The following is a 115,013-nucleotide window of genomic DNA, read 5'->3' as shown; positions in this document are numbered from 1 at the left end:
CCTGACGGCACGACTGTGTGGCAGAAAACGGGTTGGCCCTGGCGGGCCAACTTGGCTGCTTTCTTTGAGGGTTGGCAGGCCTGACGGCCTGCTGCACAAAGGGAGTGTGTCCTGCCTGACGGCAGGACTGAATTGAGTTGAGGCCTCTTCCCCTGACGGGGAAGAGTGCCGGCGCCTGTCGGCGCCGGTGATGTCAAAACCGTGTGGTTGCGCAGATATTTGAGTTGCCGCCACTCCCCTGCCGGGGAGCTTGGGCGGCTGTGTCCGGCTGTCGCCGGACGGGCGTCATTGCTCCCAATGTTCTATCCGGTCTCGTACTTCGTCCGGCTGTCGCCGGACTGAGTGGTTGTCAGGGTGGTTCACCTGGCTGGCGCCAGGTGCTTCCTGTGTTCGGGGGTGAGGATGCGTTGCGGTTCTGGGAGGCTGTGGTGGTGAGCGATGAGGGCACGACGCTGATGACGGTCAAGGTGGCTTTGGGTACACGGGTTCGGGTTCGGGAGGTGGTTGAGCGGTACCGCAAGGTTCGGCGGGCCCTGACGGGCAGTGCTGAGTGGGATGTGGCGGGCCTGAGTCGGGGTGAGGCCGCAGTGGTGCGGGCCGAGTTGCGCGCGGAGGTGGTTCGTTTGCGGGAGGCCGGTGAGCTGCTGGACACCGTGGATGCGATTGCTGCCTATGGGGTGCGGCGGGAGGTGGAGGCTCGGGGGTGGCGCAGGGTGTGGCCGGACGAAGGCCATGAGGTGGCCGGGGTGGGGCGGTGGCCGGGAGCTCGGGATGGGGGGTATCCGGAGGCTGTGTCGTTTCGTCTTCCGGCCGGGTTGGCGTGGCAGGTGCGGGCGGGGTGTTGGTCTGTGTCGGCTGAGGCGGTTGCTGGGCTTCGGGATTGGCGTGATCGGTATCCGGGGGTTGTCAGGCGGCGGCCGGAGCGTGGTGGTGAGGTGGCTCTCGCGGAGTATGAGCGGCTGGCTGATCAGATTGTGACCGTGGGTGATGTGTTGCGGGCCGGGTTGAGGTGGGGGCTTGGTTGACCTACATGCTGATCCTTAGTTTGTAAACTTCAAAATTGCTGTTCAGAGCGTTTTTTGATGGGTTGCTCTCATGTGAGTTAGGGGCTAGCTTCGTTCCGTGATTCTGTTACGGACTGTGCGGGTTGGAGGGTCGGGTATGGCTGTGCCAGCGGTGTACGAGGACTGGACACAGGTGCCCTGGTCTCTAGTGTCGAAGAGTCAGTTGGCGTCGGGTGATCTTCCGCGGGTGCCTGCGGGGCCGGTTGACGCACACGTGCGTTCCTACCGTCGGGGGCGGCGGAGCTCGGTGGGGCTGTACCGCGTGGAGCGGAGCCGGCCCACTGCGGCGTCGGCGGGGCAGTTGGAGGCTTCGGCCCGGCGGCGCACGCTATCAGCGCATGTGTGCCGACAGTGTGGCGCGTGCTGTGATCGCTCTCTTGCCGTGCGGGAGGGAGAGCGGCTGTGTCCGATGTGCTGGCGGATGCGGGAAGTGACCACGTTCCAGGCGCAGTTGCGGGAACGGCGGGGAGAGCTCAAGCGGTGGGCGCGGGAGGTGCTGGGTGATCAGCGCCTGGCGGTGGTGTGGGTGGAGGCGGTAAGTGGGGGCCAGACGGCGTCGGGCCGGGTACGTCCAGCGGCTGCGGCTGTGGTGACCGCTGTAGACGGGGGTGGACGCAGGCTGGTGGATGTGGCGGTGCGGTTCGCCGGGGTGGGCGGCCATGGGGTTCCCCGGGGCGCGTCTTCGCCGGCTGAAGGCGCCGTGGTGTTGGGGCGTGCCCTGGGTGGACGGCGGGTGCTGGCGTGGACGGAGGCTCAGGTGTCAGTACTGAGTGGCCGGTTGGAGAGGCTGGGGCATCCTCTGCAGTTGGAGGTGATCAGCAGTCAGCCGGGAGTGGGGTGGGACGGGTGGCCGATGTCGGTTCGGGATCGCGTGGCGCAGTGGCGTGGGCAGCTCGACCCTGCGACCGGGGCGCTGCTGCCGGCTTGGGAGCCCGGGTGCGCGGACCGTCTTCGTCTGCTGCTGGCGCGGATGGCGGAAAGGGACGCGGGTGACGGATGAGGTGCTGGGGGTTGATGCGATCGGGGTCGTTTCCTGGTCACAAGGGGTTACTGGTCAGTTTTCCCGGTGACTGTCAGTGGTGGCCTCTACCGTTTGGAGCGTGAGTCAGACACAGCAGACGGGGCCGGTGTTCTCCGGGCGCTCCAGTGCGGTCCGTGCGGGTGAGGTGGTCCTGAGCCTGGTGGCGTCCGGGCTGGTGGGGATGCGGGGTTGGGCGGGGGTGCGCCAGCTTCAGCAGCCGTACCATCAGAGTCTGCAGCTCGGGCTGGACCGGCTGGCTGCCTTATGTGTGCGGGCAGGCAGGGAGGCTCCGGTTGGTGTGCAGGATCTGGTGGGGGCATGGTGCACCGGGCAGGCGGTGGACGCCTGGCCGCTGGAGTTGGACCCCGACGCCCAGGTGCAGGGTGAGCGGCTCTTGATCGGCGGTGAGCCGAGCGAGTTCTGCCTGGAGTGGGCTGTTGCGGCCAAGGACGTGGTGTCCGAGGTGCACGAGAGCTCGCTGGTGAAGCACATTAAAGACACCGCTGCCCTGCTGGGGCGGCCTGAGTTGTACGCGCGGTGGCGGCTGTTCGTCACCGAACACGCGGTCCTGGGGCCGGACGCGTTTTTGGCGGCGAAGAATGCGGTGCTGGAGGTGCCGCAGTGGGCGACCTGGATGGAGGAGTCGTACGGGCCGGTGCCGGTCGAGTTGACGGTGCGCGGGCGCGTGGCCGTGTGCGGGGGGTGCGAGCAGTGGATCGCTCCGCGCTCAGACGGCTCGGTGCGGTGCCGGGTGTGGCGGTGCGGGCGGCGGCACGATCTGCCCGGGCCGGTCTGGGTGGAGGCGGAGGGGGCGCGGCGGCTGGAGCTGGAGCTGGTGCGGTTCGTTGCCCTGCCGGGGCATCCGGAGGTGGATCTGGCGCAGCGGCTGGCCGCACGGGGAGCACGGGTGGTGCTGTATCCGAAGCTGGACGCGCTGGATCTGGTGGCGTCCTGGCCAAACGGATACAGCGTCGGTGTGGATGTGAAGGACTGGCACAGTCCGTATCTCCTGGCCCGGCGCATCAAGACGTTCCCCAGCTGGGGTTCCGGTGATCCGCACGCCTATCGCCGGGGGTATCTGGTCGTTCCGCACGACCGGCTGCACGGCAACCGCGATTACCTGAAGATTCTTGCACGGCATAGTGCAGCGCTGCGGGCGCAGCCGCACATCGAGGTGGTCTCCGACTGGGATCTGGTCGGCTCGTGCCCGGATCTGGGGCCGGTGGGGGAGGTCGTCTGTGGCCCGTGATCGCAGCGGCTGGTACGAGGGGCTGGGGCATCAGCTACGGCGTGCGGCCAGGAGCCACGGCCTGGGCCGGGTGGATGTGCGGCTGGTGGCGTCGGTGGAGCTGGGGCTGTCGGCGCTGGAGGCGTGGGCGGCCGGTGCGGCCGCGGCGGATGCCTGGGCGCTGATGGGCGGGTACGACTTTCGTACCCGCCGGCAGCGGGCGGTGGCGATGACGTCGTCGCTGCGGTGGCTGGTGGGTGAGCTGAAGAGCAGGCACGCGTGGCACAAGCGGCTGGAGGCATACCAGGCGGTGCCGGAGATGCTGCGCCTGTTCGATGTGAAGGACCCACAGCAGGCTCCCCAGCGGCGGGTGTCGGTGTCGGTGGCCTCCCAGCGCAGCCGGGTCTATGCGCAGGCGTTGGCCGCGCTGCCGCAGCACCGTACGCACCGGGTGCGCCTGGCCCAGGAGGGCGTGCGGTACCGCATGGCGCGCGGGGATGCCGGCGTGGTCATCCCGGACGGGATGGTTCCCGGGCCCGCCCGGCGGCATCGCGTGGGGCGGCGGCGCAAGAAAGTGACCTTGCGTTGGTCGGCGCTTGCGGCGACGGCCGACCGCATGGATGCGGTCGACGCGCAGTTAGGTGAGCAGCGCAACTGGCGTCGCCGGATCGACGATCTGTACCTGCTGGTGCGGCACAACGGCCGGATGCGTGAGTCGAAGAGGCTGCCGCTTCAGGATCTGGTGCACGTGGTGGGCATGCCGGCCGTCGGCAAGACCACGCTGATCACCGTGGCGGCCGTGTGGGCGGGCGCCGAGCCGCAGCGGCGGCACACCCTGACGGTCATCCTCGGCGATGTCGTGGCCGTGTTGGACATGGTTACCGCGCTGTGCCGGTACGGGGTGCGGGCGGCGCCGATCCTGGGAGCGGCCAACCGGGGCCGGCACCTGCAGCAGGTGCACCGTCCCGTGGACGTGCATGCGCGGGGTCTGATGCTGCTGGAGGACCCCCGGCTGCGGTGGATCTCCACCTCGTGCGTGCTGCAGGGCGTGGCCGAGCTGACCGAGCCGCTGGCACTGAAGGACGCACCCTGTTCGCACCGGCTGCGGCCGTGGAGCAGCGAAGGGGCGGATCAGCAGCAGCGGGAGCCGGCCGTGGGCTGTTCGCTGCTTCCGGTGTGCGGGCGGCACGAGGCCGCGCGCGAGCTGGTGGACGCCACCGTGTGGGTGGCCACCCCCGCCAGCCTGATGTATTGCCGGGTGCCCGAGCAGTTGTCGCAGCACGACATGCGGTATCTGGAACTGGCCTGGCAGCGCAGCGACGCCTTCGTGGTGGACGAGGCCGACCGGGTGCAGATCCAGTGGGACCAGGCGTTCAGCCCCTCGCAGTCGCTGGCCGGGCCGGGTGAGGACGCCTGGCTGGACGAGGTGCGGCCGCTGTTCGAGCGGCACATGCGGCATACCCGCGGCCAGCACCTGTTCAGCGAGCCGGTGCGGGACTGGTCCGTCGACATCAGCACCGCCGGGCTGCTGGTGACCCACTTGCGCAGTCTGCTGGCCGAACACGCCCATGTGCGGGAGTGGCTGAGCCAGGGCTACTTCAACGAGTGGCGGCTGGCGATGCGGCTGGCCGGCGAGATCGCCCGCCGGCCGCGCCCGAAGGAGGAAGGGGCCACGAAGCGGCGGGGGCAGCCCGCGATGTGGGACTCGGACGAGGAGTGCCGCGAGCGGTGGAGGGCCGTCTTCGTGGAGTGGCTAGACGCTCCGGCCGGCCGCTACCGCGGCCAGGACGCGTCCTGCGCATTCCTGCGCGACCTGACCGCGCGCGGGTATCAGCCGCCCGGCCTGGTCACGCAGGATTTGGTGGAGTGGCTGCGCGGGCAGGACGACGTGGTGCTGAGCGGGGATCAGGCGCTGGAGCGGCTGGCCGTACGGTTCCAGGTCACGATGATCGTCGCGTTGCTCGCCGAGAAGCTCGCCCTGCTCACCCGTGCCTGCTGGGAAGTGGAGATGGAGACCGGGCTGGAAGCCATGGGCTCCAGCCTCGTGCACCGTCCGCCCGCGGAGTACCTGCCGCTGGTGCCGGAGTCCCCCATGGGCAACCTGCTGGGCTTCCAGTACCGCGAGAGTGAGGGTGCGGCGGAACAGATCGGCACCCTGTCCTTCTTCCGCTGTTCGGGCATCGGCCGCTGGCTGCTGATCAACCTGCCGCACCTGTACCGGGACGTGCCCAGCGTGGCGGGCAGTGAGGCGGATGAGGGGCCGGCGTGCCTGCTGCTGTCGGCCACCAGCTGGGCGGGGAACTCGCCGCGCTATGACGTACAGGTGCCCGTCGCTGGCATCCTGGCCTCCCGTACCGGCGACATGGTGCCCCTGCACGAGCGGATCGTGCTGAAGTACCTGCCGGTCAAGGCAGAGGACTACAGCGGAGCCACGCACGCGGTGGTCGTGTCGGGGCGGCTCGGCCAGGAGCGGATGGAGGCGCTGAGGGAGCTGCTGGCCGGACTGTGCGCCAGACAGCGTGGGTTGCGCGGGCCGCGCAGGAGCCGGCTGGAGGAGATCCGCGACAACCTGCCCGAAGGGCGGCAGCGTGTCCTGTTGCTGGTGGGCAGCTACCGGGAGGCCGAGGAGGTGCTGCGGCATCTGATCCGGCTGCGGCCCGAATGGGCCGATCAGATCCTGCAGATGGTGCCCGACGACGACTCCGGCAGCCACCACTGGAGCGGGCAGACCATCGCCCGCGGCAACGTGCACGCGATGACGAGCCACCGGGACGCCTGGATTCTGATCGCGCCTCAGCTGGCCATCGAGCGCGGACACAACATCCTCAACGACGACCACGTCGCCGCGCTGGGCGCCGCGTTCTATATGGTCCGCCCCCACCTGCATCCCGAAGACCTCAGCTACCACGTGCAGACGATGAACCGGTGGGCGGTGCAGGAGATCCGCGGCGGTGTGCCGTCGGCCGGTCCTGACACGGCGCTGGGCGAGCGGGCCCGGATGTTCCGTGAGCTGGCCAGCCGCACCTGGCTCGACATGCTGGAAGAGTCCTTGCGGTACGCGCTGACCGATGCCGGCTCGGCACAGCGGCGCGCCATGGACTGGACGAACATCGCCCCGCTGAACCAGATCATCGGCCGGATGCTGCGCGGCGGTGCCACGGCCCGCGTGTACTTCTGCGACGCCGCCTTCGACCCCACCCGCGACGACAGCACGCTGGTGGGCATGCTCGACGCCCTCAATGAAGCCCTCGACGGGCCTGATGAGGCGTTCGCCGGACCGCTGTACCGGCCCCTTCGTCAGTCCCTGCACATCCTGGTGGAGCAACATCGTGCGCTATGACCTCTTACAACCCCTCTCCCTGCGCCTGAAGTCCTTCGTCGGCCATCCGCTGGCGCAGTACTGGACGTGCGAGTTCCCCGCGGTGTGGGCGCGGCCTCTGCGCGAGGAGATCTTCCGGCCCGCAACGGCCGAGGGAGACGCAGAAGAAGAGGTGCGGGGCATTCCGCTGTGGGCGGTCAACAGTGCGATCGCCGCGCTGATGCCGCAGGTTCTCACGCATGACGCCCGCGCGCGCCGCGGCGAGATGTGGCTGGCCTGGTCGGCGGCCGCGGACGCAAAAACCCCTAACCGCGAGCAGTTGGTGGAGTTCGTCAAGGGCGGTCTGATGGCCGCCGCAATCCATCGCAACAAGCTGGCCGAGCGGCGCTCACGCAAGCCGGTCATCGACATCACGGCACTGGCCCGTATCCTGGATGCCTTTCGCGGGGAAGACCTCCACTTCACCCGCAAGACCCTCAGCCTCGGGCTGGGCGACGAGCCGGAGAGCTCCGACTACACCCTGGTGCCGCACGCGCTGGCCGCGCATCTGTGCACGAGCGGCTGGAAGGTTGTCCATGGCAAGGCCAACGCACCGGAGGATCCGGATGCCGGTGCCGCGGTGGACGAGGCCGGCGACGCACTCCAGGGGGGCGAGCGGGAGGACGAGGAGATCGGGTCTGCGGCGGTGCACACGTCCTCGTGGCGGCGGACGGCCGCCCGTGACGGGGCGGAGCTGGTGTCCTGGCCGCCACACGTGTACGAGAGCTCGGGCGGCGTGCGCTACCCGTGGTCCTACACGCTACGGCTGTCGGTGCAGACCAGGGGCTTGGAGGCGACGGTGCAGCCGCGGCTGCACGTGCGGGTAGGGATGCGCCGCTGGGCCCGCTACAACGTCTTCGATGCGAAGCGGAACATCGGCGTGCACCTGCTGTCCCCCTCCCCCTGGGCGGATGCCAGCAGCCCGTTCGGGCTCGCGTCCATGACCTGGCACCCCGGCCCGGCCGGAAAGAAGCAGGGCTTCATGGGATGGACCAACGACCTGGTGCCCACACTGGAGCGCCTGGGCTCCTTCGCGCTCCTGCCCGATCCCGCCGACCTGGCCCGGGACCCAATGGCCTTCTTGGATCCGGAGCCAGACATCGAGGGCCGGCCCCGGCCGCCCATCGCCGGTGTCCCCTACCGGCCCGGGCTGGGAAAGAACACCGGACACGCCGTCGGCGACGGCATCTCCGCCAAGGACAAGTGGCGCATCTTCAGCCAACTGGTGCCCGCCCTGGCCGACTTCGCCGAGATCGACACTGCCTGCGAACGTGTCCCCATCCCCTCCCGCACGCGGCCCTCTGCCGCAGATCTGCTGCGCATCGACCGCAGCACGCTGGCTAAGGCGGCCGGGCCGCGAATCGAGATCGTGCTGTGGTGCGACACCACCACCATGCGCGACGAGGCACTGAACGCGGTTGCGTTCGCACTGGACCTGCCCGTAGACGTGGCTGGCCAGCCCGGGCTGGTTGCGTCCTGGCGGCAGCGGTTTTCCACCGCCGAGCTGGAGGTGCTGCTGCGCGTCGAGCCGGTGGGTGAGATCGCCGACGACCTGGAGCTGGATCAGAGCATCACCCGGCGCAACGACCGCCTCAAGGCAGCCGGCGTCAGCCGCCAGCTGCAGGTCAGCCGCATCCTCGGGCATCCCGAGCCCGGGACGACAGCCCGCTTCGTCCTGGTGGAGATGCGCGGCGCCGACGGTTTCACCTCCGCGGACCACGACCCAAAGATGGTGGTGAAGGCCGGGGCAGCACTGTGCGAGGCCGTCACCCAGAACCTGCTGCCGCCCTCCGCGAGCGAGGAGGCGGCAGGCGGCCTTGACGACGAGGACGCAGCACAAGTGGACACGGGTAAGGAGACGGCGAGCAGTCGGCGGGAACGCACCCGCAGGGCCGTCAGTGACCTGCTGATCCGACAGACCGGCTTGATCAGGCCGCCGGCCAAGCAGGGCACCAAGGCCCAGGAGCTGACCGATGTCGCCTGCCTCGGACTGTGGATGGTACGCCGCACCGGCGACTTCAAGACCGTCATGCCGCTGGCCGTGGCCACCGTGCCCGACCGGCCCCACGCCCTGGTCCGTCTGCCCCAGTCCGGCTGGCTCCCCTATCACCGGGCTGCCATCCAGCTGGCCGGCTGGAACCGTCCCCGCACCTTCGGCAAAGGGGAGGTGCAGGAATTCTTCGCCGAATGCGTGGCCGAGTCCTGCGACGGCGGCGACCTGGCGCTGTTCACCCTGGCGCAGAACGTCCGCTCGCTGTGCCCGGCTCTGACCAATCCGAACCTGGCCGCCGACCGGCTCGCCTTCCACCCGGACAAGCCATTGGCGGCGAACGACTACAAGGGGCTGCGGCACATCCGGCTGCGGACCAACGTCGGTAACGAGACCGCCCAGCACTTCGCGTTCGGCAAGGACGGCCCGGACAAACAGGTGGGTGTGGGCGCGGGACTGTGGGCCAGCAAGGACAACGACCGGCTGTTCTTCGCCACCGCCGACAAACCCTCCACCGCCGGGCCGGGCAGCCCGAGTGGCTCCCGGCTGGAGCGGCACTGGGGCAAGGTCAGCAAGGACCGGGAGGACTGGAAACTCGATACCCGCAAGGACGTGTGGAATCCGCAGCTGCTGGAACTGCTCGTGGCGGTCAAGCAGAACGGCGACTCACCTGCGGCATGGGCGGCCCTGGCGCACCAGCGGCGCTCCGCGGCCGCGCACTTCGCCGATCCTCTGATGCTGCCCATCGAGCTGCACCTGGCCTACAAGCTCGGCGAGGTGCTGCTGCCCTCGCACCAGCTCGAGCCGATCGACCAGCCGGAATCCTCATGACACCGCCTGCACCACCCACGCCGCCCGGCGGGCAGCCGGGCGGTGCAGGACGCGCCGTCCAGGGCCTGAACGCGCGCCAGCAGACCTACCTCGAGGTGCTGTACGCGCTCGACCAGGACAACGAGGAGGCCCAGAGGCGACGCTGGCACGCCACCCGAGAGCGGCAGCCAGCCGAGCAGTGGCGATGGATCACCTACAGCATCGACCACCCGGCCGCCGAAGCCACGTCGGCCCAGCAGCAATTGGGCCAGCGTCAGGTCCTGGATGCGGGCACCGGTGCCACGCTGGCCGCGCTGCAACGCAGGGGGCTGATCGAGCTACGGCGGGTGGCGCAGGACTCCCCCGGCGGCCCGGTCTGGCACACCCACGTCCGGCTCACCCGCAGCGGCCGGGCCGCCGCACGGGCGCTGCAACCGCCGTCCGCCGAGCCCGTCCCCGACCGCTCGCTGCTGCCCGAGTGGCTGCAGGCAGCGCTCGAGACCGTCGCCGCCGCCCCCGAGCAGACCCTCGCCAAGATCGCCATCGGGCGGGTGGCGGCCCGCCGACTCGGCCCGCACGGGCATGGCTACATCGAGGACGCCAGTGCGTGGCAGTACCGCCTCACCTCGGCCGGGCAGGCCTACCTTGCCGCGTGCTCCGGGCGGGCAGGGGGCAGTTGACAGCAGGCCCGTCGTGACGGGCGGTACGTGGGCGCTGTCACGTCTGTCACTAGGATGAGCCATCCGCAGCGCGGTGAGGGGCCTTGCTGGACGGGGCTTCTTGCCCCGACGATTCTGAGGAAGTTGCGTCGCGAATGTCTTTGCAGGTGGTGTACGGCGAGAGCCGGGATCGGATCCGTGCCTCGTTGCTGGCGGAGCAGCTGCGGGAGGTGGCCGACGAGGGGACGGTGTATCTCGGGTATCCGGTGCTGGCTACGGCTGACGAGACCGTCGAGGTGGATGCCTTGATGGTCAGCCAAGCGCATGGCCTGGTCGCGTTCTTGCTACCTGACTCGGTTCCCCGGAATGCGCAGGAGTGGGAGGAGGCGCAGGCTCGCCAGGACCGGCTCTACAACGTGCTGGACAGCACTCTCAGCAAGCACAGCACGCTGCGCAAACGCCGTTCACTCGCGGTGGACATCACCACGGTGACGGTGTTTCCGGGCCGTGTGGAGGCTCCGGAGTCTGACGCCGAGGGCAGCATCTACTGCGATCTTCAGGATGTGGCGGCACAGATCGGCCGGTTGCCGGGGATGGATGAGTCCCTCGAGCGGGCGGTGCAGGCCGCGCTGCAGCGTGTGACGACCATGAGGCCGGGCAAAAAGCGGGCCTCGGTCCAGGACGACGCCTCACGCGGCGCCGTCTTGAAGATCATTGAGGCGGGGATAGCCAACCTGGACCAGTGGCAGAAGGCAGCCGCCATTGAGACCCCGGAAGGACCGCAGCGCATCCGGGGTCTGGCCGGGTCGGGCAAGACGGTGGTCCTGGCGTTGAAGGCTGCCTACCTGCACACCCAGCACCCCGAGTGGCGCATCGCCTTCACGTACTACTCCCGGGCCTTGCACGAGCAGATCGACAATCTCGTCACGCGGTTCGCGTTCGAGTACAGCAACGACCGACCGGACGAGGAGTACCTGCAGATCATGCACTCGTGGGGCTCCGCCTCCCGGGCCGGCCTGTACAGCGAAATGGCCCGCGCGGCCGGGACGACGGTGCGGGACTGGAACTACGCCCGCGCTGCGTACGGGATGGACGACGCCTTCCAGGGCGTCTGCCGCGAGCTTTTGACGATCGTCCAAGAGACCCGCCCCGCCCCCATTTTCGATGTCGTTCTCATCGACGAGGCCCAGGATCTCCCCCCGGAGTTCTTCCAGCTGGTCTATCACTTCACCAAGGACCCCAAGCGGATCGTGTGGGGGTATGACGAGCTTCAGAAGCTGTCGGAGTCGGCGATGCCGAGCACGGACGAGCTCTTCGGCACCGGCCCCGAAGGGGAGAGCCTGGTCAGCATCATCAACCGGGACAAGGAGCCAAGAAAGGACATCGTCCTGCCCGTCTGCTACCGCAACACTCCGTGGGCTCTGGCCACCGCGCACGCCCTGGGGATCGGTGCCTACCGGGAGGGCAGCCTGCTGCAGCACTTCGACGATCCGGAGCTGTGGAATGACATCGGCTACGAGACCGTGCGCGGCGAACTGGCTCTCGGTGCACCTGTCGCCCTCAGGCGCAAGCACGACAGCGCCCCCGCCTACTTCCGCGAGCAGCTGAGGGTGGACGACGCCGTCGTCATGCAGGCATTCGACACTCAAGAGGCACAGGACATCTGGGTGGCCCGGCAGATCCAGCAGAACCTCGCCGAGGACGAGCTGGAGCACGACGATATTCTGATCGTCCTGCCCGACGTCTACCGCGCCAAGTCCCGCGCGCCCCGGCTGATGCGGACCCTGCGCGAACACGGCATCCCCTCGCACCTGGTCGGCGTCAGCACCAGCGCGGACACGGTCTTCGTCAGGGACTCCGTCGCCCTGGCGCACATCTTCCGGGCCAAGGGCAACGAGGCACCGATGGTCTACGTCATCGACGCCCAGCACGCGGCCCACGACTACAACGCCGTCACCCGCCGCAACACGCTCTTCACCGCCATCACCCGCAGCCGGGCCTGGGTGCGCATCGTGGGCTACGGCGACGCCATGGACGTGATCTCACGCGAGGTCGACACCGTCCGGGCCAAGAACTTCCAGCTGGAATTCACTATCCCCAGCCGCGCAGAGCTGGACCGGATGCGGCAGGTGAACCGCAACCCGTCTGTCCACGGCCGCGCTTCGGTGAAACGGGCCACCGAAGGCCTGCAGATGTTCATGGAAGCCTACGAGGCAGAAGAGATCGACCTCGGTGACATCCCCCCCGCCTTGCGCACGCGTCTGATGACCAAGCTGAGGGAAGAGCTGCCGGGTGACGACGCCTAGAGCCGTCCGCGACGACATCAACAACCTGCTCGACTACCTGCTGGCCTCGGAGATCGCCGTGTACATCAACACGGTGTCTATCGACGGCACCAGAGTCTCGTGGCACTCGCTGGATCCCAGCATGCCCTTCCTCACCCACCGCGGGGATCCCGGCCTGGAGGACTACCGTCGGTGGGTGGAGGCTGGCGCTTTTTCCGCCTACCTCTTCGACGGAGCCCTCCTGCAGCTCACCTACGACGTGGAAGGAGGGGAGATAACCGGCCACCGGCTCGCCTACATACCCGCGCCGTATCGCATGGACAGGGAGCTGGTCCGCGTCGAACCACTGCTGGACGTCGTCGACCTCTACGTGGCAGACAGCCCCACCAGCATGGTGCTGCACTCGGCCATACGCTTCGACTTCGACCCCGCCTCCGCCACCCTGGGGCATCCCGCTTCTCATCTGACCATCAATTCGGCGCACTGCCGGATCGCCTGCTCCGCACCTATGCACGTGGGGCGGTTCGCCGATTTCATCTTCCGGCACTTCTACGCCGACCTGTGGGCAGCCCACCGCGGCTACTTCACCGGAGGCGCCACGCGCCAGATCGGTGAGCGCACGCTCACGGACGAGGACCGCGCGAGCCCCCACCTGATGTGGCATTAGCCGGCCTTGCGGGTGAGCGGGTCCGCTGTCCCCGACCGGCACGGCGGCTGGCAAGTCTCCGGAGGCCGACCTCGACGAACTGCGCGACACCGCCGACGACGCCCGGCGCTGGGACTCAAGGTACGGGGGCGGAAGGTGGTGGTCGACGCGAGAATGACATTGCCGTTCGTCACTCATGCCAGCAACGAGTGAGTACCACCCGCCAGCGTCAACGACCAGGCCCACCGCACCTGCACCACTGACGCCCAGACGACGACGTGCAACCGACACTCCCCCTCAGACCATCAGGCCGCCGTCCTGTCGAACATGATCGGCAGGCAGAAGAAGGGCAAGAGCGAGGCCGCCCACGCAGAGATCGCATGACCTCCTCGCCAAATTGTTGAACGGCCTGCGCGACGAGGCAACGCAACAGCCCGTTGTCGGCCGAGCCCGCCCATCGTTTGAGCATGCCAAGCCAGGGTCCAGTGAAGCCCTGAGGTGGTAGGCCTTTCGGGTTGCACCGCAGGTCGCGTAGTCACTGGATGACCGGCCGCTGGCCGCTTTCTCGCGTCGGACCGAGTGCACCAGGAGCGGCGTGACGCCTCCCCGGGATCCGGCCGGGGCATCTCACTGCCTGTTCTCTATCCGTTCGCGCGGTCGGGCAGGTTCGAACGGGGTCCTGGTTCGGGTGAGTTGCCCGGGGCGGGTGCATGAAGGAAGGGCCTCTTGGTAGCTCGCGGATGTCGAGTCCAGCGAGAAGCAAGAGGCCCTGTTGTCGAAGTGTCGCGTGGTCGTGGTCGCCGAGTCCAGTTCGTCCACTCGTGGGTGTGACTGCCTCGCCCACAGGTTCGGGAACGCGGTCGACCGGCCGCAGCGCGGGCCCCGATACGGCTCGGACATGAGCGATGCCGAGTGGGCCGTGGTCAGGGACCTGCTGCCGGTGCCGGGCTGGCTTTCGGGCCGCGGCGGGCGTCCGGAGGGCTACTGCCACCGGCAGATGATCGACGCAGAGCGCTATCTCGTCGACAACGGCATCAAGTGGCGGGCAATGCCCGCGGACTTCCCGCCCTGGCCGCGCGTCTACGCCTTCTTCGCCCGCTGGCGGGACACGGGACTGGTCACCGAGCTGCATGACCGGCTGCGGGAAGCCGTCCGCGCCGGCGAAGGCCGCAACGCCGAGCCGAGCGCAGGGGTTGTGGACTCGCAGTCGGTGAAGGCAGACGCCACCGTCACCTTCGGCTCACGGGGCTTCGACGCGGGCAAGAAAATCAACGGTCGCAAGCGGCACCTGCTCACGGACACGCTCGGACTTCTCCTGGCGGTGCTGGTCACACCGGCGTCCGTGACCGATCGGGACGGCGCCCGGTCCCTTCTGCCAGCGGCGGCCGGCCGCTTCCGGCGGCTGGCCGCTTCCGGCGGCTGGCCAGGGTCTGGGCCGACGGCGGCTACACCGGCCACCTCACCGACTGGACCAGCCAGCACCTCGGCCTCGTCCTCGACATTGTCCGCCGCAGTGAGGACGTCCGAGGCTTCCAGCCCCTTCCCCGCCGCTGGGTCGTCGAACGGTCCTTTGCGTGGTTTCTGCGCAGCCGCCGCCTGGTCAGGGACTACGAACGCCGCCCCGACACGAGCGAAGCCGTCATCCGCTGGTCGATGATCGCCCTGATGAGCCGCCGCCTGGCCGCACGATCTCGTCGGCCTGCAGTCCTGACGGCAGGGTGAACCTCCCGGGCTTCGTCTCCACCAGCCAGCCCCGTTCCACCAGCCTCTTCAGCCGTGCTCTCGCGCCCTCGACGCGTGAGGCCGAGGCACTGTCCCATCCAAGCACCACGGCCGCCCGCCGGGCACCCAGCCCGTCGTTCCCGGCCTCGGCCGCGGCTGCCATCACCGCCTGGTAGTCCACCGACAGGTCTTCGACCCCGGCCGCGTGCTGTCGATGCGGCACCGCACGGCGCGGGCCCACCGGCGTCCTCGGCGACGGGCCAACGACTGTCTCGGCGGGCTGTTCCTCCTCGGCGAGCGCTTCCAGATACTGCTCGAGGCCGATCGTCCGAAGCCTGAGAACCTCCTCGGCATCCGCCAAGTCTGCCCGCACCCGCTTCAGTTCGGCTTCGAGCTCATCCACCCGCACGGCAGCGGCCTTCCGCCGCGTTTCCAGGACCGCCCGCATCGACGGCATCCGCCACCCCCACCGACTCGATCAGCAACGAGTCGAGACTCCCGCCACAGCCGCAATCTCATGCCTGACCAACGGAATCCGCACACGACATTCGGAAAGAGAACGGCCTCTCAGCACAGGGTGCCGGGCCCGTATGGCACCACCGTCTCTGTCCGTGGGTCCCAGACCCATATCACCGACTCACGCCACAAACGGGGCAGTTCGTAGATCGGCTCGGCGTACGGGCTGGCCTCTTCGCCGGTCACCGGCTCGCCTGTCGTCCGGTCCACCCAGCCGGCCTCGACGAGCGACGGCCGCCAGCTGATGTCGCCGACGAGGACGGCCTGCACGCTGGCGATCCCGGCGCGGCCTGTTGGCCGGGGCAGACGCCACTCGCGTTCGTGCATCCAGGTCGAGCCCTGGGCTGTACGCACGCTCCAGTGCCCGAGCCCGGCCTGCTGGAACTCGCCGTACACGGAGTCCGGGACGTACGCGACGGAGCCTCCGCCGAAGGTGAGAAGTGTGGAGCGGTGAGTGACGATGCCCCAGGGGGAGAACCGGCGCGAGCCGATGAGGTACTTGAGGTGGTCGGGCGGGCTTTCCGAGAAGCAGACGCACGGGGTGGTCGCGCCGAACGGCGGGTACGCCCGGAACTGCCCCTCTCGGAGGATGCTGTCCAGACGCTCCTGCGCGCTCATTTCCTGAATCTCGGCCGGTACCGAGTCGGGCCGCCGTCCCTCGCGCCCCGTGAAGTGGTACAGATGGTCGCTCTGCGCGGGACCGGTGATCCCCAAATCCAACGTCGTCACCTGGTGCGCCCCCTCCTGTTCAGCCGCGTGTGCGGCCCGTCCGTCATACACGATCCGACGGGCCTCGGCGGGCTACTCCCAGTAGTGGCATCCGACGCACACTGCAGCAACCGCACCCGTAGTCGCACATCGACGACTGGAGGTCGCCGCAGGCCGGGTTGATCGGGCCTGCGCTCGGGACGGGGCAGTCACGGGCATGCATGATCCAAGCCAGTAACCGTTCGACGACTCAGCGGCGGGGCAGCTCTCTCCAGCGGTGGCGCGAGGGGGGCTCAGGAGAGCTGTGATGGTTTGCGGGGCGGGGGAAGCGCGGACAGCAGTTCCCACAGCGGCCGTGATCCCGCAGCTCAGGCAGCGAGCAGCCAGCGGTCGACGAGGTGCAGGCGCTGCTGCCGGGCAAAGGTGCGGCCGGGCTGGGTGATCCTGCCGTTGGTGACCATCACTACAACGTCCGCCTTATGCACCGGGCGTCCCGGCTGCGGTGAGGACTCGAAGGAGGCTCGTGTAGGTCACTGCGCCCCCCGCCGTAGCAGGCAGGTTGGGCCACGTCATCACCAGGTGGTCCGGGAAGCATGCCACAGGAGTGCACCCGGCGCGGTCCCGCACGGCGTGCGAACGGGTGCGGGACCGCGTGCCCAGCCGTCCTGTCCGAACCGGGCGTACACGACCATACGGACGGTCAGGCTGAAGGAGCTCTCGACGCACTGTACAGCGGCGTCAGGTCATCGGGCTCCAGCCGAACGGCAGAAGATCGGTGCGCCCGGGGGCATCTGCTGCCGGTCAGGGTCAAATCGGGGCTGCTGCGCTTCAATACCTGGAGAAGCCGTACGTGTTCTTCGTCAGGCACGGCAGACGACGCTCTGCTCCGACCATGATTGTGGGGGTACGGTGTGGCGGTCACTTCGCTTATGGGTGATTCTGCTCGGTGTTTCGAGCGGAGCAGCGGCGGCGGGGCTGGCGGCATCGGCTTGGCTGCCGACTGGCTGGACTGCTGTGGTGGCTGCGGTCACAGCCGCCGTGACCGGTATTTTCGCTGACGAGGCGAGGACCGCTCTCCAGTCGCACCGGCAGCAACGGCACGCTGCCCAGGTACGCGACAGAGGGTTGGCCGAGCGGGCGCAACGGGTGCGGGATGTGACGGACCCGATCAGCCTGGGTGTGCATCCCTCTGCGGTGCGCCGTACCACTCACTCGTCTTGAGCCGGACCGGGTTCCTGCTTTCGTTGAGCGTGACCAGTTCGACGAGGTGGTACGGCGGATCGTGCAGGGCGGCTTCGTACTGATCGTGGGTGATTCGACGGCCGGTAAGTCTCGCTTGGCTTACGAGGCCATGCGCGCGGCGGTCCCCGATTTCATGCTGCTTCAGGCGCGGCCGTCAGAGGACCTGCAGGCGTTTTCCTCCGCTGTGTGCGCACTTCGGCGCTGTGTGGTGTGGTTCGACGAGTTCGACCAATTCCTGCGAGCGGGCGGCATCACCCTGCAGATGGTCAAAGACATGCTCGCCGGCCCGGAACGGCAGGTGGTGCTTCTGGCGTCGATGCGCAGCAAGGAGTACGACCGGTACAGCGCGCGGCAGCGTGACGTCGCAGACGCGGCTACCTGGAGGGCGGGCCGGGAGGTTCTGCTGCATGCGGCAGAGCCGGTGGAGCTTGATCGTCTGTGGTCGCCGCGGGAGATCGAGCGGGCGCAGGGGGCGGGTCGGGATCCGCGTCTGAGGACGGCAGCACAGGCATCCGACCGTTTCGGGGTCGCGGAGGTGCTCGCTGCGGGCCCGGAGCTGCTCAACGACTGGATGCACGCGTGGCAGGCGGGAGAACATCCGCGAGGTGCCGCGTTGGTCGCTGCCGCCGTTGACTGCCGGCGCATGGGATTGCACCGGCCGGTACACGCCTCGCTCCTGGTGGCGTTGCACGAGGTCTATTTGTCGGCGCGCGGCGGGGCTGTTCTGCGGCCGGAGCCCCTTGCCGATGCGCTGGCGTGGGCGACGGCTCCGGTGCAGGGGGCCAGCAGCCTTCTGTTGCCTGATCAGGACGACTATCTGGCATTCGATTATTTGATCGATTTTCCTGGGCTGCCGGCGATCCCGGAACGCAGCTGGGAGTTGCTGCTTCCTGCGGTCTCGGCGGAAGATGCCTTCGACCTCGGCTGGGCGGCTGTCGACCTGATGCGGCCGACCATCGCGCTCAAGGCTTTTGACATCGCCCGACGGCACGGGGTGTCGGACGCCGACTACGCGCACGCCATCGCCCTGGGCAACGCAGGGCAGCCTCTGCCCACAGTAAGCCGGCTGCATCAGCTGCACCGGCAACGTGACACGCTGCTCGGCCCGGACCACCCCGATACCCTCGCGGCGCGTCACGACATAGCCCGCTACCTCGCCGAGGCCGGCCGGCTGTCGGAAGCCGTCGCCCTCTTGGACCGCCTCGCCCCCGACCGAGAGCGTGTCCTGGGCACCCGTCACGCAGCGACCCTGGTCACCCGCACCAGCAAAGCCCGGTTCCTGCGCGATGGCGGTGACGTTCCAGGGGCACTGCACCAGTTACGCGAGGTGCTTCCCGACCTGGCGGCCGCCTTGAGGCCGGAACACGTGGACGTCCTGCTCACACGCCAAGAACTGGCCCGGACCCTCGGCCGTGCCGGCCAAACCGCCGAGGCCCTTGCCTCCATGGCCGAGGTCCTTGAGGACCAGGAACGCATCCTGGGCGCAGCGCACCCCCACACGCTCAGTACCCGCTTCGACGTGGCGCTTCTCACGGGCCAATGCGGCGACCTGCAGGAGGCAATCCGGCAGCTGGAAGAGGTCCTTGGCGACCAGGAGCGCATACTCGGCCTACACTTACGCACCTTGAGCACCCGCCACCAGCTCGGCAGACTCCTGGCACAGACCGGTGAGCTGGACCAGGCCCAAGAGGTTCTGTCCGCGGTACTCAGGGATCAAGAGCGCTTCCATGGCTCGTCGCATCCGCGTACCCTAGCCACCCGCTATGACCATGCCCTGGTCATGCGCCTCACCCGGGGCGCGCAGGCGGCTGCCGCGCTGCTGGCTGCTCTGGAGGAAGACTGCCGCCAGGCGCTGGGCAGCAGCCATCCACTCACCCAGACGATCGCCGCAGCACTCCGATGAGTCCACGGCCACCCGCCGCATCTACAGGCCGAGTTGGGCGAGGGCCTGTCGTCGCTGGGGGCTCAACGCTGCCTTGCGGCGGCGCAGGTTGGTCAGCCACTGCCCCAGGCGCACAAGATCGCCGTCGACGTCTTCAACGTGCCGTTGGGGAACGTTGAGGTGGCCCTCCCTCTCGAGGAACGCCCGTGCGGCCGCCAGTCCTCGTTGAAAGGCACGCTCGCGTGCGGGCAGTTGGTGCTGTGGCGGGGTGGAAGCAGGCTCTGGGAGCAAGTCGAGTCCGAGGGCGGTGAGGAGGCGTTGCTGCTCGGGGTGTAGGGCTGGGGCGTGTGCTCGCTGGGCCTGGAGCCACTTGCCCGCCTCGGGAGCTGTCGTGGCGTCTGTCAGGCCCCGACGGGTGTCGTGGTAGGCGCGTTGCCAGGTGATCGGCCAGGGCGGGTTCCACCACCGGTCCAGAGCGGTGAGGGCCGCAGTGCGTTCGGCGGTCAGCTGGTCGGCGCGGGTGCGTTGGGTTGCCAGCCAGCGGCCCAGGGCGAAGTCGTCATGGATGGTCTCGACGGGGACGGCGAGGTGGCCGTGGCGGGCGGCGTAGGCGGCGGCGTGGGCGAGGCCTCGGTCGAAGGCTTGCTGGCGGGGGTGCCAGATGATGCCGAGGCGTTCGAGGGCCTGGGTGCGGGCTTCGTCGAGGGCGCCGGTGGTGTGGAGGTGGCGTTGCCATGCGAGCCAGCGGCCCAGGGGGTAGCCGGTGGGGTCTTCGTAGGTTTGGGGGACGTCGAGGTGGTGGTGGGTGTGGTGGTAGCGGCGGGCGGCTTTGAGGCCGCGGCGCCATTCGGCGCTCTTGGGTGCCAGGACGCGTAGGGAGAGGGCGAGGGCGACTTCTTCGGCCTGAGTGGGGCGGTCGAAGCGGAGCCAGGCTTCGGGGTCCTCGGGGGGCATGGTGGGGCGGTGGGTGCGGGGGTCGGCGAGGCGTGCTTCGAGGCGGTCGTCGTGGGCGCGCAGGGCTTGGATGGTGTGCCAGAGCGGGGTGTAGGCGTCAGCGCCGAGGAGGTCGTCGGGGTCTTCGCCGGGGGTGAGGTAGACGGGGACGACGAGGGTGGCCTTCTTGCCGGCGCTGGGCTGTTGGCGCAGGGCGCGGCCGACGGCCTGGACGGTGTCGACGGGGCTGTTCTTGGGGTCGGCGAAGACGACGGCGTCGATGGCAGGGACGTCGATGCCTTCGCCGAGGACGCGGGCGTTGGACAGCACGGCCGGGGTGTCGGTGTGGGAGGCGAACTCGAGTAGGAGGCGACGGCGGACCTGGGGGGCGTGGTTGCCGCTGATCCAGTCCGCCCACAGGCCTTCGGGGCGCAGCTCGGTGGGGAGGGTCTTGGCGGTCTCGTGCAGGGTGGTGGCGAAGGCGCGGGCGTCGGCGACGCGGTGGTGGAAGGTGAGGATGCGGCGCAGCCGGTGGTCGTGGATGGCGCGCAGGGCGGCGACCTGGCGGCCGGCCAGGCGTAGTCCGTCGACGCCGGCGCCGGGGCCGGTGGCGAGCCAGTCGCGTAGGTCTTCGTCGGTGACGACGGGGACGAGGATCTGGTAGTCGGCGAGCAGGCCGAGGTCGATGGCGTCGGAGAGGGTCAGCCGGTAGGCGACGGGGCCGAAGAGGCTTTCGTCGTCCATGGAGGCCACGGCTTCCGTGTCGCCGTCCTGGGCGTCGTCGGGGTTCCAGAGGCGGGGTGTGGCGGTCAGGTAGAGGCGGCGAGCAGCGGGGAGCTGGTCGTCGTGGTGGACGGCGGCCCAGGCCTTGCCCAGGCGGCCGGCGGTGCGGTGGGCCTCGTCGACGACGACCAGGTCCCAAGCGGGTAGGCCGTGGTCGCGGTGGGCGGCGACCACGGCGGGCAGGGAGGCGTAGGTGGCGTAGGCGGTGACCGGGCCGGAACGGGACGGCGTGGCGAGGGCCGTCAGCTCGCCGGGGTCGGTGGTCAGCGGGGTGTCGGCACCCACTGGTTCGTGGTCGAGGGCCTGGCGTGCTGAGCAGACCGCGATGGTGGTGCCTTTGCGTCCTGCGGTGCGCCAGGAACGGATCGTCTGGGACAGCAGGTCCAGCGTCGGCAGGAGCACCAGCACGCGGCCACGCGGGGTGATGCGGGCGGTGGTGCGGGCGGCGATCAGGGTCTTGCCCGTGCCGCAGGCGGCGATCACGCTCGCGCGGGTGTGGTCGCGGAGCGTGGCGGTCGTGGCGGCGACGGCCTCTTTTTGATGGGGCCGTAGCTCGATGTCGGGGGCCATGGAGGTGTGGGGCTCCGTGGGGTCGGCTGGGTGCTCCAGGAGGGCGGGGGCTCCGCTCTCCTGGAGTGCAGGTTATTCGGCTGCTTCGGTCAGGTGGGCGAGGGTGGAGCCGGTGGGGCCTTTTCGGACGTGCAGTCGCTGGGTGATGCGGCGGCGTAGTTCAGGGATGTGGCTGATGACGCCGACGGTGCGGTCGTGGGCGCGCAGGGAGTCCAGGACGTCGAGGACGTTGTGGAGGGTGTCGTCGTCGAGGGTGCCGAAGCCTTCATCGATGAAGAGGGTGTCCAGGGGGTTGCCGCCGGCTTCGTGGGTGACGACGTCGGCCAGGCCGAGGGCGAGGGAGAGGGAGGCGAAGAAGGATTCGCCGCCGGAGAGGGTGTCGGTCTTGCGGGGACGGCCGGTCCAGGAGTCGGTGATTTCCAGGCCGAGGCCGGAGCGGGCGCCGTGGGCGGCTTGGTGGTCGGAGTGGCGCAGGGTGTAGCGGCCTTCGGACATCAGGCTCAGGCGGGTGTTGGCAGCGGCGACGACTTGTTCGAGGCGGGCGGCCAGGACATAGGCCTCCAGTTGCATGCGGACCCGGGTGCCGGAGGCGTTGCCGGTAGCCAGGTCGGCGAGGTGGCGGGCGGTGCTGTGGGCCTGCTCGAGTGCTTCCAGGCGTTCGACGACCCCGGCCAGGGTGGTGGTGAGGTCGGTGAGGTCGGTGGTGCGGGCCCGGGCGGTGCTGGCGGTGGTGACCGCTTGCGCGTGCTGGTCGTCTGCGGCGACGCGGAGGGCTGTCGCAGCTTCGACGTCGGCGGCTGGCCGGGCTGCTGCTTCCTGCAGGACGGGGTCGTCGAGGACGGTCTGGTGGGAGGCGCGGGCCTCGCGCCATTGGTTGATCTCTTCCTCGAGTTCGTGGAGGTCCTTGTCGCTGAGCGTGGCTTGTTCGGCGGCAGCGAGGGTGTCGAAGCCTTGGGATGTGGCGGCGGCGGTGGCTTCGCTGGTACGGGTGTGCAGGGTCTGGGTGGCGGTGGCGGCGGTGCGGGATGCCTCGGCTGCCTGCTCGAGGTGGTCGGCGGTGCGGGTGAGGTCGTCGATGCGGGCCGCCAGGGTGGGGGCGGTGCCGCGGGCGGCATCGAGTTTCTCGGTGAGCTCTGCTTGCCGCTGGGACAGGGTGTCGTAGCTGGCGTTGCGTGCGGACAGGCCGGCGGTGGCGACACTGTCCTGCTCGGTCATGGTGATGTGTTCGCGGTCCAGCGCGAGGAGTTCCTCCTCGACGGTTCCGCGGTCGACGGCACGTTCGAGGGAGTCGGCCAGCTGCGCGGCGAGTGCCTCGTGTACGGTCTTGAGGCTGGCCAGCGGGGTGTCGCCGGCTTCGCCGGTGGCACCGGCGGCGTTCTCGCGAAGCTGCTGCAGCTCGGCCGCTATCTTGTCGCGCTGTTGCTGGGCGCGCTGGTGGGCTTTCTCGGCGGCTTGTTCGTCCTCGCGGGTGGGATGCCCGTCGGGAGCCTGGGTGGGAGCCGGGTGGGAGCACGAGCCGCAGACCGGGCATGGTGCGCCGTCGGTGAGGCCAGCGGCGAGTTCGGCGGCCATGCCCTCGGTGCGTCGGCGGCGGATGCCGATGTGGGCCTGGGCTGCCTGTTCGGTTTCCTTCTGGGCAGCAGCCAGGCGCTGCTCGGTGGTGGTGATCTGCGCGAGGTGGGCGTCGCGGCGTTCGGCGGCCGCGACGCGGCCGTTGAGGTTCTCCAGCTGGGTCTGGTGGCGGCGGCTTTCTTCCTCGGCCTCGCGGGCAGCTTCCCGGCGGGCCTGCAGAGTGGTGCGCCGGGTGGTCTCCTGCTCGAGCCAGTCACGGGCGGTGCGCTGCTGGACGGTGAAGTCCTGCCGCTCGGTGTCGATGCGCTTGAGGTCGGTGGTGAGCAGGCGGAGGGTGGCTTCCTCGGGAAGCAGGGTGTTCAGCACGGCGATGTCGTCGCGCGTGCGCTGCCCGGCCGTGGCAAGGTCGGCGGCCTGGAGCGTGGCGTGTTCGGGGAGCAGCCGGGTGCGGGCGGCGCTTTCGCTGTCCTGGGCTCGGGTGTGGTCGGTGCGGGCGGTGCTGACGGTGTGGAGCAGCGGTGCCAGCTGCTGAGCGCGCCGGGCTTGTTCCCGGCGCCGACCGAGGGCTTCTTGGTGGGGGGTCTGTTCGTCCAGCCGGTTGAGCTGGGTGCGGGCGGTGGCGTGGGCGGTCTGCCGCCTGTGCAGTTCGCGGGTGGCGGCTTCCAGGTTCTGGTGGGTGAGCTGGTTCTTCTTTGCCTTCTCGGCCTCGGCCTGGGCTGTGGCAGCGTCGGTCTGGCTGACCTGGATGAGGTCCTGGGCCCAGGCCAGTGCGGGGCCGGTCAGGGCGTGCGCGGCGTCGGGGGTGGGGGCGTCGTACTGCGATCTCAGGTCCGGGCCGGCGGCCTGGTGGATGCGGGCCGCCAGGTGCAGCACCTCGTCGCGGGCGGCGTCGCGGTTCTTCTGGGTGGTGCGGCTGTGGTCGTTCAGCCAGCGTTCGATGAATGCGTACCGGTCGCTGTGGAAGAGCTTGCCGAGGAGTTCGCGGCGCTTGCCTGCATCGGCGTAGAGGAACTTGGTGAACTCGTTCTGGGGCAGGAGGACCACCTGGCAGAACTGGGTCCGGCTCATGCCGAGCAGGTCCTTGATCTCCTTGCCGGCCTCTTGGTGGGACTTGCTGGAGGCCTCCCAGTGGCCCTGGCCCAGGGCGTCGGTCGTGAACCGGCTGAGCCGGGTCTCGGCCTTCTGGACGGTGTCACCCGTGCCGTTCTTCTTGGGGCGCGTCTGCTGGGGGACGCGGTCGATGAGCAGCCGCTGGCCGGCGATGGTGACGTCCAGGGTGACCTGGGTGAGCAGGTCGGCCGGGGCGTGGTGGCTGCGCAGCTCCAGGGTGCGGTCGACCGGGGGTTCGCCGTAGAGGGCGAAGCAGATGGCGGTGAACAGGGTGCTTTTCCCGGCGCCGGTGTCGCCGTGCAGGAGGAACAGGCCGTCGGCGGACAGGGCGTCGAAGTTGACGGTGTGGGTGCCGGCGAAGGGCCCGAAGGCCTGCAGGGTGAGGTGGTGCAGGCGCATCAGATGGTTTCCTTTTGCAGTTCGTTCACGCGGGCGGCGTCGACGGCCTGCTGGAGCAGGGCGTGTTCGTCGGGCGTGGGTGCGCTGCCTCGCAGGTCGGTGATGAAGTCGCAGGCGATGTCGATTTCGGTGCGGCCTTGGAGGCGTTCGGTGTAGGTGGGGGTGTCGGTGGCCTGGGCGGGGATGAAGGCGCGCTGGTGCTTGAGGCTGAGCGTGTGGGGGAAGCGGCGGCGGAGCCGGGCCATGGCTTCGAAGGGTAGGGCCGGGTCGGTGAGGGTGACCTCGAGCCAGGCGTTCTTGAGCGTTTCGTGGTCGGGGTGGTCGAGGAGGTCTTCAAGGAGGCCTTGGATGCGTTCCAGGCGGTGGGGGGTGGGGCTGGGCAGGCGGGTGACGGTGGGGGCTGCGCCGGGGGTGAGGTCAACCAGGGTGAAGGACTTGGTGTGGTCGGTCTCGGAGAAGGAGTAGGGCAGGGGGGAGCCGCTGTAGTGGGCGCGGTCGGTGATCTTCTGGGGGCCGTGGAGGTGACCGAGGGCGACGTAGTCGATGCCGTCGAAGACGTCCGCGCCGACGTAGGCAACGCCGCCGACGCTGATGTCGCGTTCGCTGGCGGACTCCTCCACCCGGGGCTCTTCGCTCTGGCCGGTGCTGGGGGTGACGAAGGCGTGGGCGAGGACCACGGAGCGGGTCTTGGCCGGCTGGTGGTTGGTGAGATCGGCGTGGATCTTGTCCAGGGCGGCGGTCAGTACCGCGCGGTGGGATGCGGTCTCTGCCTCGAGCTGGGTGCGGACCATCGATGGTTCGAGGTAGGGGATGCCGTACACGGCGACGGGGCCGTCGGCGTCGTTGAGGACGACGGGGATGTCGCAGGTGTCCGGATCGGTGCGCAGGTGGATGCCGGCGCGGGCGAAGAGGCCGGATCCGACGCCGAGGCGGTGGGCCGAGTCATGGTTTCCGCTGATCATGATGATCGGCACGCCGAGGTCCGCGAACTGGTGCAGGGCGCGGTTGAACAGGCGCACGGCATCCAGGCTGGGGATGGCACGGTCGTAGATGTCGCCGGCCACGAGGACCGCGTCGACCGCCTCGGTGCGGACTGTGGCGATCATGTGGTCGAGGAAGGCTTCCTGGGCGGGGATCAGGTCTTCTCCATGGAACCGGCGGCCCAGGTGCCAGTCCGAAGTGTGCAAAAACCGCATGAGCACAGACAGTAACTATTGCGGGGAGTGCTGTGGGTGGTTTTCCTGATAAACGATGTTCTGGATTTGGTGCGCGGTGTGCGTGAGGAACGGTTTCTTCGCCTGCCGTGCCGCGGGCTTGCGGGCTGCTGTGCCACCGGGTGATTGTCAGTGGTAGGCGGCAAGATAGGCGGTGGGGGGAAGGAGGATGTGATGTCGTTATCGCGTTCTACCGGTACTGGATCCACCGTTGCACCGAGTGGGTGCCGCTGGTGTGGGATTGAGGCGCGCGGGCATGGCCGGCAGCACGTCGTGGGGGTGGGCTGGCATGTCTGGACGGCGCCGACGCTGCAGCAGCGTAAGGAGCGGATGCTGCAGCGGCGCGCCGTAAGGCCGGTCAGGAAGCCAGGGCCCGGAGGTCGCTGAAGGCCTTGGTTAGCTGCGAGGGGACGTCTTCGCGGGTTTTGAGGGTGGTGACCAGGCCGTAGAGCATGTCGTCCTTGCCGTCGGGGCTGGTGCGCTCCGCCTGCTCTTTGATCATGGTCAGGACGCGGGCGCTGAACTTGCCGCCGCGGTGTGCGGTGAAGTCCTCGGCGGTCCACTGGACGCCTTCGGGGCGAATCCAGTGGGTGTTGGCGGCTGTGGCCCACTGGGCGTCCGTGAAGAGTTCCTCGAGTTCGTTGAACCCTTCTGCTTCGCCGATCCAGGTAACCTGGGTGTCGAGGTCGAGCCCGGCCTTGATCAGTCTTTCCGTCCTGAAGTGCTTGTTGGTGCGACTGTCGGCGTCGACCATCAGCATGACGGTGCGGCGGTTCTTGACGAGGTAGCCGGCCAGGTGGAGGGCGCCTTCGTTGTTGCCGCAGGCCCACAGGGCGATGCCCGCCGCCTGGAGGGACAGGCCCTGGGAGAGACGGAACAGCAGCGGCAGGCACTGCTGTTCCGTGGGGCCCTCGACGGCGAGGAAGCACCGTTCGTGCAGCAGGACGGAGTTGCGCAGTCCCACGGCGGAGGCGATCTGTCCGAGGTGGAAGTCGATCCCTTCGTGGGATTCGTCCGCGAGGCGTTCGACGATGGTGCGGCCGCTGTCGCCAAGGCGGAGGTGGACGACGTCGGCGATGTCGACACCGTCGATGAGGTTCATCGAGTGGGTGGCGACGACGACGCTGACGTGGGGCAGGGCGCACTGTTTGCGGATGATGTCCATGACGGTGCGCTGGTGGCGGTAGTCCAGGTGGGTGTCGGGCTCGTCGTAGACGACGATCGTCTGGGTCGGCTCCGCATCACTCCCCTCCCCCGTGGTGAGTTCGCTGTTCTCGAGCAGGTTGCTGGTCCACTCCCATACCGCGAGCGCGATCCGGCGGTTGCTGCCCTGTCCGGAGCGGGTGAGGTCCACCGGCTCACCGTCGGCCTTGGAGACTTCCAGAGGAGCGCGCTTGAAGCCGCCCTTGAAGGAGACCTCGGGCTTGACCTGCACGCCCACGAACTCCCGGCAATGCTGGCGGATGTGCCGGCACAGTGAGTCGGCTTCCTTCTCCAGGCGCTGGGTGATCTCCGTTTCGATCTCCCTGACCCGGCCCTGGAGCGTTTCGTCCTCCAGGTAGGTTTCGTAGCAACTGCTCAGCGCGGTCCGCACCGCGTCATCGGGCCTCTCGTCCTTGCCTCCGAACGGCAGCAGCCGCGGCAGACGCTCCTGGAGTTCCTTGGGCAGCGGCTGCCACTGCTCCACCTGCGGCCCCGTGGCCGCGTAGGCGGTGAGGGCCTGCAACAGGTCGTCCCTGCGGGGGCCTGCCGGGGACACCGACAACTCGGCTGCCAGATCGGCAAGTTGGCCCTTCAGCATGCGGCTCATGTCGTGGAGCCGGCTGTCGACCGGCCGGGAACCGAAGTACTGCCACTGGGCCGGCTGCCCCTCTTCAGAGATACGGCGGATCCGGACCGTCTGCGGCAGACCGGTGGCGGCCTGTTCCGCGGCGTCGAGGCGGAAGTCCCCCTCGACCGAAGTGCGGGCGCAGCGGCCGCCTGCGGATCCTTCCGCCTGCTCGTAGGTGCGGTCCTCGTCTGTCAGCCGGTGGCTGCCCAGCAGGAACGCCAGCGCCGTCAGTACGGCACTCTTCCCACCGTCGTTGTGGCCGGCCAGGATCGTCGGACTACTGACCGGGATGTCCTCAATACGGGCCAGGGAGCGGAAGCCGCAGGCGGAAAAGCGGGTGAGGTACACAGTCAACGTGCTCCGAATCTCCCCTTCCCCGGCCGGTAAGGGGTGACGTGCGGTGTTGGACGGGCAGAAGGGGCGCTCCAGACGCCAGCGCAGACCGTCATACTAGAGGCATCTCTCACAACAACCGCACGTTTCCCACCACTTGTACCAACTCGCCGCTCACATGCCGCTGAAGAACGGATACGGGCGCATACCCCTGTCCGGCAGGGCTCGCGGTCTCGGCTCCGGATGGCGGACGGGCACCGGAGCCAATCGCGGGAGTCGAGTGGGGGTGGGAGGACGGCAAGGACTCAGCAGAGTCGGCGCAGACCAACGGTCCGGTCGCTTCCCTGCCCCATTGGCCGGAGAGAGCTGATGAAGTCCAGTACGTGGCTGCTGGCGGCTGCGGGTTACGGCGTGGCGTTCTGGATGCCGATGACGTCGTACAGGTGCCGGCCGTGAGCCCACTTTTTCAGCTCTGGTCGGCCCACGAGGATGAGCCGATGGTGCCGAGCGAAGTCAATGGCCGGCTGGGTGAAGCCGTTGAGCGCAATCATGATGGGAATGTCGGCTCCGTGGTGCGGCCGGGCTGTCCCGTTGAACTTCTGCACGTGCCCGGAGCCGACCGGATTCTGGTACTGCTTGCACTGCAGGATCAAAAGACCGTCCTCGTCGTCGCGTGCGGTGACGTCGACGCCGAGGTCCCCTGCGCCACCGACTCGCAGGGGACGACGGAAGCCGTCACGCACCAGGAGGTCGACACAGGCCTGTTCGAAGCCCGTCGCGTTCATCTCCGCGAGCTGCTTCATCCTGAAGGTCAGCACCTCCGGCTCAACCACGCCGCCGACCTGCGCGGCGGAGGCATCGTCGGAGCTTACATACTTGGATGTGCCAGGCCGGGATGCCAAGATCGTGCCCAGCAGGATGAGCACGGTGAGCCCGCCAGCGACGACGAGTCCCGTCAACCAGGGGTGATCAGCGATCAGACCCCACAGGTCCTTCGTGATCAACCGGCTGAGGTCCTCGGTGAGCCACTCCCAGATCATCTTGCCGACGGCCAGCGCAATGACGGCGTACAGCAGGAACTTCAGCGTCGGATCCAAGGACCCGTCTTCGTCGAACACCACACCCCCAACTGATGACGCGAGCGGAAACGGCTGCCGGTCAGGCAGCCCGCTTGAACCAACTGCCGCGAGAACGGGCAGGCAGCTTGAGGAGCTCGTGCAGCGCGGTTCCGTCCTCGGCCCAGCACCGCAGCTTTCCCCGGTCAACCCAGTGGACCGTGTGCCGGTCTCCCCAGTTCATGGCATCGCGAGTGAAGAATCCGTTGGTGACGACCACCGCATGGTCCGCCCTGTGAACGGGGCCAGCCGTCCCATTCACCACGTACATCACCGACGATCCGACCTTCCCGCCGACGCGCGTGTGCTTGGCCTGCACGACAATCCGTCCGAGGACGGCGTGGTCACCGATGACATCGGCGGCCTGGTCTCCACCACCGCCCACTCCCCGGGCCATCCAGCCATCACGGACCAGCAGATCCCTCAGCGCATGCTCGAAACGCCGATCGTTCATGGCATCGAACTCGGCGAGCGTGATCCGCAAGGCAGCCAGCCGCGCCCCATCCCGCCGCCGGCCCGCCACGGCTCGTCTGACCCGCCACACCGCAGCAACTCCCCCCAGTACTGCAAGAGGTAGCAGTGCCGGCCACGCATCGACCAGTACGCCGGCCGACACGGTGACCGTTCGGACGACCATCACCAGCACGGCCAGCGCCACGACGGCCGCTGATGCGACCTCGACCGGCCCGCGAGGGCGCCGCAGGCACCATCCTCTCCTCATCGGTCGGCCGGTGCGCTGACGGCCGGGTTCGGCTCCGCCGGAGTAGTGGGCGTCGTCGCTTCGAAACCGAACACCTGCCCCCACAGCCAGGCCCCCGCCAGCAGGCCGGCGATCATCCATCCGCTCATCCGCTTGGCGCTCCTGGGCTTCGGGTTGCGGCGGATGTGCCCGCGCACGTAGTGGAATCCGTCCGGTGCCTTCGCCATGCTTTTCCCCTCCCGTCGGCGGCCGCCGCATGCGGCCTGTCCCCAGGAATCGGTGTAGCAGCGGGCACTGACAGCACCCGACGGCAGCCTGACCAGGCAGGACCTCATCCAGCCACGGCCACCCGATGGGACGCGGCACGCGTAAAGCCGACAACCTCCAATGAGCTGACCTCGCTGTATGCAGTCTTGAATCCGCAGTACCAGCTGGCCCGGCCCTGGGCCGTATCCTGCGGCATGCATGTCGCAGACGCTGTCACCTGCGGGAACAGCCACTTTTAAAGTCAGACGGTTCCGGTCGGAAACGGCGAGATACAGCAGGGCGCATGCCTTGTAGTGTCGTGCGCCGGAGCCGCTCCTGGCCACGGCTACAGCATCGACGCCGTCTTGTGAGCTGGCCGCGCATGGAAGTCCGTACTGCCTTGCTTCATGGACGATGGCGCGACAGCCGGTCGGGCAATGCGCCCTGGCGGCGGACGGCGGCGAGGGATCCCGCCCTCTGAAGGCGACCCAGCTGCCATCTTCCAGGTAGAGCGCGCTCAGCAAGGGGACGGCGGCGGCGAGAATGACGTCGCCTTTGTCCTCGGTCGTCTGGCCGGTGGTGTCGACGAGTTCAACGTCGACGTCGTCCAGGTCGATCGATACGCCGAGCTGTGCCTCCTGTTCCAAGAGCATGACGGCTTCGACACCGGCGCAATGCGACAGGTACATGACATCCACGTCGGAGATGCGGTCGCCGGTCCGGGCAATGCTTTACGAGCTGGTGCGTGATTGCGGTTGAAGAGGGATCGCCGCGAGGGTGGGATGATCCAGTCCGTGGTGATCATGGTCGACCGGGACATCCTCGCACATCAGCTGTTCACCGGTGTCTCCCGGCAGCATCTGGCGTGCTTGTCGAGGAGTTGGCCGACCCGTGGCAGGCCATGGTCGAGGGTCGTCGTCACGAGGCCCGCGGCGGGGCCAGGAAGCGTGAGGCGGGGGCCGGTGCCCGGCATCGGCTGGTGTTCGTCGACCGGCTGGTCGTCACGCTGATCCACCTGCGGCACGATCTCCCGCACTCCGTCCTGGCCCTGTTGTCTGGTGTCGACCGTTCCACCGTCACCCGCGCGATCGGAGAGATACGCGGGCTCCTGGCCGAACGCGGATGCGCGGTCCCTGACCGTCCTGGCCTGCGGCTTCGGACCCTGGCGGATGTGTTCGCCTACGCCCAGGCCGAGGGCATCGAGCTGCGGCTGGATGCCACCGAGATCCAGGTCCGCCGGCCCGCAGCCGGCCGCGGCGGACGCCGGGCGTTCGTCTCGGGCAAGAAGAAGCAGAACACGATGAAGGCCACCGTCGTCGCCGACCATCAGGGCCGCACTCTCTGGACCGACGCCCTGCGGCCAGGACGGATGCACGATGCGACCGCCACACGCAACGAAGGCATCGGAACCTGTTTCCAGCACTTCCCCGACGTGCAAGTGCTGCTGGACGACGGCTACCTCGGGCTCCGGCGCGACCACCCCGGCAAGGCGATCACACCGCCCAGAAAACCGAACAAGATCGCTCTGCCGCACGTACACGCAGCCAGAAAAAAGGCGCGGCACCGACACTCATCGAAGCGCATCACCGTCGAGCACGCGCTCGCCGACCACAAACGCTGGAAACAGCTGACCCGCTGGACGCACCGGCGAGAGGCCCTGCCCGACACCTACCGGGCCATCGCCGGCCTCGTCTCCGACCGCACCGCCAACGCGTGACCATAACCCTGATCAGGCAAACACGCCTCAACCGCAATCACGCACCAGCTCGTAAGATGGCGCCGGCAAGTTCTGCGCCCTCATGGCAGAACAGCATCTCATCGGCGTACTGGAGCGGCCAGGGCCCCGGGCCGTCCCAGTACAGTGCGCCGGGCTTGAACACCCTGCCGTCGCCAATCTGCTGTTTCTCGTAGGTGAGAGCTGTGTCCCTGGAGGTGGACCAGCTGCGGATGGGGAGCGGGGGCGACGCAGTGGCCGCGATGGGTTCGTCATCCATGTTTGAGGTCTCCTCGGGGTCGAGCGGGATATCCGTATGCTCGCTGGCGATGGCGATACGGAGGCGGTCGAACGTGACGTCACCAAGGCTTTCCGCCATGGCCTGAAGCGGCCACGTCTTTGACGTGTGTACGCCAGTCACATGCGCGACCCACGGGAAATGCTGGCGCGGCACGTCCGGGTGGTCGTGGATGTCCTTCAAGGCGTCGACGGTGATCCGCCGCGCCTCGTGCAAGGTCGCCGGGCCTCCGGCGTCATCGACGTCTCGTTCGTCCCGGTCGCTCTTGTCGATGATGAGAGCTAGTGACCTGAGTCGGAGATTCGTCGTTGGTTCGGTATGAGTCGTCCGGGTCCGAAGATCCCGCCGTTGTCGGTGACCGATGCCCAGCGGGCCGTGCTGGAGGGTTGGGTGCGTCGCCGCACGACGGCTCAGGCGCTGGCCCAGCGGTCGCGGATCGTGCTGGAGTGTGCCGACGGGCACTCGATCATGGAGGTGTCACGCCGGCTGCGGGTCACTCCGGACACGGTCCGCACCTGGCGGCGGCGCTTTATCGAACGAGGCCTGGACGGCCTGTCCGACGAGCCACGGCCCGGTGTCCCCCGGAAGATCACCGACGCGGACGTCGAGCGGGTCATCGTCAAAACGCTGGAGGAGAAACCCAAGAACGCCACCCACTGGTCGACCAGGTCGATGGCGGCGGCCACGGGCATGTCCCAGTCCGCGATCTCGCGGATCTGGCGGGCGTTCGCCCTCGCGCCGCACCGGACGCAGACGTTCAAACTGTCCACGGACCCGCTGTTCATCGACAAGGTCCGCGATCTCGTGGGCCTGTATCTCGACCCGCCGGAGAAGGCCCTGGTGCTCTGCGTGGACGAGAAGTCCCAGATCCAGGCCCTGGACCGGTCCCAGCCTGTGCTGCCGATGGTGCCCGGCGTGCCCGAACGCCGCAGCCACGACTACGTCCGCGCCGGCACCACCACCCTGTTCGCCGCACTCGAAGTCGCCACCGGCAAAGTGATCGGCTCCCTGCACCGCCGGCACCGGGCCGTCGAGTTCAAGAAGTTCCTGGCCAAGCTGGACAAGGAGGTGCCCGCCAAGCTCGAGGTGCACCTGATCCTGGACAACTACGTCACCCACAAGACGCCCGCCGTCAAGAAGTGGCTGCTGGCACACCCGCGTTTCCACCTGCACTTCACTCCGACCAGCGCGTCCTGGCTGAACCTGGTGGAGCGGTGGTTCGCCGAGCTGACACAGAAGAAGCTCAAGCGCGGTGTCCACCGCTCCGTCCAGGCCCTCGAACGCGACATCCGGTCCTGGCTCGCCGACTGGAACGAGCACCCCAGGCCCTTTGTCTGGACGAAGACCGCCGACGAGATCCTCGACAAAGTCGCCGCCTACTGCCGACGAATCTCCGACTCAGGTCACTAGTACTGCAACGGTGCTTGTGCTGATTGCTGACCAGTTCAGGGACTGTGTCCGCGTCGTTTGTAGTGGCTGAGGCGGGCCTGGTGTTGTCATCTGCGGCGCCAGGTCGACCAGTGCAGAACGTGGTCGACGGGTGCGGGCCGACGGTTGGTGAGTCGGGTGATCAGGCGTCGGATCTCGGCGAGACTGTAGTGGATGAGCTGGGAGGATCCGTTTCTGCTTTCTCCGTATCGAGCTGGCGGGCGCGCAGGACGGTCAGGCAGGCGTGGGCGGCCATGGCCAGCGTCATGTGGCGGTGCCAGCCGGGATAGCGGCGGACCTGGTAGTCGTCCAGGCCGCACTCCTGCTTCGCGCTCTGGAAGCACTCCTCGATCGCCCAGCGGCTGCCCGCGACGCGGATCAGTTCGTCCAGGGTCGTGTCGGCGGGGCAGTAGGCGATGTAGTAGGAGATCTCCTCGGGCCGGCTGACGCTGCGGCGGGCCAGCACCCAGTGCCGGCGGTCCTCGCGGTGCCAGGGCCGGACCTCGACCCGCGCCCAGTCATAGATCCGCCGGCCATGGGCGCCCTCGCCGCAGGAACGGCGCTTCCACTTCTGCCGCGGCAGGCCGGGAAACAACTCGTGGACGGGGTGGTCGAGTGCCCATCGGGTGACGACGGTGTCGTGGCGGGTGGTGGCCATGACGTGGAAGACGTCCGCCTGCTCCAACTCGAAGCGCCAGCCCTTGCTGAACCCGTAGGCGGCGTCCGCTGTCACCCACCGGAACGGGATGCGATCGGCGATGGCCCGGCGGACCATCGCCTTGGCCATGGCCACCTTGGTCGCGAAGGCGACCTCGTCGCCGATGCCGGCCCGCCGGCACCGTTCCCGGTCATCGGTCCAGGAGGTGGGCAGATACAGACGGCGGTCGATCAACGTCCTGCCGCGAGCAGTTGCATAGCCGAGGAAGACGCCGACCTGGCAGTTTTCCGTCCGCCCGGCCGTGCCGGAGTACTGCCGTTGCACCCCGGCCGAGCGCGTCTCCTTCTTCAGGAAGCCGGTGTCGTCCACGATGAGCACCGCGTCCTGGTCGCCGAGGTGCTCGACGACGTAGTCCCGCACGTCATCGAGGACCTCATCGGCGTCCCACTCGATCCGGTTCAGCATCCGCTGGATACGGTCCGGACCCTCGTGACCGGCCTCCTCCGCCAGAGTCCAGCCGTTCTTGCGCTGCAGCGGAGCAATCAGCCCCCGCATATAGGCCAGCGTCGACTCCCGTGGCTCCGACCTGCTGAACCGGTGCACGAACCGCTCATGCAGAGCACCCAGTTCACTCGCCCACAACCTGACATCAGCAAGGTCCCCACCCATAACCACACCAACGACCCACCTGGCCAACAGTCACAGCAAGCACCGTTGCAGTACTAGCACCGGCCCAGGCTGCTGGCTACGGTTGTCCCTGGAGCCACGAGGGGGGCGGATGCCTGGCTACGTCTGCAAGGAGTGCGGAGAACTGGTCTGGGCCGAGCCTGGTCGCGAGATCCGATCGGCTGCCGCGCACGCCCAGGAGGCGGGCCACGCGAATGCCGGCCTTACACACCCGGACAGCGCACCGGCCCGGCAGATGCAATGGAGGAGCCCACGGCGATCGAGTACGCCGTCGGCCCGCCAGTCGCAGGACGGACTGCCCTCGCAGCGCCGCGTGTTCTTTGGGCTGGCAGTGCTGGTGCTGGCGTTCATCGCCGCTGTCTCCATCGCCGAAGCGCTAGAAGACGACCCGCCTGCATTCCAGAGCTGCCACACGCGCGTCGCCTGCTGAAGGCGGCCGTATCACCGACGGCCGCGCCCTCCGCTGTTGCCCGTACTGCGCCTGTACCAGCCGATCGACCTCCACAGGAACGGCCGTGAACTGGACCGTGACGTCCATCAGGCGCTAACGCGCCTGATAGTCGGGGTGAGTGATGTACTCGGCAGCCACGTGGCGGACGGCCAGTTCCATAGTGGTCCGCTCCGCTTCCTCCTGCGGCTGCTCCATCCACCTCCCCGCCTCCCACGTCCGCTGCCACCGTTTCCGAGCCTGTTCGTACTCGTCGACGATGGCGCGCTTCTATGACACAGCCCCGATCCGTGCGGAACATCGGGGCGTTGGAGCGCATGAAATCGGGGCGGACGACAGCGGCCGGGTCCAGACCGTGCGTGCGGAACAAAGCTGTGCTCTGGCGCTTGGTGATCAGCGGCAGTGTTCCTGTGCTTCCAATGACTGGCAGGCGGGCGGGAAGGTGACGGTTCGGGCGGTGAGTTCTCATGGTCAGGTCTGCTGCCCTGGTGGCCTGCAGTCCAGCACCTTGGCCTGCACGGGAAGTTGGTGGGCTGCGGCTTGTTTGTGCTGTTCCTGTTCGATCTGCTCTCGGCTGTGAGTCGGGGAGCAGGTCGGCCGTCTGTCGGCGTCCCAGATGTCGCAGTCGAAGAATCCGACCAGGAGGATGCCGGCCGTGCGGGGGTGGCGCAGGTAGCGGGCTACCAGCTGGTCGGTCAGTGCCGTGGGCAGTGTGGGGTTCCAGCATCCCTTGCACTCGATGACAACCGTGACTGGGGCCGGGTCATCCGGGGCGGTGACGGCCTGGATGTGGATGTCGGTGCGGCCTCCTCCACCGACGCCGGGGCGGTTGACTTGCACTTCACGGTTGAGGATGACGCGCCGGTGCTCAAGCTGCATCCTCAGCAGACCGGTCACCAGGTCGCTGAAGTCTTCTTCCCACATCGGCCACCAGGAAGAGCTGCCGGCAGCTGCTGCGCTGCGGTTCCACAAGAGGGTCGCTAGTCCGTTCGGCGCCGAGAGGGCTTCCTGGACGCTGTCCAAAGATTCCATGATGACGTCGAGGAGGTGGGCCTCGTCGCTGATCACGCGCTTCCTATGATCGTCTGCAAGTCGTCGGAGCTGGTCGGCTGTCAGGGGCTGCAGCTGGCGTTCGGCGGCTTGGCGCATGGTGCGCAGTGACAGCCGGCGCAGGCGGCGGGCGTGGTGCGGCATGGAGTCTGTCAGGGCGAGGAGCTGGTCGGCTGCGGCCTGGGTGCGCTTGTCTGCTATCAGCTGGAGGAGACTGTCGGCGAGGTCGTGGAGTCGGTCGGTCGTGGTGATGGAGTAGGCGACGCCGGGCTCGTGTTGGGGGCGGGGCCGTTGGAGTTCTTCTCGTTTGTGCAGGCGGCGGTGGAGGTCGGCGAGATCGGCTTCGCCGAGCACGGCCACGCCGTCGGGCCAGTGGTGCTGGAGGGTGAGATGTGCGGCAGTACGGCCGATGACTTCGTCCCAAAGCTCCGGGGCATCGTCGAAATGACGACGGATGGTGGGCCACAGCCCGAGCAGAACGTCAAAGGACATCACGATGCATACGGCCCTGATCCAGCGTTCCTGCTGGTGAGGATCCCCGTAGGGGCTTGCCTGCACCGCTTCGGTCAGGAGTGTTTGCGCTGTTGTGTGGCCGTGGTGGGCCAGTGCGGCCAGCGCTGTGGCCCAGGATTCAGCTGGCTGGCCTGGGGCAGTCGCCCAGCGCTGAATGATGCTGCAGGCTGATGGCAGCGGCAGTTGCGCAAGAGTGCGGACCACTTCGGCAAGACGATGGGTGTCGAGTACGTCGAGGCATGGTTCCAGTACGGCATTGAAGGCAGGGCCGGCCTGTTGGACGCAGTGCAGCAGGAGAGTGCGGTGCTGTGTGGTCTCCTGTGATCGGGACGTCATCGTGACCAGAGCCACGGCCCAGCCGGCCCAGCGGATGGACTGATTGTGACCGAGGATGGTGCATGCCTCGTCAAAAGAGACGAATCCCAAGGCCGTCACTTCTGGTACATCGGTGACGTTCGGCCCCCAGGGGTCCATGTCCTGGCTGTTCCACACGGGGACCGTGGCCAGCACGTGCAGTGCGGTCCTGGTCAGTTCTTCGTACAGGTCGCTGGCTGGGGCGGGTAAGGATGGCGCTTGGGTGACTGCGTTGATCAAAGGCTGGGACGTGGGCGGGTTTGGGGGGCGTGTGCCGTCGGTGGTGCGGTGCAGGTGGCCTAGAACAGCGAGCCATGCTTCCCGCACCGTGTCCGGGCCGGCTGACTGCGCTGTCTGCAAGGCGGTGCGCAGTGCGTGCTCGTCGAAGGTGTTGCGGCGGCGTTCGTCTTCCTGGCGTTGGCGGCTGCGGCGCTGCCATTCGGGCTCTGGTCCGTCCCACCAGGCTGTGGCCCGTTTCAGGTCCTCGTCCGTCTGCCGGGCCTCATTGACGGCCTGGCGCAGTGCGGTGTCCTCAGGTCGTGGGCGGTGGCTGATGAGAGGGCGTGCCGCGGTACGTGTTTTCTGGGGCAGGGTGGGCCAGGCGGTGGCCCAGTGCAGGAGATCTTCGTCGGGGAACAAGCCCGTGTCCGGATTCTGGTGGGCAAAATGCAGCACGTTATCCGGGTCGCTGTGCTGCAGTACGTATGAGGCGAGGCGGCGGCGCAGTTCCGGGGCGCTGTGCAGGGCGTTGTTGAGGGACTCGAAGGCGGTGCGCGCGTCGGTGCGGTAGGCGAGTTCGCGGTCGGCTGCGAGTTCCACGAGGGCTTGTCCGGCCCGTTGTTCCAACAGGGGGTTCGGCTGTGTGGGGATGCGGCTCAGCTGGGTGATGCAGGTGGCCAGCACCGTGGCTGCTATGGCGGCCTTGGGGCTTTTCTCTTTCAGTGCCTTGAGGGACCAGTCGAGGAGGTCGCTGGCCTGGCCGACGATCTTGTCCAGTCTGTCGAGGGTGAGGCGCCAGGGCCATTCATCGAGGTCGGGCAGCAAGTCGAGGTAGTCGGTGAGGGACAGGTGGTGCGGCCACAGGTGCTCGAGGGCTGCGCCGGCAACGCTTGGCTTGGGATCGGATGCCAGGGTGCGCAGTCGGGCTACAGCCGCAGGGTCCTCGGCCTCGTGCAGGACGTGGAGGGCGAAGGCGCGGATGCGGGTGGGCGCGTTCGTATCCTCTGCGACGGTCAGCAGGTGTGGGGTCAGGCCGGCAGGCTGGCACTTCCCCATGACCCATAGAGCGAGGTAGCGCTGGTCCGGGTCTGACTGCGGTGCCAGGAATGGCTGTAGTTGCGGGGCGAGGTCCGGATGGTTCAGCCGGTCGAGTTGGTCCCAGCCGATGCGGTAGGGCTCCTGGTCCGGTACCGACTCAAGTATTGCCTGGGCTGCCCTTCGGCGGTGCTCTGTGGGCAGGGCCTGGAGGTCGGCCAGGAGCAGGATGTACGGGTCGTGCTTGAGGAGAGCGTCGAAGAGTGCGTCGTCGATGACGGCCAGGCGGGCGGCTATCTCTTGGTGCTCAGGCATGATGTGGCGGGCCTGGCCGGTTCCGGCCCACAGCAACTCGCCGCGCACGGCTGGCTCCACTGCCGTTGCTAGGTATTCAGCAGCCAGGTGCTCCTGCAGGCTTCGGTGTGCGAACACCCATCTGCGCTGGCCCACCGGAGCCAGGAGACCTGACTCTGTGAGGTGGAGCAGCTCATGCCGGCCGCACGCCGTTGCCCCGTCGATTCCTGGCACATGATCTCCGCACAGGGTGTCCAGGTGTAGTACCCCTGGGCCGGGGCGGGCACCGTCGGCGAGCGCGGCGCACCGGCTGAACTGCAGGGCGGCCGCAGCCCAGCGGGCCACGTCGAGGAGATGGTCCACCGGGGGCCGTTCCTGGCGCTGTGAGAAGTTCTGTGACCAGGTCTCGGTGCACAGCGTGCGGCAGGCTTGCGCGAAGGCCTCCGCCACCGTGGTGGGCAGCTCTCGTCCCTCTGTCTGAGCCGTGATGAGGGGAATTAAGGTGGCTGGCTGCTGCGCGAGAGCCTGCAGACCCCGGCTGAGGACATGCTCCATGAACGCGGCCCCGTCCAGGCCGCTCTGGTCGACGGCGTACTGGGCGTCGGCTTGGCTGAGGGCGGCCAGTGTCACCATCGCGATCTGCCCTGGCTCCGGCCACAGGTCCCGCAGGCCTCTCTCTAGGTTTTCTGGCCACCGGGTCGTACGGCAGGCGATCCGCAGCCGGAGCTGGCGCCGTTTCCCCGGAGACAGGGCACGGAGCTGGGTCAGCAGCACCTTGTCGAGCGCTGGGATATCACTCAGACCCTCGTCCAGGCCGTCCAGCAGCACATGACATGTTCCGTCGCCCTCGGGGTTCAGATGGTGGCGCAGGCATGCACTCGCGGTCGCCGTGTCATACACGTCCTGACCGAGGTGGATCAGCGTCGCAGGGGTTGCATCATCGAGCAGGCAGGAGAGTTCCTGCTCGAACGCGACTGACTTGCCGCAGCCCCGCTCCCCCAGTACCACCACCACGGGAACGTCCCGAACGTCGCCGAAGTACGTCTCTTCGCCCACACGCGGTTGGCGCTCGACAACCTGCTGCTGGTCCAGTTCCTTAACAGGCAGAGCTTCCAGGGCCCGTCGCCATGCGTATCGCATCCCGTCATTGTCTCCGACACGTTGCAACGTCATCGGTGCGGTACCCGGTGGGACAGGTCAGCCACAGGGTGGCTTTGTCCATAAGAGAACGGATTCTGGCTCAAGTTCTGGTTGATGTTGGTAATTTCCAGCCAGAGGTGGCTGGCATCCCGCTCGCGGACGAACTCCTTCGCGAGTTCCATCAGCGCGCGGCCTACTCCCCGGCCCCGATGCTGTGGGGCAACTGCGATGTCCTCGATGGTCAGCCGGCGGTTCCAGTTGGAGTATGAGACGGCGATGAACCCAGCCAAGGGGAATGCCTTACAAGTCATCTCATTTGGTGAGCCGGCGGTAGCAGATGAGGGTGCAGGCGATGCTGGTGAAGGCCAGAAAGTGGCTGGCTTTGCGTTCGTAGCGTCGGTGGAGGCGTCGGCATCCGGCGAGCCAGGCCATGGTGCGTTCGATGGTCCAGCGGTGTCGGTCCGGCCGCTGGCTGGAGTCCGTCCCCTTTGCGGGCGATCCGGGGTGTGATGCGTCGGCCGCGTAACCATCGCCGCAGGTGGTTGTAGCCGTAACCCTTGTCGCCGCGGAGCTTGCCTGGCCTGCGCCGCCGTCGGCCATGCCGGGAGCGGATCGACGGTATGCCCTGCACCAACGGGATCAGGGCCTGGCTGTCGTGGACGTTGGCACCGCAGATGCCGACGGACAGGGGCAGACCGGTCCGCCCGGTGATCAAGTGGATCTTCGAGCCGTACTTGCCCCGGTCCACAGGATTCGGGCCTGTCAGTTCCCCCTTTTCAGGGCCCTCATGTTCACCGAGTCGATCGCGCAGCGGGACCAGTCCAGCTCGCCGCGGGAACCAAGCTCGTCGAGGACCAGGCGGTGGAGCCTGGCCCACACCCGGGCCTTCGACCACTCCGTGAACCGGCGGTGGGCCGTGGCGCCCGACGGCCCGAACGAAGCGGACGGCAGCTGCTGCCACGTGCAGCCCGACGTCGCGACGAACACGATCGCGGCCAGTACTTCCCGGTCTCCGTGCCGGCGTCGGCCACCGCCTTGCGGACGGGTCGGCGCCTCTGGCACCACCCGCTGGAACAACTCCCACAGCTCATCCGGCACCAGCCGCTCCATGATCCCCACATCGGCAGACTATCGAACAGGCCAAATGAGATGACCTGTTATAGGTCCCCACCTGGGACTCCTCTCCCTGGACTCAAGATCCAGTGTCGAGGTGTCCACGATCAAGGTGGAAGGCCTGTCCGTGTACTGGCGTTCCGTCGGAGCGCACGTACGGGCGGCGATGAGGACGGTTCAGTTCTCGAAAGGGATACGCGCGGCGATCTCTTTCGCCAGTCGGTTCGCCTCCCGCGACAGCGGTTCTTTCCCCTCCTGCTCAACCGTCAGCAGCAGCCTTAACAGGTCGTGCGCCTCCTCCAGCGTTAGCAGCGCCAGCCGCTCTGCCGTGTGATCCACCGGCGCGAACTCGATCTCATCCAGGTCGAGGTACTCACAGTCGTCCATGCCCTTGGCAACGGGACAGTTCCCTCGCCAGTCACGGGCGCAGCAGCCAGTGCAGGGCGGACGGACCTGTGCGGTACGACCATTGTCTTACACGAGTGACGTCCCCGGCTGTGACCCGTATCGGGTCTGTCTGGGCCTCTCTCAACAGCACAGGGGCATCATCGTGCTGCGCGGCTTCCCCGTCACCGTCCTCGCCCTCCTACCCGTTACCGTCTCCCCGCTGCGGAAACCCTGCCGCTGGTCGAGGCCGTCATTCGTCTACCCCTGGACGCCGAATCCCGTGACGGCTACAGCCGCGACAGCTTCTGTCTCTGGAACCCTGGCGATGATCTAGCCAACGCTGCAGCACTCGCGCCGACCTCCTCATCGCCGAGACCATTGAGGCCTCGCCGTGCTGCCGGGTCGCCGCTTGACGGGCGAAGGCTGGTTCTCGTATTACGACGCGGCCTGGGTGACCTTGGCTTCGGGGTGGACATTGGTCACAAGGTTTCGCTCGCCGAGGCTTGAGATGCAGGCGCGTCCGCGTGAAGTGCCGAGTGTCGTGAGGCCTGCGCCAACGACCAGGGCTCGTCTCAGTAGCTTGTCGTGGTCACCGCCTGCCCTAACCGCGGCAAGGCCGATCAGGACCCCACCCAGTGGCTTCCACCTATCGCCGACATGTACTGCCGCTGCGCTGCCGAGTGGGTCGCCACCAAACTCTGCTGGTACCTGGCCGCCGATAACGTCGGACTGGCCGCCCTCAACGATCTGGCCGCTGCTTGTCCCGACCAGACCATGAGCTGTGAGCCGGCCCTCTAGACCTCGACAAGCCGGGTTGTTTCAGCAGCCCGCCCCGCCCGGTGTACAACCGGAGCGGGGCGGGACAGTTTGTGTGATCGTGAAGGGCGGTCGCCTACGCGGCGAAAGGCTCTGCAGGGCTTCAGCCGAACGATCGTCCCTGCAGGCAATAGGTGAGGCCCGGGGACACTGTCCCCTCCACAACCACGTTCTTTTCAACCGTGCGCGCTCGGCAGATGTTCCCGGACAGGATCCTCTTTTGTGAGGACGGTTCTGGCAGGTCGTGGTGGCCGTCGGGGTGGTCGTGGATCCAGGACAGGCCGCCTAGGTCCAGGCGCTGGCGGGTTCGGGTGACAGCCACGTAGGCCAGGCGGGCTTCGGCGTCGTCGATGGGGTCGGGCGTTGCCGGAACGTCTGCGTGACTGTCGTGGGTGCGGTTGAAGTCGTCGGCGATCAGCACGCAGGGCCATTCGCGTCCCTTGGCTTTGTGAGCGGTGGAGACGGTGACCTGAGCATGCGGTTCGGGGACGAGGCGGTCGACGGCGGTGAGGATGGCGTCGGTGCCGTGGGTGTCGACGAGGTTGACCAGGGCCTGCAGGTCGCGTCCGGCCGGGTCGTGGGCGGCGTAGTCCTGCAGGTCGCCCCAGGAGGGGAAGAGGATCAGTTCGGGGTGGTGGGTGCGGCGGCCTTCCTTCAGGTCGCGGGCGGCGAGGGCCAGGGCGCGCAGGCTGTCCCCTCCCCCAGCCAGGGCGACGGAGTGTCCGGCGGCCATGAGGGCCATGACTTGGGCCATGGCGCCGGTATTGGTGCGGCACAGCACGGCGTCCGGGCGGGCGACGGGTCCGAGTTCGGTGGGCACGGTGGGGGTGCCGGTTAGGCGGATCGGGGCGTCGGCGAGGTGAAGCCAGCGGTTGGCTTCCGCGGCGAGGTCGGGGCCGAAGCGGAAGGACTGCGACAGGGCGAGCTGGGTGCCGTCGAAGCCGGTCATGACGTCCTTGGCGCCGCGCCAGTGGTAGATGGCCTGGGCGGAGTCGCCGACCATGACCAGCTGGGCGTGGTCGCGCTGGTTGAGGAAGATCTGTTCGACGACGGGGTTGGTGTCCTGGGCCTCGTCTAGCAGCAGGAAGTCGGCGTCGAGGTGCGGCTGGGTGAGGGCCCAGATTTTCAGGTAGTGGTCGTGGTCGAAGCGGACCGCGCCGTCGTCGGGGTGCTGCAGGTCGGTCCAGGCTTTGCGGGCGAAGGGCACGATGTGGGCGGCGAGCTGGGTGTGGAGGTCTTTGTCTTCCAGGCCGCGCAGATGGGGGACGTGGTGGCGGGTGATCTTGTCGTCGGCGGTGTGGCAGAAATGCATCACGGTGCGCAGAGTGGCGTTGGAGAGTGCTTTTTGGGTGACGTCGCGTTCGCCGATGCGGAGGGCTTTGGTAAGGCCGAGGGCCTGTCCGGTCTGCCAGGCCGGGCGGCGGGGGGCGTTCAGGCGACGGGTGTAGCGGTGGCCGACGGCGGCGTAGGCCAGGGCGTGGGCGGTCTTGCACAGGACGTTCTTCGGGAAGCGGCCGGTGGCGTCCTGGGCGATGGCGCGGTTGTAGGCGAGGTAGCGGCCGCGGCGTTTGGTGGCGCGGGCGAGCAGGGCGAGGGTGGTGGTTTTTCCGGTGCCGGCGCCGGCCTGAAGGGCTAGGTGGTGGCCGGCGTGGAAGGCGTCGGCTGCTGCCATCTGTTCGTCGGTGGGCTTCATGTCGTGCGGCTTTCAGGGAGGCGGGTGAGCACGTGCCCGACGGCGGACAGCAGGTAGGCGGGGGTGGTGTGGGCCAGCAGCTGGCGCACCGCCTGGCCGAGGCGGTCGATTTCCTGGTCGGCGTGTTCGGCCAGGCTCCGCTGTAGGGCCAGTTCCACTGCTCGTTCGGGGCTCTGGCCTTCGCGGCGGGCTTGGGCTGCGAGGGCGGCGTGCAAGGTGGGCGGGAAGGCGACGTTGAGCAGGACTTTGTTGTCGGTGTCGGGATAGTGCGTGGTGATCACGTCGATGGGCAGCTGCTCGCCGAGCCGGTGGCGCAGTCGGCGGGCGGCTCGGTGGGGGGTCTTGGCGGGCAGAAGGGCCATGAGGCGGGTGGCGTCGTGGTTGGCGGCGAGCGGCAGCCTGCGGGCGGCGCGGTGCAGGGCTGCCGGGGAGAGGGGGCGGGTCAGGATGATTTCCAGGGCATGGTGCGGCATCGTCACCTCCTTGTGCTGTGGGGGTGCGCAGCGTGCGGGAGGTGGGTGTGGATGTGTGCTGCGTGCAGGAGAGGGTCGAAGGCCTGCCATCCGGTCAGGGCGAGGTCGGCGGCGCCGGGGGCGGCTGCGTGGGCGGGACAGTGCTGGGCGCGCCAGCGCAGTTGTTCGGTGTAGGGGAGGCGACCGAGGTCGTAGACGGCCATCAGCTGTGCCGGCACGGTGAGTTGGCCGTGCTCTGGGCTGGTGCGCAGCAGTCTCCAGCGGCCGCCCGGGAGGCGGGGGTCGTGTACGGGGTGGGTGCAGCGGTGGCGGTGGCGGGTCTGGGCGATGCAGCGGATGTCTGGGATCGGGCTGTCGGCGAGGTAGGGGGTGAGGAGGATACGGACGACGGGACGGAGGGGAAGGGCGCGGTCGGTGCGCGGGGGCGGTGTCGCAGGAGTAGAGGGCGCGGGGGTGAAGGCGCCGATGTCGGTCATGCGGCGGGTGCGGACGGCGAGCTGGCGCCGGAGCGGCTCGAGGCGTGGGCCGGTGCGTGCCAGGCAGACTCTGCCGGGGCAAAGTACGGCGTGCGGGATGCGGCACCAGCCGCTGCCGTCGTCGTGGGGATAGGCGATGCCGCTGTTGAGGTGCCAGCGGCAGGCTTCGGGAACGTCGGTGGTGGCGAGTTCCGCCGGGTGCAGGGCGATGGGGCGGCCGTCGGGGCGCTGGTACCAATCGGTGCGGTGGCCGCAGAAACGGCAGGGGCTGGTCTGTCCGGCGCGCAGCAGGCGGCTGGGGCTGTGGTCGGCGATCCGCAGCGGGCGGCGGGGACGGGTGCGGCGGGGGCTGCCGTCCCAGTGGCGTCCGGTGGAGGCGGGGTCCGGGTGCATGGCGGGAAGGTGCCAGCCCGGGTGTGAGGGCGGGCAACGCGGCGGCGGCTGTGTCCTCCGGATGGCGCAGAGGGTCCGAACACGTGGTCGGGGATGCGCTGAAAGGTTCGATGCTTGCTCACCGGTTCGGGTGAATCGGGAGTGCCGTTGGATGCGGCGGGCAGAGCGGGTTCAGGCGGTGCGGTCGCCGGGTGGATTGTGGTCGGTGCACAGGGTGCCCAGGAGGTGTTCGACGGGCACGTCGAAGGTGTGGGCGAGGGTGTGCCAGGTGGTGAGGCTGCCGGTGGTCCGGCCGTGTTCAAGGTCGATGAGGGTGCGCCTGGCCAGGCCGCTGCGGTCGGCGAGCTCGTCGTAGGTCCAGCCGCGCTCGCCCCGCAGGCGCGCGAGTTCGACGCGCAGTGCGGTGAAGTCGGGGTCGGGCGGCAAGATCGTCACCCCACCATCCGACGGTGCAGAACCCTGCCCTGTCAGTGCAGACTTCTGCACTATCTGCCCGGGTCGGGGTGGCGTTTGCAGGGCGGGAATCTGCACCAGCGCGCCTGGGGCTCACACGGCCTGGGCATCGGTCAACGCAGACAGGGAGGACGAGCAGCCGATGAGACTCGGCGGCGCGGCAGTGCGGCGTGTCTGGATGGTGGAACTGCGTTCCCGGGCGGGCGGCCCCCGTCTCGTCTGCCCTCACTGCACCGTCCATCCGCTTGTCTGCCCAGCCTCCTCCGCGCGGTCTGCGGCACTGGCGCACCTGGCCTGCCACGCCCGCGCCGATGCGCTCCCCCCGCACCTGCGGACCTGCCAGTGCCGCGAACGGGGCTGCACATGGCACCCGCGGCACCGCGGATGCGCCGGCCCGGTGCTGCTCGCCCTCACGCGGGACCGCAGCGGCCGCCGCTGGCGGCTGGCTGACGCCTGCGCGGCATGCGCGGCGGCGACCAGCTACACCGCCGCCGTGCCGGACACGCTGCTCAGCCCTCACCGGCCGGTCGCCCCTCCTGCCTCAGCCCGGCCCTTTGGCTGCGACGAGCCTCGGCGAGTGCGGGAGATGCTCACCTACCTCGCATCCGCACTCGGCTGCGTCACCTCACCCGCCGCCCGGCTCCTGGCCCTGCAGTGCGCTCTGCGCGCCGACGCGTACGGTGTTGCCCGGCTTCCGGCCGGGCTGCTGCGCGGTATGCGTCTGTACCGGCGCACGGAGGTGTGGCAGGAGCTGGTCCGGGACGGCTGGCTCGACCTCGTCGATCACCGGGCGGCGTTCTTGCAGGTCCGGCTGCTCGATGACGCGGTTGGGGATCAGGCACCGAGCCGCAGCGCCCGCCGGCGCGCCGCCCACTGGGCCCTGCACCCCACCGTCTTGACCGTGCCGGTGACAGCAGCACCGGCAGAACGTCTGACCGCCTTGGTGCTGGCCGTGCACACCAGCCCGGACGCCACCGCTGCCGACATGGCCGTCGTCACCCGTCTGTGCGGGCACTCGTCACGGCAGACCGAAGAGCTCCTCGATCGGCTCGTAGCCGGCCGCACCCTGGCAGCGTGGCACCACCGTCGGGACACCGACGAAGTGCACTGGCAGCCGGCTTCGCATCACCGGCACATTCGCCGTACGGGAAGTGCCCCTGCGCGCTGACCTACTACCGCACTACGCCGGTCATGTCTCAGCCAGCTGCCGGAGAACAATGCGGGCGTCTTCCGTGCTATCGCTGCACCACAGATGTGGTGCGGTATCCACTGCCGCTCCCACAGCACCAGGCAGTGCAGCACATGCGCCCACTGTCAGCCAACTCCATTGCTCTGCCACCATGTTGGCCTCCAGGCGCTCGATGTGCAGTCACCAGGTAGAGGAGTCCGGCGCCCAAAACGTGTACATGTCCCGCCTGGTACCTGAGGGTGGAAGGCAGTGTGCAGCGCCTTGCAGCCGCCGCAGCATCACCGTCCGCCGGCAGCCGGGATGGTCCGCAGCCGCGGACAGCAGCGTCTTTCCCCCCGGCGTCTGCTCCTGCCGTCGAGGCGTTGCGGCCGTCTTTGATCAGCCGGCTGGTCAGGGGATGGTGGACCGTGGACCGGGTTCTGCTGCGGCAGTGAGCTGTGCTTCGGCCGCAGGGGGGACTGTTCAGCGTGGCCGCCAGGTGCGGACTTCGAGATGGATGATCTGGGCGCCGGGGCGGATCCGGCCGGTTTCCACAAGCCACTGGTGGACGGCGGCGGTCACGTCTCCGCCGGTGGCGTCCACGCGGCGGGCGAAGTCGGCAGCGCCGTAGCCTCCTGTCTGTGCGGAGCCGTAGGAGCGTTCCTCGGTGTGGTCGGCGCGCTGGATGACGTCGCGGCGGACGCCGGGTGAGTCGGTGCGGCTGCCGGAGGGGTGGACGTAGGCGGTCTTCGCGAGGCGGACGGTGAAGGCCAGGCGCAAGCCGCGGCGGGCGGCTTCGGCGATCAGAGGGCGAAGCCGCGCGGAACCGGAGGCGATGGCCTGGGCGCCGACGCGTCCGGTGCCGGAGCCGGTGGGGGTGATCAGGACGGCTTTGCTGCGGACCCGGGCGCGGGCTCCGGAGGAGGTGGTGCGGCGGGTGGTGTGGCGGGCGGCGATGGAGGCGAGTTCGGGCAGTTCGGTGATGCCGCCGGTTTCGACGGCGGCCAGGACGTGGCGCAATGCGGTGACAAACGCCGCTCCCTTGTTCTTGGTGTAGAACTGCGAGACCAGGGACGGGTCGCGGCCGATGATGCGGGCGATGTCGCGTTTGGTGTAGCCGGCCTGTTGGAGCCGGTCGGCTAGGCGGGCTGCTTCGTTCAACTCGCCCTGGCTACGCGGGCGGTGGGAGCGGGGGCGGCGCGGCATCAGCTCTCCTGGCCGGTGGTGAGGGCGGCACGCCCGGCGTTGCGCAGCGTCAGGAGCTCTTCCTCGGTGGTGGGCGCCGCCACAGGACCGGTGAGCTGTCCGCGCAGAAGGTAGTCGCCGGGCTGGTGGTGGTAGGGCCAGTTCTGGGGCTGTGTGAGGTAGAGGGCGTCGGTGCGGAAGGCGATGACGCTGCCGGGCGGGGTGTACAGGGCGCCTGCGTAGGTGTTGTCGTCGCGGTGGCGCTGGGTGAGCAGGGCGGCGCGGGCTCCGGACCAGATCGCGGCGGCCCATTCGGGGTGGGCGTTGGGGTCACGGCTGAAGCCGGTGGGTTTCTGCCAGGTGATCTGCTCGTCGTCGAAGCCGATGATCTCGGCGTCCGCGGGCACGTCGCGCTCCATGGTGCGGGGGGTGGTGCCGGTGACCATGCGGGGCCGCTGGGCGAAGGAGCCGATGCCGTACAGCAGGATGGAGCGCACCGCGCGGGAGGCGAGGTGAGCGGCGCGGGCCTGCTGGGGGTCGCCGTGGAAGTGAGCCTGGGCGGAGAGGCTGGTCCAGGTCTCCTTGAGTTTCTTGGCCCAGTCGTCGAGGGGTTTGCCGTCCTCCCACAGGATGCCGTCGAGGATCTCGATCTTCCACGGCTGGATCGGGTTGGTCAGGGCGGTGTGGATCTCGGGGCCGCCGGCCCAGGTGGTGAAGGTGGTGCCGGGCTCGGCCGGGTAGTGCCAGGCGCGGTCGCCGGGTGCGGGGGCGGGCAGGAGGCCGACGTGGTTCCAGCCGTCGGGGACGGTGACACGGATCTGCCAGTGCCCGCACCCGTACAGGGCGCGGATCTGTTCCTTTTCGGACCAGGCGGCGAAGGCGTGCGCGGTGATGCGGCGGGGGGTGCCGACCGGGGACTTCCAGGTGTGTTTGGCGTAGGCGAAGGTGCGGTCGTATTCGACGAGCTGCGGCAGTTGTTCGGGGACGCGGGGCGGGGTGATGAGTTCGTTGCGGCCCTGGCCCGCGGTGGCGTGCAGCAGGCCGCGCAGTTCTTCTGACAGCACGGGGAAGCCGTCGGAGTGCTGGCCGCGGGTGGGGATGGTGCGGGTCCACAGATCGCGGCCGGTCTGGGACGGGGAACCCATGAGCACTGCGTCGTTCCAGTGGCGGCGCAGGACCTGCCACAGCAGCACGAAGGCGTCGCGGACGGTGTGCGGGTCGTCGCCGTCGAGGTCGAACCACTCCCCTACCGAGCGGATCTCCACGTGGCTGTCTGCGTTCTGGCGCTGGTAGCGGCCGACGGGGTTGCGGGCGTGCGCGAAGTGCCCGGCCATCCGGTCACGGCCGCGGCCGGTGTCGGTACGCCAGCCCGGGACCGGTGCGTTGAGCCAGGCGGCGACGGCGTCGCGCAGGTAGGGGTAGCGGTCGGCGTCGCGGTGCCAGGGGTCGCCGGCGGTGATGTAGATCCGCTCCACTCCCTCGGGGATGGCGTGGAAGACGGCGGTGAGGATGTCGGCTGCGGTGGCGGTACCGAGGTCGAGGCGGTGGGTCTGGTTGCGGTGGACCAGGACGCCGGTCGTGGTGTCGAGGAAGACGGTGGAGCGGGCCTGCTGGGTGAAGTTGGGCCGGGTGGAGGCTAGGCCGGTGGCATGGGAGAACCAGGCATCTCCACTCGTGCCCGCGGGGATGGCGGGCAGTTCTCGAGGGACCTCAGTTGCTGTGGGCGGTTCGGGAGCGGCGGTTCGGGTCGGAACCGGTGTGAGAGCCGAGTGCGGGGCAGCGGTGATCATCGCGGGGGCAGCGGCTGTCGGTTGTGGCGAGGGCGGTGCGGGTTCGGCAGCGGCGTGGGCCGTGGACGGTTCGGCGGCCGACGGGTGCGGGGCGTCATTTCCGGGAAGGCTGTCGAGCGCCAGGGCGGGGACGAGGGCGACGACGTCGGCTACGCCCAGTCCGGCCGCGGGGGCGATCCGCTCTGCCTTCGCCTTCTCGTAGGAAGACAGCTGAACGATCTTCTTGTTCCGGTCGGCTTCCAGCTTCGCCAGTTCCGCCCGAGCCTTCTTGATCGCATCCCGCACGGTGCGCAGATCGGCGAGCGTGGCGTTGTAGCTCTGTGCGTCCATCGGGGTTTCCTTGTCCGGGCCAGTGTCAGCCAGCAGTGCGGGTGTTCAGGTAGGCGATGGCCCCGCCCGAGTGGGAGGCGAGTCTGGTACCCAGCAGCAGCTCGGCGAGCCGGCGGTCGCTGTCGAGGCTGGACGTGATCGATGTGCGGGGGGTGACCAGGTCGGTGACGTGGCCGGCCAGGCGGGCTTCAGGGAAGGCGTGACGGCCCTCGGTGTTTTTCTCCCAGCGCTCGAGCCCGGTCAGCACCGCCACCACGTAGCCGGACAAAGTGACGGGCAGCACTCCCCCGGCTGCCACGCTCGCCGGATCGCACCGCCACCAGCCGCGCAACGCTTTGAGGAGGGTGTCGGGGGTGAGGGTGGCGGCGAAGCCAATCCAGTCGCGGTCAGATTCATCAGCGGGCTGGGCCGTGTCCACGCGCAGCACAGCGATCTCCTGGGTGTCCAGCTGGTGCAGGGGGGCATGGCGGCGCGCGCTGAGGGCCTGTACGACGCTGAAGGGGATCATGACGCGCACTCCTCGCCGGGAGAGCCCGGGGAGCAGTCCGGCGTGCACGAGGCGTCGGAAGGTCGTGATGGCACAGCCAAGTTCTTCGGCTGCCTGCCCGGTCGTCACAAGCATGTCCACCCCCTCTCCTCAAGCGCACTCCGTTATCTGATTTGGGACTCACCCTAAGTGGTTGGGCGAAGAGGCGTCAAAGAGTGCTTGTGTACCTGTTGCAGTGCATGGATTCAGGGGGGTGCGACCGGGAAACTGGCGGCGACAGGAGGATCGGCATGAGGGGCGGACCCTCTGACCTGCCGTCCACGAGCCGACGACGCAGCATGTGACGGGAGCGGGCGCAGGCGGCAACGATCCTGACTGCCGGCCCATGCGGGCCTCACCCGGGCGACCTTCACCTCGAAGCGGGGGGCCGGATACGGCCGGCGATCAGCCGCACCCGCACGAACGTGCGAAGTCGCGTTCAGGCTGCGGCTCGCGGGGGCTCGAGACTGTATCCCGGAACAGAGGTTTCCGGATATGGGCGAGACGGCACTGTACGGCGATTTGTCCAGCCTGCCGGGCCGCATGGACGGGTCACAAGGCACTCAAATGACCAATGCGCCCGCAGGCGCTCCGGCGTGCGCCCCAGCTGATTTTTCACGCGTCGACTTACGGTGCATCAGGAAACTTTAAAATCAGGAGTTTTCAATCTCGATCATACGTGGTCGCCCATCGGCATTGATGCGACGGAATTGGAGCGCACCATCGGCCTCCAGGGTGTTTCGCACGCGGTTGCGGTCAGGTTTTCGGTTAACGGCTCACTCTATTGGCCGTGCGATCCGCAAGCGCGCTAGTCTCGCGCAGGGTAGGGACCCCGGCCCAGAGGATGGCACCAACAGACCAGGGTCCCCGCGCATTTTGACCAGCCTTCAATCCTGTGAGGAAGAGATGACTGACCCCAATGTCGTCCAGGGCACTGTGATGTCCGGGACGCCTCTGGACGGTAGCAATCCCAGCCGGTATTGCGCACGCCTGCGTGCCTTCGCTGTCACGGTCAGCCTGGGCCCTGTCGTGGTGCTGACGTTGTCCTTTGTCCTGCCGTCCGTTAGCCAATGGCCTGCTGCCGCATGCGTGGCGTTCGCTGCCGTTGCGGCAGGAGCAGCACGCGCTTCGCGGATCGAATACCTCTGGGCCCGCCTGGACTGACCCGTCTCTCCGGGTGGCCGGCCTGCAGCAGTCGCCGCCGGCCACCCGGGGCCTCGTCTTCAGGAACATCGGCGGGCAGTGACCCGCCCTGCGTGGGATACAAGAGAGGGATACGAACGTGACGGGTGATCCATCCCAGCTGAGGCAGTGTCCGGTGTGTGAGGGGCCGATGGCGCAAAACGCTGGTACCGGGCGGCGTCGCCTCTATTGCAGCGTCAGCTGCCGTCGGCGAGCCCAGCGTGAGAGGAAGGCGCGCAAAAAGCCGGTTGCCACCGTTCAGGGGCCTCTGGGCGCTGCGGTGGCGGCCGAGGTGCGCAGACTCGCACAGCAGTTGCTGGACAGCGAGATCCGCCAGGAGGAACTGGAAACGCTTCTGGAGAGAGCGGAAGTGATCCGTCGGGAGTTGGATATCTATACCGCGGCTGCGGTGCAGGATGCCCGCTACCGGGGTGAGAAATGGGATGCGGTAGCCAAGGCCGCACATGTCGCTCCGGAGACGGCACGGGCGCGGTGGGGACCTGAGCGGGTCGCCCGAATGATGGATCTGCACGCGAACGACAAACGGGCCGCTCCTGCCCGATGGCGCGGCTCCCCGCCTGCTCGGCTCGCCGATCCGTCGGAGAGCACGGCCGGTGATTTGGGCGCCGATGTGGTCTCCCCCGTCGGTCATCTGGCGTCGGCGCTGACGGAGCTGCAGGTGTCAAGCGGCCTGACGATCCGAGAAGTTGCTGACGCGACCATGCTTTCGCCGTCGTTCATCTCTCGTGTCCTGTCGGGTGACCGGCTGCCTACCTGGGATCTCACCTGCTCCCTGGCGCGCCTCTTCAATGCTGAAGCAGCTGAGCTACGCGTTCTGTTCGAGGCGGCGCATGGAATGACGGCGCACGGTCGTCAGCCGGTTGCGGTCGCCATCGCTCAGCTGCACGCTGCGGTGCGGGGCCTGCACCGGGCAGCCAAGTCGCCTTCCGCGGAGCGGATCGAGCAGCTCAGTTCCAAAAAGGTGACCGCGTTGGAGGCTCGGCGTGTTCTCGCAGGCATCGACGTTCCGGAGTGGGAAGTGCTGGCCGCTCTCGTGTCGGCGCTCGGGGGGCGGCCCTACGATTTCAAGCCGCTGTGGGAAGCCGTGCATTACACCTTCTTGATGTGCGATGACCCTCGGCTCCCGGAGGGCACGGCGTACATCGCCGTGCCAGAGGAGTGACCGTGAGCGGCTCCCGCTCTGCCGCCCGCAGGGAGGAGGCGTCGGCAGCTCTCACCGCTCGGCGCCACGCACCTGTTTGTCCGCAGGAGCATCGTGCCCAGCGCACCGCGCTGACGGCTTACACCGCTTTCCGTGAACGTCACTACGCCCCCTATCTGCAGTACGCCTCGTTGCGGATCGGGCGGCGTCAGACGGCCGAGAGGGTGGTCACTGCGGCATTCACCGAGCTGGCGGTGTCCTGGACCGCGATCTTGGGCAGTGCTGGTCCCGCGGCCGTTGCCTGGCGCATCCTGCACGACCACGTCGACCGTGCGACGGGATGCGGGCCGGCCACCGTCCCGAGAAGCCAGGACATGCAGACGCTGCACAACGACGCGTGCTTTCTGCACGAGCAGATGCACCTGAGCCGTGACCGCATCGCCGAGGTCCTCGGGATACGGCCGTCGGATCTTCCCCGACTCCTGCCTCTTTGCTCTGAGGAGTGAGTTTCCCGGCCGTTGCGCATCATGGCGGCATGTTTTGTCCCTACACTCCATCGCATCGCAGTGCACGCCGGCGGGGCGTGCGGGGGCGGGAGGGAAGGCGCGCGTGAGCCTGCCGTACGGGGTGGATGTCACGGTTCCGAGTGTGGCCCGCATGTACGACAGCCTCCTGGGCGGCCAGGACAACTACCCCGCGGACCGCGCGGCCTGCGAGCAGCTGCTCACCCGTGTGCCCAGCATGCGAGAACTCGCCCTGAACAACCGGGAGTTCCTGCGCCGCGTGGTCCATGTGCTCGCCGCCGACTACGGCATCCGACAGTTCATCGACCACGGTTCCGGGCTGCCCACCCAGGACAACGTCCACGAGATAGCTCAGCGGGTGGACCCCTCCAGCAGGGTGGTCTACATCGACAACGATCCCATTGTCCGTGCCATCGGCGGTGTCTTGCTGGCGAGCAATGAGAACACTGCCGTGCTCCAAGCGGACATGCGTGACACCGACGCCATCTTCGCCAGCGAACCCGTGGGCCGGCTCATTGATCCCAGTGAGCCGGTGGCGGCGCTGTTCGTGTCGGTCCTGCACTGCATCCCGGATCGTGATCAGCCGGCGGAGCTGGTGGCCCGGGTGGCGGGTCGGCTGCCGGCAGGCAGTGTGATGGTTGTCTGCCAGCTGGTCAGCGATTCGGCCCAGGTCCGTGACTTCGTCAGCCGTTTCATGGACGAGCAGACTCAGGGGCATTGGGGACGGGTGCGGGAGAAGAAGGACGTAGCCGACTTCTGTGCGCCACTGGATTTGATCCAGCCGGGCCTGGTGGAGGTCTCCCTGTGGCGGCCCCGTCCCGACGACGTGCCCGCCCAGCTCAGCTGGGAGTGGGAGGAGTACGGCGGAGTCGGCTTTGTCAGGCGCTGACCGCGGGCGCGGTCGTGCGGTCACCGCCAGGAGGCCAGTGCCTGTTCCAGCAGTGCCGGCGTCTGCCCGGCCGGGTTGGCCACGCCGCACAAGTTGTTCAGGATGGCCTGGTAGCGCTCGGAGTCGGAGGGCTTGTCACGGTAGATGGCGCCTTCATACTGCTCGAGGTAGACCATGTCGGGCAGGTACTCGGGGGTGAAAAACCGCAGGTGAACGACCGGGTGCCCGATGGCCCCAGCGGCGCCGACAGTCAGCGGGGCGATCTGAAGGTGCAGCTGATAGGGCAGCTCCTCCAGCAGTGCGAGCAGATGCTTGATCTGCCGATACATCACTCCCGGTGTGCCGACCGGGCGACGAAGAACTTCCGAGTCGACCACGGCCAGCAGAACCGGCGGCGAGTCCGCGCGGCGCAGCATCTCGATGCGCTGCATCCGCAGGGCCACGCGTTCGGCGATCTCTCTGGCGGGCTTGGTCGGGTGGACCGCCCGGATCACAGTCTCGGCGTACTCCTCGGTCTGCAGCCAGCCCGGTACCAGTTGCGGCTCGTAGGAGATGATCCGGCGGGCAGCCGGTTCCATGGCCAGCAGCGGACGCAGGAGACGCGGCGCCGCGTTGGCGTAAGGCTGCCACACCTCTGGTTTGGCGGCTTCCTGGACCAGATGAGCGATCCTGTCGCGTTCGCGAGGATCTCTCATCTGGTAAATGTCCAGGAGCCGTTCGACTTCAGCGAGCTTGAAGGCCACCTGGCCGGTCTCCATGCGGCTGATCGTCGCCTCGGAGGCGTGGATGCACCGGGCGGCCTGCCGAGGTGCGATCCCTGCGTGGTCACGGCAGCGTCGCAGGTACCCCGCGAGCGCCTTGCGGTGCGCTGACGGACCCCACTCCGGTCGGTGCGGGAATCCAAGGATTGACGGCGCCTGGCGGTCAGCTGCCATACGGGCACTCCAATTGAGCTGCTGAGAGACAGGAGTATCGCACCCGCAACTCCGCCGTGTCAGTGCATGGCCACACCCTTACTTTCAGTCACGAGACAGTGAAGTCGAACTCGCCGTCTTTGACGCCCCCGAGGAAGGCCGCGATCTCCTCGCGCGTATACACGAGGACGGGGCCGTCGGGGAACCGGGAATTGCGCATCGCCACATGCCCGCCGGAAAGACACGCGACCTCGACGCAGTTGCCGTTCCCTCCGCTGCGGCGGCTCTTGCGCCAGCACACTCCTTCGATCACGCCTGCACTGACACCGTTTTCCGCCCACTGCACAGCTCATCACCGCATCTCTCCGGGTCGGCCGACATTGAGGCTCTTCTCGCCCTCCACCTGCAGCCCGACCGACCACCTGTACGAATAATCGCGTCCTGCAATTGCACAGTCGCGCTTGCAGGAACGAGGAGCGGGCCGGAATAGTGACGGGCACGACAGCACGTCGTGCGTGAAAAGCGCGGCACCAGGTTCCGGGGGACGGACGATGACGCCACGGGTCGAGGGCACATTCCAGCCACATTCCACGTCTGCCGCGCGCGACAGACGAAGACGGCAGGCGTTATTCCTCGGCGAGCCGCTGGCATCCACACCCAACCTCGCCGTCCGCTCCGGCCTGGGCAGCACTCCCTTCGTCGCCCGCCGCATCCCTGTCGCTTCCAAACACTGCTGCTACATCGCGCGTCAGTTCACCCGCCAGACGGTCCGCCGCTGGAATTTGCACAGCATCCGCGACGACGCCGTCCAGATCGCTTCCGAACTCGTCGCCAACGCCGTGCGCCACGCCCACCCCGACGCAGCCACAGCAGACGATCCGCATGCCGGGGTCTGGCTGGCTTTCACTCTGCGCCCTCACACCCTTCTGTGCGTCGTGCGCGACCCCAGCCAGCTCAGCCCCAGGCTCACCGCCCCCCAATTGATGGCCGAAGGTCACCGCGGACTTCCCATCGTGAACGCCCTCAGCAACACCTGGGGCTGGACCACGGACGACCAAGACCGGGGGAAATCCGTCTGGGCACGCGTGGCACTGCCAGCCGCGTAAAAGGGCTTCGGCTGAGAATCCACACGGGATGACCGGGACGGCAATGCCCGGTGAGGGCCATGCGGCTGTCCAAAGGGGTGCAGGTGAGATGGCCCTGGCGGGGTGGACGATGACGGTCGTGCGCAGACGCTGGTGGGTCACTTCAGTGGTCAGGAGCCGGGCGAGAGCAGTGCCGAATTACGGCTGAGTGCTGTCAGTTGGCCGGTTGAGCGGAAACTCATCCATCCTGGCCCGTCGGCGGCTCCACGTCTCCACGGGCGTGTGCCGCCTGCTCTGTGTCCTGGTTGCCTTCGGCGATCACGCTGTCTTGTGAGGCTGCGGGTGTGCGAGGGGCGTGCGGCCACTGCAACTCATCGAGGTGACCGCCCGGCTTCAGCAGCGCTGCCCGGGCCCGAAGACCGTGAGTCCCGCCTGCTCGGCAAGCCAGTGCACGTATGGCTCCCTCATCTGGCGGCCGTCGACGCTGACGCTGCGAACGTGGACGAGGACGGTGTGGTCGTCGGAGGGCTCGTCGAGGTGACGTGTGGGGTGTTGAAGAGGAGCGTCACCTCGGCATGCTTGGACTCGCCGCAAAGGTCCAGATCAAGCGCGTCCGGCCAGCACAGCTCCCTCCAGTTGATCTCGCCCCGGTTCGGGCCGATCGCCGCTGTGAAGGCGTCCTCGATGCTGCCGACCGGCCGGTCGAACAGCTCGCATTCCACCGGTAGCCGCCCTTCGTACGCGGTCGGGTCGGCCGGCAGACCGGGCCCCTGGACGCCGACGACCAGCGCGGGTTGGTCCTCTCGTGGCACCCCGTCGAATTCTCCGCATTCCTCCTTCCCCCGGAACCACCCCTCGGGCAGTTCCTTCGCCACCCGCCGCACCTCGGCGACGGAGCGGAGATATGCGTACACGGAGACCTCGGAGTGCTCGCAGCGGCCGAACTCCATGAGGCGGCGCGCGACACTCAGGGCGAGTACGGGGTCGGGTGCACGGAAGACGGGATAGGCGATGTCGTTGGACATGCGGCGACTGTGCCACGGCCCGTCACCACAGGTCATCGCATTTCCGGCCCGGTCGCACGCACACATCCGTCCGGGAGGCGAACACTCGGAGGGTGAAGACGGGGGCTCCCTCTGCCCAGCCGGCCGGATCGAATGCTCACCGGCCGACTGAAGCGCTCAGTCACACGAATGCCTGGGTTCCGGCCCGATGTCCCAACTCAGTAGTGGAACTTGAGGTAGTCGATACGTTTGAGGGTCACGGTTTCGGTGGTCTGTGCTCAGCGGATGCGGCCCACTGCTGCGCGGTCAGGCTTCGCAGTAGATGCAGGCGTCAACAGGGCATGCGATCTTCACTCCATCCCCGCAACTGGTTCACCCTTTGATCACTTTGCGGGTATGCTCCTGGCGCTCCGTTCGTACCACTGAGGGGGGATCCTCATCCTCATGCGTATGCGTCACGCGCTCGCTGCCGCCGCTGCAGCCGGAACGATCGCCGTCATCACCGCCGCCCCGGCCCAGGCCACCGAGTACTCCTCGGCGCTGAAGGTCAAGGGCGTCCAGTACGACGCGCCGGGCAGCGACTCCAACCGCTGCTCGGGCGGCAACACCAAGGACGAGTATCTGACGGTCAAGAACTACTCGCGGACCACGACGGTCAACCTCAAGGGCTACATCGTCAAGGACGCGGCCGGGAACAAGTTCACCTTCACCGCCAGCCACAAGCTCGAGCCCGGCGACTACGTCAAGCTGCGCGGCGGCCGCGGCACCGACTCCGACGCCGGCAACGTCGTCTACCGCCAGAACTGCAACTTCATCTGGAACAACGACAAGGACACCATCTACCTGCTCAAGCCCGGCGGCTCCCGCGCCGACGTCCACTCCTACACCAAGACGGCCGACGACCGCGACGGCAACGGCTACATCACCTACCACGGCTGACCGCCGCCCGCCCGGCCGACTGGCCACAGCAGGCACATCCCCTGGTCGGTGCCAGCTCCCCGCCACTGGCCCGGGGCGAGCCCAACCTGCGTCGGTAGGGCACTGCCTGCGCTTGACGACGGCGGCGGGGGGGGGGGCCCCCCCCGGGGGGGCCCCCCCCCCGCCGCCGTTTTCACGTCGCCCGGGCGCAGTGTTCAGTCACGCCCGGGCCGGGGTGGGGGTCAGTGACGGCTGCCGCCGTGGTGGCGGTTACTGCCCCAGGAGTAGTCGTCGATGAAGCGGCCGCGGTCGTTGCGTAGGGTGGCGGTGTCGGAGTCGTTGTTCCACACGTAGTTGCGGCGGCCCTGGTAGAGGTCGGTGCGGGTGTCGCGGCCCTCACCGGTGTGGATGCGGACCGTGGCGCGGCCGGCCAGGCGGTAGTGGTCGAAGGTGTAGGTGTGGCCCGAGCGGTCCTTGAGGGTCCAGCCGTCGAGGTTGACCGCGTTGCGGGTGGTGTTGGTCAGCTCCACCCACTCCCTGTTCAGCGAGCGGTTGGAGCGGTCGTCGCGTCCCGGGGAGTCGTACTGGACGTTCGAGATCTCCACCTTCGGACGGGCGCGGTGGTCATCCGCGGACGCCGGCAGCGAGGCCAGCGAGACTAGAGCGCCGGCCGCGAGCGAGGCGGCGGCAAGACGACGGGCAGTGACAGAAGCGGACACGAGTCCCCCTGATGGTGCAGGCACCCTCCCGTCAACGGCCCTTCACGGGCAGCCGACGGGAGAAGGTGCGGTGTGCGAGTAGCGGCCGGCCGGCCGCACACCCACACTCTGTCCACGCCGCGCAGGAGCCGAGACGGAAACATGGACCCTGTTACCTGTTATCCATATTTCCGTGACTCTCGACTGCAGTTTCCATTTACACCCTCTATGCACAGGATTGACGAACCAGCCAGCTCGACAGCCTCGCAGGCACTGAGCAGGCACGTTTCTCCATAAGCGGGCTCCACCGACCAGGCACCCGGGACCGTCACCCGAAAGTAAGTAACAGGCTCCCGAATCGGCTTCGACGGCCGAGTCAGCGGCTGTCGCAACACCCGGCGCTCCAAGCAGGGGTGACGTCAGCAGAGCTCACCAGTGACAACAGCGACAGGGGAAGGCGGCGAGCATCGCCGGAGAGCACACGCTGCAAGACTTCAGCGCACCTCTTGCCGCAGCAATGGTGCACCAGCATCAGGAGCAGCGAATGCAAGGGCAACATCGCATCCCTCGCCCATGGAGGACTGGGCAGTCAGGCAGCATCTGCCACGCCTGCGCTCCAGAAGCAGCGACGCTATGAGACGTGACGGAAGACCGCAGCAAGGCCGATGACGCCAGGGCTGAACTTGCCGCGAATCCGGTCGACGGCCGCTTTACTGACTTCGGCTCGTTAGGGTGAGGCTGGGTTGTCGAGGGTCAGGCCGGTGCCTGCTATGAAGCCGTCGAGGGTGTCTGGCCGGTACTGAAGGCGCTTGAGCCGGTTGCGTACGAGGGCTTCGAGCCGGTCCAGAGCGACGACGGCGAGGTTGGCCAGGCTGCGCTTGACGTGCGCCCGCACCCACTCGACCGGGTTGAGGTCGGGCGAGTATGCGGGCAGCAGGAACACGGTCAGCCATGCACGCTCGGTGATGAGCTCACGCATGGCGTGGGGGACGTGGGTGTTCAGCCGGTCCCACACCAGCACGATGGGCGCCTTGACGAGCTGGTGGACGCCGTCGATCAGCGCGATGAAGTCCCGCTCGCCCATGCTGCGGCGCTCGCCCTTGCCCGCCGGGTGGGTGCGCAGGCGGTGGCACAGCCGGGTGCGGGAGCCGGGCCGCATCGCGATCAGCCCGGCGACCGACAGCCGTCCCGAGCGTCGCCCGCTGACGGTCACGACCGGGGTGCGGCCGCGCCGGCCCCAGGTGCGTCCCTTGGGCGGTCTGCGGGTGAAGCCGGCTTCGTCCTCGAAGCAGAGGTAGCCTCCGCAGGCCGCCCGGGCTCTTTTACCTCCGCCCAGGTCGCCTCCTTCCGCGCGGTGACGGCCCTCTCGTCACGTTCGGCGACCCGCCGGGCGGGGATCTGCGGGCTGAAGCCGAGCCGTTGCATCAGCCGCGTGGCGCCCGAGACGCTGTAGGAGACGTGAAACTTCCTGCCGATCAGCGTGGCCACCCTCGCGGCGGTCCACACCTGGTCCTCCGCCCAGCCGTGCGCGGCCGGCCCCTGCTCGAGATACCCAGCCAGTTTCTCCAGGCAGCGCGGGGACAGACGGCACCGCGACCCGCTCGGGCCACGCGAGGCCAGAGCCTCACGACCGCCGTCTCGCCACACCTGGTGCCACTGGTAGACCGATTTCAGGCTCACCCGCAGGCGCCGTGCCACCTCCGGCGGCTTGACCTTCTGCTCGAACAGCCCGGCCGCCTGCATCCGTACCGTCTCCCGGCGCTGCCGCCCCGCAGCGGTCAGCCCGCCCCCATCCGCATACCTCACACACCACGAGATACAACCAGGGCCCCGTGCCTATCAGGCACTTCACGAAGATTCACCCTAACGAGCCGAAGTCAGTAGCGACCAGGCGGGCTTCACGGGCGCGTCGAGACTGATCTGCCGGGCGACCTGCTGACGCCGGTGAGGTCCACGCCCTGCACGGCCATACTGGTCAGGCGGCGGCGATGCAGGTCGGCGGCGTCCATCAGCTAGTACGCGACGGCGCGCAGGCCCTCATTGCGGGCGGACGGCTCCTTCAGGCGGCGGGTCTTGCCCCAGCTGGCACTGCCAGCGAACGTCAGCATCAAAATCAGCACACGAGCCGCCTGACTGCGCTGGCGCAGCAAGACCCTCAGCCGCACCACCAACTCAAACAGGGCGGCGCACACGTCGGCACCTCGACGAGGTACTGACCGAAGGAACAGCGCACGCTTACCAGCGAGCAAGCGGGAGCGCTGGCGGGGGCTGTGCCTCCTGCGGCGTCTTCCGCTTCGCTTCAGACGCCGGGCGGGTCCGCTGCACTTCCCACCTGATGGTTCTTCCGGCTACGCCTCCGGTCCCTTCGGCCCGCTGGCGCGGGCCGGGCTGGCTGCAGGTCAGGCGTGCGCATGACGTGGTGCAGTCGTCCTCCGCGGTGCGGCGTGGTGCGCAAGACCGCTTGAGCCTTCGGTCCGAAGGCGCTGCAGCCATAGGGAGGCCGTGAGCAGGAGGCCGCCGAAGACGACCAGGAGGAGAGCGGACACCCACATCTGCCGGCTTCCGGGCAACTGCCAGCCCGTCCAGGCGGTCAATGCCGCCCACAGCAGGACGCCTCCCGCGTAGAAGGCGCGGACCCGGCGCAGCTGCCGCACGGCCCGCAGGGACATGACGCGATCAGTCTTGGATGCCATGCCGCCCCGTGTACCCTCATGGATGCAGTTCAACGGACCGGGTTCGCTCTCCGATCGCCCCTTCACTGAGCTTCTTCGGATGGGCCACTGATCGGGTGACGTCTGTGAAGCGCAACGAGCGAGGCCCCCGGGCAGTTGATCGAGATGTCTGACGTCTCAACCACACGACTCGGGAGCCTCGTTGGTCATCTATCCTGCCGCATGAGCTCGTCGAGTGGGTCACCATGCTGATCGTCACCCGTGAGGGTGAACGGCGTTGCAAGCTCCGGCCGTCCCAGCGCGCGATGGTGGCACTGGTGTATCTGCGCGAGCACATCACTCTGGCGAAGATCGCCGCCGGGTTCGGGATCAGCGAGTCCACCGCCCACGCCTACACCAGCGCGGTTGTCCACCTTCTCGCCGAACGCGCCCCGGGCCTGCGCAAAGTCCTGCGCGAGCACGATCCGGACTTCATCCTCCTGGACGGAACACTCGCCGAGTGCGACCGGGTCGGTGACGGACAGGCCGACCACTCCCACAAACACCGCCGGCACGGCGTCAACGTACAGGTGGTCACCGATCCAAAAGGTCGGCTGCTGTGGCCCTCGCCCGCGCTGCCGGGCCGCTCCCACGACCTGACGGCGGCCCGTACCCACCGGATCATCCGTATCTGCGAACGCCAGGGCCTCCCCGTCCTGGCCGACCTCGCCTACCAGGGCGCCGGCCCCTGGCTGACCACGGGCATCAAACGCCAGCCGCTGCAGGAGCTCACCTTCACCGAGAAGACCGTCAACCGGGCCCTGCCCGCGGCACGGGCACCGGTCGAGCGCGGAGTCGCCCGCCTGAAGTCCTGGCGGGTCTTCCGCAGATCCCGATGCAGCCCCAACCGCATGACGTCAATCGCCAAAGCCGTCCTCACCCTGGAGCGGCAACGCTGAAAACGCTCACTCTTGCCGCTGGATGCGTCCTTCGAAGTCGCGTCGTACTGCTGCGCCTTGGTCTTCGACCAGTCCTGCACCGTCGGGGAGGTCCAGAACGGTGCCGCAGTGGTTGCACAGTTTCCCGTCTTCAGCCGGCGTGCCGCACGCCTTGCAGAACCGATTGCCCTGATCGTTTCCCATCTTGGATGTCATGCCTCTCCTGAGCGTGGTGGATGGCGATGGGTGGGGAGTACCCGTGGCGTCAGGGTTAATTCTCTGCCGGGTCTTGACTGTGTTGCTTTGATACACCATATAAGGGCGGGAAAATGAGGAATACTTGCTGTGAAGTACGGCGGGAAAATCGGGGAGCACTCCAAGCAACCTCGTCGCTGCCTACACAGACAGGCCATTGCCAACCATTACCGCGACGACCTCGGACCGCCCTTTGATGGCATCACCATGCTCATTAGCTCGGCCGCCCAACGATGGGGGACCAATTCCATCTCCGGCCCATCCTGATCCTCGCTGGTCCATCCCAGCAGATGCCCGGTGCCGATAAGGTGCTGACGACGCCAGACATAAACCGCCTGCCCATTACGCTGAGGTAATAAACGATCCGCCGGATCTACCAGCCGACTTCGATAAGATCAAGGACCTTTCGTCAGAGCTCGGCCGAATAACTACGGGGCTCAGAAGCCTCCCTGAGCGTCTGGAGCATCACCTGTCCAGCAAGGCGACTCCACTAGGCCCGGGACACACCAAAGCCCACATCAAACTCGAAGAAGTTCACCAACCGTCACGCACGGTCAGCGCCCTTAGGCCATTCAAAGGAGTGGGGCGGTGCCACCAAGGCCGCAAGAACGACCCCAACGGTTTCATCAGTAAGAACAATCAAGCTCCACCCACCGCCACGCACAGCAAATAGCCCAACCGGCGGGCCATCCTCATCTAGAATTGAAAAGAAACCATGCCACCCGAATCTATTGTCCCGGAATTCATCCAGCACAGAATATCGATCTCTATAAGTCCCGCGAAGCGTTGCCCTCAACCCAATTCCAACACGGATTATACCGGATGAATCTCCAAGGATTTCTGAGAGCACGGGAGGATCCAGAAGCTCCAAAGACTGACATTCGGACCTTCGAAGCATCTCGGCAATATTCGCCGCGGAAACTTCTCGTACAGTTGCCAATATGACTCCAAACCGGACTCTGATGGGCGGCACTCGCGGGTGCCGCCCATCAGAGTCTACTTACCCGAACCCGAGGTCGCCTGGTCGCAGTCCAGGCCATACCGCCCGGGGCTCACCTTGCATGACCCCTTGAATAATTACTTCAAACTCGCCGCGAAGGTCATCCTCAACCCAAGGCTGATCGTTCACATGAACGTGGGTACGTCCACTCGGAATAACACCTCTCATCACAACACCACTATTACCTCCCCTGGTAGCCGCCCGAATAGCGACAGCAGGATCGATACTCCAACTGGTGTAGTCGCTGTCAGTCATACCGAGATGATGCATCTCAGGTGTGGAATTTCCCCCTCGAGGTCTGGCGATTCCCTCCACTGCATCATCGAAGGCAGGGTTGGCGCCACCAGTCTCTCCACTTACTTCTGAAACTCCGCGGTAGACAGTCGTGCCGCCATTACAGTTGTGAACCAGAACTGGTGTGGCTCCCGCGAGCACGTAGTACGCGTGGATGTCCTCGATGGTGAGGTCGTGGGTGCGTTGACGCTTGGTGTAGTGGCTGAGCGCTGTTATCTGGACGTGGGTGCCAGCACTGGTGCGGAGTGTCTGACCGAGTTGGAGGTCTCCAGCGTTGACCCATTCTTTCAGGTCGGGGACCCAGAACGGGTGGGTATCTGTGGCCACGATGCTGGAGCGCTCACCGTTCACGGATATGACGATCTCGGTGAAGTCTTTGTCGTCTTCCGTGGTGATGGTTTCGACGACCTTTTTTTCGACAGTTTCGCCGGTCTCCGGGTTGGTCGTGACGACGATGTCTCCGACAGTAACGTCTTCGATGGCCTTCTTCGTGCCGTCGGCGAGGAGGACACCCGTTCCTGGTAGGAAACTGTGACACTTTCCAAGGGCTTTGGCTGCTGCGTTGCCAAGCTTTGATGCCGCGTTGCCCATACCGAAGCCAACGGCGCCTTCCGCAGCGCCCCATACTGCCGCATCGGACATGTCACCGAGTTGGCCGGCAATGCTGTGGTCGGCATCGTCGGACATGGCGTTTTCGACAGCTACTCCTGCGGCTGTGGTGATTGCGCCGCATCCCGTCGCCGCGGCGAAACCGGCGCCTCCGGTCACGGTGCCTGTGGCTGCCGCTGTGCCGTAACACAGTCCACCTACTACGACCTCAGTCGTCACTTTGGCGACGGTGACCTTGTGATCAGAGACCCAATTCTTACCCTGATCCCACGCCTTGCCCCAACCACAGGTGGAGAACCAACCGCAATCGCCGCCATCTCCTCCGGTGTCGCTTTCAGTCGTCGTGGAGACAACGCTTACCCCTGAGCCCGTGGTGTCGGAGCTAGGTCCGGGACCGCACTCGGACCAGCCTCCGCTGCACTGCGTCCCATCCGGGTTCACCCGGATAGCACCGCTCGGGTCGCTGTATGTCACCGGATTGTTGCCTGCGTAAGCGTAACCGTTGACCGTTTGGGGGTCATTGAGGTCCAGAATCGGGTCGACACTGATGAAGCGTCCGATGGCGGGATCGTATTCGCGGAGCCCGAGGTGGGTGAGCCCAGTGTCGGTGTCCTTGGTACCGCCGATGAATCCCTTGTCGCCGGCCCAGGGTACGGGCTGAGTGCCGCGTTCCGTGCCGAAAATGCCTGTCTTGCGGCGCGTAATAGCCTGAGTAGCGTCCGCGGTGACCTGTGTGGTGGTCGTGCCGTGGTGGTCAGTGAGGAGGAAGGTCAGTTTGCCGCTGGTGCGCATGGCCACGGTCTGAGTGCCGGTGCTGTAATAGCGGGTGGCGGTGACCGCGCCGGCCTTGTCGACGTGGAGTTCGTTGCCACCGGGCAGGTAGAGGGTGGTGCCGGTGGAATCCGTGCGCGTCAGGCGCTGGCCGTCGGCGTCATAGGTGTAGCTGGTGGTCGTGCCGTTGCTGGTGACGGATTTCAGGTGGCCTTCGTCGTCCCACACGAGGTTCTGGCCGAGGGATGTTGTCGTGCCTTGCTTGAAGGTGCGAGTCTCCGTCGCGCCGACCGGGTTGTACGTGTAGGTCTCGGTGTGCGGGTCCGTGCCGGTCTGGGTGACGCCGGGCAGGTTGTGCTTGCCGCTGGCCGGCGCGGTGTAGGTGCGAACGGTGTCGGTGGTCGGACCGGCTGCGGTTTTGTGCTGGGTCTCGGTCTTGCGGTTGCCGACCGCGTCGTAGCTGTAGGTCGTCCAGTATGGGTCCTGGCCGCCGACGACGTCGCTGGACGGTGCGGCGGCGCAGGTGCTGCCGGTGTTCGTCCATGCCTCGGTAATACGGGCAAGGGGGTCAAGGGCGAAGCACTGGGTGTCGGTGGTGCGGGCCGCGTCCTGGCCGTAGTTGGTGGTGATCTGGGTGATGTTGCCGACCGGGTCGTAGGTGTAGTGGCTGTCCTCGATGCGCTGGGGAGCGGTGTCCCGGTCGGTGTAGGCGTCGGTGAGGGCGCCAGTGTGGTCGTCGTAGACGCTGGTGGTTCTCAGGTGCTGACCGAACTCGCCGTGCTCCAAGACGGTGTTGCGGCCGTAGTGGTCGTAGGTCGCATCCGAGATCAGCGGGTCGCTCTCGGCGTACAGGGTCCACAGCAGGCCGCCGCCGTCGTAGTTAGTACTGACGTATTCGGCGGGGAGATCACCGACTGCGGGGTGTTCTGTGTCGAGGAGTTTGCCGGTGTTCTTCTCGTAGTAGCTGGACCATTCGTAGGTTTTGGCGGGCAGGCCGAAGACCGCGGGCACGGTGACCTTGGTTCCGGTCGGCTGGTAATAGGGGTCGTAGCCGGTGGTCTCGGTGATGTAGGCCTTGCCGTCGATGTAGCGGGTGACCGAGGCGGGTTGGCCCTTGGCGACACTGTCGTACGTCCATGACGACAGCGTCGCCGTGCCCTTCTTCACCGCGGTGCGACGGCCGAGCTTGTCGTAATCGGTGTGCAGGGTGATGCTGCGGGCGTCGGTGACGTCGGTGACACGGTCGCCCTGGTCGTACGTGGTGTGGGACGTGCCGGTGTCAGGGTCGGTCACGTCGGTCCTGCGGCCGCGGACGTCATAGCGGTACGTCCACTTGGCGTCTGAGGCGTCGGTAATCTGGTCGACACGGCCGAGCTTGTCGTAGCGGTAATGCATGGACTGCGACGTGGTGCGTTCGGCGTTCGTGTACTGCTTGAGCTCGACTGTGCGGCCCAGCGCGTCCACCACGGTGGTCGTTGCGACGCCGCCCTTGGGCGGGATCACGGTCGTGGTGTCACCCGTGTAGCTGGTGGTGGTGCGCTTGGTCTCGTCGCCGAACTTTTTGGCGATCACCGTCGTGGGTCGGCCGGCGCCGTCGAACACGGTCTCGGTCGATGACGGATAGCTGGTGTCCTGTCCCGTCACAAGGACCGGCTCGGGTGCACCTGTGGTGTAGAAGGTGCCGGAGGTACGCCAGACTTCGCCGCGGGTGTTGTAGAAGGTCTCCGTCACCAGGCGTCCGGCCAGGTCAGACGAGACCGTCTGGGTCTGGCGCTCGCGCAGAAGGCCGTCGTAGAAGGCGTAGCTGGTCTGGTACTTGGAGTTGTGGTCGAGGTGCTTGGTGGTCACGACGGCCGGGCCGTCGGTGCGGATCTGGTAGGCGTAGGAGTAGTTGGGTGCGTTGGGGAAGGTGGTGGCCGAGCGGGTGGGCAGCCATACCTTGGTGACGCGGCCGAGACCGTCGTAGGCGGTCGAGGTGATCCGGTCGTTGGTGTCCTTGACCTCGAGTGGTTGGCCTCGCAGCGGGTCGAGTTTGGTGGTTGTGGTGTGCTCGAGTGGATTGGTGACTGTTTGGCCGGTCGGGCTTTCGCCTGTCGCGGGGGTGTACGTCGTGCGTGTGACTTCGCCGTATGCGTCTGCAGCGGCCAGCACCCGGCCGTACTGGTCGTAGCAGAGCTGGTTCTTGGCCGTGCCGCAGGTGCTGGGGGTGGAGCTGGTGGTGTCATAGCCGGTGCCGGTTGCGTTGATCCGCTCTGACTTCGTGACCAGGCCCATGGTGGGGGCGGCCCCGAAGGCTGCATTGTCGTAGGAGGTGCGCACGTCGTCGATGACGTCGGCGGGGCGATTGACGTCGGTGTTGCAGAGTGCGGCGACGGTTTCGGCGCGGGAGATGGTGTTGAGGATCCAGTTCGTGGTGTTGCGAGCGTAGGTCGTGGTCGTGCATTTTTCGTCGCCGATGACGGTGGCGCTGCCGGTCTTGGCGATGTCGCCGTGTTCGGAGACCTGGGTGACCATGCCGTAGGCGTCGAAGCTGCGGGTGGTCTTGGTGGTGCGGGTGCCGCTGGTGACCGTGGTGCGGGTCTCCTCTGCTGCGATGCCCGTGTGGTAAGCGGCGAGTGCGGGCAGGTCGGCGTCGCTGCGGTCACGTGTCGCGGTCGCCGCCGAGCGCCAGGGGGTGTAGGAGGTTGCGGAGACGAGTGCGCCACCGTCGCCGTTGTAGGTCGCGTTCTCGCGGGTCATGCCGGCGAACTGTTCGCGGTCGGTGACTGCGACGCCTGCGGAGTCCTTCACCTCGGCACCGTCGATGCCGCGGAAGTAGCGCGTCTCCGTCAAAGTGCGGGCGTCCGCTCCGGCGCCCTTGCGGGTCTGCACGCGCTCGTAGCCGCGGGAGACGGAGTACGTGCGGTCCTTGGCCTTCGTGAACTCGTCGGTGTTCTTCGCCCACTTGGCACCGCCGAGGTAGGTGTACTCGGTGACCGTGTCGGGGGACTCGAGAAGGTTGTCGCCCTCGATGACCCGCTTGACCGGGTAGATGTGGAACCAGTCCTGCTTGGCGTCTTCCCCCTCGAAGGGCCACTTGACCGGATAGCAACGAGTGGTGTTGGTGGCGTCGGCTGCGGGCAGGGTGGTGGCGGTGCAGTCGGGGTCGTAATAGTCGACGCCGACCGAGCCGCCGGTCTCGGTGCGGATCTGGCTCATGCGCAGCCGGATGAACGGCGCCAGGCTGTCGTAGAGCTTGTCGACCCGGTTGGGCTTCTGCACGCCTTCGAAGGTGACCGCGGGCAGGGTGACGGCGGATCCGGCCTTGCCGGTGTGCTGGATCGAGGTGAGCCACATCGGAGTGGAGATGCCGTCCCCGGAGGAGGGGAAGGTCTGTGCCAGGGTCCAGGTGTCGACGTCCGAGTAGGAGCCGCCGGTGAGGATCTTGGTGGTGATGGAGGTCAGGCGTTTCTGGGACCAGAACGTGGGTGAGTACTGGTCCTTGCACTCGGTGGAGCCGTCCTTGCAGTACTGGTCGTAGGGGACGTCGGGCCAGTTGGTGGCGTTGGCCTCGTCGAAGGTGCAGCCGGTCAGGCAGCGGGAGGAGACACCGAAGTGGACTTGGCCCATGGCCTTGCCCGTGTAGACCGCGTCGAAGCGCAGGCCGTAGTCGATGTGCTCGAGCCAGCCGCCGCGCACGTACGGGGTGACGGTGGCATTGCCGGTGGTCTCGGAGACGTTGCGGCCGTAGTTGTTGGACTCCTTGGACCAGTAGTAGGCCATCGCGTTGCCGCGGGGGTCGACGACGTAGTCCAGCTGCCAGCGCCAGGCCTGCTGGCACCAGCCGGAAGCGAAGGAGGCGTTGTAGCAGGGCTCGCCGGAGTGGTTGCCAAAGACCGGCACGGTCCAGGTCGAGTTGGTCACTGGGTCGTCGGCGGCGGTGCCGTTGTCACTCCAGCCCGGCAGTCTGTTGCGGCCGAAGAAGTACTGGGTGCCGTCTGACGTGGTGACCTTCCAGTACTCGCCCTTGCCGTCGACGCCGGCCGTGCCGTCGTCACCGTTGACGGCGCCGGTGAGCTTCTCGACCTTCTCAGCACTGTCTGAGGCCGGGTGCCAGCCTTCCTTGGCGTCGTAGACGAGGTCGATGGTCTTGCCACCCAGGGACATGACGGCGTTGTCGTTGTACCAGCACAGGTCGCCGACCTTGGTGGTGTTAGTGGCGCCGGACTTGTCCTTGTCGTCGTTGCAGGACTTGTAGCGGCGCTCGATGTAGCCCGGCTGCCAGTCCCAGCCGTCACCGATCCAGGACGGCTGGTTGTTGGAGGCCGAGGTACGCCCGTCGACCGCCTGGGAGCTGTAACCCAGCGACACAGCAGGCTTGAGCCCGCCCGGTACTCCAGGGGTGGCGATCGGGTATGACCAGGAGAAACCGCCGGTCGCACCGCCCGCGGACCAGGAACCGGAGGACTGCAGAGAGGTCGCCTTGTAGTCACCGCTCGCGCCTGAGGCCTCCGCGGTGGCGGCCAGCACCACCGCTCCTGAGGCGGCGGCCGTCGTGGTGGTCGTACGCGATGCGGCGGCGAGAGTCGCGGTAGCAGTGAGTGCGCCGCTCTTGGTGTCGTTCGTGGTGGGCAGCGGCTTGCCAGTACGACAGGCCGGCTTCTCCGGTGTGGTCAGTGCACAGTCGGGCAGTTGCACCAGGCGCAGCCGGGCCGCCCAGTCACCGCCGTAGGCGCCCTTGAAGGAGTTGTAGTCGACCCGCACTGACGTGGTGCCGGCGGCGGGGCTGCCGTCCGCGCGGGTGACGGAGAAGAGCAGACCGTCGACGCCGGCCTTGCGTGCCTTCTTGCGGTCAGCGAGCGTGACTGTGGCTTTGGTGAGGGGCGTTGTGGTCGTTCGCTGCTTCCCCGCCGGGGCGGCGAGGGCGACCGGTAGGGAACCGGCCTTCTTCGGCGTGGTTCTGTCTGTCGTGGGGTTTAGCTGCACGGTGGCACTGCCCGCGTCCGGCCAGGTGACCTTCGGGGCTTTCCAGGGGCGGGCCGCGTTCGGCCGCTTGTCCGTGCTGCCCGCTGCCATCTGCTTCACAGCCACGGTCGGTGGTTGTTTTGGCTTGGGAAGGCTCGGTTCCTTTCCGTCGGATAGCGCCACTGCACTGTTCGCAGGGAGCATCCCGAGTATGAGGGCAGCCGAAAGAAGGCTGCCCCATCTGCGCACGCCGAACCGCCTCACGCCCCACCCCTCGTGAAGGTAAACAAAGCCTCCAGAAGGTAACAGGAAGATCGGCTGCGGGAAATGCTTCCCCCGCTCCGTGCCGCATGAAACAGCCAATTATTGTCAGCATTTGAGTCGGATATGAGCGAGTTGTGAGGTTATCTACATGGCGGTGAAATGGCTGGTCAGGAAGGGTGCATGACGATCAGTCAGGCTTGCCCGACTTTTCTCTTTCACTCCACATGCACACCTTCTTCACGCTCCACGTTGCCGCCAGAGCGCACTTCTGGCTGAAATGTCTCCACGCGCTTCCTATACAGTTGCGCGGGATCAGGGCACAGGGATTGGGGAATGAAGTCGTGTCCAGAGAACATGAGGGTGGGGCGCTTTTCCGAAGGCGTAGATTCCATTGGCTGACTGGGCTTTTGGCCCTCGGCATCGTGGTACCCGGACTGCCCGTCAGTACGGCAGCGGCCTCGCCGGCACAGACGGCCGAGGCGTTCACCGCAGCGTCCGATCCGGTCGCCGACGGTTCAATGACCGAGGAGGACAAGGCGCTGGCCGACGCCGAGGCCTTCGGGCAGCCGGTTGAAGTCGTCTCCGCCCGCACCGAGGCGAGTGACACATGGGCGCAACCCGACGGCTCGTTTGCCGTCAGACAGCATGGACAGGCTGTGCGCGTATGGCGCGACGGAGCGTGGGTCGCGGCCGACCCTACGCTGGTGTTCGCCACCGACGGTTCGGTGGTGCCCAAGGCGGCCTCCGTGTCGGTGCGGTTCTCCGGCGGCGGGACAGGGCCCATGCTGACCGGGATCCGGGACGGCCGCACCCTGTCGCTGACGTGGCCGAAAGCTCTGCCCGCTCCCACTCTGAGCGGCAATGTGGCCACCTACGCCGAGGTCCTGCCCGGTGTGGACCTGCAGCTGAAGGCCGAGGTGGAGGGCTTCTCCCAGCTGCTCGTCGTCAAGAGTGCCGAGGCGGCCGCCAACCCGGAGCTGGCCCAGCTGCAGTTCACCATCGGCACGGTAGGCCTGGATGTCGCCAAGGACGGCGAGACCGGAGCACTGCAGGCGACCGACCCCGCCGGCCAGCTCGTTTTCAGCAGCCCCACGCCGATGATGTGGGACTCAAGCGGGCCCGCCACCGCCCAGGAACAGCAGCTCACCGCCGCCTTCACCGCAAGCACAGTCACCACGACCACGACGCAGAATGCGTTCGATCCGGGGGCAGGCGCCAAGGACGCCACCATGGACACGGTGATCAGCGGTGACACCCTGACGATCACCCCCGAGCAGGACCTGCTGACCGGGGCCGACACCACCTACCCCGTCTACATCGACCCCACCTGGTACAGCACCACCCGCACCCACTGGGCACGGGTCTACCAGGCCTACCCCAGCACGTCGTTCTGGGACGCCAAGGACGTCGTACGCGTCGGCTACGAGGCCGAGACGGGCGGCCTGGACCGCATCTCACGCTCCTTCTTCGCCCTGGACACCAGCGCCGTCCAGGGCGCACAGATCAAGTCCGCGACCTTCCGGATCCGCAACACCTGGTCCTGGTCCTGCCAGGCCCGCGAGGTGCAGTTGTTCGAGGTCGGGAGCATCTCCCAGAAGACCACCTGGAACAACCAACCCGGCAAGATCGGCTCCATGCTGGACAGCGTCAACGCCTCCAAGGGATGGGGCAGCGACTGCCCGGCGGGCAACCTGGAGTTCAACGCCACCACCGCCGTCCGCAAGGCAGCCGCCGCCAATGACACAAGCGTCACCCTGGGCATGTACGCCGCCAGCGAGACGGACACCTTCGGCTGGAAGAAGTTCGACCCCAAGACGGCAGTCCTGGAGGTCGTCTACAACAACCCGCCCGAGACCCCCAGCGACCTGGGCACCTCCCCCTACACCAGCTGCACGGCGGGCGGCACCATCGGCAACACCTCGGTCACCCTGTATGCGAAGATCGACGATCCCGAAGCCGGGAACCTGACGGCCGAATTCCAGCTCTTCGCCGCCGGCTCCACCACCCCTGCCTTCACAAGCAGCATCCCGGCCGTGCGCGGGAAGATGGCCAAGGTAGTGCTGCCCGCGGACAAGACTCCGAGCGGGATCTACACCTGGAAGGTGCGGGCCAAGGACGCCGACGGCGCCTCCTCCGCGTACAGCAAGACCTGCACCTTCAGTATCGACCGCGTCCGGCCGAGCAAGCCACCCATCATCACTTCCCAGAACAACGCCTACCCTCCAGGCGACAACGGCTGGCCCGCGACGACCGGCCCCGCCCGGGCCGACGCCCGCTTCCTGTTCTCCGCCAACAGCGTGACAGACATCAAGAGCTACTCCTGGTGGACGGACACCGACCCCTCGCTGAAGGATGCCTCACCGGATGCGCCCTGGGCGGACCTCAAGGTTCCCTCCTACGGCCCGCACCTGGTGTACGTGTACAGCGTGGACGCGGCAGGCAACCGCTCCGACACCGCTTCCTACCTCTACTACGCCACCCGGGCCGAAGCTCGTGACGAGCCCGGTGATCTGAACGGCGACGGCTTCAAGGACATCTGGAGCACCGACTCCAACGGGACGCTTCTCACACACGCCGGCCAGGGAGAAGGCCGTTTCTACGCTGCCACCAACGCCGGCGGGACATTCCCGGGCCAGCAGGTCGCGCTCTCCGGTGACTGGAGCCAGGAGGGTTACAACGACCTGATCTCCCTCGAATACGAGGAGAACGCGCAGGCGAACAAGCTGCGTGTCTACCTCAACAATGGCCAGGGAGGCATCAAACGCGACAAGCCGTTGGAATTGCGCGTGAACGAGCCCGCCAACGATCACTGGTCCAACGCCGACCAGACCACCGCGGGCGGCGACCTCAACGGGGACTCCTTCTCCGACCTCCTGGTCAAGGAAGACGGCAAGCTCTGGGTCTACTACGGTCACCGGTCGGCTCGCATCGACAGGATCGACCCGTCCCTCGCCGGTGACACCGACACCGACTGGAGCAAGTTCACCGTGGTCTCCCCCGGCGACCTCAACGGCGACACCATCCCCGACCTGCTCCTGCGCGACGACGCGACCGGCGACCTCTACCGCTCCAACGGCGCCAAAGAACCGATCAGCGGCAAGCTCAACCTCGCGACTTGGGGCAGCAACCGCACCAAGATCGCCACCAGCCTCAAAAAGGCGGACTACCCCTTCCTCGGCACCTCCGGCGACCTGACCGGCGACGGCGTCCTCGACCTGTGGACCCGCAAGGCCGACAACACCATGACCGGCTGGCCCGGCAAACTCACCGACAACCAGCTCTCCGGCTTCGCCACCGCCTTCAACATCGACGGCATCACCGGCGGCACCCGCCTCGTACCCGGCACCCAGCTCACCTCCGGCCAGTCCGTCACCTCCAACTCCGCGACCCTGACCATGAAGGCCGACGGCAACCTCGCCGTCACCTCCAAGGCCGGCACGGAAGTGTGGTCCACCAACATCTCGAACAACGCCAACGCCACCGCCCGCGTCGAGGCCAACGGCGACCTCTCCATCTACAGCAGTGACGGCAAAATGAGGCCCTGGAGCACGGCAAACTTCACGAAATCCTCCCCCAATCTCACCGGTGAGGGCTACGTCCTGCTGCAGGACAAGGGCAACCTGGTCGTCTACAACGCCAAGAGCCAGGCCCTGTGGTCCAACGGCTCCGGCCCGCGCCACGACTACAACGGCGACGGACGCAGCGACCTGGCCTGGTGGAACGACTTCACCGCCGGCACCGACGCCGCCTACAGCCTGCTCACCAACTCCGACGGCACCTTCAAGGACCCGCTGAAGTCCTATGCCGCCGCAGCAGGCGTGTACGAGGCCAAGTACATGAAGTTCGTCACCGGCGACTTCAACGGCGACGGCCGAGGCGACATCGCTGCCCTGCACCCGAAGACTGACACCAGCCTAGAAATGCTGACCTTCCTGGGCCAGTCGAACGGCGGCTTCGCCGCGCCGTTCGCCTCGTGGAAGGTGGGGCCGAACGTCATGCACGGCTCATACATGACCCCGCAGGCAGGTGACTTCAACGGCGACGGCCGCGACGACGTCGCGATCTGGTACGCCTACCCCGACGGCACCACCAAGCTGTTCACCTTCACCGCCAACATCCGCGGCGGCTTCAACACCCCCTTCGAATCCTGGTCCGCGCCCGCCGGCACCTGGCCGCGCAACCGCTGCAAGTTCACCACCGGTGACTTCAACGGCGACGGCCGCGACGACATCGCCGTCTTCTACGGCCAGGTTGACGACACCATCCGCACCTACACCTTCCTTGCCGGTGTCACCGGAGGCTTCAGCGCGCCGACGTCCTGGTGGTACACCGGCTCCCTCGACTGGGACCAGGCCGTTCCGCACACCGGTGACTTCAGCGGCGATGGACGCGACGACATCATGATCTGGTACGCCTACAACGACGGCAGCGACAAGGTCTCCACCATGTTCGCCGAATCCCTCGACGGGAAGAACCAATTCGGCTCGGCCAAGGTCACCCTCGACGCCAAGCTCAGCTGGGACATCAACCAGACCCAGCTCGCCACCGGCGACTACAACGGCGACGGCCACGACGACCTGGCCGCCCTGCGCCAGCAGAACGGTACCGTCCAGACCTGGACCTGGAACTGGTCCGGCCCCGACGCCACCTTCAAAGGTGGCCTCGCCGGCTGGACCGCCCAGTCCAGCAGCTGGCCGTACGAAGCAATGAAGATCGTCAAGCCCTACAACTGACACCCCGAACAACCCCGACAGCGGGGCGGGTGCATGCGTCTCTGCGCGTGCACCCGCCCCGCTGGTCATCAGCCGGCGTATGCCACCGCTCCCCCGGCAGCGGCAGAAACAGCTCACCCATTTGGGTGAAACCACGCAAGCTACACACGGCCGCGGTCGCCGTCGCAGGGGCTCATGCCAAACGCCTCGCCGTACACCGGACCGAACGTCCTCGAGGACGGATGCAACGTCGATAGCTGTCAGACCTTTTACACAGCGCTTCAGATCCTCGCCGAACAGAAACGACGACACGCTATCGCCATCGTCTCAAATGCCCCGCTCTGCGAGCGGAAGCAGATATTCACCGGCCCTCGCCTCCGCGCGCGATCATGGACTGGATGGACAAACGGTTGAGGAGTGGATCACATTCGCCGGCGCCTTGGACCGGAAGTCATCGGACCGAGGTCAGGCGCCGGTCAGCAGCAGCGTCATCAGCAGCACCAGCACCATTCCTCCCAGCCCGACGGCCGACCCCAACCAGCGGAAACCCGTGACCGTCATCCAGAGATCAGGCGAATCGAGTCTGCCCTGGGCCTGCCTCCGCAACTCAAGGTTCCGTCCCTGACGCTGCTCCAGCGACACGGCAGCGCCACGTATGTTCAGCGCAACCCAGCCACCACCGGCCGCAGCAACCAGCCCCAACATCAGCAGCAAAAAAAGCACGGACGTCCCTTCCCCTTCAGGGCATGCGCACCGCCGATGGCGCGCTCAATTCGACCGGAGGCTAACAGTCCGTACTGGTAGAGGAATCGGAGGGGCAGCGCTCCCTGGCCAGGGAGCTCAAAACAGCGTTCGCCCGTCACGCATCCGGGTCGACACCACTGGGGCTCCGTCCTCGGCCCTGCCGAGCCCGTCCGGGTCACGCCCGCTGGAGTGGTGTGTCGACGGCCATTCAGTGATCTCGTTTGAGGCTGTGCGGTGAGTTCGGCGGGCAGCGCGGTGTCGTCGGTTTCTGACTCGCTCCGGTGAAGCCGGGCCTCGGCGAAGAGTTCGCGACCCATGTAGCGGCGGGCCTCGGTCTACTCGTCGTTCTGCTCGGTCAGGACCGCCCCGACGAGCCGGACGACGGCGGCGCAGTAGGGGAAGATGCCGACCACGCCGGTGCGGCGGCGGACCTCCTTGTTCAGCCGCTCCTGCAAGTTGTTCGACCAGATCTGCCGCCAGATCTCCCGCGGGAAGGCCGCAAAGGCCGGCAGATCGCGCTGGGCGGCGCCCAAGCAGGCTGCAATCTTGGGAACTTGGCCCCCAGAGCGCCCAGCACGTGCCTCATCTGTGCTTGGACCGCGTCGTGCTGAGCTGTTCGAAGACCGTCCGCAGCAACATGGCCACCCAGAACTGGGCCGATTTGGGAACCTATTTCAGCAAGCTCCTCACATAGCGGGCGCGGCAGCACTGCCACGACGCACCAGACAGGACCGCCCTGATGACGTCGACGAGGCCGGCGTACGCGTCGGAGACGACGAGCTGGACGCCGGACAGACCTCAGGCGATCAGCGAGCGCAGGAAGTCGAGCCAGCCGGCACTGTCCTCGGCGGTGGCCACGTCCAGGCCGAGGATCTCGCAGTGGCCGTCGGCATTGAAGCCGACCGCGACCAACGCGTGGACACCTGTGATGTGGCCGCCTTCACGGACCTTCCGGGTGAGCGCATCGATCCAGACAAACGCATACAGGCCAGCCGGCGTCCAAAGGTCGATTACGAAAGGCGACGACCTACTTCGTCCAAGTGCTTGGCCATCGCGTTGCCCTGAGACTTCGACAGCTAAGGGCCTGCCGGAAATTAACCTGTGGGTTTTGTGACCTGGATTCGCAGGTCAGCGTGTTGCCCGCCCACATGTTGTTCTCCGGCAAGCCCTAACGAGCTCATGCACGGTAGGCGGTGAGGCGTCGAAAGCTTCGGCATGGCTCCGTGTTCACATCTGCCGTGCCGAGGCCAGGTCCGCGATCTGCTGGTGGGACAGCAGTCCGGCGACGGCCTGGACGGTGTGACTCATGTGCTCGCGGCGGCCGAGGTGGCGGGTCAGAGCACGCCAGTTCTTCAAGTGAGCGATACCGTGCTCGACCCGGATCCGCCTCTAGGAGTGGGCTTTGCGCTGGCGTTCGTGTATCTCCTCGTACCAATTGGGGGCGTTCTTCTTGAACTTGCGGTGGGGTGGTGTGATCACCCGGCCGCCGGTCTGGGCGCCCAGGCCCTGGTAGCCGGCATCGGCAAGGGTCTCCACCGCGGACCCATCGGCCAGAAGCTTGACCAGCCCGAGCCGGCGGGCGTGGGTGATGTCCGCGCAGCTGCCGGGCCTGGCCGGACTGCAGAACAACACCCGCCCGTCTTCGTCGGTGACCACCGTGGTCTTGACCGCGTTCTGCTTGTTCTTGCCGGAGATGAACGTGTCTCGGTCCTTGCGTCCGGTGGCCGGCCGGCGGACCCGGATCTCGGTGCCGTCGATGATCCCGGTCTTCCCGCCGGCGCCGAGGTGATCGATGACCTCGGCCAGGGTCCGTAGTCGAAGGCCAGGGCTCACCGTGCATCCTCGCTCGGCGAGCAGCGGTCGCACCTCTGCGATGGCACGGGTGATGGTGGCGCGGTCCACCTTGAACCAGCAGGCCAGCACGTCGTGCGTGACCCCGTGTCGGAGGTGCACGAGCGTGGCCAGAAGCCGGTCGACGAACACCAGCCGGTGCTTCGCACCCGCGCCCACAGCACGCTTCCACGGCCGGGACGCAAGCTTGGCCTGGTGCCGTTCGTGCCACAACAGGCCCAGCTCTACGACGAGTTCAGCGATCACGTCGGCCGACAGGCCGGTGATCCTCCGGTCGCTGATGATCGCTGCACGAGACGCGTTCCCCACCACACGACCATGATCGACGATTACGAGCTCGACGCCTCACCGCCTATCGTGCACGAGCTCGTTAGGGCCTGCCGGAAATTAACCTGTGGGTTTTGTGACCTGGATTCGCAGGTCAGCGTGTTGCCCGCCCACATGTTGTTCTCCGGCAAGCCCTTAGGATGGCGCTGGTCGCGCCAGTGGGGGCTGGTGCACCGACCAGGGAGTTGAGGATGCTGGCCATCGGGCTGTACTACCCCTACGTTCACTTCCGTGACTTGGCTTGGATCAAGGCTGCAGCGCTGTACATGCCGCAGCTCGCCCGTGTCGTTCCGTCCGGTTTTCGGGTTTCCGATCCCAGCGAAGTCCAGACGCTTCGCGAAGGCTTGGGCTTCGTAGAGGACTTCGACCCCGCTGACAGACCTCCGATGGCGGGGAGGCTACTACTCATCACGCTTCTTTCTCAGGACCGTTGGCGTGCACGGCGGACGCGGGCTGCGACGAGGTGGCAGGTTTCGGTGGCATGGGCAACGTCGTTTCTGTCTCGGGCCCCGAACCGGAACGGCCTGTTCTCGCCTGTCATGTGGGCAGGCAGATCGTGGCGGATGTATTGCTGCAGGTCGGTGTAGATGAGGGCGGCGTCCTGAAGGAGGCGCGCCCAGTCCGGCAGATTGGTGGGGAGGTCGGCCCGTGGGTGTTGTGAGGTGGCGATGGTGAGCTGGGGCAGTTGGTCGGTGCTGTAGCCGGTCAGGGATCGGATGGCGACAGCAGCGGCGTGTACGGGGTGGGCGATGCGGGTGTGGATGCGCTGAGCCACGGTCTCGTGGTGGGGGCTGGGAGTGTCTGGGTGGGTATGTGCCGGCAGAGCGATGGCAGGTGGTCGGCTGTCGGCGGAAGAGAGCCGGTTGGGAGTGCAGTGGGAGCTGATAGTGGTTTCGTCGGGTGCCCCGGGGGGGCGCCGGGGGCATGGGGGCAGCTCGTACCAGGGTTCGTCGTGAGGAGCGGGGAACGGGGTGTTGTGCCACCAGGGGTAGCTGGCGGGAGCCCGAGGTGAGGGGTCTTGGTTCAGGTGCTGGTGGGCATCTTCGAAGGTGTCGATCTGGTGGCGGGTGACGGCGTTGAGGATGGTGGCCAGGGCAGGTGGCGTTGGACCGCTGATGACGAGCGTGAGGCGGATGCGGGTGAGTTCGCGCAGGGCCATGAGGTGTTCGAGGTGGCGTCCGGTGATGCGGTGGGCGCGACAGATGACGTAGTGGCTGATGCTGAGGGCTTGGGTCCATGCGGCCGCTACGCGCCAGGAGTCCTCGGCGTTACCGGTCCACCAGGGCGGGTCGATGTCTGGGGGTGGGAGGTGTTTGCCGAGCGCGCGGATCAGGTCGTGTGCGAGGTAGGCGGGTGCGGTGGCCAGGGGTGTGGGGTGGACGGCGATGCGGCCGAGCCTTGGCTGATGGGCGGCGAGTGCGGTGGTGGTGTAGGCCGGCTCGTCGCGGGTGTCGGTGATCAGGGTGATGGGGGGCAGGCCGGGGTCGGTGTGGTCCGGGGACCATGCGGGGGTCCATTTATGGAAGGTCTCGTCCGGTGCGGCATTGCAAGGCGTTGAGGTCATGAGGTGAGGACCAGACGAGGGTCCAGGCGGCGCAGGAGGGTGGCCGGGTCGGGCGGATGGTCGGGGTGGCGGCGGTGGTGGGCCTGAAGCTGGTGGGTCAGGGCGGCCCAGCGCCGCATGTTGCCGTGCGCCCACATGTCGTCCAGGCAGGCGAGGGTGTGGCTCGGGGTGCTGTGCCACAGCGGGTGGAAGTCGGGCAGGGCGGTGAGGACTTCGTCTGCGGCGAGCGGTTCCATGTGGTGCCAGGTGGTGACTCTACTGATCAGGGTGAGCTGCGTGCGTAGGGCTTTGAGGCGGGGTCGGCTGGCAAGCAGCAGGATGGTGATCTGCGGGGCGGGGTCGTCGTGGAGGTAGCGCAGGTATTCGATGCAGGAGGCGGACAGTTGGTGGGCTTCGTCGATGGCGAGGAGGCGGGGCGGCTTTGCCAGTGTGTGCCGTAGGTAGTCGTCGCAGGTGCCGGCGTCCTGGGGTGGGTCGCCGGGCAGGTTGAGGGCGCGGTGCAGGCTGTGGCGCAGGTCGTCGGGGCGTGCTTGGGGGCGTGGCAGCAGCCGCAGTGCGGGCAGGGTGGGTCGCTGCTCGCACAGGATGTGCAGGGTGAAGGTCTTGCCGACGCCGGGGTCCGCGGTCAGGCACATCATGCTCTGTTCGCGTAGTGCGTTGTCGAGGGCGTGGCCGGCGGCCTGCACGGCCTGGGTGGTGACGGTGCGGGCGTCGGGCAGGCTGAGGTAGTGGGGTGCGCTTTGCGTGTTGTCGGTGGAGGTCATCCGGCATCCTGCTGGGGGCGGCGGGAGCGGCGGCGGTGGGGCAGTGCGCGGCGGATGGCCCAGCGGGCGATGGATTCGTCGACCTCTTCAAGACCGCGGCGCTTCATGCCTTCGAGGATGTGGTAGGTGATTTTGGACCAGACGCGGAAAGTGCCGCCGGCGCCTTCTTCGTAGACGTAGTCGATGAGTTCGGGTGAGGCGTTGGCCCAGACGGGGTGGAAGAGGGGGATGTTGCGCTGGACCTCGTCGGCTTCCATGGGGGCGAATTCCTGCCAGATGTAGATGCGGGAGGCGAGGGCGGGCTCGTTGTAGAGGGTCTTGTAGGCCTCTTCTCCTCCGACGAAGAGGACGGCGGGGCGGGTCTTGCCCTTGCCGGTGTCCCACAGGTGGCGGACGAATTCGAAGCATTCACGGCTGAACTGCTGGGCTTCGTCACAGACCAGGACGTAGGGCTTGCGGGCCAGGGTTCGCTTGAGCAGGCGGTCGAACTCGCTGGGGTGGGAGGGGGGTTCTCCCTCGAGGCGCAGTTCGGTGAACAGTTCCTGGCGGATGTCGCGGGGCGTGGGGCGGGAGCGGAACTGCAGGAGCAGGACGCGTTCGGCGGAGATCTCTTTCAGGGCGGCCAGGACGGAGAAGGTCTTGCCCAGGCCGGCATCTCCGTAGATGCACGACATGGCGCGGGCTTCGATGGTGTCGGCGATGTTCTCACCGGCTTCGAGGAGGGCTTCGGTGGCGACGATGCGTGCGTCGGCGAGGTTGAGGTAGAAGTCGGGTTCGCCGACGACCGCGTCCTGGTCGGGGCGGGGCGTCGTCTGCGTGGTGTCGGTGTCGGTCACGTCTGTGTCCTTCGTGGTCGTCAGGGTGGTGTGGGCGTTGGGGGATGCGGGGCGCAGTGGCTGGGCGTGGGCGGTGCCCAGTTGCTGTCCAGTGGTGGCGTCGTAGATGTCGATGGTGTCGGGGCCGTGGGGGCGGATGCGGACGGTGCACTGGGCGTGGGCGGTCATCCAGGCGGCTGTGTAGAGGCGGCCTCGCCAGCGCACCTCCTGGCCGCGGACGATGCGGGTGGCCTGGCCGGGGGGCGGGTCGGGGTCGGTGAGCGCGGTGGTCACAGGTGTTCCTCGGAGGGGGTGGATGTGTCGGGGACGGCCCAGCGGCCGGGTGGGGTGATCCGGCGGGGCATGTAGTCGGTGGGCAGATCGTCTGCGGGCCGGCTGGAGCGCCAGGTGCGCAGTTCTTTGGCGGCTTCTTTGCGGGTCATCGCTGTGTCGGTTTGGGCCGGTCCGGCAGTGGTGTGGGGTTTGAAGCGCCTGCGGCGCAGGGTTTCGGCGCGGCGCAGGTCACGGCGCACGCGGCGGGCACGTTCGGTGCGGGCCTGATAGACCTGCTCGATCTGCTCGTCGGTGGCCTGGTCGGCCAGGTAGGCGGAGCCCAGGTGGTGGCGGTTGTCGGCGTCGAAGACTTCGATCTGGTCAAGATGGTGGGGCTGGAAGCGGATGTGGACGCGGGTGCCGGAGCGGCCGGTCATCCAGCCGGCCATGTAGTCGCGTCCCTTGAAGCGGATCCCGTGGCCGTGGATGACCCGCGTGGAGCGGTCGCCTTCCAGGAGAAAGGCGTGCAGGTCTTCGGCGCTGACCTCGCGCAGCGGGACAGGGTCACTGTTCCACCATTGCAGCGGGGTCAGGTCGTCGTAGCCGGCCATCGTGTGTTCGGCGTTGCGGGCCTTGACCCACTGCGCGAAGAGCTCCACGAAGCCTTCGAAGGTCAGGGCTGGGTCCTTCTGTCCCGAGCGGCGGCGGGCGTCGAGCTTCTGGGCGCGGGTGTAGCGAGGCAGGGTGGAAAAGAACATGCTGGTGGCAGCGCGGTTGAGGTTTTCGATGCTGCCTTTGAGGTGGGGGGTATATGGGGGCAGGACGTCGACCTGGACGGCGAAGGCGCCGAGTGCGTCCTGGACGGCGTGGGAGAGGAAGTCCTTGCCGCGGTCGATGCGGATCCGGGTGGGCAGGCCGCCTGCCGGGCCGTAGCCGTCGCCATGGAGGATGCAGGATCTGAGGGCGGCCAGGATGGACCCGCGGTGTGGGAAGTGCGGGGTGACGGCCCAGCCCATGATCATGCCGGTGTGGCAGTCGCAGAACCAGGTCACCCATGGTTTGACCAGCCGTCCGTCGGCCCAGACCCAGACGGGGGCCTGCTTGTGGTCGCCTTCCCATTCCTCGTTGCGGGCGGTGGGCGGGCGGCGCAGGTGCGGGTCGTGGCCGCGGGAGGCGGGGATGCCGCTTTTCAGGCCGGCCCGGTCACCGGGTGTCAGGTCGCGTTTGACGGCGCGGTGCAGTGTGGACAGGCTCACCGGGGTGGCGCCGGCCTTCTGGGCGTCCTGGGCGAGTTCTCTGTGGACGGCCTTGACGTTGCCTCGGTGGTAGGCGAGCAGCGTGCGGATGTCGTCGGTGATCTCGAAGCGGCCCCGGCTGTGTCGCAGGGGTTCGCCGATGCGGGCGCGGGCCAGGTTGCGCCACACGGTCCGGACGTGGACGCCGAGGGTGTGGGCGGACAGTTCGACGTGGGCGGTGGTCAGCTCCCCGCGCTGCGACAAGTCCAGCAGGGCACGTACGGCCGGGCCCATGAGTTCGTGGCGTGCTCGCTGCCGTCGGGCCAGGTCATCGTCGGTGAGGACCTCGAGGTCCGGGGACTCCATGGAGGCGTTCCTTCGGTGCAGGTCGATCAACGGTTCGAAGTCCCGCGCCATGGTGAGCGACGGGGTCAGGCCCAGAAGCCGAGGTGGGTGACGTGCTCATACATGCGCCAGTCGGAATCGAAGTCGGTGATCACGTCGCGCCACCGATGGGTCAGCGCGTGCAGGTCGCTGCGCGACCAGGCCGTGACGATGGGGTCCCAGCGGTAGATGTTCTTGTGCCGCCAGCGGGCGGTGCGCCGGTGCTTGTCGTCGACTTCGCTCTGGTCGACGGGGTAGATCTCCACGCGGGTCCCGCCCCCGTCGTTGAGCCGGCGCGTCATGCTGGGTGCCATGTTGCGGCGCCGCAGCAGGCGGAAGGCGTTCTCCAAGCGCTGCTGCTGCTCGGGCCGTGGGTGGCGTTCCTCGGCGAGCCAGGCAGCGATCATCCGCCGGTCCATGCGGATGCCGCAGTCCTGCATGTAGGTGTAGCCGGTGCGGGAGCGGGTGAGGTAGAGCAGGTTACGTCTCAGCCGTTCTGACGGCGTCATGTAGGGGTCGGTGACCTGGGCGATCTCATCAAGAGTGGTGCTGAGGGCTACAGCCGCGGGCACGCCCTGGGCGCCTAATCGTCCGAATCCCATACGAGTCTTCTCCGAGGGCTCACGTGATCATGGGGTGGTGCGCTGCAGGCTTTGAAGGGGCGCCCTCTCGGTCGGAGAGGGCGCCAAATCGCTGCGCCCTGCACGCTGCTGGGCCTCCACCGTCACGGTGGTTTTGGCGAGTTGGCCGGCTGGGAGCCGTGGGCTCCGATGCACGGCACCCTAGGAGAGCGGGCGTGCGACGGAACGAGTTCAGGTCGACATCGAGGTGCGACACATTTGGGGCATTTCGCGGCTCCAGAAACCGCCGTCGGCGGCCGGTTTGCCAGGTGCCGAACCGGACGGGGTAAGGCATCGATTGGCGATCGAACAGCCAGCGCGGGCCGAGAGGCGACGCATGCGTTCAGCCAGCGCAAATCTCGCTGTCGACGCCGAATAAGCGAATACGCAGGCCACCCCTCATGGCGCAGGATCCACTTTTAGCCACGAAGGAGTAAGCGAGGTCTCAACTCCGCCCTAAGCTACCTGCGAGTAACGACTCGCGGGTAGCTGACTTCGGCATGCGCACGCCATACCTAGCAAGTGCGTCGACGCAGGACAACAGGAACACTAGCGTTCGGGTCTGACAGTCAATTGCCGGATTCCCCGCCCCAACTCACCCTGACTCCCGTGGAATTGACTCAATCCCTGCGCTTTGGAATGCCATTGAACGCTCAGTCCGTCCAGTTATTGCTGGTCAGGCAGACTCGGCTTGTCGACGACGGAAAGAGGGCATGGCTTGATGACCCTTCAGACGGACTCTGCAGGAAGGTTTCGGCGCATAGGCCTTGTCAGCGCCGTCCTCCAAGATGCCCCCATGAGTCTCACCTCCCATCTCAAGGACCCCCGCTCTCCCATCTCTCGCTTTCTGGCGGAACACCTCCCCGACACGAAGGCCGTCCTCGACGATTACCGCACACGCTTAGCCCGTTTCCCTGCCCCGCTGCGGCCGCAAGTGGAAGCCGGGCTGAAGCCCGAGTACCGGATGCTCGGCCACACCATTGATCACCGCCTGCGGATCTCCCTGGGAGCGCCGACCGGCGCCCCCATCAAGGAGGGCATCGTCCGGGCCGTCATCGACGACGACGGCTGGCCCAGCCAAGAGGTGATCCGCGCCGTCCAGAAGGCCGGCGACACCATGCTGGAAGAACTGGCCGGCTACCACAACGATGCAGGGCAACCTCTGTGCCTTGCATCAGCGGACGAGGACCGGCTCATCCGGCTGTGCCATGTCGCCTCCAGCTTCGAGGCGATCTTCCGTCACTGCGGCTGGCTGCGCGGGAACACGCTCGGTCTCTGTGCTGCCGATGCCACCCTGGACGACCTGGTCGATGCTGTGCCGCACTACGTCGTCGGTGACATCCGCCAGCAGATGCAACTCGCCGCAGACCCCGGCCCGTTCGAGAACATGCGGCTCCTGCCTGCCAGCGCCCGGGTCTGCGGCCCCGTCTTCGACGGCAGCCTGCAGGTCGGTGGCGCGGACGCCGACTTCATCCTCAATGGCGCACTCATCGACTGCAAGGCCACCATCCGCCCGGAACGCATCAGCCGCGCAGAGATCTACCAGCTGGCCGGATACCTGCTGCTCGACTACAGCGACACGCATTCCATCTCCACCGTCGCGCTCTACCTCTCCCGCCAGGGTGCGCTCATCGACTGGAGCGTCGAGGAGTTTTTGGGCCTGCTCGGCGCGCGGCATGAGCTGCCAGCCCTGCGGGATGCGTGCCGTCACACGCTGACCGACGGCAGGCACGGCAACCCGCTGCCTCCCGTGGATCCTTCCCGTCCACTTCCCCGGCCCCGCTCGGCGCCCGCCGCCCAGCAGTCGCTGTTCTGACGAGCTGGGCCGAGCCGGACCGAAGGCGGCTGCAGGATGCCTGCAGCCGCATGCCGATCACATCGAGTGCTCCGGCTGGCGCAGCGATCAGGTTGATTCTCATTCGGGCACCCTCAGGTAGCAGTGTGGAGCGATGACTTCGACCGCGTATGTGCTGCTCAGCGTGGCAACCTGGGCAGCGAAGCGCCTCGTCTGCCTTGGTTCTGTGCGGTCGGCGGCAGGGCGCTTCAGGGCGATGAGGGCGGCAGTGTGGGGCTCTTGCGACGTGACCAGGAACTGGGGCTCGGAAGGTTGCCGTTGACGACGATGACTGCGACGAGTGAAGGCGCCTCGGGGTTGGTCAGTCCGTGAAGCGCTGGCTGGAGGGTGAAGAGGTAGTTCTCCGGAACACCGACAGGTGAGGCCTTACGGCTCATGTCCAGGATGCAGAGAATCGAGAGGCGTGCGCCGTCGGCGGCTGCGTACTGCGTTGGCTGCCCCATGTACTTGGGGGCTCTGTCTCGGGTGACCGGGGTGTTGCGCTCGACTTTGAGCTCGGCGGTGACGCCATCGTGCCGGACATCCAGGTAGCCCAGGGCGAGTGGGGTGCCTCGCTGCAAGCGCCCGCCGAGTTCCGGCTCTGCCTGGAGTTCCTTGTACAGGTCGTCATGAAATTTGCGCTCTGTTACGTGGCTTCCGCGCTTGTATTGCTTGTTCCACGTCATGGTGAGGCCGGTGCGGCAGATGGCGGTGAAGAGGCGGCAGAAGGCTTGGAGCTGGTCCTCGTCGTAACCGGCCCGGTGCAGATTTTCGTAGAGGGCGAGCAGCCGCTCGTCGAAGACGGGGAAGTTGGTCAGGAAGTCGCGTGAGGCGTCGAAGGGCCGGAATCGGATTTCGCGGTGTCCGGCGGTGTCGAGGCTCTCGGTAACGGGTTTGCCGTCCCGGGTTCCGCGCCAGCGCAGCTTGACCGAGAACGGCGGGGCGGGACTGCCTGCGGGCAGAGCGAAGCGGAGGATGAGTGTGCCGGTGGCGCTCAGTGTGTCGGGGCCGTCCGCGCTCGGCGGGCGTGTCCAGAGGTAGGTGGGCGTTTCCGCTTCGTTGGGGGTGAAGTGGCTGAGGAGTTCGGCTTCGAGGGTCTCGGCCCACTCGGGCCAGGGGCCGGTGCGTACGTCCAGGCGGAGTTCGTAGACGGTCGAGTGACGCAGGACCTGCGGGCCGGTGACAAGGCGTCCGTCCACGCTGGCCAGTACGACCGCAACGGCCGGCTGGTCCTCGACCAGCTGGGTGTCCGCCTCGTTGCCCAAGACGGTGTGGGAAGTGAGTGGCGTACGGCGTGGGCCGCGCGCGATGACAAGTGGCAGGGGCAGGACGGCCCACTCCGCCAGGAGGTCAGCCACGCCGCTGGCGTCTGCGACGGCTTGGACGTGCCGCAGAGCGGCTATCAGCGGTCCGGCCAGCGGGTCAGTGTCGTGGAATCGCTTCTCCAGTTCGGTTGCGGTCACTGCTGCGCGGCGGCGCGCTGCAGTGGCCAGGGCGTTCATCTCGATGGTGTCAGCGTTCAGTTCCGCTGCGTCAAGTCGGATCAGGAAGGCGGCCACCTCGCACAGGGCGGCGAAGCACCGGCCGTAGGCGGCGGTCGCCGTTGCCTGCTGACACTGCTCTCTTAGCGTGGCGGCGGTGCTCTGCAAGTGGGCTGCGCGGGCGCGGAGCGCGACGGCCGGATCGCTGTCGGAATGGCCCTGGCCTGCCCCGGCAGCCGGTACCAGCTCGTGGCCCATGAGAAGGCTTCGGGCTGTGACACGAGTGCGGACTTGGTCCGCCAAGGCGCTCACATCGTTGTCTGCTCCGACGGCTTGAGCAGCATGCGTCAGCGCAAGGGCGGTCGCACGCATATCTTCTCCGGCCACCGCGGCTGCATCAAAGGCGGCCGCGGCGGCGATCAGGGTGAGCAGGGCTCGGTGGAGGGTAAATGCAGGCTCGTCCGGGGTTGCCTTGAGGACACTGTTCATGATGGTGGCGGCATCTCCGGGGCGGGCTGCCCGCCAGGCGACTTCGGCGTATTCAGCCGCACCGACCACCTGGTGTGGCCCGAGTTCGAGAGCGGCCGCCTGAAGATCCTCCACCGTCAGGCTGGCCAGGCCCGAGCCGCAGTTAAGCAGCGCGCACAGTTCCAGGTTGTCGTGGGCGTTAAGCCGGTCGTTGACGCGCGGGTCGCGCACTTGGCGCAGCCGCAGCTGGGCCATGGCCGGGGTGGTGGCGGTCTGCGGCAGCCAGTCACCGTTCAGGGCGTCGCGTAGGTCGTAGCCGTCGAGGTCGGCGGCGCGTCGGAGGATTTCCTGCTCCGTGTGGATCCTGAGGGCTTCATTGCCTCGGGAGAGATTGGAGGCAGCCGCCATGGCCTTCTTGACGGTGTCCGGAAACCGGGCGATGTCTACGTGTTCGCAGACCGACAGGGCGTAGGCCAGCAGAGAGGCGCTGTCCTCGGTGCTCCAGTCCAGACGCAGGGCGGTGTCGAGGACACCGTCGATGACGCCTAGGTAAGGGTCGGTGAGCAGCGCTGGCAGGAGGTCGGAGATGCTCGAGGGCAGCTGATGCGCGCGGCCGATGTCCGCCCAGGCGGTTAGCGCTGCCGACCGCGAGGCTACATCGGAGTCGACAATGTAGGTGTGCAGGAGCGGGATGATCATCCGCAGCAGGCCGGGGTGGTCGCCGTGGCGTCGTCCGAGCGTCCCCAGGAGCGGCAGCAAGCGCGGCACGATGACGTGTTTGCGCTGGCTGTCGCGTTCGTCGGTGATGGTGTCGATGACCGCGCCGCATACTGCCGTTGCATCGATGGTGGCGATGTGCTCCAAAGCGTCCAGGAGCCTGCCGATGCTGGACGCCAACGACTGCCGGTAGGCCATTCGCTCCAGGAACTGCAGCTCCGGCGGGGCCGGTTCTGGGGCGGCCAGGAGCGGGGTGGGGGTGGTATTCGCCGACTCCAGTGTGTCGATGGCTGTCAGGGCCGCACCCAGGAGGGCAGCCAGCTGCAGCTGCGTCCAGGCCGGATGGGTCTGGGCCAGCTGCTCGATCAAAGTCGCGGCCGGGAAGCGCACGTGGCCGCCCCAGTCACCCCCGACGCGGGTCAGGCACCTGGAAAGCAGATACTCGAAGACTCTTCTCTGCTGGCTCGCATCGAGCTGAGGATCACCCGCGGTGCGAAATCTGTACCCAGGGTCGATGAGGCGGCCGGCCTGCTCCAGCACACCGAACAGACGCTCGCGCACGAAGTCTCCGGCTGTACGGCCGGTGTGCTCGAGCTGGGCAGGCACGTCACCCACCTCCAGGACGAGCAGGGTGGCGAGGGACCTTTGAACCGTGGCGATCGGTGCGGGATCGTTGTGGTGGTCGCCGTCCACCCCCAGGTTCAGGAGCATTTGCGGCACGAGTGCAATTGCCACATCCGGGTGGGTGAACGCCAGGGCCTGTACGGCGGCTGCGGCAGCACGCCGATCCATCTCCAGCTCTCGTTCTGATTGAGGAGCGGGCCGCACACCTGGCGGGACCATTAGCGACTCGGATGGTCGCGGGGCCGGCAGCATGCTGGTGAGTACACGGGCTACGGCCTGAGGGGCCGCTCCGGCTGCCACACGAAGAGCACTGGCGTCTCCGGTTCCGCCTTCGTAGACCCCGAAGCGTCGGCTTTGAGGCTCAGCGAGGTACACAAGGGACCGGATCACTGGCTCGTCCACCTGGTCCCCATCGTGGGGACGCAGCAGGTCGGTCACGCAGCGGCCGGCCTCGACAACAGGACTGTGCCGCAGCGTGGCCAAAGCGGCTCGCAGGACATTCGCTGCGTGCTCGCTGCGGACGCGGGCCACGTGCCGCAGCGGCGTCAGCAACTCCGGGACGTGGACGTCGGTCACCAGGTCCAGGGCCAACGCGATCACCGCGGTGCTGAAGGTCTCCGGCGCCCGCTCGGCCAGTGCAGTCAATCGCCGCAGCGCGCCATCGCAGGCCTCCCGGTCCCGTTCCGTTCCCGGCTCCTGATCCAGGAGGGCGATGTCGTCCAGAGCACTGGCCATTGCTGGATCCGACGACGCCTGCGTGCCCCGACGGTTTTCCGCACGCTGCTGCCAGGCGCGGTGCCGCTTCGCCGTTTCCGCTCGTTCTACCGCTTCGGCTCTGGCTGCGGCCTCCTTGCGCTCATCCATGACCGTGGCAAGGTTCGGCACGTCGCCCGTCGGACGGCGGTGGGAACAGCCCACGCAATGCTGTTCGTAGAACTCCCCAGCGATCCAGTCCAAGTTCGCGCTGGCACCGCCATGCGCCACGAGGCAGCTCACCTGCCGCGTGTTGATCGGCAGGCCGGTGGCCGCCTCGGCCATACCCTGGCCGCCGAACTCGGTGAACGTCATGTTCAGACAGTGGCGGCGGGCCATCTCCAAAATGGCCGCGTTCGCACGACCGGTCCGCACTGCATCATCGAAGGCTCGCTCTGCATGGCTGTGCACCCCACCACTGTCTCAGGCACCACTGACAACGCCGCCCGACCATCGCTCATTGCAGACTTCACGTTTCACAGCGTCGCCCGAGGTCCTGACTGGCTTCGAAGGCGGTGTCGCTGTCGCCCTGCGGGATTTGGGCCAGGGTGAGGCCCGCCTGGCGCAGGGACAGTTGGCTGGCCCAGGAGCAGAAGGACGACGAGGCACATGTACAGCGCTCCACCCGCTACTTCGACGAGTTCCGCGCCCGCAAGAAGAAGACCCCCGCCCTGTTCTCCAGCAACGAGGTGTCCCTCAAAGCCGCGGAGCAGCTGCTCCATCTGCCTGACAGCGTGGTCGAAGGGCCACAAGCCATAGCGAAGGGGCGCAAGCCCTTGCCGCCGATCGACGAGCTGCTCCTGGCCATGGGCGAGCCCTCCCCCGAGCCGGGCTGGCTACCGGTGGCGTACTCACTGCTGAGTCAGGTCACCCAGAGCACTCCCACCGGGCTCGCGCACATGGCCCGCTACGTCGACGGCACACTGAGGGCCCACGACATCTCCCCCGAGATGCTGGCCCTGGCCCTCGACGTCGCCTGCCTGGGCAGCGCCCGGCTCATCGGCCTGTCGTCCCTGCTCTTGACCCGCGGTGACGACACGGCAAAACAGTACGCGCTCGGTCTTGAGGAACGAGCCCTTGCCGTGCACAACACGGCGCGCCTGGTCCACTGGCTCGGCTGACTCCCACCGCCCAGGACGGCGCACCGTAGGTCCTGCCGATCAGTTGTCGCACCAGGCGCTCATGCGGTCGGCGACGTGAGCGGTGTGGAGCACAAGGGTGTCGCCGAGCGATCGTGCTTCATCTGCTGGGAAGTAGGCGTCCAAGAGGCCGTAGAGCGGTGCGTCAAGAGACAGTCGTTCCTGCACGTCCCGCGTGGGGCGGTAGTGGACCAGAGTGTTCCTGAAGCCTCTGTGAGCCTGAAGGATCAGGTTGCTCATCGGGGCGTCGAGGATGTCCTTCAGCAGCGCTCGGTCCGGCGTGCGGAGTTCGGCTCCGTACTGGTCATCGAGCTTGCCGAGGCTGGAGAGGACGTGATGAAGGGTGATGTAGCGCAGCTTGAACAGTGTTGTCGCCGAGGAGGGGTTGGTGTCGTCGGCGAGGAGGACGGCAGCGGTGTTCAGTGCACAGGTCATGGCTGTCAGGGAGGCCTTGATCTCCTCTCGGAGGGCGGGATCGAAGCTTCGCCGGTAGTGCTTCTCGGCACGCACCTTGTTCTCCGTGCGGTCCGTTGTCTTCATCACGTCGAGGACGGGCTGCCCCTGCCAGGGCAGGCCTTCTGCCGCCGCGCCAATGTACCTGCCCTGTTCCACGGCGACGGCATGCAGCCTGGGACCGAGATCGTCCTTGTTCTTGAAAGCCTGCGGGGGGAATGCGAGGAAGAAGCTGGCTGTGTGAGAGGTCGAGACAAGCCTGCCGCGAAAGCGCCACAGGACGAGATCCCTCTCCAGCGGCCGAGCCAGTGGCAGCCACGTGTTGCCGAGGAATTCCTGACGGTGTTCCTCAATGATGCGCCGGAAGTCGGCGCCGACATCATCCAGTTCCTTGTACTTGTCGTCGTAGAGCTTGACCGAGTGCCGAGCGCGCTCGATGGCAGGCGCGCAGTCGTAGGCGAGGGCGTCCGCGAGGTCGGGAGCGACCTGGCGAAGTGCCCGGTGGGACTCGTGGATGATCAGGCACATGTAGTTGTGCATGCAGAAGACCGGGACGACAGCCTCGTCCAAGGCCCCGACCGTGACGCTCTGGGCGAAGCGTCGCAGGAACATGATGTCCTGCGCAATTAGGGCCAAGGCGATGTCGTCGCCAGGGGCTGTTGTCGTCACGGCTGTGCTCTCTCCGGGTGCTCGGGGCAGTGTCGCCTCCCGTCGTAAGCCACCGCTCCAAATTTGGTGTCGGCGAGGGGCCGGGCAGGTGCTGACGGCATGGTGTCAGCAGTCGATGCCGGGCACATCAGGTTTTTGGCTCCGCAGACCAGCGCGGTGCCGGAAGACACGTACAGCCGGGCAGCGAACGACCGCAGAGCTGGGATCGGCGACGGCCGCTGGGCGCGGACCTGTCGGACAGCCGCCGGCACACCCTGCGGGGGCCCCTGGAGTCGCCTTTCATTGGTGTCCCGTCGCTGCCTGCGGTGGTGGCGCACTGCGCCGTTGACGATCAGGATGGAGTGACGGACCACGCGGTCTGGCAGGGATCGCACACAGCCATGGTCCAGCCACACGGGGCGTCGGCGCGGCGCCGACGGCGTCCGACTGCCCCGCAGAACTCGCAGACGGTCGCGGGCTGTTCCTCCCCGGACAGGACAAGGAGGCTGCGCATCTCGGAATCCGATGCCCCCGAGTCAGTGACGATGTGCACGCGGGCTGCGCCGAACTTCTCCTTGAGAACCTCGACCCGGTACTCGGCATCCCACGCGAGGAGGTGGGTGTGCAGTCGCAGCAGCAGGGGTACCAGCCCGGGCCGACGGCACGCAGCCGGTCGGGCAGCTGCCCTGCACGGCCGCGTCCGGTCTGGTGATCTTGCATGCGTTCCCGTTTCCTGCGGCCCGGCCGGGCCGGGAGCATCGCGGTGAGCACCCGTGGCCGGTTACGTGATCGCCGCGGTCAGCGCTGGTGGCCAGCGAGGACAGTGAGGTAGTGGGTGTGCTGGTCGGGGGTCAGGCGTTGGCCGGACCATCCGTGGCAGAAGGAGCAGCTGGGGCCGTTCCATTCCCAGAAACTGGTCAGGTCGAGGAGGTCGGCCAGGGTCATGCGTTCGGTGTCCGGGGTGAGGGGGCGGGCGTGCTGGCAGTCCCCGCCCACGGCGTGGGAGCGGCCCCGGTAACGGCCGTTGAGATTGGAGCCGTAGACCCACAGTCCGGCCAGTGGCCCGAGGGCGGCGGGGTTTTCCCGGAAGGGATGCACGTTAAAGAGGCGGCCGGGAAAGGTGATCGCGTCGGTCCAGGCGTCGCGCAGGCCGAAGTGCACGTGCTTGACCTGGGCGGCCAGTTGGCGCAGGTCGGTGTCGTGGGTGGCCTGTGCAGCGACGGCCAGGGCGGCGGCGCGGTCGCCGGGGCTCCAGCCAGAGAATTTGCACTTCCGCTGGAGGTCGGACAGGCTCGCGGCGGCCGCCAGTCCGTCGCCGGGCTCCGCCTCTGCCTCCGGGGCGGGCGCGGGCGGCTGACGGGTAGCGGCCGGCACGGGAGTCGCTGGCGAGGCGGGCGGGGTCACGGCCAGCTCAGGGAGAGCGGGCCGGCCCTCGAGGTGGGCCCGGTAGGCGGCGGAGAGGTCCTCCAGGTCCTTGCGGCGCGCACGGTGCAGGTCGATGGACTCCTGCAGGCTGGTATCGAGCAGCTGCACCCCGCCGTGGAAGGCGTGGAAGCCGATCGACTCCCACAGGGCGGCGATCTTGGCCTTGGCCGTGGCGCGGTCGGCGTCATTCACCTCGTCCCGGTTTTCGGGCCATTCGGCCATGCCGGGCTCGGCCGCGACCGCACAGCAGCCGCCGGACAGGCGGCGGATGGCCTCGGCGGCGAACACCGGACCCAGGCCGAAGCCGCGCCAGGGACGGGCCAGGAACACCCGGTCCAGGATGAGCAGATCCCCCACCGGGCAGTCGATGATCTCCTGGAAGGCATCGGAATACTCGCCGTCGTCGAGGACGGTGGCCGCGATGCTCTCCAGGTCTCCCGATTGGGCGTCCGCGACCATCCAGCGATCCGCACCGGTGTTGTCACGCAGCCGCCACAGACGCAGCCAGCCGGCCTCGCTGCCGTTGCCGATGAGCTGCTGGCACGCATCGGTGCAGCCGTCGGCGCATTCCTCCTCCTCGTCGTGGTAGGCGCGGATGGAGACACGCCAGTGCTCAAGGGTGTCCTCGTAGGGCACGGCGGGGTGCCCGTGGCTGTAGACCAACCGCAACTGGGCGGGGCCGCCGGGAAGTTCGCTAGCCGGTCGGCGCGCAAGACTCATGAAGGTTGAGGCTAAAGGTTGTCCCGTAACGAGGCCTGGGATCTCAGGCATACTGGCGCTCGTTGTCGCTGGGGACCGGACCTAGGACGGGAGCCTGAGTGCCTGAGCTGCGGTGTGAAGCGGTTCGTTGGGTGGATGACGAGCCGTTTCCTGGCATCGTCGAGGTTCAGTTCGTTGACGCTGCGGGCCAACGTTGGTCTTTGATCGACAAGAGCTCGATCTTCGCGCAGGTCGCTGAGCTGACTCCAGACTCGGTCTACCCGGTGAAGGTCACGGTGGCGTGCGAGGTCCAGGGCGACATCGAGGCGACGGCCGGCGACGGAGTCGTGACTATCTCCACTTCGCCGAACGGGGTCACGACGCCGGATGGACGGGACACCTTCGCTGTGAACCAGAGCCAGCTCATCCCGTGAGAGCGAGATTGTGAAGTCGGGCGATCCCGAGCATGGCCTGGTGAACGCCGGTGCCCTTGAGCCGGCAGTCGCGCAGGATCTTCCAATTCTTCAGCCGGGACAGGGCGTGTTCAACCCGGGCGCGTGCCCGGCGGTGGACGGCGTTCTCCGCCTCCTGCTGCGGGCTGAGATGCGTCTGGCCACGTTGTTTGCGGTGCGGGATGAGCAGGCCGGTGCCCTGGTAGCCGCCGTCGGCGATGACCGGAGCGCCGCGGCAGGCCCGGTCGACACCGGACTTCGCAAAGGCCCGGCAGTCGTTGCGGCTGCCGGGCAGCGGGGTCCCGATCGCCACGACCAAATGGCTGTTGGCGTCGATGACGACCTGCAGGTTGGTCGAGTACCGGTAGTTCTTGCTGGAAGCGGCGATGCTGCGGTCGCGGGTGGGCACCAGGGTGCCGTCGACGATATAGACGGTGTCCTTGCGCGGTCGACGAGCTGGCGAGATGGCCAGCAGAGGTGCGAGGTGATCGAGAATGCGGTCCGCCGCGGACTTCGAGACCCCGAACAGCGGCGCTATCTGCCGCAAGGTGAGGTTCGTCCGCCAGTACGTGGCCACCAGCAGCACCCGGCCCTCCAGCGGCAGTCGCCAGGGACGGCCGCGCTGAACGCCGCCGCCACGGCGCCGCACCAACGCCACCAGACTTGCGAACTGCACCTCGGACAGCCCGGAGAACGGCTCGATCCACTTCGGATCATCCGCTGAGATCACCCCACCCATGCCCAGGCAACGCAGCAACCGCCACACGGGTTACGGGACAACCTCTAGCCGTCGCTACTGACAATTGGTCCGGCGTCGAGCCTCGGCCGACGGTCGCTGAGGATGTTCATTGCACTCCGGACATCGGGCGCGGGCCGACATGTCGGAGCGGGAGGGGCAGTTGCCACTGTTTCCGCTGGGCGGTTCGGTAGGCGAGGGGACTCAGTTATCCGCTGAACCCTTCTCCGAAACAGCGCTCGAGCGGCAGCGTCACACAGCAGTGCGGCGAGGGCATCCCAGCCAGGCCTGGTGGGACGCAATGTGTAGTCTCTCGCGCAAGCGCGCTGCCGGTTCCGGACCTGCATCATGGCAGCGTCTCCGCGTCTGCAAGCAGCAGAAATGCCAACGCCGGAAGCTTGGGCTGCATGTCGGCAACGGTGGCCCGTTCCAGGGGGGCGACTGAGTTACCGGCGAAGACACGGGATTCTGCAAGGGGGCCACGAGCGTGTGCTGCGGGTCCTCCTCCGGTGATGGGGGCTCGCCACGAAGGCGGCCGTGGCCCGTGTCACGTACGTCGCTGGAGGCCGTGAGTGACGGATGCGGCCTTGGTAGCGGTCTGTAGGTGCCGGGCAGTTGCATCGTGACACCAATTCCGTCGAACCGGGCGCTTTTTCGGCCTTTCGGCCTAAGATCATGGACGTGTTGGGCGGGAGCCAACGCAGATCAGGGCGTGGGAGGCAGCGTGTGGTCGGATAACGAGACGGATCTGGACCTTCTCGGGTTTGACTTCCTCGTTGACGAGATGGTCGTTGCTCTGACACAGCAGCGGCTCCTGCCTCTGACGCTGGGTGTGCTCGGTGGTTGGGGTTCAGGCAAGAGCAGCCTGCTGAGGATCGTCTCGAAGGAACTGTCGACCATTTCATCCGACGAGGCCGGACATTTCGTCGTGGTCCCGTTCAGCCCGTGGCAGTACGAAGGCTATGAGGACATCAAGGGCGCGCTCATGGAGGCAGTGCTGACGCGCCTGCAGCAAGAAGCCGATGAGGGCAGCGCCGAGGCTGTGGAGGCGGGCCGACTCAGACGAGTGGCCCGGAGCCTGCGGCGGCCGGTACAGATGCTGGTCGGAGCGGCACTGCCCGCCGGCGCGGCCATGGCTGCCGGCGCGCTCGATCCCGGTTTGGCTGACGTGGCCTCCACCATCGCCCAGAGCGCTGTCGGGGGGACGTACCCGGACCAGGAGCCTGTCGGGGAGAGCGCGGAAGAGAACCGCACTCCCGCGGACCCGGGGGCGTTCCGGCAGGAGTTCGCCAGCTTAGTGGGTTCGTTGGAGCAGGTTCGGGCGGTGATCGTGTTGATCGATGACCTGGACCGGTGCCTGCCACATACGGTCGTTGACACCTTTGAGGCGATCCGTCTCTTCCTCAACGTGGAGAAAAGCGCGTTCGTGATCGCTGCCCACCCCGAGGTCGTGCAGGCCGCCATCGACCGACGCTACCCGGGCCTCGGCCGCCCCGGAACGTCTGGTCTGGGCGCGGAGTATCTGGAGAAGATGCTCCAGGTCAAGATCAGCATTCCGGTGTTGTCCGCGCCCGAAGCCGAGACATACATGCATTTGCTGCTGGCGCAACTGCACCTTGAGCGGGAGCAGTTCGAGAGGGTGTGCGAAGCAGTTGACCTGCGCAGGCGCGAAAGCGCCCTTGGGGTTGCTCTGAATGCGGGCATCGCATCTGCCACGCTCGGCGCTGGCATGCCGACGCGGTTGTACGAGGACATGACGTGGGCGGCGGCGATCTCCCCGGTGCTCGGCAGTACGTTGCGTGGCAATCCTCGGCAGATCAAGCGGTTTCTGAACACGCTGACCCTGCGCCTGGCGAGCGCCGAACGCCGGGGCACGAGGCTGGACGCGGCGGTCCTGGCCAAGCTCATGGTGCTGGAAGAGCAGTACTTGACCGACTTCCAGAATCTGTTCGACTGGCAGGTCCAGGCACTGGGATCGGGCGGGAACGGACATCTCCAAGCCGCCGAACGGCACGCACGCGGTGCGGCGACGGCCGCTCAGAGAGGATCGGGCGACAGCCAGACTCCCGAGGAGCCACGCGCCTCCTCGGACGGACGTCCCCCAAGGCGAGGGCGGGCTCGCGGGGAGAGCACCGCCACGGGCGAGCTGAACGAGGAGGTTCGCGCCTGGGCGGAGATGCCGCATATCGACGCCTGGCTTCGGATGGATCCCGCCCTGGCCGCAGTAGATCTCGGCCCGTACTTCACGTTCGCGCGGGCCAAATTGAGGCTAGCGGCCACCACGGCGCTTCTGCCCGCGCATGTCCAGGAACTGCTCGGCCTGCTCCAGTCCGACGTCGTCGGCCGGCGCCGGGCCGCGGTGCGACAGGTGCAGCAGACCGTGGCGGCTGAGGATCTGCCGACACTCGTGGAGCACCTTATGCAGGTGGTTCAGCGTGATCCGGCGGGACCGGCCACGGACAGCGCGGCGGAGCTGTGTCACGAGATCCCCGCGATCGCTCGGGACGTCTGCGAGCGGCTCAGACTCGTCCCTTTGGAGCTCCTGCGCCCGAAGCTCTCGACCCTGGTGCGACGGCTGCCCCCCACCGACCCCTCCGTGACGGCTCTGCTGGACGGCTGGGAGTCCACAGGTACCCCGGCAGGCGCGTTCGTGCGCCAGGCTCGCGACGTGCGCCGGCGGCAAGGGCGTAGCTGAAGTGGGTACTTCCACCGACCGCACCAGTGGCTCCGGCGGGGCGTGGACGCCTCTCAAGCACGCGGCGACCGCATACGCCCGCGACGTCGGCCGTGGTTCCGCTCCCCGCAGCCGGGCTGCCGCCGTCCTTGCCCGCCACGTTCCGGTCCTGGGTGGCGCTGCGGCCGCCGCCGCGGGCGCGGCGGCCGGGCGCAGCACGGCCCAGCGGCTGGGCGGCCTGCTGTCCGGGGTGGCCGCCGACGGGCTGGGCGAGGCGCTGCGTCAGGCGTCGCTGGGCGACCTGGTCGGGCGGGACCGGTTCGAGATCGTCGATGAGCTGGTGACGCAACTGGCTGGTGCTGGGGGCGACCTGGACGGGCAGGCGGCCCGGGACGCGGTCTGCGACGTTCTGGAGGAACTGTTTGGCGAGGCGGACACCTGGGAGGAGCTCGAAAGCGAGGCAGCCGACCGCAACGATGTGGAGCGGCTGCTCGAACTGTTCCTGACGCACTACATCTACAACCGGGTGCCGGTGGTGGCCGAACGGCTCGGCGCCATCGCCGACCCCGAGGCTGCACGCCGCGCTGACGGGCAGATGCGCCAGATCATCGAGGACTGCGTGGCCATCCAGATGCCTGCGCAGCCGTTGAGTTTGGACTGGTCGGGCCCAGACGGCCGTGCTCTTGTTGAGAATGCCGTGGAACTGGCCTACCAGGCGTTGGAGGGGCTGGCATGACACAGTTCACGGTGCGTACCGAGGAGTTCGACGATCCCGCGCCGCCCGAAGGGATCCTGCTGGACTTCGCCCCGGGCTCGCCTAAGGGCACAGTGCAGGCCGGCCTTGGGCTGTTCCGTTCCTTCCGGCCCACTCGTCAGGCGGCTGACCTGATGATCATGGCGGTCGGCGCCTACATCAGCGACAGAGTGAGCGAACGCAGCCGCACCAACGATGCCTGGACACGTGATCTGTCTCTGGTCTTCCCGGCAGAAGACGCCGGTAGGTGGCCGGTGGAGGCCTCGCAGACAACTCTGCGCTTCCTGACCGGCGACCGGTGGACTCTGCATCCCCGCTCTCAGCGATCCGCACCTCTGCCGCATGGTTCGGACAGTGGCCAGGGGCGGGTCGTTGCGGACGGTGTGTGCCTGTTCTCGGGAGGCCTGGACTCCCTGTGTGGGGTCATCGACTTGCTGGAGGAGGACCCTGAGCGGCGCCTATGTCTCCTGTCGCACTACGAGGGCGGCCAGACTCCACGCGCTCAGGCCCGTCTGTTGCGGCATCTACGCGGTCACTACGGCTCACGGGTGGTCTCGCTGCGCCTGTTCTTGCGGCCGGCGCCCGCGCATCCGTCCCAGGCCAGACCACTGCCCGACGGCCGTGAGACCACCACCCGTTCACGCTCACTGATGTTCTTGTCGACCGCCCTGGCGATCGCCTCCTCCATCGGCCCGAACGTCCCGGTCTACCTCCCGGAGAACGGCTACATCGGCATCAACGTGCCCCTCACCCGTGCTCGGGCCGGGAGCTTCAGCACCCGCACTACCCATCCGCACTACTTGGCGCTGCTGGAACAGGTGAAGGAGGCGGTCGGCGTTCACAACCGGCTGGTCAACCCCTACCGGTTGCAGACCAAGGGCGAGATGCTCGTCGGCAGCCGCAATCAGCCGCTTCTGCGGGAACTCGCACCGCAGAGCATCTCCTGCTCCCATCCCGAGGCCGCCCGCTACGCCGAGCGGCCGCAGGGCAACTGCGGCTACTGCTTCCCGTGCCTGATCCGCCGGGCGTCGATGTCCCGGGCGGGCTGGGACGACGCCAGGCACTACGCCTGGGATGCGCTGAACGATCCCGAACTACTGGATCCGGACTCCGGCCGCAGCGCTGACTTGCGTGCTGTTGTGGCTGGCACCCGCCTTGGCCGGCCCACCAGTGACGTCCTGCGCAACGGCCCGCTGCCCCGTGGCGAGCGCACCGCTTACATCGACGTATGGCGGCGCGGCACCGCCGAGATCCGCGCCTGGCTGACCTCGGGCGCGCAGGGGCAGCTCGCACGACTGTTGGAACACGCCTCGTGAACCATCTGCTCGACAGCCATTGCCACGTGACCGGTTACGACGACCCGGTAGCCGTCCTGCGCCAGGCCGCCGAGGCTCGCGTCGACGTCGTGGCCGTCACCGAGGATCCTGGAGAGTACCGGCTGTTGCGAGCCCGGCTGGGTAGACGCCGTGGCGTCCACCCGGCACTGGGCATGCATCCTCTACGTGCCCACAGCTTTACTCCCGCCGACATCGCCCGGTTTCTGCGCATGCTGCCCGAAACCACATGGGTCGGTGAGATTGGGCTCGACTACTCCCCCGCCGGACGCACCACACGACGCGCACAGCTGCGAGTCCTCGAGGCCGTCCTCGCTGATCCCCGAACCCGTAACCTGCCCATGACCGTACACAGCCGCGGCGCCGAGAAGGACACCTTCTCCCGACTCGCCCAGGCCGGAGTCACCGCCGCGATCCTGCACTGGTACACAGGCCCTCTGGCCCTGGTCGACGAGGCCCTGGCCGCAGGACTGTGGTTCTCCGTCAACCCGGCAATGACCACCTCGCAAAAAGGGCGCGCCCTCCTCGAAATTTTGCCGCCCGACCGTGTCCTCCTTGAGACCGATGGCCCGTTCGCCCGTCACAACAGGCACCCCGCTCGACCGGCAGACCTCTCCGACGTCGTCGCCCGCCTCGCCACCCGCTGGGCGCTGACACCCGAACAAGCCACCCGGCACATCCACGGCAACCAGCAGCGTTTCCTCGACACCACCGGACTTCCCCAGTGACCGCAGCGTCAAGCGCCTCCCACGCCCCGTTCCTCATGGTCGCGGCTGGGCCCTGAGCAACCACAGCGTGGGAAATCCCGCACGGACCAGTAAGCGCGAAGGCCGCACCGTCCGCCCTTGGGCGGTGGGTCGCCTCGCCTCAAGGCTGTCTATCTCACCTGATGGTCGCCCGGAGGAGGGATGAAAGGGTGGAGTCATGCCTCTCATGCAGCCTTTCGCTTCCGATTGGGACCGCCCGGCCTCACAGAACTCCGAACAATGGAACTGGCTCGCGGTCGAAATAGCCGAAATCCGGCGATGTGCCGAGGCAGGCGACCAAGCACACGATCGCCTTGCCCTCATCCTCCTGGACCATCTAGTCGAGGTGATCATCGGCCGTGAGGTCAACGCCCAACTGGCCTTCCAGATCCCCGACAGCACCATCGAAGAGATGCAAAGGTTCCGTGACAGCGGCGGGCAGCTCGATGGACAGCTGAGTCAGCTGATCGATCAGTATGTAGGCCCGGACCGGCGGGCAAAGATGGACAACCACCTGGACCAGAAGACCAAGTTCCTGAGGCAGCGGGGCGTGCTGACGGACCACGAACGCGACGTACTCGACCGGCTGCACGAATACCGCAACGCGGCCTACCACCGTGACACCCTGGAACCCGACCTGATCGCAGACCTTGTACTGGCCTACCGGGTGTTGGCGGACGAACTCCTCGCCCGACACAAACCGATCGCCTGGGTCATGGCTTCGTCGGACCCCGCCCCCATCGTGACGCCACACCAGCTTCGGGGCCGCCTGACCGAAGGCGTCGACATCGATCTCACATCGATGGCCCGCCGGTTCCACGACCACGCTACGAAGCGAGTCCAGGCTGTCTCCACAGCCGTAGCTATCGCCCAACAACTCCTCGGCTCCAAAAGCTCCGGTGAAACGGCCGCGGCCCCGCCAGATGACGACATGGCCCGCATGCTGACCGGCCTCAGCGACACAGCCAAACACCTGGCCCCCTGGACGAGGCAGGCAGAGGGGTTGAAGTCCAAGACGTCGTCACTCACCGGCCTGATGGTGCCGTTCCTCAACCTGGACCGAGCCCTGAGCCGTATCGAACCGTCCGTCAAGCGCCTCGACATGATCCAAGACTGGTGGGAACAGCGTCGGATCGATGACCTCAGGGGCAAGTAGCGCCATACCCAAATGCACGCACGGGCCGGCCTGCGGCTGACTCGCCACGATGGTGCTGCCCGCCGTGCCGATGGATGGGAACGGGCGTCCAATGTCCCGGCCGACCACGCCGTGAACCCCCGTACAGCACACCGCCCGCAGCCAGGCCTCCCCCAACATGGCCTCTGCCCCTACACCCACCGCATAGCTCGACAAACAAGCCCAGCCCTCACCACCAAGCGGACCCTCACCGTGATCGTTAGTTAATGGAAGTGCCGCAAATCTGTCCTGGGCTGGTGCCACTATCTGCCAGCAACTGGTGCCACTAGACGCCAGTAGGCCGAACTGGGATCTCACCAGGTCAGAGCACATGGTCAAGGAATCCGATGGTGGCAGAGAAGCGACCTGAGGCCCCTGGCATCAAAGAGACACTTCACAAGCAGCTCGCCGAGCAGCAGGCTCGCAGCAGCGTTCGAGGCGTCCAGACCCGCTCGAGCAGCGCGGAGGACGAGCGAGTCGACAGCGACCGAAGCGACCGTGGTCTGTCGGTGCCGGCCCGGGCCCTGCTGAAGTTCTCCACACCGCGCGACCCCGCGCAGCTGGTCGCGTTCATCAATCTTCGCGTGATCAACCCCGAACACGCCCACTGGCGGCGCGGCATCGAGGCCGCCGTCACCTACAACCGGTTGTACGGCGACCTGCGCGTGCCGTTCACGTACCGCGTGCCCGGCCGCGACGACCAGGAGGCTACAGCTGAGGGGTGGCCGGCCTCGCTCGCCGGGTTTCGGCTGGGGCAATGGATCGCCGGCGCCCGCCGCTTCCACGCTCGCGGGGAGATGGGCGCCGACCGTGTCGTCCAGCTGGAGAAGCTCGGCATGATCTGGTCTCACTACGACGTCGCCTGGGAAGAAGGACTCGCTGCGGCGCGCGGGTGGGCGGCCGAGGCGGGCCACCTCCTGGCGCCGAGCGATGCCACCTACCAGGGATACCGGGTGGGCATCTGGCTGAAGAACCAGCGGGCCGCAGCCCGAAAGGCTCAGGAGATCGAACAGCGGCGCGCCGAGGGCCTCCCCGTGGGGTCGTCGGCCGGCGCGCTGCCGGACGAGCGGCGCGAGCAACTGGAGGACATCGACCCCGCCTGGTGCCCGGCCTGGCCCGTGGAATGGCAACGCTGCTTCCACCTGGTCCGGCTCCACCTCGAGACCGGCGGCACGCTGCCCACCTCGCCGGGCAACGTCGTGCACCAAGGCGAAGACCTCGGACGATGGGTGAGGGCGCAGCGGCTGGGCTGGGACAAGCTCACGACCGTGCAGCAGTGGATGTGTGAGCAGGTCCTCGGGATCACACCCGCGACCGAGGAGGAGAAGCCGCAGCCGCGTCGTACGCAGGCCGACAAGTGGGCGCTGAACCTGGCGGCAGCCCGCCAGTTCTACGAGCGCGAGGGACATCTCCGCGTACCGAGGAAACACATCGAACGGCTCGTCGGCAAGGACCAGGAGCTACGCGAGCTCCGTCTCGGGGCGTGGGTCAGCAACCAACGCTCACGAGCGGCGACGCTCTCCCCCGAACGCATGGAACAGCTCTCCGCCATCGGCATGCGCTGGGCATGATGCGGGCCCCTGTGCTGGCGATGAACCGTGTTCGCTCACGCTCACCGAAGGTTTTCGTCACGGATCATCCTTCGGAGGCTGGTGCGGGCGGCGGTCAGGTCTTCCTCGAGAGTTGTGATGCGGGCCCGGCATATGGCGTTCTCGGAGGAGGCTTCCTGTAGCTGGCGGGTGAGGTCCTGATTCAGGGTGGTCAGTTCGTCTGCTCTGGTCGCTGCGACAGAGGCGTGGACGGCATCGAACTGGTGGCCGAGTTGGTGACGCAGGGCTGCCTGGAGCCGGTCGCGTTCCTCGCGGAGGTCTTTGATTTCTTTCCGGGCGGTTTCGAGCTCGGTGCGCAGGCTGAGCTCGGAGGGTGGGCTTGCCGTGGCAGAGGGTGGGGTGCTGTGAGCTTGGCGTAGTTGGGCTGCCTCGATGTGCTCGCGTACGCCGGGGGCATAGGTGAGCCAGGTGGAGACTCGGGCGGCGCGGGCGACTGCGGCGAAGGTGAGCGGCTTTTCCTGTTTCTCGAGTGTGGCGAGAACAGTTAGGACACGGGCTCGTTTGTCGAGGCTGTGGCGACGTCTGGCTTCGGCGAGGGGGGCGGGGTTGCCGCGGGGATTCATCGCGGGTCCTTCGGCCGGGCAGTGGTGAGGGGCAGGAGGGTGTGGTTGTCGCCTGCTCGTGCTTTGCGCAGCACAGTGCTGGCCTCTTCGATCTGGGCGCGTTCGGAAGCGGGGAGGGATCCCAGATGTTTGTGCATGCGGTCGATGACACGCTGGTAAGCAGTGATTTGTGCGGTGAGGGCAGTGGTGACGAACTCGGCGGCACCCATGGCGAGTGCGGTTTCGCGGTCCGCTCGTAGCTCGTTGATGTGGTGCTCAATGGCAGGCAGGTAGGAGGGATCGGGGCGGTAAAAGCCGCAACCGGCGCACTGGAAGCGGATGGGGCACGCCTGGCCGCCGGCTTTCACGTTCGACGGCTCGGTGCAGCCGCCAAAGGGAACGGCGACGGAGCGCATCTCGTAGGCAGTGCTCGAGCTGGGGCTGAGGTGGCCGTGCTGGTCGAGGACGTGTGCGCTGAGTTTGGCCACCGCTTCGCTCCTTCGCTTGAGGGAGACGGTGTAGTAGCGCTGGGTCATGGCGATGGATTTGTGGTCCATCAGCTCGCGCAGCACGTCAACGGGGGTGCCGGCGTCTGCGTGGCGCTGGGCGTAGGAGTGCCGGAAGACGTAGGGGTAGATCAAAGACCGGTCGAAGAGCAGGCGTTGCCCTCTTGAGTCGGTGCCCTCGGCGTGGAGCGGAGGCAGGGCATCTGCCCAGAGCCTGAGGGCGTCGCTGAGGTAGGTGCTGGAGATATGGGGGGCGTCGCTCAGTGGAGTGAGGGACGGAAAGAGGTATCGGTCTCCCTTGGCGGGAAGATGCAGCTGGTCGCGGCAGGCTTGCCAGGTTCGGATGGCGTCGGCGGTGGAGGTTGTGATCGGCAGACGCCGGCGGTGGCGTTTCCTCTTGTGGTTGTCCCGGATCAGGGTGGGCTGGCCGTTGTGGGTTTCCAGGCAGTCACGGGCCAGCGAGACGATCTCGAGCGGGCGGCGCCCGGTGTCGCGCAGGACGATGTACATCGTGCGGTACAGCAGCTGCCGGGCGTCTGTGGCGATGTCGCGGCAGCCGTAGGTGTTTCCGGTGCTCAGGGCGTCGATGTGGGCGTCCAGTTGCCGGATGACGGACTCGGGGATGGCCTTCCCGATGAAGTCCTCATTCGGTTCTTCCACGGAGATGACGTGCTCGACGGGCACGCGGGTGAAGGTGCCGGCCAGGTCATCCAGGGTGCCGCAGCGGCGGCCGTAGGCGATGAGCTGGAAGAACATCCCCAGCAGGCTGCGTCGGAAGGAGGACGAGTAGAGGGTGCCGTCTCGTTTGCGCGCGGCACGGAAAGCGTCGACGGCCAAGGTGGCATCGACGAAGGCCAGGGCGGCAGGATCGTCGCCGGCGTCGGCGCGCTGGGCGAGGGCCGTGGAGGCGATGGTCGTCGCGTGGAAAGTGCGCTTGAAGTCTTCCGTGGTGGGGCGGGCGGTGGTAACCCAATGACGCAGCGCCTGGCGCAGCCAGGGCTGGCGGACTGTGCGGAGATCGACGCGACCGGGCAGATGCCGGCGCTTGCCGGAGGCGCTGTGGCGCAGTCCGAGGACGCGCAGATCGATGACATCCTGGTCGATGAGGGCGATCCCGGAGAACTCGCTGTATCCGGCGCGGGCGGCGGACTGCAGGTTCTCCAATGTGCGGACGGCAGCTTGGTGCGGCTTGGTGAGCCGGGCTGCGTTGGTAGCGTCCAGAAGCGTGTCGGCCGTGGTGAGGCGGCTGATCACGCCGCGAATCCAGTGCGGTTCCAGGGCACGTACCCACTGGTCCATCTGCTGCACGGCGTACAGCGCTTCCCAGCGCAGCAGCTGGGGCAGTGGGGCGAGGTGGAACTGGTGCGCCAGCAGATACAGGGGTTGGTGCGGTGCCCACTGGGCGGCAGGCATGGGGTCGGTGCTGGAGCGGCATTCCGCTCTCCAGGCGCGCCAGTGGTAGTTGCACAGCCCACTGGAGTTCATCGCCCAGCCGGAGCAGTGGGTCACCATGCAGTCCGGGTTTTCGGTGAACGGTGTTGCCCGGCTGCGAAGCCACCGCTCGAGCGTGCCTCTGGACTTGTGGTACTTCCATGATCCGTGGTGGGCGGCGCACAGGCCTCCCGATACCTGAGGGCGTACGCACCGCACGCCGTCCCGGGTCAGCGTGCACGGCCCGACGACCGCCAGAGGCAGGGATCTGGAACGGGCGGGGGTGAAAGTGGCGGCGAACTCTTCCCGCGGCAGGCCGCTCTTTCTGCGCTGGTCCGAGCAGTAGGTACAGAACGTCTCCTGAGCACGCACGATCACGTCGCAGCGGCGGGTGCGGCACCGGGAGGACGAGGTGCGCGGGTTGTCGAGGTCTCCCGTGAACAGCCATCTGGCACTGTCCCACTCCCCCGGCCGCCACGCGGGATCGATGTGGGCACGCAGCCACGTTTCCCACGACTTCTTCGAGGCCTTCGTCGGTGCGGAACGTGCGACGGCAGGCGCACCAGCCGTACTCACTGGTCCTCCCGCCATGCCTGGACCCGGTCGACAGCCGCCCGGGTCTCGGACTCATCAACGTGGCGGTAGCGGTCCATGGACAGCGGCGAGGCATGACCCAGCAGCTTTTGCACCACGTCCCGGTCCACTCCCCCACGCAGCCAGTGGGTGGCCGCGGAGTGGCGCAGCATGTGCGGCCGAGCCGGATGCCCGGCACGGCAGGCCAGACGGTCGAAGACGCTCTTGGCGTTCGGGTAGGTCATGGCCCGCCCCAGCGGCGGGCGGAAGAGGTTCACGAACACCATGCCGGTATCGGCCGCGGCGCCCACCTGGTTCCGTTCGTGCTGGTAGTCGGTGTAGAAGGCGACGATGTCGGGGGTGACGGGGAGGCAGCGGGAGTGTCTGGACTTGGCCAGGGCCCGGTTGGGGTTGTCGGTGCGGCGCCGCACATGAAGGTGCGGGCCCTGTACGGGGCAGCCCAGGGAGCGCGACGAGGCCAGGAAATGCAGATCCTCCTGGCGCAGGCCCAGGGCTTCCCCGATCCGCAGGCCGGTCGCGGCGAGCAGCGCGATGAGGAAACGGTCCCGTGCTCGGGGGGTATCGGCGATCATGCGGCGGATCTGCTGCGGGGACAGGGATTCGTAGCCAGGCTCGCTGACCTGGAAACGGAAAGCCGACACCTGGGCCTGGCGCCACTGGCCGCGCTCGCCGTCGTCGTACCCGGCCGGTAAGAACCGCAGGAACTTCGGCTCCGACAGCAAGCCGGCCGTCTGGGCCGGGACCCAGCCGTGGAGCGCCCCGAAGCGCAGGAAGTCCGTGACCGCCGTCATCACCGCGTTCGCCGTGCCCTGCGAACGGTAGCGGGGCGCAGCCGTGGTCGGGGAGCGGCGGCTGCGGGCCGGCAGCGGCGTGGTGACCAGCCACTGCTGCAGCCCGGACAGAGCCATGAAACTCGGACACGACCACTCGATACGGCGCTGGGTGCAGTAGTTCAGATAGAGGGCGAGACGGCCCGCGTAGACCCGTTCCGTGTTCGGCGAGCGGCCCTTGCTACGCAACCCCGCCAAAAACGCACACGCCTCGACATGCAGGTCATAGGTACGTGCATCGGCCACCACCCACCGCTCCACACCGGTCGCCGGGGAGATCGAACGCTCAGCTACGTAGGTCTGCTCCACCCACCAAACACAACCAACCCCGCACCCCCGGCCGCCCCCGCTTCCGGACAACTCCCACACGACCAGGTGAAAACCACCCCAAACACACCTCACACATCGCCCCACCCATGAATAAAGGTCCGCTCTGCCCTCGACGCCCCTGACACTGCCCGGGCCACAGCGCCGAGGAGTAAGAGCGCCCGCCACCGGCGGGCGCCGTGCTCTCGTCTGCAGAAGTGGGACAAAGCATCCTCGGTTCACAACACCGCGAGGACGAAGGTCAGCAGAGCCAAGGACAGGGTGGCACTGCCCGCGAAGGCCACGGCACCGCGCAACAGAGCGGTGGCATAGGTGGCTCCGTCGATACGAGCAAGCAGACCGGCCGCTGCTCCTACGAGCGTGCAGAAGAGACCGACGACGGCCAGAAGCAGGGCCAGGAGGATCAGGTGAGTGGATGAGGTGTTCATGCCTTCTTCCCAGGACAACCGACGACGGGGACTTCGGCGAATTTCGCGGTTCCGGTGTTCACCGGGGTTCAGGGCGAACAAAGATGAACGAAGACGGTCGCCTGGGAGACGGAGAAGCAGGACATGGGGGACGTGCACGAGGACCCGCTGGCGGAACTCGCGCTACGGCTGCGCACCCTCAGGGCGCAGCGGGGTCTGCAGATGGGTGGGTTGCAGCAGCGGACCGGGCTGGGACGGACAACGGTTAGCCAGGCGCTGAACGGTCACACGGTGCCCACCGAAGCCACGCTGGCGGCTCTGGCAAAGGCGCTGGGCACGGATCTGGAGCCACTGGTTGCCCTGCGCGAAGCCGCCGCCCGCGCACCGCAGGTGCGCGAAAGCTTTCCGAGGAAAGCCACCCGCAGGTCGGTACGTCCCAAAGTGCAGCCTTCGTTCGAGGAGCGCTACCTCAGCTACGTCACGGAACGGCATTCTCAGCTGACCGTCGTAGGGCTGGACCTGAGTCGGCCGGAACGTGCGCGCTGGCCGCTCGACGCGGCGTACTTGAGCTTGGAATTGGCGGAGCGGCCGGAAGACTGGCCTGCGGGCAGTGAGGAGGCGAACCGGCCGTCCATCGTGGTCAAGCGTGCCGAGCACGCGTTGGCCGGCTGCCGACGGGTTCTTCTGCGAGGGCTCGCTGGCAGCGGAAAGACAACACTGCTGCAGTGGCTGGCTGTCGCCACGGCGCGCGATGAACTGCCGGAGGAATTGGCGGACTGGCGGGGGCGGATTCCGTTCATCCTGCCCCTGCGGACGTTGGTGAGGCGTGGCCCCCTTCCGGATCCGCACGATTTCCTGTCTGCGCTCGGCAGCCCCCTGGCCGCCTCACAACCTGAAGGCTGGGCCGATGCCGTGCTCGCCAGAGGGGAGGCACTCGTCCTGGTCGACGGCATCGACGAGGTTCCTCAAGAACATCGGGGCGCCACGCGCGACTGGCTCGAGCGGCTCTTGGCGGCCTACAGGGACACACACTTCGTGGTCACCACGCGTCCGTCCGCTGTTCCAGAAGGCTGGCTGACTTCGTCGCGCTTCACCGAACTGTCAGTACGACCCATGAGTACCGCAGACACTGCGGTCTTCGTTCACCGCTGGCACACCGCAGCCCGACACAATGCGACAACCGACGCCGAACACTCACATCTGCATGATCTCGAAGCAGCGCTTCAGGTCACCGTGCGTGCTCAGCGTGACCTGGCGCAGCTGTCCAGCACCCCCCTGATGTGTGCGCTGATCTGCGCACTGCACCGGGACCGCCGCGGTCATCTGCCTCACAGCCGAATGGAGTTGTATGAGGCAGCACTGTCGATGCTGCTCGTGCGCCGCGACCTCGAGCGCAGCATCGACGTCCCGGAAGGCATTCAGCTCACCGAACACCAAAGCGTCCAACTACTGCAGCGTCTGGCCTACTGGCTCATCCGCAACCGCCAGACAGAGATGGAACGGGCCACCGCCACAGCTCTGGTCAACGATGCGCTGCCGGCCATGCAGGCCGTAGCCGAGCAGGGCACTGCCGACCAGGTCCTGACGCACCTGGTCGGCCGCAGCGGGCTCCTACGCCAGCCCACCGCCGACACCATCGACTTCGTCCACCGCACTTTCCAGGACTACCTCGGAGCCAAAGCCGCCATCGAAGCCCACGACTTCCCCCTGCTGGTCAACAACGCCCACGACGACCAGTGGGAAGACGTCATCCGCATGGCCGTCGCCCACGCCCGCCCAGCCGAGAGCGCTGATCTACTCCGCCGCCTCGTCGAACGCGGTGATGCCGACGACGAACACAAGGGCAGACTCCACCTTCTGGCAGCCGCCAGCCTGCAGTACGCCACCGAAATCGCACCCGACGCCCGCACACTGGTCGAGCAGCGGGCGCGTGTCCTGATGCCTCCCCGATCCTCTGAGGAAGCAGAGGACCTTGCCGCGCTGGGCCCGGGCATCCTAGATCTGCTCCCCGAGCCCCAAGGCCTGGAAGACGACGAAGTGGGTCCAGTCATCAAGATTGCCACCGCCATCGGTGGCGACCAGGCATACGGCTTCCTCCGCCGCTTTGCGCAGTCCCTGCCTCCTGACTCAACACCCCACGAACTATGTGAGGGCTGGGAGCGCTTCAAAGCTGATCAATACGCCCGCGACATCCTGCTCCCCTATCGAGGGAAAAACCGTCTATATATGGACGTACGCACCCATGATCAGCGCAACGCGCTGCAACTCCTTAAACCCATCACCCACATCCGCTTTCAAGGAGAATTTACAGAAGATCAGATCTCCGAGCACCTCTCACCCGAGCACACCCACACACTGCACATCTCCTCAGACCGTTTGCTCAGGGATCTGAAATTCATCCGCAACCTCCCTGCCTTGAAGACACTCGAACTATCCGAGTGCGCGCAACTAGCACACCTTGAAGATCTCGCAGGAACCTCTCTCACCAGCTTGAGCCTCACTAACCAACCACGCGAATTCTCCTTCGACGCGCTAAATTCATTGCCGGAGCTCACTAGTCTCTCTTTCTATACACACCTACCGTCAGAGAGCCTTGCGGAAGTGCCGGCGCCGGAAGGTTTGACATCCTTGAATCTGGGCTGGACCGACGCTTCTCTGAGGGGTATCTCAAGGTGGCAACAACTGCAAGAACTGACAATAGCCGATGGGCTGAATAACGCAGCATGGCAAGAAATTGCAACGCTCCCCCACCTGACAGAGCTGTGCATTTCTGGCTACGATCTTAAGCATGCTGTATCCCTATCAAGCGTCACCTATCTCCGACTTATATCCCCGTCAGACCCACAACTAGACTTGATTCCGAACCTATTCCCCAACCTCCAGCGCTTCTTCATTAACTGCCAAAGAGTGCAGTCAGACACCACTGACATCACCCCCCTGAGTCAGATCAAGGGCCTTGAAATCTCCGTCAGCTACGCAAGTAGCGTCACCGGCCTCGAACGATTCACCCCAGAAGCAGTCCGGCTGTACCCACGCCCACGGACAACGAGCATCTGAACCGCCCTCAGCCCAAGTCCCGCACCGGATCCGACCTCGGCGCCCATCCGCCGCGACCAGAACAAACATCCCTCACGCCCCCTCCACCCCTAGATAATCGACATCACCGGCGAACGAGGAGTCGAGGCCGTCTGCTTCGCCGACACCCGCGGCTCCCAGGTAGAGATCGTCCAGAACATCGGCCGCGCGCTCAGGCTCAACCGCGACGGCTCCACAAAGGTCGCCCGCATTATCGTGCCCGTGTTCCTGGAGCCCGGCGAGGACCCGACGGACATGGTCGCCAGTGCCTCGTTCCGCCTCCTCGTGGCTGTGCTCCAGGGCCTGCGCAGTCATGATGAACGACTCGTCGAACAGCTCGCCTCCCGTGCCCGCACCAGCGGAAAGCGCAAGGTCCACCTCCGGCGCGACGAAGACGGGCGGATCATCGGCACCACGGTCGACGGCGAGGACCAGGAGCACGACGACACCCAGGCCGCTGCCGAGTCCGCGCTGCTCCACTTCTCCAGCCCACGCCACGCGGCGACCATCGCAGCCTTCCTCCGCACCCGGGTCTACCGGCCCGAGTCCCTCGTCTGGCTGGAGGGTTACCAGGCACTGATCCGCTGGCGGAAGAAAAACGAGATCACCGGCCTGCACGCCGTTCCCTACGACGTTGAGGTCGAAGTCGGGGCAACGAAATCCTTTCCACTTGGGCGATGGGTCCACCAGCAGCGGAAAGCACTGCGCGCCGCAAATCTCGACCCTCACCGCAAAGAACTGCTGGACGCACCGGAGGCCGGGATGGTGTGGGAACCGGGCGAAGAGGCATGGGAGACCAAGCTCGCCACCCTCCGGTCCTACCGGCAGGCCACCGGCCACCTCGCCCCGCGCCAGGACGCTCTCTGGGGCGAAGGCGAGGCGACGGTGCCCATCGGGCAGCACATGGCCAACCTGCGCCGGAAGGGCGGCCTCGGGAAGAACGCGGGGCGGGAGGCAGAGCGCGCCAAGCAGCTGGCGGCGATCGACCCGGACTGGAACTGCCCGTGGCCGCTGGACTGGCAACGCCACTACCGCATCCTCGCGGACCTGGTCGAGGCCGACGGCCACCTGCCCGACATCGCACCCGGCGTGCTGATGGACGGCGACGACATCGGGCGATGGCTCCAGCGGCAGAAACAGCCAGCCACCTGGAAGCTGCTGTCGATCGAGCAACAGGAACGGCTGTCCCATCTGGGCGTCACGCCCGCCGAGGCGCCGTCTCCCGCCCCGATGGCCAAGCGCGCGGCCAAGGGCCGGAGCAAGGCGCAGCAGGCATTCCAACTCGGCCTGACAGCCCTCGCACAGTGGGTGGAACGGGAAGGCCAGCGGCCAGTACCAAGGGGCCACAGTGAGGAGATCGCCGTCCACGGCAAGGCGGAGCCGGTGGCCGTCAAGTTGGGCGTATGGGTCTCGAACACCCGCGCGAGGCGGGACAGGCTCGCCCAGGAGCAGCTGGACGCGCTGCGGGAGCTGGGCGTGGAGTGGGCGTAGGGGCCCGAGGTTTGCAGCTTTTCCGCCGAACCGTGGCTGGTGGCCCCATAACGGGTGAGGCCGATTGACGGTTATGGGAGTTGCAGATCAACAGGCCGGGTGGGGTATGGGCGGCGGGAATCGGAAGTTGGCGCCGTTAGAGGCGGGGGTGGTTTCCCTCGCAGGTGGGGTGTGGCGGGTGGCACCGCTGCAAGGCGAGATGACGCAGTCGTTTCTGAGTCGGGTGGCTGCACGCTATGGCGTAAGGCTCAGGGATCTGCTGGCAGCAATCGCTGAGGTAGGCGGGCTGTCGAACATCACCGGTCAGACGCGGCTGGACAGTGAGGTGTATCTGAACCGGCAGGCTCGGGATCGGGTGTCTCAGTTGTGCCGAGTGCCGGAGCGTCATCTGCGGCGGGCGCTGCCTGCCTGGGAACAGGAGGAGCCTCGGAAGCGGTTCGCCTCAGGGCCAGCGGCCCAGTTTCATCACACTGCCGAGAAGGTGGTGCCCTGGGGGCCGGCGTGTCCGGAGTGCGCGGCGCGATCAGCCGGGCGCGCCGAGGACGCGCGCTTGTACCTGGAACCGCAGCAGCGGATGTGCGCGCTGCACCGTCGGTGGCTGATGCAGGCGCCGGGCACGGCCGGCCGGGTGGTGAGGTTGCCGGCTGGGGGCGAGCAGTGGGTGCAGGCCCAGTGCCGTCATGCGAGGTTGCTGCGTCGCTCTTCTGTGGCTGCGGAGGCGTTCGAGGTGGCTGCAGCAGTGACCGCCTCGTGGTGGTGGCAGGGGTGGTCGCGGGAACATGTGTGGCCTTCTCGGTTGCGGAGCCTGGGCAGGGGGCGGATGGATCCGGAGGTGTGGCGGGTTCTGGCGCGGGAGCTGGTGACGTACCCGGAGACGGTTGCGCTCGCCACGCTGCTGGCCGATGACGGGTTCCGGCAGTGCCTGATCGCGGACGCCCGGGGACATGTGCCGTACCGGCTGGCTGATCTGCCGGTGCTGCTTTCGGCGGTGGCGCGCTGTGTGGGGCGCCCCTGGTACAGGGAGCAGTTGGCAGATGAGACGTCGGGGCCTTTGTTCGCGTGGGCGTATCAGTGCGTGCGGCCGCCACGTCGCACCAGGCACGGAGAGCAGGCGATGTGGGCGGTCGCTCCGGCGCACCGTTTGCGCCCGCTGGTGGACGAGCTCGCCGCGCGGATGTCCGTCGGGGTCGGCGGGCAGAAGGCGGAGGGTAAAAGACGGCGGGGACTTAACCGGCAGTCGGACGAGTCCTTCACGGCCGGCCTGGCGCATGCGGGCCAGTACGTGCGCGAACACGGGAACCTTGCTGTTCAGAAGGACACCATGGTGGGGTCCTTCCGGCTTGGGGAATGGCTGCACAATGTGCAGACCAGGGCCTGGGCTCTGTCGCCGGAGCGTGTCGAGGCGCTGATGGCCTTGGACCCGTGGTGGAACGTCCCCTGGTCGGTGCAGTGGCAGCGCTCGTACTACCGGGCGCGTGATCACGCCGCCGTGGACGGTCCGCCGGATGCGGCCGCAGGGTTTGCCGGGACCGCCGTGCTGAACGGTGAGTGGCTGTATTTGCAGTGCACCCAGTACGACGCTCTCCACCCTGAGCAGCAGCGTCTGCTGGCGGACATCGGCGTCACGGCCGCAGCAGCCCGTACCGCCCGGCCGCGGCGAGCCAGCATGCGGGCGCGTTTCGAGACAGGGCTGGCGCACGCCCGGGCCTATGCCGCCGAGCACGGTCACCTGGCGGTCTCCGGCAAGGGGGTGGTGCACGAGGGGTATCCGCTGGGGACCTGGCTGGTGGCCCAGCGCAGTAAGGCGCACCGGGCCGCAAGGCCCACAGACCGCTCCCGCGCGCTTGCCGCCGTCGACCCGTGGTGGAACCCGCCCTGGCCGCTGAAGTGGCAGAGATCCTTCGCGCAGATCCGTCGGCTGGTGCAGAACGGACACGCACTGGATGCGCAGAGTGGCTTTCCGGGCCTCGAAGCGGAGCTCGCACTGTGGCTGTCGCACCAGTGCACCGTGTACGGGAGTCTTCAGGGCCTTGACCCTTATTCCTGAACACGGGTTATGCGGCTTTGGCCAGCGTAGTTGATGTTGTGTGGAGTGCTCGCTCGTAGGCGATCGGGCTGCG

At 67.4% G+C, this 115,013-nt stretch carries 75 protein-coding genes and 8 pseudogenes; 32 read left to right on the top strand and 51 right to left on the bottom strand.

Going from position 1 to position 115,013, the window contains the following annotated elements:
• Positions 1-386: 386 nt before the first annotated feature.
• From ACH4F6_RS36190 to ACH4F6_RS36155, 8 genes and pseudogenes are all read left to right on the top strand, one after another.
• Entirely contained in the window at positions 387-1,025 is a 639-nt protein-coding gene (locus tag ACH4F6_RS36190) for a hypothetical protein (RefSeq protein WP_397964646.1), read from the top strand.
• A 1,139-nt stretch (positions 1,026-2,164) separates the two neighbouring features.
• Positions 2,165-3,334, top strand: a complete 1,170-nt coding sequence (locus tag ACH4F6_RS36185; protein WP_397964644.1) for a hypothetical protein — start codon at positions 2,165-2,167, stop codon at positions 3,332-3,334.
• On the top strand, positions 3,324-6,653 hold the full coding sequence (locus ACH4F6_RS36180) for a hypothetical protein (RefSeq protein ID WP_397964642.1): 3,330 nt from the start codon (positions 3,324-3,326) through the stop codon (positions 6,651-6,653). The genes ACH4F6_RS36185 and ACH4F6_RS36180 overlap by 11 nt, the downstream gene beginning before the upstream one ends.
• Positions 6,643-9,492: an RNaseH domain-containing protein gene (locus ACH4F6_RS36175; protein WP_397964641.1), complete on the top strand. Its 2,850-nt coding sequence runs from the start codon at positions 6,643-6,645 to the stop codon at positions 9,490-9,492. Before ACH4F6_RS36180 ends, ACH4F6_RS36175 begins: the two co-directional genes overlap by 11 nt.
• A complete protein-coding gene (locus ACH4F6_RS36170) occupies positions 9,489-10,151 on the top strand; it encodes a hypothetical protein (RefSeq protein ID WP_397964640.1) in 663 nt (220 codons plus the stop codon). The genes ACH4F6_RS36175 and ACH4F6_RS36170 overlap by 4 nt, the downstream gene beginning before the upstream one ends.
• Positions 10,152-10,285: 134 nt before the next feature.
• Positions 10,286-12,436: a DEAD/DEAH box helicase gene (locus ACH4F6_RS36165; RefSeq protein WP_397964639.1), complete on the top strand. Its 2,151-nt coding sequence runs from the start codon at positions 10,286-10,288 to the stop codon at positions 12,434-12,436.
• The gene (locus ACH4F6_RS36160; RefSeq protein WP_397964638.1) at positions 12,423-13,082 is read left to right on the top strand and encodes a DUF2290 domain-containing protein; all 660 of its coding nucleotides are present in this window, start codon (positions 12,423-12,425) and stop codon (positions 13,080-13,082) included. Before ACH4F6_RS36165 ends, ACH4F6_RS36160 begins: the two co-directional genes overlap by 14 nt.
• Before the next feature lie 877 nt (positions 13,083-13,959).
• Positions 13,960-14,783: pseudogene (locus tag ACH4F6_RS36155) on the top strand (IS5 family transposase).
• On the opposite strand, the gene ACH4F6_RS36150 reads toward ACH4F6_RS36155, so the two are convergent.
• From ACH4F6_RS36150 to ACH4F6_RS36140, 3 genes and pseudogenes are all read right to left on the bottom strand, one after another.
• On the bottom strand, positions 14,701-15,240 hold the full coding sequence (locus ACH4F6_RS36150) for a hypothetical protein (RefSeq protein WP_397964637.1): 540 nt from the start codon (positions 15,238-15,240) through the stop codon (positions 14,701-14,703). The pseudogene ACH4F6_RS36155 and the gene ACH4F6_RS36150 overlap by 83 nt on opposite strands.
• 110 nt (positions 15,241-15,350) lie before the next feature.
• Positions 15,351-15,917: a hypothetical protein gene (locus ACH4F6_RS36145; protein ID WP_397964636.1), complete on the bottom strand. Its 567-nt coding sequence runs from the start codon at positions 15,915-15,917 to the stop codon at positions 15,351-15,353.
• Positions 15,918-16,300: 383 nt separating this feature from the next.
• A pseudogene (locus tag ACH4F6_RS36140) lies at positions 16,301-16,501 on the bottom strand (restriction endonuclease); the annotation flags it as partial.
• Positions 16,502-17,289: 788 nt separating this feature from the next.
• Between ACH4F6_RS36140 and ACH4F6_RS36135 the strand changes: the two are divergent.
• On the top strand, positions 17,290-19,152 hold the full coding sequence (locus tag ACH4F6_RS36135; protein ID WP_397964635.1) for a tetratricopeptide repeat protein: 1,863 nt from the start codon (positions 17,290-17,292) through the stop codon (positions 19,150-19,152).
• Positions 19,153-19,173: 21 nt separating this feature from the next.
• On the opposite strand, the gene ACH4F6_RS36130 is transcribed toward ACH4F6_RS36135, so the two are convergent.
• The 7 genes from ACH4F6_RS36130 to ACH4F6_RS36100 all read right to left on the bottom strand — a co-directional run bounded on the left by ACH4F6_RS36130 (position 19,174) and on the right by ACH4F6_RS36100 (position 30,635).
• Positions 19,174-21,417, bottom strand: coding sequence for a Helicase associated domain protein (locus tag ACH4F6_RS36130; protein ID WP_397964634.1), 2,244 nt, complete (start codon positions 21,415-21,417; stop codon positions 19,174-19,176).
• A gap of 72 nt (positions 21,418-21,489) precedes the next feature.
• Positions 21,490-24,498 (bottom strand): AAA family ATPase, encoded by a 3,009-nt coding sequence (locus ACH4F6_RS36125; protein WP_397964633.1) that lies wholly within the window; start codon positions 24,496-24,498, stop codon positions 21,490-21,492.
• Positions 24,498-25,694, bottom strand: a complete 1,197-nt coding sequence (locus ACH4F6_RS36120; RefSeq protein WP_397964632.1) for an exonuclease SbcCD subunit D — start codon at positions 25,692-25,694, stop codon at positions 24,498-24,500. The genes ACH4F6_RS36125 and ACH4F6_RS36120 overlap by 1 nt, the downstream gene beginning before the upstream one ends.
• A 376-nt stretch (positions 25,695-26,070) precedes the next feature.
• Complete coding sequence (locus ACH4F6_RS36115; protein WP_397964649.1) at positions 26,071-27,891, bottom strand: ATP-dependent nuclease; 1,821 nt, start codon at positions 27,889-27,891, stop codon at positions 26,071-26,073.
• 389 nt (positions 27,892-28,280) lie between these two features.
• Positions 28,281-28,994 (bottom strand): restriction endonuclease, encoded by a 714-nt coding sequence (locus tag ACH4F6_RS36110; RefSeq protein ID WP_397964631.1) that lies wholly within the window; start codon positions 28,992-28,994, stop codon positions 28,281-28,283.
• Positions 28,995-29,034: 40 nt separating this feature from the next.
• A complete protein-coding gene (locus ACH4F6_RS36105; RefSeq protein WP_397964630.1) occupies positions 29,035-29,712 on the bottom strand; it encodes a restriction endonuclease in 678 nt (225 codons plus the stop codon).
• Entirely contained in the window at positions 29,709-30,635 is a 927-nt protein-coding gene (locus ACH4F6_RS36100; protein WP_397964628.1) for a hypothetical protein, read from the bottom strand. The genes ACH4F6_RS36105 and ACH4F6_RS36100 overlap by 4 nt, the downstream gene beginning before the upstream one ends.
• 105 nt (positions 30,636-30,740) lie before the next feature.
• Between ACH4F6_RS36100 and ACH4F6_RS36095 the strand changes: the two are divergent.
• Positions 30,741-31,654: pseudogene (locus tag ACH4F6_RS36095) on the top strand (transposase family protein).
• Positions 31,655-31,691: 37 nt separating this feature from the next.
• On the opposite strand, the gene ACH4F6_RS36090 reads toward ACH4F6_RS36095, so the two are convergent.
• Positions 31,692-32,132: a hypothetical protein gene (locus tag ACH4F6_RS36090; protein WP_397964627.1), complete on the bottom strand. Its 441-nt coding sequence runs from the start codon at positions 32,130-32,132 to the stop codon at positions 31,692-31,694.
• A 135-nt stretch (positions 32,133-32,267) separates the two neighbouring features.
• Here ACH4F6_RS36090 and ACH4F6_RS36085 point away from each other — a divergent pair, with 135 nt between their 5' ends.
• The gene (locus ACH4F6_RS36085; RefSeq protein WP_397964626.1) at positions 32,268-33,359 is read left to right on the top strand and encodes an IS630 family transposase; all 1,092 of its coding nucleotides are present in this window, start codon (positions 32,268-32,270) and stop codon (positions 33,357-33,359) included.
• A 160-nt stretch (positions 33,360-33,519) separates the two neighbouring features.
• Here ACH4F6_RS36085 and ACH4F6_RS36080 read toward each other — a convergent pair whose 3' ends face one another.
• Positions 33,520-34,704: an IS701 family transposase gene (locus ACH4F6_RS36080; protein WP_397964625.1), complete on the bottom strand. Its 1,185-nt coding sequence runs from the start codon at positions 34,702-34,704 to the stop codon at positions 33,520-33,522.
• 109 nt (positions 34,705-34,813) lie between these two features.
• Here ACH4F6_RS36080 and ACH4F6_RS36075 point away from each other — a divergent pair, with 109 nt between their 5' ends.
• Positions 34,814-35,152: a hypothetical protein gene (locus ACH4F6_RS36075; RefSeq protein WP_397964623.1), complete on the top strand. Its 339-nt coding sequence runs from the start codon at positions 34,814-34,816 to the stop codon at positions 35,150-35,152.
• A gap of 114 nt (positions 35,153-35,266) precedes the next feature.
• Here the strand turns inward: ACH4F6_RS36075 and ACH4F6_RS36070 are convergent, their stop codons facing one another.
• The 9 genes and pseudogenes from ACH4F6_RS36070 to ACH4F6_RS36030 all read right to left on the bottom strand — a co-directional run bounded on the left by ACH4F6_RS36070 (position 35,267) and on the right by ACH4F6_RS36030 (position 45,561).
• Positions 35,267-35,431: a hypothetical protein gene (locus ACH4F6_RS36070; protein WP_397964648.1), complete on the bottom strand. Its 165-nt coding sequence runs from the start codon at positions 35,429-35,431 to the stop codon at positions 35,267-35,269.
• A gap of 210 nt (positions 35,432-35,641) precedes the next feature.
• Complete coding sequence (locus ACH4F6_RS36065; protein WP_397964621.1) at positions 35,642-39,775, bottom strand: NACHT domain-containing protein; 4,134 nt, start codon at positions 39,773-39,775, stop codon at positions 35,642-35,644.
• A 110-nt stretch (positions 39,776-39,885) separates the two neighbouring features.
• A pseudogene (locus tag ACH4F6_RS36060) lies at positions 39,886-40,065 on the bottom strand (GNAT family N-acetyltransferase); the annotation flags it as partial.
• Between the two features lie 22 nt (positions 40,066-40,087).
• A pseudogene (locus tag ACH4F6_RS36055) lies at positions 40,088-40,885 on the bottom strand (IS5 family transposase).
• Between the two features lie 180 nt (positions 40,886-41,065).
• Complete coding sequence (locus tag ACH4F6_RS36050; RefSeq protein ID WP_397964619.1) at positions 41,066-41,275, bottom strand: DUF6417 family protein; 210 nt, start codon at positions 41,273-41,275, stop codon at positions 41,066-41,068.
• Between the two features lie 919 nt (positions 41,276-42,194).
• On the bottom strand, positions 42,195-43,784 hold the full coding sequence (locus tag ACH4F6_RS36045; RefSeq protein WP_397964618.1) for a UvrD-helicase domain-containing protein: 1,590 nt from the start codon (positions 43,782-43,784) through the stop codon (positions 42,195-42,197).
• Positions 43,781-44,257 carry a hypothetical protein gene (locus ACH4F6_RS36040; protein WP_397964617.1) on the bottom strand — a complete coding sequence of 159 codons (477 nt, stop codon included), beginning with the start codon at positions 44,255-44,257 and terminating at the stop codon, positions 43,781-43,783. Before ACH4F6_RS36040 ends, ACH4F6_RS36045 begins: the two co-directional genes overlap by 4 nt.
• Before the next feature lie 2 nt (positions 44,258-44,259).
• On the bottom strand, positions 44,260-45,126 hold the full coding sequence (locus tag ACH4F6_RS36035) for a DUF6083 domain-containing protein (protein WP_397964616.1): 867 nt from the start codon (positions 45,124-45,126) through the stop codon (positions 44,260-44,262).
• Positions 45,127-45,297: 171 nt separating this feature from the next.
• Complete coding sequence (locus ACH4F6_RS36030) at positions 45,298-45,561, bottom strand: helix-turn-helix transcriptional regulator (protein WP_397964615.1); 264 nt, start codon at positions 45,559-45,561, stop codon at positions 45,298-45,300.
• A gap of 415 nt (positions 45,562-45,976) precedes the next feature.
• On the opposite strand from ACH4F6_RS36030, the gene ACH4F6_RS36025 reads away from it, so the two are divergent.
• A complete protein-coding gene (locus ACH4F6_RS36025; protein WP_397964613.1) occupies positions 45,977-46,747 on the top strand; it encodes a hypothetical protein in 771 nt (256 codons plus the stop codon).
• Between the two features lie 483 nt (positions 46,748-47,230).
• Here the strand turns inward: ACH4F6_RS36025 and ACH4F6_RS36020 are convergent, their stop codons facing one another.
• From ACH4F6_RS36020 to ACH4F6_RS36010, 3 genes are read right to left on the bottom strand one after another with little or no spacing between them, the layout of a single operon-like run.
• On the bottom strand, positions 47,231-47,953 hold the full coding sequence (locus tag ACH4F6_RS36020) for a helix-turn-helix domain containing protein (RefSeq protein ID WP_397964611.1): 723 nt from the start codon (positions 47,951-47,953) through the stop codon (positions 47,231-47,233).
• On the bottom strand, positions 47,953-50,052 hold the full coding sequence (locus ACH4F6_RS36015; RefSeq protein ID WP_397964610.1) for a hypothetical protein: 2,100 nt from the start codon (positions 50,050-50,052) through the stop codon (positions 47,953-47,955). Before ACH4F6_RS36015 ends, ACH4F6_RS36020 begins: the two co-directional genes overlap by 1 nt.
• Positions 50,053-50,077: 25 nt before the next feature.
• Complete coding sequence (locus ACH4F6_RS36010) at positions 50,078-50,560, bottom strand: DNA-binding protein (protein WP_397964608.1); 483 nt, start codon at positions 50,558-50,560, stop codon at positions 50,078-50,080.
• 1,513 nt (positions 50,561-52,073) lie between these two features.
• Between ACH4F6_RS36010 and ACH4F6_RS36005 the strand changes: the two genes are divergently transcribed.
• The 3 genes from ACH4F6_RS36005 to ACH4F6_RS35995 all read left to right on the top strand — a co-directional run bounded on the left by ACH4F6_RS36005 (position 52,074) and on the right by ACH4F6_RS35995 (position 54,335).
• Positions 52,074-52,943: a helix-turn-helix domain-containing protein gene (locus ACH4F6_RS36005; protein WP_397964606.1), complete on the top strand. Its 870-nt coding sequence runs from the start codon at positions 52,074-52,076 to the stop codon at positions 52,941-52,943.
• 2 nt (positions 52,944-52,945) lie between these two features.
• Entirely contained in the window at positions 52,946-53,428 is a 483-nt protein-coding gene (locus ACH4F6_RS36000) for a hypothetical protein (protein WP_397964605.1), read from the top strand.
• A gap of 103 nt (positions 53,429-53,531) precedes the next feature.
• Positions 53,532-54,335: an SAM-dependent methyltransferase gene (locus ACH4F6_RS35995; RefSeq protein ID WP_397964604.1), complete on the top strand. Its 804-nt coding sequence runs from the start codon at positions 53,532-53,534 to the stop codon at positions 54,333-54,335.
• 20 nt (positions 54,336-54,355) lie between these two features.
• On the opposite strand, the gene ACH4F6_RS35990 is transcribed toward ACH4F6_RS35995, so the two are convergent.
• Together ACH4F6_RS35990 and ACH4F6_RS35985 are read right to left on the bottom strand one after the other, a co-directional pair.
• Positions 54,356-55,270 (bottom strand): helix-turn-helix domain-containing protein, encoded by a 915-nt coding sequence (locus ACH4F6_RS35990; protein ID WP_397964602.1) that lies wholly within the window; start codon positions 55,268-55,270, stop codon positions 54,356-54,358.
• Positions 55,271-55,358: 88 nt separating this feature from the next.
• Entirely contained in the window at positions 55,359-55,595 is a 237-nt protein-coding gene (locus ACH4F6_RS35985) for a DUF397 domain-containing protein (RefSeq protein WP_397964601.1), read from the bottom strand.
• Positions 55,596-55,800: 205 nt separating this feature from the next.
• On the opposite strand from ACH4F6_RS35985, the gene ACH4F6_RS35980 reads away from it, so the two are divergent.
• Positions 55,801-56,355, top strand: a complete 555-nt coding sequence (locus ACH4F6_RS35980; RefSeq protein WP_397964600.1) for an ATP-binding protein — start codon at positions 55,801-55,803, stop codon at positions 56,353-56,355.
• Between the two features lie 443 nt (positions 56,356-56,798).
• Here ACH4F6_RS35980 and ACH4F6_RS35975 read toward each other — a convergent pair whose 3' ends face one another.
• Positions 56,799-57,359, bottom strand: a complete 561-nt coding sequence (locus ACH4F6_RS35975; protein WP_397964599.1) for a hypothetical protein — start codon at positions 57,357-57,359, stop codon at positions 56,799-56,801.
• 423 nt (positions 57,360-57,782) lie between these two features.
• Between ACH4F6_RS35975 and ACH4F6_RS35970 the strand changes: the two genes are divergently transcribed.
• Positions 57,783-58,277, top strand: coding sequence for a lamin tail domain-containing protein (locus ACH4F6_RS35970; RefSeq protein ID WP_397964598.1), 495 nt, complete (start codon positions 57,783-57,785; stop codon positions 58,275-58,277).
• Positions 58,278-58,498: 221 nt separating this feature from the next.
• On the opposite strand, the gene ACH4F6_RS35965 is transcribed toward ACH4F6_RS35970, so the two are convergent.
• From ACH4F6_RS35965 to ACH4F6_RS35945, 5 genes and pseudogenes are all read right to left on the bottom strand, one after another.
• Positions 58,499-58,975 carry a lamin tail domain-containing protein gene (locus ACH4F6_RS35965; protein WP_397964597.1) on the bottom strand — a complete coding sequence of 159 codons (477 nt, stop codon included), beginning with the start codon at positions 58,973-58,975 and terminating at the stop codon, positions 58,499-58,501.
• A gap of 706 nt (positions 58,976-59,681) precedes the next feature.
• Complete coding sequence (locus ACH4F6_RS35960; RefSeq protein ID WP_397964647.1) at positions 59,682-60,290, bottom strand: transposase; 609 nt, start codon at positions 60,288-60,290, stop codon at positions 59,682-59,684.
• Positions 60,291-60,304: 14 nt separating this feature from the next.
• Positions 60,305-60,760 (bottom strand): annotated as a pseudogene (locus tag ACH4F6_RS35955) (winged helix-turn-helix domain-containing protein); the annotation flags it as partial.
• A gap of 206 nt (positions 60,761-60,966) precedes the next feature.
• The gene (locus ACH4F6_RS35950; protein ID WP_397964596.1) at positions 60,967-61,146 is read right to left on the bottom strand and encodes a hypothetical protein; all 180 of its coding nucleotides are present in this window, start codon (positions 61,144-61,146) and stop codon (positions 60,967-60,969) included.
• Positions 61,147-61,353: 207 nt separating this feature from the next.
• Entirely contained in the window at positions 61,354-61,647 is a 294-nt protein-coding gene (locus ACH4F6_RS35945) for a hypothetical protein (protein WP_397964595.1), read from the bottom strand.
• Positions 61,648-61,871: 224 nt separating this feature from the next.
• On the opposite strand from ACH4F6_RS35945, the gene ACH4F6_RS35940 reads away from it, so the two are divergent.
• Entirely contained in the window at positions 61,872-62,564 is a 693-nt protein-coding gene (locus ACH4F6_RS35940; RefSeq protein ID WP_397964594.1) for a transposase family protein, read from the top strand.
• 6 nt (positions 62,565-62,570) lie between these two features.
• Here the strand turns inward: ACH4F6_RS35940 and ACH4F6_RS35935 are convergent, their stop codons facing one another.
• Positions 62,571-62,759, bottom strand: coding sequence for a hypothetical protein (locus tag ACH4F6_RS35935; RefSeq protein ID WP_397964593.1), 189 nt, complete (start codon positions 62,757-62,759; stop codon positions 62,571-62,573).
• Positions 62,760-63,798: 1,039 nt separating this feature from the next.
• Positions 63,799-70,542, bottom strand: a complete 6,744-nt coding sequence (locus tag ACH4F6_RS35930; RefSeq protein ID WP_397964592.1) for an RHS repeat-associated core domain-containing protein — start codon at positions 70,540-70,542, stop codon at positions 63,799-63,801.
• A gap of 842 nt (positions 70,543-71,384) precedes the next feature.
• Between ACH4F6_RS35930 and ACH4F6_RS35925 the strand changes: the two genes are divergently transcribed.
• Positions 71,385-75,413 carry an FG-GAP-like repeat-containing protein gene (locus tag ACH4F6_RS35925; RefSeq protein ID WP_397964591.1) on the top strand — a complete coding sequence of 1,343 codons (4,029 nt, stop codon included), beginning with the start codon at positions 71,385-71,387 and terminating at the stop codon, positions 75,411-75,413.
• A 444-nt stretch (positions 75,414-75,857) separates the two neighbouring features.
• Here the strand turns inward: ACH4F6_RS35925 and ACH4F6_RS35920 are convergent, their stop codons facing one another.
• The 9 genes and pseudogenes from ACH4F6_RS35920 to ACH4F6_RS35880 form a co-directional block, all read right to left on the bottom strand.
• Entirely contained in the window at positions 75,858-76,115 is a 258-nt protein-coding gene (locus tag ACH4F6_RS35920; protein ID WP_397964590.1) for a hypothetical protein, read from the bottom strand.
• Positions 76,116-76,366: 251 nt separating this feature from the next.
• A pseudogene (locus tag ACH4F6_RS35915) lies at positions 76,367-77,212 on the bottom strand (IS256 family transposase); the annotation flags it as partial.
• Positions 77,213-77,363: 151 nt separating this feature from the next.
• Positions 77,364-77,492 carry a hypothetical protein gene (locus tag ACH4F6_RS35910; RefSeq protein WP_397964589.1) on the bottom strand — a complete coding sequence of 43 codons (129 nt, stop codon included), beginning with the start codon at positions 77,490-77,492 and terminating at the stop codon, positions 77,364-77,366.
• A 33-nt stretch (positions 77,493-77,525) separates the two neighbouring features.
• Positions 77,526-78,299 carry a transposase family protein gene (locus ACH4F6_RS35905; protein ID WP_397964588.1) on the bottom strand — a complete coding sequence of 258 codons (774 nt, stop codon included), beginning with the start codon at positions 78,297-78,299 and terminating at the stop codon, positions 77,526-77,528.
• 436 nt (positions 78,300-78,735) lie between these two features.
• Entirely contained in the window at positions 78,736-79,878 is a 1,143-nt protein-coding gene (locus tag ACH4F6_RS35900; protein WP_397964587.1) for a hypothetical protein, read from the bottom strand.
• Positions 79,875-80,642 carry an AAA family ATPase gene (locus ACH4F6_RS35895; RefSeq protein ID WP_397964586.1) on the bottom strand — a complete coding sequence of 256 codons (768 nt, stop codon included), beginning with the start codon at positions 80,640-80,642 and terminating at the stop codon, positions 79,875-79,877. The genes ACH4F6_RS35900 and ACH4F6_RS35895 overlap by 4 nt, the downstream gene beginning before the upstream one ends.
• The gene (locus ACH4F6_RS35890) at positions 80,639-81,751 is read right to left on the bottom strand and encodes an AAA family ATPase (RefSeq protein WP_397964585.1); all 1,113 of its coding nucleotides are present in this window, start codon (positions 81,749-81,751) and stop codon (positions 80,639-80,641) included. The genes ACH4F6_RS35895 and ACH4F6_RS35890 overlap by 4 nt, the downstream gene beginning before the upstream one ends.
• Positions 81,748-83,331, bottom strand: coding sequence for a Mu transposase C-terminal domain-containing protein (locus tag ACH4F6_RS35885; RefSeq protein WP_397964584.1), 1,584 nt, complete (start codon positions 83,329-83,331; stop codon positions 81,748-81,750). Before ACH4F6_RS35885 ends, ACH4F6_RS35890 begins: the two co-directional genes overlap by 4 nt.
• 65 nt (positions 83,332-83,396) lie before the next feature.
• Positions 83,397-83,951: a transcriptional regulator gene (locus ACH4F6_RS35880; protein WP_397964583.1), complete on the bottom strand. Its 555-nt coding sequence runs from the start codon at positions 83,949-83,951 to the stop codon at positions 83,397-83,399.
• Between the two features lie 814 nt (positions 83,952-84,765).
• On the opposite strand from ACH4F6_RS35880, the gene ACH4F6_RS35875 reads away from it, so the two are divergent.
• The gene (locus tag ACH4F6_RS35875; protein WP_397964582.1) at positions 84,766-85,785 is read left to right on the top strand and encodes a hypothetical protein; all 1,020 of its coding nucleotides are present in this window, start codon (positions 84,766-84,768) and stop codon (positions 85,783-85,785) included.
• Between the two features lie 227 nt (positions 85,786-86,012).
• Here ACH4F6_RS35875 and ACH4F6_RS35870 read toward each other — a convergent pair whose 3' ends face one another.
• Positions 86,013-90,161, bottom strand: coding sequence for a hypothetical protein (locus ACH4F6_RS35870; RefSeq protein ID WP_397964581.1), 4,149 nt, complete (start codon positions 90,159-90,161; stop codon positions 86,013-86,015).
• Between the two features lie 233 nt (positions 90,162-90,394).
• On the opposite strand from ACH4F6_RS35870, the gene ACH4F6_RS35865 reads away from it, so the two are divergent.
• Positions 90,395-90,967 (top strand): hypothetical protein, encoded by a 573-nt coding sequence (locus ACH4F6_RS35865; RefSeq protein WP_397964580.1) that lies wholly within the window; start codon positions 90,395-90,397, stop codon positions 90,965-90,967.
• Positions 90,968-91,006: 39 nt separating this feature from the next.
• On the opposite strand, the gene ACH4F6_RS35860 is transcribed toward ACH4F6_RS35865, so the two are convergent.
• Together ACH4F6_RS35860 and ACH4F6_RS35855 are read right to left on the bottom strand one after the other, a co-directional pair.
• On the bottom strand, positions 91,007-92,107 hold the full coding sequence (locus ACH4F6_RS35860) for a hypothetical protein (protein WP_070201523.1): 1,101 nt from the start codon (positions 92,105-92,107) through the stop codon (positions 91,007-91,009).
• 777 nt (positions 92,108-92,884) lie between these two features.
• The gene (locus ACH4F6_RS35855) at positions 92,885-94,231 is read right to left on the bottom strand and encodes a hypothetical protein (RefSeq protein ID WP_397964579.1); all 1,347 of its coding nucleotides are present in this window, start codon (positions 94,229-94,231) and stop codon (positions 92,885-92,887) included.
• Between the two features lie 98 nt (positions 94,232-94,329).
• On the opposite strand from ACH4F6_RS35855, the gene ACH4F6_RS35850 reads away from it, so the two are divergent.
• Positions 94,330-94,644: a hypothetical protein gene (locus ACH4F6_RS35850; protein ID WP_397964578.1), complete on the top strand. Its 315-nt coding sequence runs from the start codon at positions 94,330-94,332 to the stop codon at positions 94,642-94,644.
• Here the strand turns inward: ACH4F6_RS35850 and ACH4F6_RS35845 are convergent.
• Positions 94,634-95,401, bottom strand: a complete 768-nt coding sequence (locus tag ACH4F6_RS35845) for a transposase (protein ID WP_397964577.1) — start codon at positions 95,399-95,401, stop codon at positions 94,634-94,636. The genes ACH4F6_RS35850 and ACH4F6_RS35845 overlap by 11 nt on opposite strands.
• Positions 95,402-96,110: 709 nt before the next feature.
• Here ACH4F6_RS35845 and ACH4F6_RS35840 point away from each other — a divergent pair.
• From ACH4F6_RS35840 to ACH4F6_RS35815, 6 genes are all read left to right on the top strand, one after another.
• Positions 96,111-98,093: a P-loop NTPase fold protein gene (locus ACH4F6_RS35840; RefSeq protein ID WP_397964576.1), complete on the top strand. Its 1,983-nt coding sequence runs from the start codon at positions 96,111-96,113 to the stop codon at positions 98,091-98,093.
• A 1-nt stretch (position 98,094) separates the two neighbouring features.
• Entirely contained in the window at positions 98,095-98,808 is a 714-nt protein-coding gene (locus ACH4F6_RS35835; protein WP_397964575.1) for a hypothetical protein, read from the top strand.
• Positions 98,805-100,142 carry a Qat anti-phage system QueC-like protein QatC gene (gene qatC, locus ACH4F6_RS35830; protein ID WP_070201518.1) on the top strand — a complete coding sequence of 446 codons (1,338 nt, stop codon included), beginning with the start codon at positions 98,805-98,807 and terminating at the stop codon, positions 100,140-100,142. Before ACH4F6_RS35835 ends, qatC begins: the two co-directional genes overlap by 4 nt.
• Entirely contained in the window at positions 100,139-100,888 is a 750-nt protein-coding gene (locus ACH4F6_RS35825) for a TatD family hydrolase (protein WP_020937363.1), read from the top strand. The genes qatC and ACH4F6_RS35825 overlap by 4 nt, the downstream gene beginning before the upstream one ends.
• 196 nt (positions 100,889-101,084) lie before the next feature.
• Positions 101,085-102,062: a hypothetical protein gene (locus ACH4F6_RS35820; protein WP_397964574.1), complete on the top strand. Its 978-nt coding sequence runs from the start codon at positions 101,085-101,087 to the stop codon at positions 102,060-102,062.
• Between the two features lie 368 nt (positions 102,063-102,430).
• On the top strand, positions 102,431-103,651 hold the full coding sequence (locus ACH4F6_RS35815) for a helicase associated domain-containing protein (protein ID WP_397964573.1): 1,221 nt from the start codon (positions 102,431-102,433) through the stop codon (positions 103,649-103,651).
• Positions 103,652-103,692: 41 nt separating this feature from the next.
• Here the strand turns inward: ACH4F6_RS35815 and ACH4F6_RS35810 are convergent, their stop codons facing one another.
• The 4 genes from ACH4F6_RS35810 to ACH4F6_RS35795 form a co-directional block, all read right to left on the bottom strand.
• Entirely contained in the window at positions 103,693-104,253 is a 561-nt protein-coding gene (locus ACH4F6_RS35810; protein ID WP_397964572.1) for a hypothetical protein, read from the bottom strand.
• Entirely contained in the window at positions 104,250-106,745 is a 2,496-nt protein-coding gene (locus ACH4F6_RS35805) for a tyrosine-type recombinase/integrase (protein ID WP_397964571.1), read from the bottom strand. Before ACH4F6_RS35805 ends, ACH4F6_RS35810 begins: the two co-directional genes overlap by 4 nt.
• Positions 106,742-107,902 (bottom strand): tyrosine-type recombinase/integrase, encoded by a 1,161-nt coding sequence (locus ACH4F6_RS35800; protein ID WP_397964570.1) that lies wholly within the window; start codon positions 107,900-107,902, stop codon positions 106,742-106,744. Before ACH4F6_RS35800 ends, ACH4F6_RS35805 begins: the two co-directional genes overlap by 4 nt.
• 236 nt (positions 107,903-108,138) lie before the next feature.
• Positions 108,139-108,348 carry a hypothetical protein gene (locus ACH4F6_RS35795; RefSeq protein ID WP_397964569.1) on the bottom strand — a complete coding sequence of 70 codons (210 nt, stop codon included), beginning with the start codon at positions 108,346-108,348 and terminating at the stop codon, positions 108,139-108,141.
• A 123-nt stretch (positions 108,349-108,471) separates the two neighbouring features.
• Between ACH4F6_RS35795 and ACH4F6_RS35790 the strand changes: the two genes are divergently transcribed.
• From ACH4F6_RS35790 to ACH4F6_RS35780, 3 genes and pseudogenes are all read left to right on the top strand, one after another.
• A complete protein-coding gene (locus ACH4F6_RS35790) occupies positions 108,472-111,384 on the top strand; it encodes an NACHT domain-containing protein (RefSeq protein ID WP_397964568.1) in 2,913 nt (970 codons plus the stop codon).
• A gap of 96 nt (positions 111,385-111,480) precedes the next feature.
• Positions 111,481-112,893 (top strand): annotated as a pseudogene (locus ACH4F6_RS35785) (Helicase associated domain protein); the annotation flags it as partial.
• Positions 112,894-113,071: 178 nt separating this feature from the next.
• Complete coding sequence (locus ACH4F6_RS35780; RefSeq protein ID WP_397964567.1) at positions 113,072-114,940, top strand: Helicase associated domain protein; 1,869 nt, start codon at positions 113,072-113,074, stop codon at positions 114,938-114,940.
• Positions 114,941-115,013: the final 73 nt, after the last annotated feature.

Source organism: Streptomyces sp. NPDC017936, from assembly GCF_044328485.1.
GTDB lineage: Bacteria > Actinomycetota > Actinomycetes > Streptomycetales > Streptomycetaceae > Streptomyces.
This window is presented reverse-complemented; position numbering and strand designations above follow the sequence as displayed.

Coding starts and splice junctions, on each gene's coding strand:
- ACH4F6_RS36170 (WP_397964640.1), top strand. CDS start 9,489: ATGACACCGCCTGCACCACCCACGCCGCCCGGCGGGCAGCCGGGCGGT.
- ACH4F6_RS36165 (WP_397964639.1), top strand. CDS start 10,286: ATGTCTTTGCAGGTGGTGTACGGCGAGAGCCGGGATCGGATCCGTGCC.
- ACH4F6_RS36150 (WP_397964637.1), bottom strand. CDS start 15,240: ATGCCGTCGATGCGGGCGGTCCTGGAAACGCGGCGGAAGGCCGCTGCC.
- ACH4F6_RS36145 (WP_397964636.1), bottom strand. CDS start 15,917: ATGAGCGCGCAGGAGCGTCTGGACAGCATCCTCCGAGAGGGGCAGTTC.
- ACH4F6_RS36130 (WP_397964634.1), bottom strand. CDS start 21,417: ATGGCCCCCGACATCGAGCTACGGCCCCATCAAAAAGAGGCCGTCGCC.
- ACH4F6_RS36125 (WP_397964633.1), bottom strand. CDS start 24,498: ATGCGCCTGCACCACCTCACCCTGCAGGCCTTCGGGCCCTTCGCCGGC.
- ACH4F6_RS36120 (WP_397964632.1), bottom strand. CDS start 25,694: ATGCGGTTTTTGCACACTTCGGACTGGCACCTGGGCCGCCGGTTCCAT.
- ACH4F6_RS36105 (WP_397964630.1), bottom strand. CDS start 29,712: ATGAGGAGAGGATGGTGCCTGCGGCGCCCTCGCGGGCCGGTCGAGGTC.
- ACH4F6_RS36085 (WP_397964626.1), top strand. CDS start 32,268: ATGAGTCGTCCGGGTCCGAAGATCCCGCCGTTGTCGGTGACCGATGCC.
- ACH4F6_RS36080 (WP_397964625.1), bottom strand. CDS start 34,704: ATGGGTGGGGACCTTGCTGATGTCAGGTTGTGGGCGAGTGAACTGGGT.
- ACH4F6_RS36075 (WP_397964623.1), top strand. CDS start 34,814: ATGCCTGGCTACGTCTGCAAGGAGTGCGGAGAACTGGTCTGGGCCGAG.
- ACH4F6_RS36065 (WP_397964621.1), bottom strand. CDS start 39,775: ATGCGATACGCATGGCGACGGGCCCTGGAAGCTCTGCCTGTTAAGGAA.
- ACH4F6_RS36050 (WP_397964619.1), bottom strand. CDS start 41,275: ATGGACGACTGTGAGTACCTCGACCTGGATGAGATCGAGTTCGCGCCG.
- ACH4F6_RS36045 (WP_397964618.1), bottom strand. CDS start 43,784: ATGAAGCCCACCGACGAACAGATGGCAGCAGCCGACGCCTTCCACGCC.
- ACH4F6_RS36040 (WP_397964617.1), bottom strand. CDS start 44,257: ATGCCGCACCATGCCCTGGAAATCATCCTGACCCGCCCCCTCTCCCCG.
- ACH4F6_RS36035 (WP_397964616.1), bottom strand. CDS start 45,126: ATGCACCCGGACCCCGCCTCCACCGGACGCCACTGGGACGGCAGCCCC.
- ACH4F6_RS36020 (WP_397964611.1), bottom strand. CDS start 47,953: ATGCCGCGCCGCCCCCGCTCCCACCGCCCGCGTAGCCAGGGCGAGTTG.
- ACH4F6_RS36015 (WP_397964610.1), bottom strand. CDS start 50,052: ATGGACGCACAGAGCTACAACGCCACGCTCGCCGATCTGCGCACCGTG.
- ACH4F6_RS36010 (WP_397964608.1), bottom strand. CDS start 50,560: ATGATCCCCTTCAGCGTCGTACAGGCCCTCAGCGCGCGCCGCCATGCC.
- ACH4F6_RS35990 (WP_397964602.1), bottom strand. CDS start 55,270: ATGGCAGCTGACCGCCAGGCGCCGTCAATCCTTGGATTCCCGCACCGA.
- ACH4F6_RS35980 (WP_397964600.1), top strand. CDS start 55,801: ATGACGCCACGGGTCGAGGGCACATTCCAGCCACATTCCACGTCTGCC.
- ACH4F6_RS35975 (WP_397964599.1), bottom strand. CDS start 57,359: ATGTCCAACGACATCGCCTATCCCGTCTTCCGTGCACCCGACCCCGTA.
- ACH4F6_RS35970 (WP_397964598.1), top strand. CDS start 57,783: ATGCGTATGCGTCACGCGCTCGCTGCCGCCGCTGCAGCCGGAACGATC.
- ACH4F6_RS35945 (WP_397964595.1), bottom strand. CDS start 61,647: ATGGCATCCAAGACTGATCGCGTCATGTCCCTGCGGGCCGTGCGGCAG.
- ACH4F6_RS35940 (WP_397964594.1), top strand. CDS start 61,872: ATGCTGATCGTCACCCGTGAGGGTGAACGGCGTTGCAAGCTCCGGCCG.
- ACH4F6_RS35935 (WP_397964593.1), bottom strand. CDS start 62,759: ATGACATCCAAGATGGGAAACGATCAGGGCAATCGGTTCTGCAAGGCG.
- ACH4F6_RS35900 (WP_397964587.1), bottom strand. CDS start 79,878: ATGACCTCAACGCCTTGCAATGCCGCACCGGACGAGACCTTCCATAAA.
- ACH4F6_RS35895 (WP_397964586.1), bottom strand. CDS start 80,642: ATGACCTCCACCGACAACACGCAAAGCGCACCCCACTACCTCAGCCTG.
- ACH4F6_RS35885 (WP_397964584.1), bottom strand. CDS start 83,331: ATGGAGTCCCCGGACCTCGAGGTCCTCACCGACGATGACCTGGCCCGA.
- ACH4F6_RS35880 (WP_397964583.1), bottom strand. CDS start 83,951: ATGGGATTCGGACGATTAGGCGCCCAGGGCGTGCCCGCGGCTGTAGCC.
- ACH4F6_RS35875 (WP_397964582.1), top strand. CDS start 84,766: ATGAGTCTCACCTCCCATCTCAAGGACCCCCGCTCTCCCATCTCTCGC.
- ACH4F6_RS35870 (WP_397964581.1), bottom strand. CDS start 90,161: ATGACGTTCACCGAGTTCGGCGGCCAGGGTATGGCCGAGGCGGCCACC.
- ACH4F6_RS35855 (WP_397964579.1), bottom strand. CDS start 94,231: ATGAGTCTTGCGCGCCGACCGGCTAGCGAACTTCCCGGCGGCCCCGCC.
- ACH4F6_RS35845 (WP_397964577.1), bottom strand. CDS start 95,401: ATGGGTGGGGTGATCTCAGCGGATGATCCGAAGTGGATCGAGCCGTTC.
- qatC (WP_070201518.1), top strand. CDS start 98,805: ATGACACAGTTCACGGTGCGTACCGAGGAGTTCGACGATCCCGCGCCG.
- ACH4F6_RS35820 (WP_397964574.1), top strand. CDS start 101,085: ATGCCTCTCATGCAGCCTTTCGCTTCCGATTGGGACCGCCCGGCCTCA.
- ACH4F6_RS35810 (WP_397964572.1), bottom strand. CDS start 104,253: ATGAATCCCCGCGGCAACCCCGCCCCCCTCGCCGAAGCCAGACGTCGC.
- ACH4F6_RS35795 (WP_397964569.1), bottom strand. CDS start 108,348: ATGAACACCTCATCCACTCACCTGATCCTCCTGGCCCTGCTTCTGGCC.
- ACH4F6_RS35790 (WP_397964568.1), top strand. CDS start 108,472: ATGGGGGACGTGCACGAGGACCCGCTGGCGGAACTCGCGCTACGGCTG.